Source organism: Nostoc sp., from assembly GCF_036917675.1.
Lineage (GTDB): Bacteria > Cyanobacteriota > Cyanobacteriia > Cyanobacteriales > Nostocaceae > Nostoc.
Genome location: NZ_JBALCT010000003.1, coordinates 1 through 115343, shown reverse-complemented (window position 1 = coordinate 115343; position 115343 = coordinate 1). Strand labels below are relative to the sequence as shown.

The following is a 115343-nucleotide window of genomic DNA, read 5'->3' as shown; positions in this document are numbered from 1 at the left end:
GAAGTGTTAGTAGATTGATCAGTTGTTGTAAAGTGATTTTAAAGAGTCAGTGAGCGCCCAAGGCATTGAGCAAAATTTTAATTTAAGTCTTTGTTAGTAAAATGGAACCTGAATTCAACTTTTTTCAGCAGTGGTATCCCCTCTCACCAGTCGAAGATTTAGTCTTAGAGCAAGCAACTTCAGTGACACTTTTGGGACTGCGTTTAGTTATCTGGAAACCCAAATCATCTCAAACTTTTCGGGTGTTTTTAGATCAATGTCCTCACCGCCTTGACCCCTAAGTGAGGGGCGCATTGATGACAAAACAGGGAATTTAATGTGTAGCTATCATGGTTGGCAATTTGATCAGCAAGGACTTTGTACTCATATTCCCCAAGCAGAAAATCCAGAACTTGTGAGTAAGAATAAAGAAAATCTGTGTGCTGTAACACTACCTGTTCGTCAGGAACAGGATTTACTCTGGGTTTGGCCAGATGCCAAATCAAGCGAACAAGCTGCTAATACACCCTTACCTTGATCACCGCAAATAGATGCTAGCATTGGCTTTGTTTGGTCTTCTTATGTACGGGATTTAGAATATGACTGGCAAACCCTTGTGGAAAATGTAGCAGATCCTAGTCATGTTCCTTTTGCTCATCACGGCGTGCAGGGCGATCGCTGAAAAGCAAGACCTATACCAATTAAAATTGTGCAATCTACACCAAATTTGATTGAAGCGGCAACAGTTGGGAGCTTTGAAACAACAATCACTTTTGAACCACCTTGTCGCTTGGAGTATGTAATCAAGTTTGGTAACTCTGAAAAGCAGGTTGGACTTGTCACTTATTGTATACCAGTATCTCCTGGTAAATCTCGGATTGTTGCTCAGTTTCCCCGTAACTTTGCCAAAACACTCCATCGTCTTAGACCCCGTTGGTGGGATCATATTAGCGAACGCAATCAAGTTATTGATGGAGATATGGTTCTTCTCCAGCAGCAAGAGTATTTTCTACAACAGACACAATCGACCCCTAGCTGGAAAACTTCCTATCGACTACCTACAAGTGCAGATAGGCTAGTGATTGAGTATAGGAATTGGTTTGATAAATATTGTCAAGGACAGCTACCCTGGAATCAAGTAGGAATAAGTGTTCCAGAAATCAGGAATCTAAATAACAATCGAGAACAAGTTTTGGATCGCTACAAACAGCATACGCAGCATTGTAGTAGCTGTCGGCGGGCCCTGAAAGTTGTGCAACGCTTGCAGGCAGGGCTTTTGATCTACTTTGCTATTACTGTTTGTGCTGTTGCTCTCCTTCCTGACACTTTAAAAGTTAAGCTGGGTTTACCCCTAACTGTGACAGCCCTACTAAGTTTAGGAGCTTACGCTTGGTTGAAATTCTGGCTTAGTCCGAGGTTTTACTTTGTAGACTATATCCATGCACAAAGATAGGGGTCAATGATTTGGGTGTAATATACGAGCTGACACCAAGGGCAAAATAGCTTCAAATACTTATTTACTAAGTTTGCAGTTGACACATATGTAGTTTTATTTACCACGTTGCCGCCCATTCTTACAAATATGAATTGATTCACACCTTGGACATTTCATAGCGATGTCTACGACGGGCTATTCGGCGTCGCCCTAATTCATATTTCTATTCTGCAACGCCCCTTCTACTTCTCTACGAGACGAGACGCGAACATTGCACTCGCAATGACGACATATCGTAAATAATTAGGCGGACATAATATTACCAACTAGAAGCAGGGAAGAAGAATAAAGATACTGGATCAGGGTTTCAGTCTTAAGTTGACACTAATGACCAGCTATATGCTAATATTTCATGGCATTATGTTAAAAAACTTTGCCTAGAATCAAAGAGTCGCCAACCCATGAGTTTAGCTGTAATTAAGTTCTCTTCAGAAGAGTGCGGCATTTGCCACAAAATGTCTTTTTATGACAAAAAGGTGGCTGAAGAACTGGGTTTAGAATTTATCGATGTCAAAATGCAGGATACGGCTGCTTACCGCAAGTATCGCAAGATTTTATTAACTCAGTATCCCGATAAGTCAGAAATGGGATGGCCTACTTACATTCTCTGCAATTCTCCAGAAGGGGAATTTCAAATTGTGGGTGAGGTAAAAGGAGGTCATCCGAAAGGGGAGTTTAGAAGCCGTCTTCAAGAGGTTCTAAATTCCACAGCTAATCAGAACTAATTACCTCAAAAGATTTGACCTCCAGGACAGGGCCAATCATGGCAGTTGTCATGACATCCTCACGTACCTGTCCTTTAACTTTTGCTTTTTGTCCAGCTTTGAGTAAGTTTTTGTCAGCCCCTCTGAGGATTTCGTAAGTAACACCCTCTTGTGTGACTAACGCCCATGCGCCTGTACCAATATCACGGCGTTCGATTGAACCTGTAAGTGTAATGCTCATAAACAGTGCTGAGTTGTGAGTGGGGAGTGGGGAGAGACGCGATTAATCGCGTCTGTACAAAGAATTAGGAGAGACGCGATTAATCGCGTCTGTACAAGAATTAGGAGAGACGCGATTAATCGCGTCTGTACAAGAATTAGGAGAGACGCGATTAATCGCGTCTGTACAAGAATTAGGAGTGGGGAGTTAGGAGTTAGAAGTTATTAAGAATTCTTTTCCATGCCCCATGCCCAATGCCCAATGCCCAATGCCCAATTCCCCATTTATGCTATTTTTTCTTCGTTTTTCAATGCTAAACGAGCAAGCCCATAACAGATTAGGGCATTGGCGATAAGGAATAAGCGTGCTAAGTAATCACTTCCCAAACCCCAAACTGCTGGGTTGAAAAACGCACTTACTGTCAAGCACGCTGCTACACCTAAAGTTGAACCAATGGCAAACCATTTCCAACTAGGATGTCCCAGCAGCAATGCCATTAAGACAATGGGAATCAGTACGCTGGCAAACAGGGGATTCAAGGCATCAGTTCCCTGGAGGCTACTGCCTAGTTCGGGAATTGAACTGCCCAAAACCCGGAAAGGCCACTGGGGAAGATCAAAAATATAGATTCCCTTGAGGAAGAATAACCCAGAACTGCCAGCAATTAAGCCACTGGATAAAGACCAACTCCAAGTGAAGGGGAAGTAAACCCGTAAAAACCAAGCTAGCAGATAGGAACCAACTACCATTAAAATCTTGGGTAACAGCGCGATCGCACCACCATCAATCCAAAAGCCGGGGTTAAGATAGCCGTTATCCCGTAACCATCGAAAGAAATCTGGGAAACTGATTTGTCCCCCAAAGGCTAGTTTAACTGCTGCTTCTGCATTCAGGTGTCCAGCGCCATAATAGTTCAAACCATCATCCTGGATAACTCGCGCTGACTGCTTCAGGACTTTTAACACTTCATCTGGTTCTTTGATGCCAGCAGCTTTGATTAATGCCGCAACACCAGCAACGTGGGGAGCAGCCATGCTTGTACCCTGGAAGCCCAGAAATACGCCTTCGCCGTTTTCGTCGATAGTTTCTTGGAGAATCTTACCAGCTTCACTACCACCCGGAGCCGAGATATCTACCCCTGCACCAAAGTTAGAGTAGGGCGCTCTTTCCCCATCTGGGCCAATTGCCGAAACGCCGATGACGTAGGGATAGCGGGCTGGATAGCTTGCCCCATTAGTGTTTTCATTCCCGGCTGCGGCAATAATAACTACACCTTTTCTATGGGCATACTCGATCGCTTCTTTCATCAATTTGCTTTCACCACCACCGCCTAAGCTCATATTAATCACATCTGCGCCTTTATCAGCAGCAAATTTAATCGCTTCGGCAATATCGGCAACAGTACCGCCACCATACGAACTGAGTACCTTTAGCGGCATCAGACTGGCTTCATAGGCAATTCCAGCGACGCCATATTTGTTATTTGTGGCTTGGGCAATAGTTCCGGCAACATGGGTACCGTGACCATTATCGTCTTTGGCTTCTTCTCGGTCGTTAACAAAATCATAGCCTTTGACGAATTTTGTCTCATACAAGTCCCGCACCTTAGTAATACCAGTGTCAATCACTGCGACTGTGATGCCACTGCCTTTGGTTTGACTCCATGCGCCTTCAATGCCGATTTGGTGCAAGTTCCACTGCTTGCTGTAATATTGGTCATTGGGGCCAGTTAATGAAGGACTTGCTTCTTCATCTTCTTGGGGTCTCAAAAATTCTCCAAGCCTTGCTGGTTGACCGGGTTGTGGAATCTCCCTGTAGATATAATTTGGTTCAATGAATTCTGTAGCTTGGGCAAACTGAGATTTTTTCAGTTCTTGGAGTCGCTGGCGATCGCCTTTGACAATATACACATGATCTTTTTTGGAAAACTTGTTGTCTAATTGGGGTGTAACATTGTATTGTTTGGCGATCGCTTGTAGATTCTGTTCCACCACAATTGATGGAATATCTTCCCGAAAATCAAGCAAAATCGTCTCAAACTCTCCTTTAGCTGCCAGTCCCTGAAAATTCAGGAAACCAAACATGGCAGATCCCAGCCCAATGACAAACAAGCACAATAATATAAGCTTTCTCATAAGACCTCGCGGTATGGGGGAAACTCAGTCACAAAGCGTGCTGACAGCGTTGGGACACCTGCGGTTTTAACCGCAGTGGCATTATCGCCTTGGAGTTGTTCAATTTGGTGTACCTATGTAATGTACTTTCAACGGGACAATTACCGTTTCTAATTTCGCAACTCTGTACGCATAATGTTTTGCTCAATTAAGCCTCCCTTACGGGGTTAAGTTAGCTTTGACAATGTTAGAGGTCGGTAACTTTCCAAACGACACAACATAACCCATCTACAGATGTTTAATCGTTCAGTTCTAGTGCAAGGAACTAGCTACGCATTCCTTGGTAGGTCTTTTAACTCTTGCCTCTAACGTAGTTCAGTTAAGAACTTAGTCTGGTCAGTTATCGTCTTGGTCTTAGGCTAGAAGCCCAGTGTCTTCAGACCTGGGTTGCTGACCGCTTTTTGCCAGATTGCTCACTACCATAACTTATCTGCATCCTTTATTGGAAGATTTTGCGCTTTTAGTTACAAGTTTTACTCAGGACTTTTTTAAACGATGGAACGTGGTCTTTTGTGGTTGCCTCTCTTGGTAATGTTTTTCTGGTTAGCTTGGCAAGGTTCGAAGGAGTATCAAAAAGTTGAAGCCTATCGCGCTTGGGCAGAGCAATTTGAACGAGCTAAGTACGATATTTATTCAGTATTAGGTCAAAAAGGCAACAATCTAACTTGGGGAAAACCCACGCCTAAAGGGCCTATTCAACTAGAAACATTCTCTTTGCTTGATGTTAAAGAAATATATCTTTTAGTAGATGATAAACAAGTAGATTTGGAAGATATACCGGAGAAAGGTCGTTCTATAGAATTAGAATTTCTATTTTCCGAATCTACTAACTCAGTGCGGGTTCCGTTTACAGAAATCCCTTTGGCAGCAGAATGGGGTAAGTTTTTGCAGGGAGTATTACAAGACTTGCGATCGCAACCACGACAGTAGTTATATTTAAACTATAAGTTCCAGATAATACGGCTATTTCTGGTCAAAAAGTAGGGACACAAATAAATATCTTGCGCCCCGATGTGTGTAATCTATTTAATTGAAAACCGCTTTGAAAGTCGATTCATGTTTGGATTACACTTGGACTCAGTTAACCCGATCCAACTATGCTTGAACGATGAAGTCGGAAGCAGTAAGAGTGGGCGCACCAGTAAGTTGTGCAAATTGACCACCACTACCGAAACCAGCAGCGCTACCATTTTGATTGTATAGTAACTGCCCAGTCATCGGGTTGTAGACAATTGCAGCATTGCTAAGTGCCCCTAAAGTGGTGATTTGAAAATCATTGACGTTACTAAAACCCGTTCCCACAGCAGAAGTAATGGCAGTAAAGGTGGTCTTATCCAGAACAATCTTGTCACCTTGAGAGTGATTGAAGTCAGCGATCGTATCAATACCCACAACAGCGCTATTAAAGGCAGAATTGGTGTCGTAGAGGAAAGAGTCAGCACCTATACCACCCACAAGAGTATCATTGCCTTGTCCACCAATGAGAAGATCATCACCAGCACCGCCCCGCAGTAGGTCGTCACCACCGCTGCCATTGATGGTGTCATTACCCCCTTGACCATTAATCACATCGTTGGAATTGTAAAAACCGCTGATGTTATTGTTCAAGTCATTGAGGAACGTGACAGCGTTTGGGGTGGAAATATACGGTTGAGTGGAGTTAGCATTAATCACATCAAAGCTTTTGGTAACACTGGCTTCTCCGTCAAATTGGATATTACCGATGGCGGGTCTTGTTGTTGATGCGACTAAGTTATCTAGATTTTCTAAGTTAAAGTTTTGCAGAGTGACTTTGGTATTAGCCACATCTTCAAAGGTGACTTCTAAATCGTTGCCATTTTGAGTTAATTGCAGATTTGTCGCAGTCAAGCCAGCCCCAATAAATTGCAAGGTGTCTATTTTGGCAATCACCGCAGCCGAAGGGTTTGAGCTAGTACCTACACCGCCAAAGTTCGTGATGGTGTCATTGCCATTGTTTAGCCGAGTAATAAAGGTGTCATTGCCAGCTGTGCCATTGATAATGCGGGGAGCTTCGTATGCACCAATATCAATCACTGCTGTGCCATTACCATCGCCATCCTGGGGAATGTTCGTACTAATGCCATTGAAGGCGTTGGAACCAGCATCGATCGCAGCACTTCCAGGTTTGAGTGCAAAATTCCCGTGGGCTGCATCAACAAATTGGGGATCTTGACCCAAAATATTCTGCAATCCTGTGGCATTTAGATTATCTGAAGCTTGAAATTGAGAAGAGTTATAAACAAGGTTGTGGTCAAAGTTGACATTTGTAGAATATCTCAGAACATTAGCCACTTGATTGTCGCTGGCATACATGATATTGTTAGAAACCCTAACATTCTCTGAGTAATTGACTTTAATCTCGCCGGTGTTAGCGACATTAAGGCTATTTTGGTAAACTGTATTGTTGATAATATCGACATTGTTAGCTTTGAAAGGGTTAATGCCAGAGTTACCATTGTTGTAGACGATGTTATTAGCAATTAAAGTTTTGCCAAGATAAGGTGTTCCATCTTTACTCTGATTAGTAGTATCAAGCATTAGCCCATGCCCTTCAGTAATCTGACCAGTTTGTTGCCAGGGAACCAAACTTTGATTATCAAAAACAATATTGTCTCGATAAATTATTTTGTAATCAGTAGTATTGTTATCAGAATTAAAAGCATTAAGTGTTGTGACACCCTGACTACCATAAGGTGAATACCAAGCATTTCCAGACACAACATTTTTCTCAACTGTAATGTAGTCTGAATTACTGGATTCAATGCCTCCACCTGGAAAGTTACTAACTGTGTTACCAGAGATGACAATGTGATGAGGATTACTACCGCCCACTCCTTGGCTATTTGTCCAAGCTTTGACATTAATTCCAGTGGAATTGGTTAAGGGATTGTTGAGATTATCTTTCTGTTGTAAGGCATATGCTAGAGTGATGTTTTCCCGATTGCCTTCTAGATCAAGTCCTTCAATCCGCACGTAGGATGAGCTAAATATATTAATGCCACTTCCGATTGTTTTGATTATAGGCGTAGCTCCTGGATAAGCTTTGATTGTTGTCCAGTTATTTGCTGAACCATTAAAGTTAAAAAGCGTAGTGCCTTTGTCATAAGTGCCATTCATGACGTAGAGCGTATCACCTGTTTGCATCTGATACACGGCTCTACCCAAGCTGCGAAACGCACTTCCTTCGATTAAGCCATTATTGTTATCATTGCCTGTTCCAGAAACGTAATATGTTTTGCCAGCCATAGTTTTAGTCCGAATGTGTGTAAGGTGAATTGGAGTTATTTGAATGCATGATTTGTCTGGACTTTTCAAGACAGTCACAGTTGTCCGATGGCGACTTGAAATCGCATCGGTTGTAAAAACGTTGTTGTCAAACTAAAAAATTTTCTCCTGTCAACCGTTGATAGTTAAACCAGGGATATGAATACGGTGATTATATTTGGCATCGAAATCCCTCTGAACTTTGTTCATTGTCTGAGTTCAGCAGGTTGCCAAATCGGCATAGTAAAATCCACCCCTGGATAATAGCTAGGGACTTAAAGTTACAGTGGTAAAAGTTAAATTGGTTGAAACTTTAGTTGGTTGACCCCTTAAGTTAAGGGAACTAATGTAAGAACTTAGTTGAACCTGTTGTAAGCGGTGTAATTGAGTCTTGTGGACTTATGTATTAAAACTAACCTTTACAAAAGGCACATGATATCAGTAAATACGCTAGATATAGTTATTATTTTTACAGCAAAATTAAAACTATTACTTAGATATCGTGGTAAGCTCGATTGATTTATAGTGTGGTAGCGGAATAGAGAGCGTTTTGTGCAAGGATTTGATGAAGTTTCTCTAAATATTTTTAAAGAAGCGATGCCTTCTTTACCAGACGCTATAATCCGAACTTCTGCCTTGGCGTAGCGTTTGGTAGAGAAGGGGAGATGCCAAAGACGAACGGTGATTCAGCACTTTCAAGTCAGGTTTCCGTAAATGTTTGTAGTTTCGATCAGGCAGGAGGCAGGAAGGAAGAGGGTTTTAGCCTAGTTCATCAATTTTTGAGATAGTTTGGTTTGATTGCGCCAACTTACTTAGGAATAAGAATTAAATAACATACAATTTATGTCCCTGGCTTACCTCACCCTCATTCCCTCTCCTTTATAAGGCTACGGTGTACACACAAGTCGAAAAAAGCTCGATTGACCATTGTTCTCTGCTTCTCTTGTTCCCATGCAAAGCTAGGAATGGCTGATTAGGGGCTGCTGCCTCCAGCCAGACACTGAGCCAGAGACTCAATGAATGCATTCCCATACTCCGTATGGGAACGAGGAAAGCCTTATCAAGTTAGGTTTGGTTTTTAGGACTTATGTGTACACCGTAGTCCTTTATAAGGAGAGGGAAGCTGGAGACAGGATGAAATTTTGCATTTTATTTAATCCACGTTCCTTAATCTTCATAATATGGGTAACGTTTTTATTGGAAAGATGTTTTTTGGAATGGTTATTATTTGACTACTGTGGTGGTGTCACTAGCTGAGGGGAAGGAGCAATGGCTTGGCGTTGGGAGTAATGCTAAATTTGTTAATCCTTGGGAATATTGCAGTCTGTATAATTCGTAAAAACTAAAAACTTTGCCATTAATATAGATCACACACATCGGGGTGCAAGATATTTGCGCCCCGATGTGTGTAATCTATTTAATTGAAAACCGCTTTGAAAGTCGATTCATGTTTGGATTACACTTGGACTCAGTTAACCCGAGTTAACTATGCTTGAACGATGAAGTCGGAAGCAGTAAGAGTTGGCGCACCAGTAAGTTGTGCAAATTGACCGCCACTGCCCAAACCAGCAGCACTACCATTCTGATTGTATAGTAACTGCCCAGACATCGGGTTGTAGACAATTGCAGCATTGCTAAGTGCCCCTAAAGTGGTGATTTGAAAATCACTGGACTTACTAAAACCCGTTCCCACAGCAGAAGTAATAGCAGTAAAGGTGGTCTTATCTAGAAAAATCTTGTCACCTTGAGAGTGATTGAAGTCTGCGATCGTATCAATACCCACAGCAGCCCTAGTAAAGGCAGCATTGGTGTTGTAGATGAAAGAGTCAGCACCCATACCACCGACGAGAAGATCATTGCCTTGTCCACCAATGAGAAGATCATTGCCAGCACCTCCCCGTAGTTGGTCGTTACCACCGTAACCATTGATGGTGTCATTACCCCCTTGACCATTAATCACATCGTTGGAATTGTCAAAACCGACAATGTTATTCTTCAAGTCATTGGGGGCGTTAATAGTGATGCGGCGAGCTTCGTATGCACCAATATCAATCACTGCGGTGCCATTACCATCGCCATCCTGGGGAATGTTCTTAGTGATACTATTGAAGGCGTTGGAACCAGCATCGATCGCAGCACTTCCGGGTTTGAGCGCAAAATTCCCGTGGGCTGCATCAACAAATTGGGGCTCTTGACCCAAAATATTCTGCAACCCTTTAGCCTTTAGATTATCTGAAGCTTGAAATTGAGAAGAGTTATAAACAAGGTTGTGGTCAAAGTTGACATTTGTACAATATCTCAGAACATTAGCTACTTGATTGTTGCTCGCATACATGATATTGTTATCAACTCTAACATTCTCTGAGTAATTGACTTTAATCTCGCCGGTATTAGCGACATTACGGCTATTTTTGTAAACTGTATTGTTGATAATATCGACATTTTTAGCCTGGAAAGCATCAATACCAGAGTTACCATTGTTGTAGACTATGTTATTAGCAATTAAAGTTTTGCCAAGATAAGGTGTTCCATTTCTACTCTGATTAGTAGTATCAAGCATTAGTCCATGCCCTTCAGTAATCTTACCAGCTTGTTTCCAGGGAACCAAACTTTGATTATCAAAAACAATATTGTTCCGATAAATTATTTTGTAATCAGTAGTGTTGCGATCGGAATTAGTAGCAAAAAGTGTTGTGACACCCTGACCACCATAGGGCGTGTACCAAGCATTTCCAGATACAATATTTTTCTCAATTGTGATGTAGTCTGAATCACTGGATTCAATGCCTCCCCCTGGAAAGTTACTAACTGTGTTACCAGAGATGACAATGTGATGAGGATTGCTGCCGCCCACTCCTTGGCTATTTTCCCAGGCTTTGATATTAATTCCAGTGGAATTGGTTAAGGGATTGTTGAGCTTATCTTTCTGTTGTAAGGCATATGCTAGAGTGATGTTTTTCCGATTGCCTTCTAGATCAAGTCCTTCAATCCGCACGTAGGATGAACTAAATATATTAATGCCACTTCCGATTGTTTTGATTATAGGCGTAGCTCCTGGATAAGCTTTGATTGTTGTCCAGTTATTTGCTGAACCATTAAAGTTAAAAAGCGTAGTGCCTTTGTCATAAGTGCCATTCATGACGTAGAGCGTATCACCTGTTTGCATCTGATACACGGCTCTACCCAAGCTGCGAAACGCACTTCCTTCGATTAAGCCATTATTGTTATCATTGCCTGTTCCAGAAACGTAATATGTTTTGCCAGCCATAGTTTTAGTCCGAATGTGTGTAAGGTGAATTGGAGTTATTTGAATGCATGATTTGTCTGGACTTTTCAAGACAGTCACAGTTGTCCGATGGCGACTTGAAATCGCATCGGTTGTAAAAACGTTGTTGTCAAACTAAAAAATTTTCTCCTGTCAACCGTTGATAGTTAAACCAGGGATATGAATACGGTGATTATATTTGGCATCGAAATCCCTCTGAACTTTGTTCATTGTCTGAGTTCAGCAGGTTGCCAAATCGGCATAGTAAAATCCACCCCTGGATAATAGCTAGGGACTTAAAGTTACAGTGGTAAAAGTTAAATTGGTTGAAACTTTAGTTGGTTGACCCCTTAAGTTAAGGGAACTAATGTAAGAACTTAGTTGAACCTGTTGTAAGCGGTGTAATTGAGTCTTGTGGACTTATGTATTAAAACTAACCTTTACAAAAGGCACATGATATCAGTAAATACGCTAGATATAGTTATTATTTTTACAGCAAAATTAAAACTATTACTTAGATATCGTGGTAAGCTCGATTGATTTATAGTGTGGTAGCGGAATAGAGAGCGTTTTGTGCAAGGATTTGATGAAGTTTCTCTAAATATTTTTAAAGAAGCGATGCCTTCTTTACCAGACGCTATAATCCGAACTTCTGCCTTGGCGTAGCCTCTGGTAGAGAAGGGGAGATGCCAAAGGCGAACGGTGATTCAGCACTTTCAAGTCAGGTTTCCGTAAATGTTTGTAGTTTCGATCAGGCAGGAGGCAGGAAGGAAGGAAGAGGGTTTTAGCCTAGTTGATCAATTTTTGAGATAGTTTGGTTTGATTGCGCCAACTTACTTAATCTTCATAATATGAACACTGAAATAAACTCCAGAATACCTGTTGCTTTAACCATTGCTGGTTCCGATAGCGGTGGCGGTGCAGGAATTCAAGCTGATTTACGCACCTTTGCTTTTCACTGTGTCCACGGTACTAGCGCTATAACCTGCGTCACGGCACAAAACACTCTAGGAGTGAGCAGGGTTGATGCCATGGCAAGAGAGGCTGTTGTGGCGCAAATTCAGGCAGTAGTTGAGGATATTGGCGTACAAGCTACCAAAACGGGAATGTTGCTCAATCAGGAAATTATCTTTGCTGTTGCCCAGCAGGTAGAAGCTTTACAAATCGCTAATCTAGTAGTTGATCCAGTAATGGTGTCACGTACAGGATCACAATTGATTGATGATGATGCTGTGAAGACTCTGTGCCATGCCTTGATTCCCAAGGCAGTTATCATTACGCCGAATCGCTACGAAGCCCAGATTTTGAGTGGTTTACAAATTAATTCTTTGGAGGATATGCAAGCTGCTGCTGAAATTATTCACAAGACTTTACGGACGAAGGCTGTTTTAGTCAAGGGCGGAGGTATGCAGGGAGATATGCGTGGTGTTGATATCTGGTTTGATGGGGACAAGTTGGAAGTTTTGACTACAAAGCAAGTAGAGACTAAAAATACCCACGGTACTGGTTGTACACTATCGGCTGCGATCGCTGCTAATCTGGCTAAAGGAAAAGACTTGTGGCAGGCAGTGCAACAGGCAAAGGAGTATGTGACTACTGCACTCACTTACGCCCTAGATATTGGCCAAGGGCAAGGACCCGTGGGACACTTCTTCCCATTGTTACGAAATTAACCTTTTGTGATCAAGAGGATTGGGAACTGGGGCATGGGGAGAAATAAATTCAAAATTCACGCATTCAAAATTGAAGAAGTTCTGCCTCCTCTTTCCCAATGCCCAATAAATCTTTGCCCTTTCGGCATTTTTCTATTATTCTTGGGCATAGTTTCAGGGCTGACTATCTCTGTTAGCATCTCTGTACGATCTAATTACCTTGATTTTTAATACCAAGTCCCCGATGCGAACAACCATAGGCTCTGTTCATAGGAATTCGCCAACACCGACTACTCAAGCCTACCCTCCCTCTGTACCACTATCTGTATACAGGGAATTGTCAACAGAGTTACAAGCAACACAGGTGAGGCTAAATGCACTCACTACCCAAAATCAGCAATTAGCACAAGAAAATCAACTACTACGACAAGAAATTATCAAAGTCGTTGAGTCTTTTTCTCACTTGCAAAAGTTTGTGGATTCCCATGCTACGCCTAGTTATCACCAAGCTACCCAAGCTTCTGGCGACGTTAAAAGTGCCACCAAACAGCCAGTAACACAAGCGCGTCCACGTCAGCAGGTTTATCGTTCCCATCCACCCGTTATCCCCAAAGCCCCACGCGAACAAAGCCGCCACCAAGACTTTTCTCCACCTGTAATGGAAATGAATTTTCCGATACCAGAACCAGTTTTTATAGAAGAGCAACAAGTAAGTTATTATTCCGCTACTGAGCCTGATATTAAGGGACTCAATAGCTGGTGGTTAATTATCACCATCTTATTAATCATGTTGACTGCCTTTAGTGCTGGATATTTCGTTGTGCGTCCCTTGTTTGAACATCAGAAACGTTAGTTGAAACTCCTACAGTCAGCAGCAAGAGGCTTTCGGGCTACCGTGCAATTTGTCTACAATCACTCTCTAAATATCCGAACAAATCTGCTAAATGGCGGAATTTATTTATTTTTAGGTTATAAAAGCTACATAAAATGCTAAATTGACAGCAACTTCTTTATGTTAGAACCTCAAAAATTATCCAATTAATAAATCCTTCCTGGTTCTCATGTCCCAAATTCTCAAGCAAAGCATCTACACTTTAAAAAAAGTGGTAATTATTACATATGTTTTAGGAAAAGCACTGCTAGTTACAGCTTCAGACAACGGATCTGGTTAGATATATAAACGAAGCTAGTAGAAGTCAGGAGTCAAGAAGATGAAAAAAGTGGAAGCTATTATCCGGCCATTTAAGCTAGATGAGGTGAAAATTGCCTTAGTTAACGCTGGTATTGTTGGGATGACTGTTTCTGAAGTTCGGGGGTTCGGACGTCAGAAAGGTCAAACTGAACGGTATCGCGGTTCTGAGTATACCGTTGAGTTTCTGCAAAAACTCAAAGTGGAAATCGTCGTTGACGATAGTCAGGTTGATATGGTGGTGGACAAAGTTATTGCTGCTGCCCGCACTGGTGAAATCGGCGATGGTAAAATTTTCATCTCGCCTGTTGAGCAAGTGATTCGGATTCGCACTGGCGAAAAGAACACAGAAGCAGTTTGAGTGCTGATAAGCTCCTGAACTATATGCCTATATATGACTCAATAAGTCACATATAGGCATATTTGTCTATTAAATTATTATTGTCCAATTTAAATAATTCTTGTGAAAAAGAATTAGAGAATGAATGAACAAGTATTATTGCTAACATCAAAAGCTCAGAAACCTAACCCCCCTTCCCTACAAGGGAATGGGGATTTCAAAGCCTCTTGATCTTTCGGGGAGAGGAATGGAAGCGGGATTTTTGGTATACTTTACGACTTTTTGATTCAACCTCTTAGAGGCGATCGCTACGGAATGAAGATTTAGAATTTCCCGATTTGTGTACATTCGCACATTATATGTCGCAATTCGCAAACCATGTCGCAACTGCTTTTAAAGCCTGGAAGCTTTTTTGTGCAACTCTTATAAGTTATTTACACCTATAAAAGATAGTTTCACTCAATTTGCATATTGTATGTCGCAAATCTATACTTCGCAAATTAAATGTCGTTTATTAATATTTATTGTTTTGCACATTAGATGTCGCTTCTTTAAGGATTTTATGGTACATTAGTCTCTTAATTATTCATGAGTGGGCTGCACTCTATGGCAGACGAAGAATCTGAGTTTACTGAAGGATCAACGCAAGCTCCAGACGCTATTTTGCTTGACAAGAGTAATTTTGTCATAGATCCATCCCAAATTATTGTGGCAACGTCCGATAGGCATAAACTGACATTTAATCTTATCCAGTGGCTTGCTGAGTCACGCAACCGCGCTATTAAATCTCAGAGAAAGCAGTCCGTTGCAAATACCCTGGATGTTTCTACTCGCCAGGTGGAACGTCTGCTCAAGCAATACGATGAAGACAAGTTAAGAGAGACAGCAGGAATAGAACGAGCAGATAAGGGAAAATATCGAGTTAGCGAATATTGGCAAAACTTCATCAAAACAATCTATGAAAAGAGTCTTAAAGACAAACATCCAATATCACCAGCATCTATAGTTCGTGAAGTGAAGCGACACGCAAGTGTGGATCTTAAACTCAAGCTAGGAGAATATCCTCATCAAGCTACTGTTTATAGGATTTTAGACCCTTTAATTGAGCAACATAAACGGAAAACAAGAGTTAGAAATCCGGGTTCGGGATCTTGGATGACAGTGGTAACGCGAGATGGTGAACTACTGAAGGCTGAGTTTAGTAACCAAATTATTCAATGTGATCATACTAAATTGGATGTTCGCATAGTTGATAGTCATGGCAATTTATTGTCTGATCGTCCTTGGCTAACTACTATTGTGGATACTTATTCAAGCTGTATTGTTGGTTTCCGCTTATGGATTAAACAACCAGGCTCTACAGAGGTGGCTTTAGCCTTAAGACACGCTATTCTACCTAAGAACTACCCTGATGATTATCAGTTAAATAAGTCTTGGGATGTTTGTGGATATCCCTATCAATATTTTTTTACTGACGGTGGCAAAGATTTTCGCTCAAAACACCTCAAAGCCATTGGTAAGAAACTGGTGTTTCAGTGTGAATTGCGCGTTAGCGAAGCTCTTCTGAAGGAGGCTCGCCCACCGGAAGGCGGTATTGTAGAGCGGATTTTCAAAACTATTAATACTCAAGTTCTCAAAGATTTACCTGGTTATACAGGAGCAAATGTCCAGGAACGCCCAGAAAATGCAGAGAAAGAAGCCTGTTTAACAATACAGGATATGGACAAGATTTTAGCAAGTTTCTTTTGTGATATTTACAACCATGAACCATATCCTAAAGAGCCTTGTGATACCAGATTTGAACGCTGGTTTAAGGGTATGGGAGGAAAACTACCTGAACCTTTGGATGAGCGAGAATTAGATATTTGTTTGATGAAAGAAGCCCAACGAGTTGTTCAAGCTCATGGATCTATTCAGTTTGAAAACTTGATTTATCGTGGAGAATCACTCAAGTCATATAAAGGTGAATATGTAACCCTGAGATATGATCCAGACCATATCCTGACTTTATATGTTTACAGTTGTGAAACTGATGATAATGCAGACGATTTTTTGGGTTATGCTCATGCCGTAAATATGGATACCCATGATTTGAGTATAGAAGAACTCAAAGCTCTGAATAAACAGCGAAGTAACGCTCGTAAGGAGCATTTTAATCAAGATACTAACTAAGGCTGTTTTACATTCTCTTAAAAATGGATTTCATAAAGTTGATGAAGGTATTTTAGAAAAAATTGCTAGTCATTATGGCACAAAATATGTTCCTCTCGAAAACAGAAATAGGAATGAGTGAAGATGATGAAATTCGCACAAAGTTAGGTTATGTCGAGCCATACGAAGGAGAGAGCATTAGTCATTATTTGGGGCGGTTACGTCGATTTAAGCCTAACAGCCTACCTTCAGGATACTCTTTAGGAAAAATTGCTGGTCTTGGTGCTATTACGGGACGATGGGAAAAACTTTACTTTAACCCATTTCCTAATACACAGGAGTTGGAGGCTTTGGCATCTGTGGTGGTAGTTAATGTGGATAGATTAAGTCAGATGTTACCACCCAAGGGGATGACGATGAAGCCCCGACCAATTAGATTATGTGCTGCTTGTTATGCGGAAGTACCTTGTCACCGAATTGAGTGGGAGTTTAAGGAGAAAATGAAGTGCGATCGCCACCAATTACGTCTGTTAACCAAATGTACGAATTGTGAGACACCTTTCCCAATTCCCGCAGATTGGGCGCAAGGTGAATGCCCTCACTGCTTTTTGCCTTTTAGTACAATGGCGAAGCGTCAAAAAAGGCTTTCACAATAGCGGGTGAGTTTTATAAGCGATCGCACTTCCACTAATAGCCCAAAGACTACCAATAAGAAAGAGACGGGAATGCTCCACGTCTCCAAGTGATGGGAAATTACCTATGATGTCCTGTTACGCTACATCTGCTACCAATAAGCCATTAACAGCTATGATGATCAACTGCGCTTGCAAAGGAGTCTCAAAACAGGGTCTTTCATCCCTATTACAGGTCTGGGCTACCCATTTACCCTCAAGATTTTGATAAAAAGTACCTAGCAATTGCGAACCGTTCTAAACTCGATAAAGTTCTCCAAAATCATCGGTAACAGAATCAATCTCTATTTCTGGTGGTGCTGGGTCGTGTAGATGGTTAAGGTATTGTTTTTTGATGTCGATTATATTTTTACATTAAAAACTCTATATAGCTAATTTCATCTTGGTAACTTAAGTAATCATTATAATCGCCACTAAATTCATTGGGAGTAAATCCATCATAGTAAAGTTGACTGCGGTAAAACCAAGAAGATTTTTCACAATTTCTATGGCAATTATCAATATAGTTATGTGGAGAAGACAATCTATATTCACATTGGTATTTATATTCATAGTTCAAATCTAATTTTTCAAATTTTGGGTTAGATATTTTCTCTTCTATATCTGATTCTAAACTTTCATTTGAAATTCGCTTATTTTTTTGAATAGAAGGAAAATTTTTGGTATCAAAGACTTTTCCAAATTTTACATCTACTATTGTAGGAGAGTTTTGCCTTGAGATATTTTGTGGTGCCTTAACTATACTCACATGAGCAAAGCTATTAATTGTTTCAACGGTGACAGTAATAGTAACGTTGCTGCATTTATCATCTATAGACAAAGTACCATGCGAGTTAATATTACCGTCTGTTGCTTTCCAATTTACATTATTAACGTCTATCTCATAGCAGTGTTGGTCTAAACCTTTAACTGTGAAATTAATAGTTTCATAGGGTTTTAGCAGTGCTTTAGTGGGATAAATTTCTAAGTGCCTTAAAACAGGTACAACTGTAATTTCTGCTGAAGCACTTAGATTAGCCGTTGCTTGGTTTAAACACAAACTACTAATAAATCCAAAAAGGCGAGAAGCTAGTTTTATAAGAGTCTTGGTTATCCAAGCTTCTAACTCTAGCTCGAAGTTGTCTATTTCTGTTTCTGTAATCGTGCTGCTAACTTCAGATGTATCTTCGGAATTTGACTCAGTAATTAATTCATCTTGAAACTGTGCCAAAAAACGAAGAAAATAAGACAAAATCTTGCTCGAAATTCCAACGTTAAAGAGCAACACTCTTGACTTTTTAGTTAACTTAGGAGTTAAATGAGAGGTTGCAGTTACTAAAAACTGGCCTTTAGCATTACAATCAACAATAAAATTACCATTTTGGTCAATATCTCCCCCAGATGCTTCCCAAAGAATTGCTCCGGGGTCAATCTCATCACCAAACTGATCAAAACCAATGACGGTGAAAGTTTGGCTTTCATTAGGTTTGAGGTGTACAGCAGGTGGAGAAATATACAATCTTCTTAAGATTGGTAGTAAAGTAACATAAGCTAATTTCCGAACATTGCCAACTGAGGCAGTAACAGTAACCTCTCGTTGGCTATAACCGCCTTGGAATAATCCTTGACGGCTGATTGAACCACCTTTAGTTGATTTCCAATCTACTTTTTCAAGTGCCATCTGACTATCTTGTTGGTCAAATCCAATGACGGTAAAAGTTTTAGTTTCTTCAGGTTCTAGCTGTATTTGAGGAGGAAAGATTTCTAATCGCCTTAATACTGGAGGAACACTGACATGAGCAGAGACACTGAATCTTCCGATAGTGGCAGTAATGGTAAATTCACCTTTTTGGTTACTGTCAGTAAAGTAATAAGCATCGTGATCAATCGTGCCGCCTGTTGCTTCCCAATTTATTCCACTGATAGCGATCGCATCCCCACGCTGATCGAAACCCATTACTTCAAAATGCTGCCATTCTCCAGGATTCATCACAACTTGCTGCGGAGAAATGACCAGTTCGGTTAGCCTCGAAGGTTCAATGACTTTAAAATGGGCTGTACCTTTAATATTTCCTACCGTTGCACTTACTGTAATATTTGCATCTCTGTCAACTGCTACAAAAGTTCCATCTGGGTAAATCTTACCCTCTGTTGTTTGCCAGTGAATGTTTTGAATTTTTACTTCATTGCTAAATTGGTTAAATCCCCTAACCCTTAAATTAAGCTGTTCATTCGGTTTAAGTTGCGTTCCTTGTGGCTCAATTTCTAAACTTCTCAGAACTGGAAGCAAGCCTACACAAGCTACATCGCGGACATCTCCAACAGTAGTAATGATGTCAACTGTATCTATGTCGTAACTACCAATGAACATACCATCATCATCAATCAATCCTCCAGTTGTAGATTGCCAATCAACTCTTCCTATGCCAATTTCATCTCCTTCCTGGTTAAATCCTTTTGCAGTAAAGGTTTGGATTTCATTAGGTTCAATTTGTATGTCCTTGGGAAAAATTTCTAGCCGTTGTAAAACTACAGGTACAACAACTTTGGCAAAAGCACTTACATTTTGTTCAATTGCACAAGCTGATATGCTAAAGTCACCCTTGGCATTTTGATTAACTATAAAATTCCCATCTTGGTCAATTTTTCCACCCGTGGCGTTCCAAGCTATTTTCTCAGTTGCGATCGCATTACCCCGTTGATCTAAACCTTGAATGCTAAAATGTTGGTGTTCCCCAGGCTTCATTTCAACTTCTTGGCGAGAAATGACGAGTGTAGTTAATCTCGCAGGTTCAATGATATTAATTGTTCTAGAGGTGCTAATCTCTCCAACACTAGCAGTGACACTAATTTCTTGCTCTTGATAACTGGCTTGTAATCTCCCGTCAGAAAAAATTGTGCTGCCTGTTGCACTCCAAGTTACTTCTTCAAGCTTGATATCACTACCATACTGATCCACACCTTTGATAGTAAAGTGCAAACTCTCACCGAACGTCAATGTGGATTTTAAAGGAAAAATAATTAATGTTTTGAGTTTGACTGGTTCAATGAGTGTGACTGAAACAGAGGTTTTGACTGCTTCTAAATTTGCTGTAATTGCAAATTCGCCAGGATTTTGTCCAGCATGGAAAGTTCCATGATCATCAATAGTGCCACCTGTCGCTTGCCACAATAATTTTTCTACACCAATTTCTGAACATCGTTGATCTAACCCTCTGATATTGAAAGCTTGAACTTGACCACACTCCAGCTTTATTTCTTGAGGTGTAATAATTAATTGTGCCAATTTGGAAGGTTCGATAATAGTAACTGATGCAGAGGTTTGGAAGCTTCCTGCTGTAGTTGTAACTGTAAATTCTCCCTCTTCTTCACCTGCTATAAATAAGCCACTGTTATCAATATTGCCTCTCTCTGCCTGCCATGATAATTCTTGAACACTAATATCTAAACCATTTTGGTCGATTCCTTTGATAATAAAGGTTTGGCACTGACCACACTCAAGCTGTACTTGAAGGGGAAAAATTGATATGTGGCTTAATCTTGATTCAGCAGAACCTTTTAGGGGATGCAGTAATTGACCTGTATGTAAATTCCAAAGTTTAATCCAGTCATTACTGGCGGTGGCAAAAATTTTACCATCAGGGCTGATAGCAGCAGAAGAAACAAAACCAGAGTGACCTGTCAAAGTACGGACTAATTGTTTTGTTTCAATACACCACTGCTTCGCGTTATCATTACTGGCGCTAATAAGATTTTTGCCATCATGACTAATAACAAGGTTATTGACTGTATCAGTTAACTCTTGATGAATAGAGTAGCTACATTTTAATTTAGATATATTTAATGTATGTGTCTGCTTATTTTTTTTGCTAATTAGGTCGCCTAGAGAAAGGAATGGCAGACCAATCCAAAACACGGCTCCTGCTGTTAACTTACTAATTACTATTAAAAAAATAAATCCTATAATTTTAGAAATTAAGCTTATATTATCTGAATTAGAATCAGATTTTGATTCATTTTCAGTATTAGAAAGTACTTGCCAAATTTTAATATCTCCGTCACGGCTACCACTAATCAAGAATCTACTATCTTGGCTAATCTTAACTGCTTGTACCCAGTCTAAATGTTCTTCTAAGGTGCGCTCTAATTCTCCTGATTGTAAATTCCATAATTTAACCATTTTATCTGTACTACCACTGGCAATAAATTTTCCATCTGGGCTAATTGCTAGACTTAAAACTGAACCCGAATGGTTTTTAAGGGTATGTTGCAATTTACCTGTATTTAAATCCCAGACTTTAATTGTTTTGTCTGCACTTGCGCTAACTAGAGTTTTGCCATCAGGTGTAATTTCTGCGGCATTAACCCAGTTGGAATGAGCATTGATTTCCCGAATTAATGAGCCTTTGCTTAGATCCCATACTTTAATTGTTGTATCTGCGCTACTACTTACAAGGGTATTGCCATCTCGATTAATAGCGACAGATAAAACCCAATGAGAATGTGCATCGATGGTGCGAAGCAATTCTCCTGTTTGTAAGTTCCAAACCCAAATTTTTTGCCAGCTTCCTCCCACTAAAATTTGATTATCAGGACTGATGGCAACACAGGCAATTGTATCTGTAGGGAATATCGGTTTATTAGACCTTATTTCTCCAGAATTTTTGCAGAGATAAGGGTTGTGTTGATGGAGTATCCAGTAAGCAGATTGTCGGATTTTTTCTGAATTATCCTGTAACGCTTGCTGTGTGAGCAAATCTAACCCTTGCTGACCCAAAGTTAGTGCTTGTTCTAAAGCTATGAGTCTCTGCTGTTCGCAATTGTCTGCTAAATGCCGCTTGGCTTTTGCTAGCGGTAAAGATTCCTTTGATTTATTAAACATAAGATTCTCATTTATACACTACTCTCAGTATTCCCATTTATGAGGTTGTAACAACAATGGCGAATAATGTTTAAATGAGTGATTATAATGACAGGGTAAGGTATCTCAAAATGTAGCCATTTATACAGATGTTTAAGAAGAATGATGGTAAGTCCAAGGAAAGGAATTACAATTAGTCAGCCTAAATGACTTGGAGAGTATTTCTAAGGGATGATCATCCTTGTCCCCCTCAATTCCTGGTTAATGATGTCCAAAGGATTTGCTCCCAGTTGTTCTCAACAGGCGAACCGTCCGAAGACTCTTGAGGCGATCGCCTTAAGTCAGCGCCTCAACAATTATTTTGCCTCCCTTAAAGACCCACGGGTGGAAAGGACTCGCTTGCATCAATTGAGTGATATTTTAACCAGACGCTCGCGGACTCGCTAACGCTGCGCTATCGCAATACTGGCGGTGCTATCTGGAGGCAATGGATGGGAAGATATGGAAATCTACGGAGGAGGTCAAAGGTTGACCGCCTTTGGAAGTATTAAACTCCGAAACCTTGACGAAAATGTAATAGGAGATTTACATAGGAGGATGCTAAGGAGCATTTCCTGAAAAACATTTAAATGCGTAACTCACTATCTAGGTTTGAGAAAGGGTTTTGCTTGCCTTCTCTATTGTTTCAATTATGCCTGAAACTGCTTATACTGCCCGTACTAATAATGCTTTTGTTCTGACTGAAACCATTAGAGTTGCCGAACTGATGCACCTTGGTGCAACCCAGGAAGATATTCGGCAACGGGTATTGGTGGAGGATTTGTTTCAACTGCGCTCTCAAGTTTCCCGTGAGCGGGCACTGCAAACTGTTCTCAAACGCCTTCAGCAAGTACCAGAGAAATACATTCAATTAATAGCAACTGGCAATCCTGATACTCGGCGACTCACTATCCTGTTTCTGATTCTGCGAGAAAATCGTTTGCTACGCGAACTCATTGCCGAAGTGCTGCTGGACAAAATTAAGGCTTTTGATTACCTGTTAACTTCCGCCGACTTGCGAACCTTCTTTGAAGGGAAGCGAGAACAAAGTTCAAAGGTGGCTGCATGGTCTGACTCTACTTATAAAAAGGCTGCTAGCAACACTATACTGGTACTAATAAATGCGGGTCTGTTACAGCCCATGTCACCACGGAGAAATTATCAAATTCGTGTTGTTTCTGTGCCATCCCCCCTTCGTCAACAACTCCTCGCTGATGGGCTAGGTCATTACCTGACTCTGATGCTTGATATTTAATCAGCTGCCAGAGCTTTAAATACTGCGTCTACTGGATCAGCGTAAAACGATGTTTGAAATTTAGCAAACAACTCTGGCGGAACACTGGCTAAATCGACGGCGCTGGACATAGGTAGAAGGATGCGTTTTGCGCCAGCATCAAAGGCTACTTGTAGGCTACCCGCTAGATTACTGACTGGGGTAATTGTCCCGCCTAAAGTCATCTCGCCAAATATGGCAAATTGTGTCTGGACACTTCGTTTCAGGGAGGCGGAGCATAAGGAAATAAATAATGGTAATGCACTTTCCTTTGGTGTCCCAGCGCCTTGAAAGTCTAGTAACTGGAGCAAGAAATCCCAATTGCTTGGGTGAATACTGCTACTAACCCGTTGAGCATTAGCTTTGAAGTAATTCATGGCAATATTCAAACTATCCTTCATCTTGGCAGTATTTGCTACACCAGTACGTACTAACTTGCTATTACCGGGTACTGCTTGCAGTTCGAGTTTGAATGTGCCGATTATGCCGCTATCTCCAATACTGACAAAGTGTAAATGACCTGGAGTCAGCACATCTTGGCTAATCAGGCTTGACCCTCCTTGTTCTGGGACTGAGACAAAATGCTCGTCTAAAGTTTCGAGATCGATGTAGCTGAAATGCACATCGTAAAATTCCATACCGCCAATTTTCTTTAGTTGTTCTTTGACACGCCGCCGCACCCGCAGCCCATAAACTAGAGCTTCACGCACGTCTTCCTTGCTAAATGAACCGTCTGGGAAGAGTAGTTTCAATAGCCCTGATACCGTTTTACGAACTCCTTGGACATCCCGTTGCTTCAGGTTATTACCCAATCGAAAGTAGAGGTCGATCGCATCAGCAAAACTGCGTTTACGCATTTCTCGCAGCCATTCGGCTAAGTAATCAACAATGAACCCGTATTGATTGGTGAAATTTTCTGGGCTAAACTTGGGGATTTCCCAGCCAGGAATATAAGCGTGAAAGCGGTCAAAGAAAGCGGTGTCAATCATGGCTTCGGGGAAGGGTGCAAGCAGGTGAGAAGTTTTTACCAAGGATTCTACGCTTTGATTAATGTTGCCAACAAAAACCATAGAAGCACTGGCGTTAATCTCAGCCTTACCTCGTGCAAAGGAACCCGATGCCATGTAGTCTTTCATGATTTGCACACCGTCATTATCATGAAAGCTGATACCTGCTACTTCATCAAAGGCAACCACGTCAAATAAACCTACCAGTCCGATGCGGCGTGTGGACATATTGTAGAAAAGGTTCGCTACTGTGGTTTTGCCACCAGAAAGAAGGATTGAGTTCGGAGAAACTTCTTTGTAAACGTGGGATTTGCCTGTAGAACGGGGGCCAAGTTCGCAACAGTTGTAATTATTTTCGCAAAGGGGAACTAAACGGGCAAGTAGATGCCATTTTACATCTTCTTTAACGGTAGTAGGTTCTAGTCCCGTTGAGCGAATCAACAAGTCAATCCATTCGCTACGGGTGAAAGCTGGGCGACCTGCAAACAGTTCATCCATATCTACACTAGGCATTTGGATCGGTTTGAGGCTTCCCACAATGAAGGGACTGGGTTTGGTTCCGGCTTCATACTCTAGTTGCAGAATACACCAGATACCACCACCCAAAAGTTTTTGGTTCGGTTTAACAATTTCCGGGTCAATGACTACGCCTTTGACTCCCAGATTCATTAAAATCCCTTGGTAAATGTCATCTCTCTCGTTGAGCGTCACTGTCACCCTGTCAATGATAGTGAATCGCCCCAATTCCCGAATCTTAGATTTGACCTGTTCTGCCTCATCAGGACGGACGTAATTTTGAGCTAGGATATTTTTTACACGAGCAACACCCTCCTCAATGGTGGTTTCGTCGTCGGTAGCACAGTACATACCCAACAAGTACTCCAGCACATACACGGGTACGTTAGCACCTTCTTTGATACGCTTAGTCAGGTCTTTACGCACTACCTTTCCAGGATAAATGCTGTTTAGCTTTTGATTCAGGTCATCCATTAGAGGCAGGGGGCAATATTGATGTCACCGATATTGTGACTATATTGGCTCAGAAATCTCCAAAGTCGTTAGCAATTCCTAAACTAACTGCCCAAGCTTCTTTAAGCAGTTCACTCTCGTCATCTGCATCCTTGACTATTAAATAGACGTTCGTAGGGGGATTAGTGGTAGTTACAGTCAACCTTAAGCTAATTTCCCGATCGCTCGGATAAATACTGGTGCTGCTTAAGTTGGTTACTCGCACGTCCGTTATGGGTATATTGGTTTGAGGATCGTACAAAGCAACTGTAATCTGACGCGATCGCCACTTCCCCTCAACTGCATCAGTTTGCACTAATGTCAAGCTAAAACGATTATTTGTCACTCTTCGGACTCTGGCACTTACCTGCACTCCGACTTTCCGGGCTGGGCCATCGTCGCCTTTAACTGCCCGTTGGTGATGATAGGTAATGACTGGTACGCAGACTTCCTGAAGCGATGCTCCACCGTGGACAAACTGTGCTCCTGCACCTTGAACGGCAAAGCGTAAACTACCACGGGGTACGATCGCAACTATGCCATTTTCTGTATAGGGCAGACTAAAGTGCAGTAAGGTTGGGTCATTCACTTGCTCTCGTGCTAACAAATAGCGGCGTTTGCTTTCCAGAACTGCTTCGCCACTTGGTAAGGGTCGCTTGTCTGCCTCTTGGATCGGGCAACGTTGATATAAAAACCCGTGATCAGCAGTGATGATCACGTTTGTACCGTTGATAGAATTACAAATTTTCTTTACCAGCCGCAGCAGTTCGTTAATTGCTGTTCCGCAAGCTGATAGTACTTGACGTTCGCTGGATGCCTGATCGCCGATCGCATCAATGACGTTGTGATAAATGTAGATTAGGCGATAGGGTTGTACTATTAGCCGTCCTTCCTCTGTACTCATGGCTAGCAGGTCTTTGGCATTGAGTACCGTAGAATCAACACGGCTATTTTCGGTTAGTACTTTTTGTCTTGCTACCGTACCCTTAGTACTAAGTCCATCAATTTGGACATCATCATCACCTGGTATCAGTTCTAGTTTCGAGCCAGGAAGAAGTGCTGCCATGCCCAACCGCGTCACACTAGGTAAAACTCCAAATTGCGCCTCCAGTTCAGTTTCACCCCGCATTTCTTTATAAATTACTTCTTGGAGTTCGCTGGCGACTTCGTAGCGCAAGGCATCGGAGATAATTACAAATACTTTTTCGCGATCGCTCCGTTCTAAAATGGGGAAAACGTGCCTAGCGAAGAACTTGCTTTGAGATGCAATGCCCTCCAATTGCCAATGATCGCTAACAGCATCAGACCAAGCTTCTCCTAAACTATCCAAGAACCATTGAGTATATAAATTTTCTACATCTTCAATTAACCCCTTGAGGATATCTCCTTGAGCATCATCACTGGCAACAATAAAATGACGGTAAGCTCTATCAAATAAGTGCAAATCACTGGCATAAGCTTTAAAAAGGACTGGGGCTGACTGGCGGAATCCTGCTGTATACTGCTGCTTGAATTCTAAAATAGCGATCGCAGCATCTATTGCTTGATAAATTTTCTCATACTTAGGAAACCAAATCAGAGTGTGACGGGTTTGTAACCAAGTACGCCAAGATGCAAGTTCGGTTTTTTGTTGCCCTGTTTGCGTTTGTAGTTTTTTGACACAGGTACGGATTAATACCTGATCTACAACTTCAAAACTAGCTGCTTCAAATAAAACTTCTGGTTCTAAATTCTCTATCGCATCAAATATCTGTAATTGTTCTGCCACTTCACTGCTTAGGGACTTCCAACCTGAAGAATCCTGTTGGTCGCGCATCCACTGGTCGATAAATGCGTAAGCCCGTTGTCCAGGGCTGATAACTTGGTTCGCTAACTGAGGTGGAATAACACCGTTCAATGATATAGCGAAATGCGTCACTAGCATCTGTATAAACAACTTGTTTAAGCTGGGGTGTTGTTTGGGAAAGTCAGTGTATTCCACCGCTACCTCCCAGAAGGCTTCTGCGGAGACAAAACGCTCAATATCAGACCAGAGGGCGTTATCAGTTTCTAATAACCCTCCTAGCAACACTCGCCTGATCAGTGTGCCTGCATCGGGTACTTTTAAACCTGCAAGGACGGAAAGCATAGCCAGAAGTAATTCTCGTTCGTCGCTATCAGGAGAAATCCCCATTGCTTGTAGGGCTTCTGTCCGTTTGCGGCTTTTAAAGAATTTTATCTGTTCCCGGATGATAATCTCTAGACGGCGCGATCGCAATCCTAAGTCTGCATAGATGAGGGCAGCCGGGTCAGCAGAGAAGGTTAAACCGCTTTTTTGGATGTCCAGAAGCCAGTTTTCTTGGGGCGCAGGTTCGGGAAAGGGGGCGTAGAGTAGAAAAGTTTGATTGGGTTGCAGAGTAAGTAAGCGATATTTGACGGTGAAAGGGGTGTCAGCGAGTTGGAGTTTTTCTACGCCTTCAAGTTGGAGTTCATTAAAACTACTAGCAAATTGTTGTTCAGGATCGTACCAAAACACCACCCGCCGTCCTGGGTGTAACCAACGGGCAGAATCTTGAAAGAGGATTTCTAGGGTGTTTTGGATACGAGCGGTGTTCATTCTGTTGGCTTTTCTGCTTCGGCAGTTTGCAATTGTTGCACCTGTTCAACTGTCAAACCAGTCACTTTTGCAACTACTTCGATAGACATCCCCTCTTTTAACATATTGATAGCAACACGTCGAATACCTTGGTCTCGACCTTCGGCTAGTAATGATTGATAAGTTACTGACTCACGCATAATATCTCTTTGCAGCAAACGCTGAATCACTTCTTCTTCTAATACTAGCCCAGCCAGGATGAATGCACATGCAGCAAGGTTATTTTGAGTCCGTTTATCGGTGATATTGTCAATTAATGTTGCGACTTCCTGTAAAGTATTAGTTTTACTATCTGTATTGCTTAAAACTGCAAATGGAAGTAAACCGGAAGTTTGCAAAATATTTCTTTTGGTTGTTCCCATTGCCCGCCCTAGTTGTGCAAATTAAATGCCCGACAGCTTAGATACTTGAAGTAGAATTTGCGCTGCATCCTACCATATTCCTTCCACATTTAGAATGAAATAGCCTTGAAGCTCACCCGAACATTTAGGTATTATTGTTTGTACAGCAGTAAAAGAGTTGGATGAATCTTTATGCTTTTAGAGTTAAGACAATTGAGGATTCAACCAGGACAGCAACTATTACTTGAGGACGTTAGTTGGCAGCAATTTGAAAATATTTTGGCGGAATTAGGAGAACATCGCGCTGCCAGAATTTCCTATAGTCATGGTTTTTTAGAAATTATGGTTCCCTTACCCGAACATGAAAAAGCCAAAGAAATTATTGGCGATATAGTCAAAATTTTACTAAATGAACTAAGTATTAATTATGATGCTTTAGGTTCAAGCACCCTAAAAAACGAAAAAATGAGTCAGGGAGTAGAACCGGATACTTGTTTTTACATTCAAAATCAAGCGGCAGTTATTGGGAAAAATCGCATAAATTTAAGTGTAGACCCACCCCCTGACTTAGCCATAGAAATTGATTTAACTTCTCGGATGCAATTAGATAATTACCAAATTTTGGAAGTACCAGAACTTTGGCGATATGGAAAACAAGGCTTACAAATTAATGTCTTGCAAGGTGGAAAATATGTAGAGTCAAATTTTAGTCCTACTTTTCCAGATATTCCGATAATTGAGCTAGTAAATGAATACGTCCAGCAAAGTCAAGTTGTTGGTAGCAGTCAAGTAATTCAAGCTTTTAGAAATTGGCTGCGGGATAATATTTAATTGCATATTTAATTCCAGGGCTATTTCATTCTCATCTAGCCCGTCTTAGAATAAATTCTGAGTCTAATAGTGAAACTCGTCTAAAGACGACTGAGAAAAGGTTTTAGTCCGTTTTAACGGACTTTAGCTAAAAGCCTGTGAACTTTAGTTCTGGGCGGTTTATGTCTAGAACGAAATGGCCCTGTATTTAATTGTGCCATTTATTTTAATAACTCTAATTTCCACTGCCATGCTTTCTCTAAATCAGCCATTTTTAAATCTGAACCTTCATAAACCAAGCCCTTAAAGCGCGTGTAGTTGTACGCCACCCCATCGTCAAGGTCTAGTTTGATTCGCGCATCAGCTTGGGTTTGCAGTTTGGCTTGGTAATCTCGCAGTTCTAGCTGTTGGGCTTGCAGGTCTTTAAGCCTATTTGTAGCGGCTTTTTTGGCGGCGCTGGAACTGGCATTTTCTAGCTGTTGCTGTGCGCGTACAATTTCACCGTCTAATTTGACTTGCAATTCTAAAACGTAATCGGTGCGGATACGGGCGAGGGTGTCTTCGTTGTAGCGGTGTAGGTAGACTAATGCGCCAAAGGCTCGTTTTTTGCCATTAGGATTTGTAATTGCTTCTAAAACCTTAACTGGTTGCAAATCAGCCCCATAAAATTTATTAAGATCAATAAAAGTTCCTTTATATTCCGGTAAAGCTTTATTCAATAGAGTAAAAGTGCATATTGGTACATAAGCCGAATCAAAAAAAGCATGATATTCCGGTCTAATCAGGCTAGTTATTGTATTTTCACTCAATATACGTCTACGCAGTTTCTCATAAGAACTTAAAAACATCCAAGTAAATGGTGTCATTAAGCTAATAAATCCGTTTTCCAAACTCATATTTAAAAAACGTTCAATAAATATAGAGAAGGCATCTGACTTAGAATCAGGATAATTTTTATTTGCAAAAGTTCTTAATATATCATTTAAACTTTTACTTCCCATATAAGGGGGATTTGCAACCACTACAAAATACTTATTTCTCAACAATTCCGCCTGTAACAACAACCCCTGCAAAGCAGGAACACATTCTCGAAATAGCGAATCACTAGCTTCTAAATTATTCAATTGCCATTTCAACTTCTCACTATCAAAAGATGGCGGCGTAATTAAACTTCCTAAATTATCTGCATCCTTAAAAGCTTCAATCAACGGTTGCCAATCTTCAGCAATTAATTCTGTAGCAGGTGGTAAAGTCTGATTATGGGTAGGACGCACCGCCGTAATATTCAAAGCCAGAGGTTTCCGCAAAATACGCGAATTATGCGATCGCGCTTTCATCAACACGGCAAAACTTGCTAACTGTGCTGCACGTTCATCAATATCTAAACCATACAAATTGTGCGTCAAAATCAGAGCCGGAATATCCCGTTCTAAATAACCTTGCTCTTTGTAAATTTCAAACAGCAAATCAAAGGCATAAACTAATATGTGACCACTACCACAAGCAGGGTCTATCACGGTCAACTCTTGAGGCGTTAAAGACCTCTCCCCCAGCCCCTCCCCGACGCGGGGAGGGGAGCAAGAATTTTCTTCTCTTGTCCCCTCTCCTGGCAGGAGAGGGTTAGGGAGAGGTTCTGGATTTTCCAGATAATAAGGCATATATTCCCGCAAACGTGATTCCGGGTGAGACTCTAACCACAACCGCCCTAAACTGTTCTCCACCATATACTGAACAATCCAGTGGGGGGTAAACAATTGCGTCGCTGCGGGAATATCTGCGGCTGCAACCTTCGACTTTGCCCCAATAACCTCATCCTTGCGTTCCGAAATATAAAACTGATATAGCCAACCCACAACCTCAATATCCTGCCAGTCTTCCTCTGGAATCTCCTTCACCAGTCGCCGCACTATCGAATCTTGATTTAGCAGATTTCCAGGTAAAAACAGTGCTTGGTAGTTCTGGCGAGGGTCAAACAGTGCTGGAATCCCTTCTGCCAAAGCTTTACACTGAGCTAACAGCAGACGCCGATAGAGAAACTCATCCGGGTTAGGATCGCGATTAGCAAAACCACGCCATTCATTGAGAATATCCAAATCCAGCCCAGGTAAATCCCCCATTTCCGCAATAGAACTAGCATCCCGCAACAAATCGGGGTCTACCAAATTGGGGTCACTACTACTCAACACCCGCCCAATATATCCATTCACCTCCATAAATCGCAACGCCGCTAAACGGTTAAACCAGGTGTAGGCAATTTCATCTATCAGTGTAGCTACCGCCTGGGCTTGGCTGGAAATTAGCGTTAAATCTTGTAAGCGATTCCGCAATTGTTCATACTGGTTTGTTTCTGTTGCGTTCAACGTTTGACCTGCCACCAAGAGTCCACCTGTAACAGCTTGGGGTTGTGTGATGCTTTTGTTAGTAATGCCATACTGGGCGGCACGGGCTGTAACTTGTTGCCGTAAGTAGCGACGCGCCCAAATTGCGAAGTTTTTAATAGCTGTGCGGTTCATATAGTGATTGAAAATTGGTACTTTTTCACATCAACCACCCCGCGATCAATTTCGGAGAGATTAACCCAAGTCAGTTTTAACGGACTAACACCTTGATAACCACCGCGTTTTAACTGAGTTTTATTCTATTCGCCAGGATTTATGTTGATTTCCTACTATTTTGGCTACTATAAAGTAAGAAAAATGAGGAGAGCCGCCCCGCCAGATTTATTCGAGACGTATGCGATAATTTTGGTGAATCTTATCTAGTAAGGTTTTTCGTAAAGCTTCTAGATAAACATCAACATCCTGGGGTGTTTCTAGTAGTGATTTAGGCGCAATTTTCGCAACCAGCACCGATACTATGGGTTTGACACAGGTTGCTTGGCCGTAACTGCCGTTTTTTGATTGACGCTGGATGATTTCGTTGGCTTGCTGATCTACTTTTTGCAGCAATTGTGGGAGGATGTTTTCTAGTTCACTTTCACGTGCGATCGCGGAATCAATGCTTGCTACCTGATCAACTGAGGTGACAACTTTATCAATATCTTGGGTGAGATTTATGAGGTCTAGCTGGGCAGAAATATCTTGGTGAGTAGAAGTCACATACTCAGCTAATTTCTCCCGCATTGCTTTGCCTTTAGTCTGCACTTGGTAGACTTGACTTGTTAGCGCCTGCTGCACCTTATCCTTAACAGGTTTGAGCAATATTGCTAATTCTGGAATCTTGGTAGTCGGGTCAGATATTGCCAAAATTTGCTTGACTAAATCTACCCGCTTAAGCAAATCTGGATCATTGATGTGACGCAGTTCTGGTTCTAGAGTTTTTAAGTCATCACGCGCTTGCTGGAACAGCTTTACTTGCACGTTGAAGAAAGATTGCAGCTTCTGCACATCCTCGATATACTCTTCTATTTCATCTCGACGCAAGCGGAAACATCCGAAAAATTCAGCTGCACCGTTGTTTGCTAGCAAGTCATGCAGGAGTGTTAAGTTAGTTTGCAGCAATTTTTCAAAAGGTAGCCCGCCCTCAGCTTGGGTCAACCAGCCCTCTAATTCTTTGCAACGTTCTTTTAAAACTTTTTTGTAATCATCAAAAAGCAACTGTGGATCGCTAGACACTTTGCTATTGAACAAATGACTGGCTATATCCTTAGCAATCTTCAAGCTAGCTGGGTCAATTATATCTGCAAGCCGGATGGTATATTGCTCCATTCCCTTGCGCGATCGCAACTGAGCCACCAGACCCTTTTCACGCAGATTAACATTACCTTGAGCGTGTCGCAGTTCCACTACACATTTATTAGCAAGTTCCGCCATTACTCCCAAAGTATCGAATTCTGACCAACCATAGGGACGCCTCGCAAATTTATCTCCTAATGCTCGAATACTGACTTGGCGGTGAAGACGAGTTTCTTCCATTAACCAAGCTCGCATTTCACTATGAGCAGCAGCGTTAGCAGCTTGTCCGGTGATATCCTGCTCTTGAGTGTCACGAGTTAAGGCATTGCTCACTTGGTCTTCGTTTTCAAAACCGCTACTGACGTAACTGAGTTTTTGATACACATTATCTACTAAATATTTAAGACCTTCAGTTAGCAAGCTCCTAGCGTCTCGGTTGCGAATATCTAACTTACTACCACAGGCAAATACATCAGCACTAGCAATCAGTTCCTCCAGGATTTCTTTCAATTCCTGACGACGCTTGCTATTTTCGTCTCCTCGTGAGATTAAAATTCTTTGGATGCTAGGGGCGTTGTTGCCGCTACTTTTCAGATTTAAATATTTATCTGTTTTAACTAGGATGTTGAGGTCATCCAATAGGCGCTGGTTATCAGGCAGTCGCACTAAGACCTCATAACCTCCCCCTGTAGTGCCAATGTAGAAAGCATCATCCTGCATAGCAACATAGGGGGTAACAATATGCAGAGTTAGGTCGTTAGTTTGATGTCCAAAAGTTTGGTCGTCCAGCTTACGGTTAAATGGATACCGATGACGCTGGGTGTATTTCAGTTCCTTATCAGTGTAAATTGAATCCCAGACAAGCTGTTGTAATTCTTTGAGAACTTTTTCTGAATCAACTTGAGTGTTTTTAATTTCCCTGCCAATATCTTGCTCCTCATGGGTCAGGAAAATATATTCATCACCATTGCGCTGGATTAGAGTTTGACGTTCTAAGCGCCCTAACGCTTTCTCTACCTCCTGGCGCAACGTTAGCTTATCTTGGTCAATATTATTTAAGCTGAGAGTAGTCAAATTATCTAAATTTGCCCGGATTTCCTTAAGATACTTGACCATGAACAGGGTTTTTAGCAGTTCAATATCAAAAGACTGGAGTTGGGGGTTCTGCTGGGCTTGAATAATCACCTGACTAATGATGCCGTCCAAAAAGCCTTCAACTGCCATGTAAAAGGTGTGAAACGGAACTAAAACACCAAGGGGTTCTCTTGCTACTGCAAGGGATGCGACTTGAAACGCATCCAATAGCGATCGCTCTCCTGATGCTAAGTGTTTTCCCGCAGAACCCATGAGGCGAATTTGAGTAAAAACCTTTTGTAACAGGTTAAACTGGTAAGGGACAAACGGGTAAGCAGCAATAAAATCTTGAGAATTGCTATATCCCGGCATATCGGCGCTGTCAGTAAAAGCAATTTGGTTTTTCAGAATAGCAATTTTCTGGCTATACAAAGCCTCCAGTCCAGCCCGTGCAGCATCAGTTTTGCCCAGCAAGCGTAACTTAATTACCTCATCGGTATTAGCAGAAGACAAATTCAGTGGGCGGTAAAAACGACCAATAATTTTAGAAAAATCTTCGCCTTTAATCTTGTTTTTGGTAATCTCATCCATTGCCTCTTGGGATGTTACCACCACCCAAGCTTTTCCCAAACAGTAAGTACCCAAATCTTCGACAACAGTTTGTAGGTTCAGCATCAGTTTGCTGTCTTCACCGATATACTGTCCTACCTCATCCACCATAAAAATCAAACGATGTTGAGGTCCTTTATTATCGAGATACTGCTTTACCATCCGGGCAAACTGCTCTGGACTCAGGGTATAATTTTGTTCGCCGAAATCCAGTAAGCGGTTAGCCGCCTCTGCACTCATACCTGTGCTAGTTTGTAATGCACTAGCGATCGCATCCTGATAAAAACCCCAAGCATCTCGGTTTTCCTTCCATTCCAACTTAGTTTCTGCCAAGAAAGCTTGTTGAAAAGCTGCATATTTGCCCTGGCGGTCTAGTTGACGTTCAAACTCGGCAATGGGGAGAACCGTCCCAAAGTATCCCAAATGCTCATCAAAGACCTTTTGAAAGACTTTGGTAATACTTTCTTTATCGTTTTTATTATTGGCATCAGCTTTGGAGTCAATATTGAATAAAATCACATCACTTGAACTACGTGCCGCCTGTTCTATCAAGGCCCGCAACATCGGATCAGGTATGCGTTTTTCATCAAAATAATCCAAGGCACAGCTACTTTCCAGTTGTTGATTGGCCAACAGGTAGGACAGAATCTTTAAAAAGTGGGATTTCCCAGAGCCAAAGAATCCAGAAATCCATACACCCATTTTGTCAGTGGGATTGCTTATAGCGCTGGTATAGCGTTCAAAGAATGTCCGAAAGTGCTTATCTAGTTCATGGGTGACGACGTACTCTTCCAATTCTTGACGGATATTCTCGTTGTCCTGCTGCCCAACTTTAATTACGCCGTTGATGTTACGGTGAATGTCTTTTTGGAAGAGTTCGGCGACGTTCATAGGTGGTGTTCTTGATGGGGAATTAGAGGGAAAGCCCGATAGTAGTTATCGTCTTTAAAGGTGTTAAACAGGCGTAATTCATGCCCATCGTAAGAACCAGGAAAGAACATTACTAAGGGAATTTTGTCTAGTACTGGATGTAGATTGTTTAGAATACTGTGCGATCGTAAAAGAGGCCACGATTGACCAACGCCAGTAATGATTACAAGCTGTTCATCACCCTTAAGTTTTTGCTTGATGTAAGCAATAATCTGGTCAGACCGGACAAGGGGCGCAATGGTCTTAGCTAAAGCAGCGTTTCCTTTTATAGCTTCCAACTCAAGAGCTTTTTGAAGTACCCCTCTTTGTGACAAGATGTCGAGGATAGTTCTATAAAGGTCAATTTCCAGCAAAATAAGCTGGCTGGGTGGACTCATCAATTGCGACTTTAAGCGCTCAACGTACTGCCGTACCAGTGGTTCATATTCAGCATCATAGTCAAAAATATAAAAGCCAATTTCGTTACCGATGCCACGGTTACTCAGTAGTCCTGCATTTTGTAGTTTTGGAAGTAGTGCATCAAGACGCTGATTAATACTCAATGTGGGCATTAATTTCGCCTTTCACCACTATGTTTTTTCAGTTCTAGCCAATAATGAAGTAAATTTTTTAACAAAAATGTGAACATTACCACACAGATGGCTTTGCTGCCTTGAAGTGGTTATTTATATACATAGCAATACAGTTTCCTTGATGACTTTTATCAAGGTTACTCGAACGTTATACAAATGGCACTGTATATTTACTGATTAAATAGGCGGTTCTCAATCTGTATTTTTATAAATGTTTGCTGTATTTGAGTTTTGAGACAAACTTCAGTCTTTCTCAATTCTGGGTAAAGTATTATAGTGCCTAATAATTTTTGCAAGATAAAGGAAACAGTATTTTGCAAAAAAACCCTGACTGTCTAATCATTGAAGGCATTTTCCTTGGCGATCCACAGAAGACGGGCGCTGATAAGAGTAAATCTGGAGATGGAACAAGGATGCGATCGCACGCCCAAAAATTCTGTTGAATAACCAGACTTTGAGCATAAATACAAGTACTATTACTTATTAATAAAAGCTCTATTGACTTCATTAGAGAATTCAAATTACAAACGATGTAACGGAACGCAACCACCACAAAACCGAATCAAACGCAGCAAATGATTAGCTCTAGGATCAAAGCTGTTGTCAACCGTTTTAGGCACTTGTGAAACCTTCAGTTACTACGCCTAACTGTTGTTGAGAAAAGTCAATCTCTGTGGTGATTTGAGGGAATAGTTCTTCTAGGGAGAGTGGTTTAAGAGTATTCCAACTAAAACTCACCAAAGAAGAATATCAAAAATGGGTTGACCCAATTACCAGAGATTTTGAAGAGTCTGCTCGTTTCCTTGTGTCAAACAACTACTTGGTGAAAACTACAATCTTCTGAATCGTCAGCGACAACAACAACAACGCCTATCTCACGAACGTCACAAAGCTCAGAAACAGAATGCGCCAAATTCCTAACCTTTGTTTCAATTACCATCCCGACTAGGGGTGGGTTGAAGATATAGCAACGGACATATTGGTTAGGACATCATATTTTGATCTCAAGGGAACTCTTAATAGAGAAATGTCCTAACAATTGTGGCGACTGCTATAGGTTGTTAACTTGTCTTAATAAGACTTTAAAATGGTTATAAAGTAGGGCTGATCATGGGAGGGTTGAAAGGAGTGCTGCGATCGAACAAATATAAATAATCGAATAATGCACTTGGATTAATAACTTATTGTGTAGTCAATGGTAAGATAAAACCACATTAATTTGCGAAAACTCAGGATAATCGAATTGACTCCGAAAAATAGTCCCAGCGACATCAATTTGAGAAAAACGACATTAATTTGCGAAATGCGACATATAATGTGCGAATGTCCAAATGGAGAATAACGGATTTGAACCGATGGCCTCTGCGGTGCGATCGCAGCACTCTACCAACTGAGCTAATTCCCCTTAATTAGTGCTAAGTCAAGAGTAATATTACTCATTAACTCAATACATTATCACCATATAATATTCTAACATTCAGTTACCGATTGCTAAGGCTGTTTTTGGGAATAAACCTTCTGTACCCGTTCGAGTTCCAAATCACTGAGATAATCAACAGTCCAGTTACAGCAGCGCTGGAGCATGTGGAATGGGTATGTATTCGCTACCCCAACAACTTGCATTTGCGATCGCTTCGCCGCTTCGATACCTGCTGGGGTATCTTCAATTGCCAGACACTCGTATGGTTGAAGGTTAAATTCAGGATATTCTTTATTTAGGCGTTTTACTGCTAGTAGATAACCATCAGGTTCTGGTTTACTGGTGGTGATGTCATCACCCGCGACGATAATTTTAAAATATTCAGCCAGTTTAGCTCTATGGAGTACCAATTCTATTTCTTTGCGAATAGCGCCACTGACTAATCCTAGTTTCAGATTCCGCGAGCGCACTTGAAATATTAAGTCTTCTACACCTGGATATAAAGGCAGTTTCTCTATTTTCTCTAGTTCCACCGTATAGGCTTGTGCTTTCCGGTACAGCAACTGACTTAAATAGCTTTCGTTAGCAACTCTACCACGATTAGCGAGTAATTGCCCAAAACAAGCGCGATCGCTACGTCCTAAAGAAGCTTGACGCTCATCAACCCGTTGGGGTTGGAGATTTTCTTCAATGAGAATCTCATCTATCAGTTGCAGGTGGATTGGCTCATCGTTAATGATCACACCATTAAAATCAAAGAGAACTGCCTTTAAACTCATGCCATTATGCCAAACGCTGGAGATCCAAGTCCCTCCAAATCATTATTATCTACTGATGTGGGAGCATACCGACGGATATTTTCAGTTGCGATCGGTTTAACGCCGCTAGTTACCTGATTTATCCACCATACATCTTGCGATCGCACAGCTTCAAATCCGACTGCACCCATATTTGCTTCCACGCTACCAGTAGCATACTCACTTGATGCGAGCTTAGGCAACGACACCCTGATTAGTAGTTCTGGTAATCATATCTGATTGCCGTGGCGATCGGCTTGACGTTTGTAATTTATTCAGTTACATTTGTAGTATTCAAAATTACTTCTAAAAGTAGTTCTTCAGCTTTACGAAAATTGAGTCAGCCAAATGAAAGACAATATAACATTTAAATTGCTACAACTAACTAGGTAATGGTTTATAAACCATAGTGATAATTATCAATATCATATACCCAATCCAAAATCTAAAATCTAAAATCTAAAATCCAAAATAGGAAAGATTATGCCCTACGAAAAGTTAGAAATTACCACACCAATACCTGTCTTCTCTTGGGCAAATCACTCTTTAGGTCCACAAGAAACCAAGATGGCAAAGAATGTGGCATCCCTACCATTTGTATTTAAGCACATAGCCTTGATGCCAGATGTTCACTTAGGAAAAGGTGCCTTAGTTGGTTCTGTAATTGCGACCAAACAGGCAATTATACCGGCTGCTGTTGGTGTGGATATTGGTTGTGGGATGAGCGCTATCAAAACAGCATTTACCGCCGAACAATTAGAGGGTAAACTGAAGAAAATTCGCCTGGATATTGAAGCAGCAATTCCTACTGGATTCAACGAAAACAAAGACGTTGAAAAATCTGTTAGCAACTGGCAATGCTGGGATGATTTTAAAGACTTGCATCGCGGCGTACAAGACCTACAAAGTAAAGCGATGAAACAGATGGGTTCTCTCGGTGGAGGAAACCACTTTATTGAAGTATGCCTTGATACCGAGAATCAAGTTTGGCTGATGTTGCATTCTGGTTCGCGCAACATTGGCAATAAACTAGCCCAGTGTCATATTCACACAGCTAGAGAATTAGCAAAGATGGCAGGTAATAAATTGCCTGACCCTGATTTGGCTCACTTTGTCGCTGGTACGCCAGAATTCCAAGCATACTGGCACGATTTGCAATGGTCACAAAACTATGCGCGTGTCAACCGCGATGTGATGATGGCACGTTTTAAGCGTATTGTCGAGAAGCATTTAGCAGGTGGGAAGGCAACTAGACCTTTATTGCAGGTTAATTGTCATCACAATTATGCCGAAAAAGAAGTGCATTTTGACGAGGATGTATACGTTACTCGTAAGGGTGCAGTCCGCGCCCAGACTGAAGACTATGGGATTATTCCTGGTTCGATGGGTGCAAAGTCTTTCATCGTTAAGGGTAAAGGTAATGCCCAGAGTTTTTGTTCTTGTTCCCACGGTGCAGGGCGTTTGATGTCTAGAAATAAGGCAAAAAATGTCTACACACTTGATGATTTGATTGAGCAAACTCAAGGCGTAGAATGCCGTAAAGATGAGGGTGTGTTAGATGAAATTCCTGGTGCTTATAAACCGATAGAACAAGTTATGAAAAATCAAGCAGATTTGGTTGAAGTTGTAGCAACACTCAAACAAGTTCTTTGTGTGAAAGGATAAATTAATATAGAGTGGGCAATGCCCACTCTTTTTATTTTTTAAATATAGGAAAAATTCAGGGATTAAAGACGATAATCAAAAGTAGCTCAATGTGATGCTACTATTTTTTTGTAGTAGCTCACAAGTGATTAGGCAACATGAAATCTGAACAACTCTCAGCCATTCCTGTGGCAAGTGGAAATCTTGTGCCAATGAGCAGCAAACCTCCTATTTTATCCAGCACTAATTACTGGAATGGGATTGTGCTTGAACAGCACCATTTACCTGCCTTTGAATGTCCAGAGCTTTGCTTACAGCAGCACAGCATTAATATTTGGCTTGGTAATTCATGTCAAATAGACTGGCGACTAGCCGGTGGAAGGTTGCACAGTACGCAGATGAGGAGAGGTTTAGTTAATGTCACTCCAAAGGGGATTCCAACTCAAGCCCGTTGGCACCAGGAAATAAAATTTCTCTTAGTCTCTTTTGATTCCAGTCTATTTAAGAGAGTAGCAGATGAGGCGATCGTTCGGAGCTATCGCACTATTGAAATTATCCCACAGCGCGGAGTCTGCGATCGCCAAATTCTTCATCTGGGAATGGCACTCAAAGCAGAGCTTGAAGCCGGATGTCCATCTGGTAAATTATATGGTGAATCAGTTGCGATCGCTCTAGCAGCCCATCTCCTCAAAACTTATTCTGCAACACAGCAACTAATTGCAGAGTTTCAGGTTAATCTTTCTGAGCGCCAATTACGGCAGATAATTGATTATATTTATGACAACTTAGCACTAGAATTAACGCTGGTAGAACTGGCTAATCTAGTGAATATGAGTTCTTATTCATTCTGTCGTTGGTTTAAACGTTTAATGGGTATTTCTCTACATCAATACGTCATTCAATGTCGGATTGAACGAGCTAAGTTTTTACTCACTTATACTCAATTATCTCTTATCGAAATTGCATTTCAAGTAGGCTGTTCTAGCCAAAGCAACTTTACTACCCTTTTTCGTAAGCATGTAGGAATCACACCCAAAGCATATAGAGAAATTATATAAATTTTGGGATTTTGCAAGATTTAAACATTTTTAAAGCAAGTTTTCAGAAGACAGAAGTTTCACTCACAATTTATTCTCATAATTGACCAGTGAAATCGAGAATATCATGCAAAATAGCCAATACGAACAACAGTATAAGAAAAGAGTAATTGATTTCTTCGATAGCAGAACTAGCTATGACAACGATTATACAATTCATCGCGCTCTCCCTCTACTAGATTTAGTTCAACTGCAAAAGGGACAAAAAGTATTGGATATGGCAACTGGCACAGGTATCATTGCCATTGCTGTTTCACAAATTATCGGTTCCGAAGGAAAAGTAACTGGAGTAGATTTTTCTTCAGGGATGCTAGCTCAAGCACAACATAAAATTGAAGAACTAGACTTGCAAAATATCGAACTCATTGAAGCTGATGCTGAGTATATCGACTTCAATGATCAGAGTTTCGAGGTAATTCTTTGCTCTACAGCAATAGTGTATTTTAAAGATATTCCTGCTGCTCTACGTAAATGGTATCGTTTTCTCAAACCAGGGGGAGTTGTAGCTTTTTCTTGTTGCTCTGAAGAATCTTGTGGAGCGCCACTCATCATCGATATTTGTGACAAACATAATATTTTGCTAACAAATATCAATGAGGCAACAGGCACTCCTGAAAAGTGTCATCATCTGCTTGCAGAAGCTGGTTTTAAAGATATTCAAGTGAAGACCCAACAACTAGGTTTCTATCGCAATGTAGAGCAAGCTAAAGAATGGAATGGAGGATGGTTTCATCCCAAAGAAAATCCCTTGTTACAAGTTTCATCAGACCAAATGACAGAATTAAAGGCAGAGTATCGTCAAAAAATTGATGCAGAAGCGACAGAGCAAGGAGCTTGGTATGAAAATCTGACTTTTTTTGTAATTGGTAGAAAGGTTTTGAGCAAACTCTAATTTTCTATTGTATTTAGCCAATTCATTAAATCAGCCTCATTAGCGAAATCTAGTAATACTTCACCTAAGTTTTCTAACTGAGCTAGGGACAACTCTTGCAAACGAGATTGTAACTGAAAATTAATTGAACCAAGCCGACGAGTTAATAGACGTATCACTAGCCTTAGTTCTGATTGCCTTCCTTGTTCAATACCTTGTTCAATACCTTGTTCAATGCCTTGTTCAATACCTTGTTCTCTCCCTTCTTGAAGTCCTTCTTGGAGAATTTCTTGATAAATGGCAGATTCTCTCATATCTTCTCTCCTCAAAAACTGACGAATGAGTTCTGGCTCAAATACCAACCCTGCTAGTAGTTGGGTACATACCGAAATACTCTGCTTAGTGGCTGCTTCTTCAATCATACTCACCTGAACTGCTACCTGTTGAAGTAAGCGTTGAGGAGAATCTGTTCGCGCCAAAGTTGCCAGAGGTAATAAATCAGGAGATAACATTAACGGTTCTGGATCTTCTTCCCAGATTCGGATGACGCGGTAACGGTGGGTAGTATTGCGGGCATTAAATTCATTTACAAATACACCTTCTGAAGTTGTCGGTTTAAGGAAAATCACTACCTGCTCGATATCGCAATTGTATTGTCGATATAGCCGCACCCAATAGTCCAACATCCGCAGTGGCAAGGGTGGAGTGGATGCTGGTAAGGTTTGAAACTCTAAATGCAGTATTTGATTGGCAGTTTGCAAAAATGTTACTGAATCGGCACGAATTGGTTCTTGATTTAATTCTGTTTTGAGAATCTGGATATCTGTTGCCTCAGATGCGAGTAAGTAGCGGATAAAATCTTCTGGATACTGCTCAACCAGATATTTCAGGGTATTGTCGTATGTCACTTTGATATCAGTTGGGACATAAATAAATTTAAGTTTATACCAATTTTAAAAAAAATGTGACAGATACAAAAGAAGGAAATCCAGATTAAATCAGGCTTTCTTAATTTTGAATTGGTATTGGTTATTGTTTGTTGTTAGCGCTACTCTACGACAAACTGCTGTTCGCAGATAGCGCTAACATTTAAACTTGGTGTCTTTTCAAAATTACATTGTCAAAGATTGAGGATTCATCTCAATCAATTTCGCTAAATCTTGCAAAAACGCCGCAGCATGGGCACCGTAAATAATCCGGTGGTCAGAAGTAATATTGACTTGCATTTGTTGCCGTACACTAAATAAACCGTCGGGTGTTGCTACCACTTGCGGACGGGATGCCCCGATCGCTAAAATTGAACCTTGTCCAGGCGGTAAAATCGCATCAAATTTGTCTACGCCAAACATCCCCAAATTTGACAGGGTAAAAGTACCACTGTTGTATTCTTGGGGCTGTAATTGTTTTGCCCTCGCACGTTCTACCAAAGACTTCCAAGTACGCGATAGAGAATATATATCCACTGCGTCGGCATTTTGCAGCACAGGCGTAATCAATCCGCCATCATCCATCGCTACTGCTACGGAAATGTTGATATCAGAATGATAAACAATACCCTGCTCTGAGTAGCTGGCATTTAACAATGGGTGTTTTTGCAACGTTACCGCTACAGCTTTCGCCAGTAGCGCTGTCATTGTCACGCCTTTGGATTTAATTTGTTTATAAAGTTTGTCTAATCCATCGGTGGTAATTGTATAACCTACACGGAAGACGGGCACGGATATGGTAGCTACCATGTTCCGCACTACGGCATTTTGGAAGGTAGTTAGAGGCACGATTTGACCAGGAACAGCCGCTACTACGGTTGTGGGTGCTGGTGTCTTAGGTGCTGGGGGTGCAACTGGAGCGCTGGTTGGTACGGGTGCTGGTGGGGCAACTGGGGCAGTAGCGGGTTGTTTGCCCTGATTGGACAATGCTTCTACATCTTCGGCGACAATGCGACCGTGGGGGCCACTACCTTCAAGTGTAGTTAAATCAACTTTGAGTTCTTTGGCTAATTTACGGGCGCGGGGTGAAGCTACAAGCCTTCCTTCTTTGTGGTTAGACCCGTTTTGAGACGCTAAGGCAGGTGTTGCAGCTGAGGCTGTGGTAGCGGGGATTGGTTCGGGGGAAGAGGTAGTAGTAGCAGCCCCGCCGCCGGAATTGGCAAGAGATTTGGCCTGTTCAATTTCAGCTTCCGTTTCGGCAATAAAGGCGATCGCAGATCCGACTGGGGCAGTTTCACCAGCTTCAACTATGATATAGGCAAGAAATCCCTCATAAAAGGTTTCTACATCCATATCTGCCTTATCTGACTCTACAACCACCACTGTTTCGCCTTTTTCCACTTTGTCCCCTGGCGATTTCACCCAGGAGACGATTTTGCCTTCCGTCATGGTAGAACTCAGCGCCGGCATAAATACTTCGTGAATGCTCATAGGGTGGTTTGGGAATCAATGGTTTATGGACTTTAACAGCTTTTGTCAGATTGAATTGTATCTTGGTGGGAGAGTTTTAGACTGGAGATTTTTTATTTTGGTTGGGCATTGGGCATTGGGAACTAATGACTAATGACTAATGACTAATGACTAATGACTATGCGATACAGTTCAATCTAGAATTCAAAATTGGTAATAAACCTATTTGAAATTCCTGTTTACTTTTATGTCGGCAAAGTTGAAATTCTTTTTGATTGTGATACTAGGTATCTTTGCCACTGCTGGCGCTGGAGTTTATATCATCCAAGGCCAGCCATCTGCACTGATTATTGAGACTAGTGATGGGCAAACCCAGCAGGTGACAGCAATGCATCAGTCTCAAGAGGTTGTGGCATACTCAGAGCGTTCCGATTATAAAACTATACCTCTAGAAAAGATCAACTCATCTCTCCAAGGTGGTGATCCTGCTACCCTCGCCCTAAATGCCTTTGACGACATAGCATCAGTGGCAGGAACGCGAAAGGTAGAGGTAGTTTATCCGCAACGAAATCAGGCTTTTGTGACGATTACGGAAATCAATCGGGGTAATGATTCACTTGGGACAGTTAAATATCGAGTTGAGATGACTACCTTTGGGCGATCGCTTTTTATTAGCTCTCCTCCAGTGTGGCAAATTATTTGGGCTGGCTCCCAGGTAGAATGTTGGGCTGGGAGCCGCTCCAAACTCAAGTTAAATCACATCTGTCATTAGTCATCGGTCATAAAACAAATGACAACGGACAAATGAAAAATGACAAATTTAAATGTCGCCGCGAATTTCTTCGACAACGCCATCGCGCAGAACGATTTCCACCTGCATTTTGCTAATCAGGTTATCACCGATTTCTACCCGGAAAAAGCCTTCCATTTGGAATTGGTTCACTTCCTGATCTTGCTGGAGAAACTGCACTTGCTGGAGGTTTTGCAGCAACTGATTCTTCTGCTCTAACAGTTCACTTTTCTTTTGATTGACCTGGAGTTGGATATTGTCAATTTGTTGGAGGGTCTGGGGACCAGGTGGTTGCAGACTCTGCTTCTGAATTGCCGCCACCGCTCTTTGTCCTTCGACTTCTAGCTGTTGCAGTTGCTGATCGATTTGATTGATCTGCGTTTGCAGCTGCTGTTGTACTTCCTCTTTCCAGAGGGGAGTAACAATGACTTTGACGTTAACGACGCGTTTCAGGAGCAAATTAGATTTGGAGACATCCATAAATATTTCACGTTCACTCTTTACAGTTAGCAGGTGGAATTATCAGGCAAACATGCCGTCAATAATATCGTGATAGCGTTCGGTGACGACGTGTCGTCGAACTTTCAGTGTTTGTGTCATCAAGCCGTTTTCGATGGAAAACTGTTCCAGAATCAGTTTGAACGTTCCAATGCGGTCATCCGGTCGAAAGCCTGGACGATTTTGCACTTCCCGATTCAATTCTTGCCGAAATAAATCCTGGATCATTTTACTCTGCAAGTCAATTTTTTGACTAGGTGAGGAAATCACCTGATCATTGGGCGTATCCAGTATCAGATTCTGGCTTGCTGCCCATTTTTCTAGGGCTTCGACATTGGGGACAATTAAGGCTCCCAGGCTGCGCTGATCTTGGCCGACGAGCATAATTTGATCGATGTATGGCGATCGCAAACAGGCATCTTCAATTGGCTGTGGCTCGATGTTTTCGCCGTTAGTCAATACAATCGTATCCTTTGCCCTGCCAGTCAGCACCAAGTCGTCTTGTGGTGTCAGCCAACCCAAATCGCCGCTATCAAACCAACCTTCAGCATCAATTGCTTTCGCTGTCGCTTCGGGATTTTGGTAATAGCCTTGCATAATCTGCGGTCCCTTCAACAATACCAAGCCTCGCTTCTCTACTGGTAGAGGCGCTTTTGTCTCAGGATCTACAATTTTAGCTTCTGTAGCCGGAAGTGGTTGTCCTGATGCACCAATCAAATTTCGCCAAGGACGCCGTACATGGGTGACAGGAGAAGTTTCTGTCAAGCCATAACCTTGCAAAATCTGCACACCAATAATTTCAAAGAAGTTATCTATGTGTCTAGGAAGGGCACCACCGCCGCTAATCATCTGCTTAACTTGTCCTCCTGTGGCTTCTCGCACCTTGGCATAAACCAGTCGTTCTCCCAAGGCGTGGAGGGGTAATAAAGCCGATGCTTGTATCCTAGCTGCTAATCGCTCGACGGCTGAAGCATGAAGATTATTTAAACTCAACCCTTGAGCAACTCGCTGCGCTTTGATATATTTATCGCTAATGCCGAATAAAAAGTTAATTAGGCGTTGCTTAGAAGCCGGTTGTTCGCGGAACTGCTTTTGCACTCCTTCATAAATCGATTCCCACAGGCGGGGTACACCCACCATGTAGTTGGGTTTAAATTGTCTCAAATCTCCTTTCACGGAGCGCAAATTAGTATAAACTTGCGTACAACCTTGAGATAGTAGGTAATATTCAACAGTCCGTTCGTAGCTGTGCCACGAAGGTAGGATGCTGAGAACGATGTCGCCTACGTTTGGTTGCAATACTGTCCCAAAAGTTATCACTTGGTGTATCAAATTGTTATAAGACAGCATTACAGCCTTGGGTTTGCCTGTGGTGCCAGAGGTGTAAATTAGGGTTGCCAGAGCGTCACGATTTTGCTTGACTGGCACAAAATTATGATTTACCCCAATTTCAATCAACTGGGCAAAGTTCAGCACCTTTAGGGTTTCGTCTGTTGGTGGTGCTTCGTCCGAAAGTAAGATTACCAGTTGAATTGGTAAATCTTTGAGTCTATCTTGCAGTTTTTTAAGTGTTTTTAAATCCTCAACTACTATTGCGGTACTGCCACTATTAGCGATGATAAACAGCAGTTCTTCTTTTTCCGCTTGGGAGCTACGCACCACATCAACTCCTCCAGCAGTCATTATCCCTTGATCGGCAATAAACCAGCGAGGACTGTTGTCAGCAATTAGGGAAATGCGATCGCCAACTTTTATTCCCAACGCCTGCAACCCAGTAGCAAATAGTTGCATTTGCTCTGCTAGCTGGGTATAAGTAATCGCTACTTCTGGTTTAGCGTGAGGGTTACGGAGGGCGACAACATCACCAAATCGCTCAGCTGCTAAAGGCCAAATTTCTGGCAGCGATTCCACATTTGTGTAATCTACCAACCGCTTTAATGCCTGCCGTTCTTGCTCACTGATGTTAGATAAAAAAGAAGACGCGGTTTGGGTTTTTGACATAACACCTTACCTAAATATCGTAAACTGATCGTAATTATTAGCTTATTTTGTTATTTTGCTACAATAGCTGTCCTTATTATCCACATTTCCTTCTGTATATGATAATTCCAGGAATTTCACGTTTATATTTACAAAAATTTATGTTAAACTTAATTTACATAGACTGCAAGCAATGATTGTGTTTGCATCTAAGAACAGCGATGTCTACGACGGGCTACGCCTATTTTTCACAGGAGATGATTACCTATGAAACTGATAGACTCTACACTGCTAACGCTAATCAATATTACTGCTTGCGTGGCGTTTCCTAAACTTGTAGCTATCCTTCTGGCTGATAAAACCAAAGTTACTGAAGTGTTGCCGAATGGTTCCAAATTACAAGCTGCCAGAGTCGAACTTACCAGTTTTCCTTATTGTACAGCTTACACACTTACAGGTAGCCAATTTTGTAAATTTAGTCCTGATTTCTGTGCCAATTGTTCTCCGAATTGATGCACTGTTTGTAAGTAAATATTACTTTTTAGCTAAAAGTTGAATTTTATTGATCGCGGTTAGGCTTAAAGTCGCACTTCGCTAAACTGACTCCACTGAGGAAGCACCAAAACGATAGCCTTTACCGTAGACTGTGTGAATCAGCGCAGTTTCTCTACCTACCTCAATCTTACGACGCAACAGGCGAATTAATGCCGCGATCGCATTACTACTGGGTTGTTCTTCCTCTGTCCACAAATTTTGCATAATCTGGGCATGAGTCATTAGTTGTCGAGTGTGTTCCATAAAGTATTGCAGCAGCTGGCTTTCTTTTTGCGATAGCTCAATTATTCGTCCTTGGCGATAGGCTACTTGATTTTCACAATCGAGTTCTAAATCAGCTACAATCAGCCGTCCGGTGGTGGTTTCATAGGTTTGGGAACCGGAACGACGCAATAAAGCACGGACTCTGGCTAGTAACTCCCGCAGTTCAAAAGGTTTAACCAAATAGTCATCAGCACCAGCATCTAAACCTTCTACGCGGTCATCTAGAGTATCTTTGGCTGTGAGAAACAGCACGGGAGTGGTTTGGCCTTGGCGTCGCAATTCCTGACAAATCTCTAACCCCGTTTTTCCTGGCAGCATCCAATCTAAAATTAGTAGGTCATAACTGCTGGCTTGTGCATATTCACTGCCACTTGTCCCATCGTAAGCGGCATGGACAATGTAACCCTCACGAGTTAACAAGCGACTCAAGGGTTCAGTTAGCTCAACTTCATCATCAACTAATAAAATTCTCATGCTGCTTGTGGTAAGCATATAGAGATATTCTCATTATTCAACTGCCCAAACGCCAAGGATACTAAAAAAAGAATGCTGACTGTTGCATTACCAAAAGGGGAACTCCTTAAAAATAGCATCCGCCTGCTACAATCTGTGGGATTAGATTTTAGTGCTTTTTTAGATTCAGGAAATCGCCAACTTCAGATTCCTGACGCTAAGGGACTTGCAAAAGGTTTACTGGTGCGGGCGCAAGATGTGCCCGTTTATGTAGAATATGGTCAAGCACAACTGGGTGTTGTTGGTTACGATGTGCTGCGGGAGAAGCAGCCGCAAGTTGCCCACTTGGTGGATTTGCAGTTTGGGCATTGTCGGATGTCGGTAGCGGTAAAAGCATCTAGTTCTTATCGATCGCCTTTAGATTTACCACCGCATGGTAGAGTTGCTTCTAAGTATGTAAATTGCGCTAGTGAATATTTTTACAGTCTGGATTTACCTGTGGAAATAGTGCCGTTGTATGGTTCAGTGGAACTAGGCCCGATTACTGGAATGTCAGAAGCGATCGTCGATTTGGTTTCCACAGGGCGGACTTTGCGCGAAAATGGTTTGATAGAAATTGCTACTCTGTATGAAAGCACGGCGCGGCTGATTGCCCATCCTCTGAGTTACCGCCTGAACACGGGTAATCTAAGTGATGTAATTGCCAAGCTGCGAGAAGCCGTTTTGGTAGAGGTTTAACAGTTCCAGTCTCCGACTATTGGTGACAACTTCAGAAAAAGATACCCCACTTGACATTTTGGCGTAGGCGTAGACCGTCGTAGACATCGCTTTACAGTAGAATTCAAGTATTTGAACCACATCTGTCGTAAGGGCACAGCGATGCTCATACGTGTCAACTTAACGTAAAAACCTGTCTAGAACCAGCTTTTAGATTGTCTCGTTCCCAGTCTCCGACTGGGAATGGTGTTTTAGAGGCTCCGCCTCCTGGCGGCTCTGCCGCCAGGAGGCGCATTTCCAGCCTCTGGCTGGAAACGAGATATGAAACAGGCTTTTAGCTTAAGTTGACACCAATGAGCATTGCTGTGCCCTTACTGCGTGGTCTATTTACCTGAAAATAGCTGTAAATTGTCACGATTAGTCTCTAACTGCAAATGCACCTTTGCGGAAAATTAAAATCTTTCCACACCTTTAAATTGCTTGAGTGCTGATGCATTTGCGGCTTCTCCACAAGTTCGTGGTGTGGGGAATATCTTTTCAGGATTTGCTAACCCTTTAGGATTAAAAACTTGCCGTACCCATTGCATAGTTTCTAAATCAACTTGGCTAAACATCTGTGGCATATAGCACTTTTTCTCTGCACCGATACCATGTTCGCCAGAAATACTGCCACCGACTTGGACACAAAGTTTGAGAATTTTTCCACCCATTTCTTCTACTTGCTCTAATTCTCCATGCACAGAATTATCAAAAAGAATTAGCGGATGAAGATTGCCATCGCCAGCATGAAATACATTAGCAACACGATAACCATATTCTTGACTTAATATCTCAATCTCGTGCAGAACATAAGGCAACTGAGTACGAGGAATTACACCATCTTGTACATAATAATCTGGGCTTAAATGTCCAGCAGCAGCAAAAGCCGCTTTGCGTCCTTTCCATAATTTTAATCGGGTTTCTGGGTCACTAGCAGAAGTGACATTACGCGCACCATTCTTTTTACAAATTTCGGTAATTCGCTGCTTATTTCCTGCAACTTCCACTTCTAAACCGTCAATTTCTATTAGTAAAATAGCAGTAGCATCGCGGGGATAACAATTAGTTGCTACAACATCTTCAACTGCATTGATGCTGAAGTTATCCATCATCTCCATACCACCGGGAATAATTCCAGCGCTGATAATGTCAGAAACAGTTGCTCCAGCAGCTTCAATACTAGTAAAATCTGCCAACAGCACACAAATTGATTCTGGACTTTTGAGAATTCGCAAAGTAATTTCAGTGGCAATTCCTAAAGTACCTTCAGAACCAACAAAAACACCTGTTAAATCATAACCAGGCATTTCTGGAATTTGTCCGCCTAAATCGATAATTTCCCCTTCTGGCGTGACAATTTTTAATCCTAAAACGTGGTTAGTGGTGACGCCATATTTGAGGCAATGTACGCCACCAGAATTCTCGGCAATGTTGCCTCCAATAGAGCAGATAATTTGACTGGAGGGGTCAGGAGCATAGTAAAAACCAGCACCACTGACGGCTTGTGTTACCCAACTATTAATCACTCCTGGTTGAACAATTGCCCGTTGATTTTCCAAATCAATATTGAGGATTTGCCGCATTAAGGAAGTGACAATCAAAACAGAGTCTATCACTGGTAAAGCGCCGCCAGATAGACCAGTACCAGAACCGCGTGCTATGAAGGGTATAGAATATTGGTTGCATATCTTCACCACTTGGGCAACTTGTTCTGTAGTTCTGGGTAACACCACCACAGCCGGACGTTGGCGGTAGCTAGTTAAACCATCGCATTCATAGGTAATAAGTTCTTCGCGGCGTTGCACCACACCATTTTTCCCAAGGACAGCCTCGAATGCTTTGATAATGGGTTTCCAGTTGCGTTGTTTTTTATCTTGGGTAAGCATAGTTTTTTAAAGTTCAAGGTAGATGTTTACAGGTTGCTTAAAATTGCAATTACTTCTTCTGCTCAATGGCTTCAATATAGTATTGGGCGATCCTAACGGCTGTGTGTGTCATGGCGGATTGCAGCTTGATGGAATGGATAAAACCCATTATTGCAAGATTTAGCGCTACTTGATTAATTGTAAACACACTCTACAAAATTGGCGATTTCACTACAAACAATATCAGGCGCTCGTACTAGTTATACTAAAGGAGTAAAAGCACATTGTCTACTGAAAAAATTATGTTAATTGCGATTACTGAAAACCATATTCGTTCAAAAGTCCAAAAAAAAGGACAACTAGGGAAATGTCCTAAGTGTGGAAATGAAGTAATCGCAAAATGTGGATCGGTGAAAATGTGGCATTGGGCACATAAGGCTAAATATGATTGCGCCTGGTACTCTGCCGAGTCAGAATGGCATAGAGAGTGGAAATCCCTATTTCCCGCTAGTCAAATAGAAGTTTACATAAATCAAAATCGTGCTGACGCTATTGATTCTACAGGGCGTGTTTGGGAATTTCAAAACTCTTATCTTAAGGGTGAAGAAATTAAAGAGAGAGAGCAAGCTTATAACAATTTGTTATGGATTTGGCATCTAAAAGGTCAGCAAAAGCTAATTACCTTTGATAAATATGAGCCAAGTACTTATTACGAAGTCCACTGGTATATAATTCGTGACTCTAGGCGATATGATGAGGGATCAAAGAAATTTGATTCTTATCGAGAAGCAGATAATTTTTGTGAAACAATGAAACATTACGGATGGAAAGTAAATATTCACACAGGACACTTTATTGATTTTAGAGATTCAAAGAAACATGGGGTTAAAGAAGTTTATTATGAATATAAACAACCCAGATGGAAAAGATTAACATGGTATCAAAAAATTCATGCTTTTTCTGATAATCCTCAGACACCTGTATGGTTTCCAGAGTTAGTAGAAGGATTAGCTTGTCGATTTTGGTGGCAAAACAGTCGTTCAATGCAACAATGCACAAAGCCCATGATTTTAGACTTAGGTAATAACGTATTTTTTGCAGTTTCCAAGATATATAAAGATAACATTTCAACATTTACTGATCCTGAATATGGAGTCCGTGTTCAGGAAGATGCTTCGTTTGCTGAAGGTTTACTATTTGAAACTCAAAAGAATAAACTAATTCGTTATTTTGAAAATCCATTTGAGCCACAACAATTATCTTTACTATGAATCAAAAGTTTAATTTTTTTACGATCTCATTAGCTAATATAAGTGCTATATCTTAAAGGAAACTTTATACAATTTAAACGTAGATATGAGTTAAGCAAACTTTCAAGTACAATAGATAAAGCTATTTTGCACCCTCTTAGCTTGAATCAACTAACCTAAAAATAACGCTCTCAAATACTGGATAAAATCATGGTTCAGCAAGTTCTAATCAATGATGATGATTACTATGTGCCAGATGCCAACCAGCTAATCACTGAAAATGATACACCTGTGGACAATTTTGCTTCTGAAAAACAACAACGCCTTTTGGTTGGCTCTCTTTACAGTTCTATACAGCAGCAGACTTTTTTAGCAGCAGCGAATGTCGGAATTTACCATACAGACGGTCAACCTGCAATTGTACCCGACGTTTTTCTCAGCTTCGATGTTCAAGTACCTGAAAATTGGTGGGAAAAACAAAATCGTTGTTATATGGTTTGGCGTTTTGGGAAACCTCCCGAAGTTGTCCTCGAAATTGTATCTAATAAAGAAGGTGATGAACTTGGCAAAAAACGGCAAATTTATGAACACATGCGGGCTAGTTACTACATCGTATATGATCCAAATCAGCAATTAGGAGAAAAAGTCCTACGCGTTTATGAACTTAGGGGAACACGCTACTTTGAAACTTCAGAAATTTGGTTAGAACAAGTTGGTTTAGGCGTAACTTTGTGGGAAGGCAAATTTGAAGATAGAGAGGATACTTGGTTACGCTGGTGCTACCAAGATGGTACTGTTTTGCTGACTGGGGATGAACGCGCTGAACAAGAACGACAACGTGCTGAACACGAACGACAACGCGCCGAACAAGCAGAACAACGCACCCAATTACTAGCAGATAGGCTACGCGCTATGGGCATAGATCCCGACACTCTATAGGATACTCGCTGTAAAGACGCAAAGTTTTTTGCGTCTTTGCCTCAGCAAAAAAATTCTCATGAAGTTGTGCAACTTATAAACTCATTTATACGCTGCCAAACCTTCTCTAATAAATTAGGATCATCCCCATCAAACCATTCAATTTGTGGATATGCTCGAAACCAAGTTCGTTGTCGTTTGGCAAATTGCCGTGTATGCAAAATTGTTAATTCTTTCGCTTCATCTAAAGAAATATCCCCAGCCAAATATTGCTTGATTTCTTGATAGCCCAAAGTATTCAATAAAGACAAATCATCGCCATATTTTTGACAAAGATAGTTCACTTCCGCAACCAAACCATTTGCGATCATTTGCTCAGTACGCTGTTGAATACGAGTGCCCAACTTTTCAGCATTGCAATCTAAACCAATTTGCAAAATCGGATAATTTGGTGGATTATTCCCTTGCTGTTCAGAAATTGGTTTTCCAGTGACATAATATACCTCTAATGCCCTGAGAGTCCGCACTGAGTCATTAGCATGAATCTTTTGTACAGCAACTGGATCAACTTGTTGTAATATTACGTATAGTTGAGATTGACCAAGAGATTCAAGCTGCGATCGCAATTCTTTATGCGGTGCGACTCTCGGAATTTTCATTCCTTGGACAATGGAACGGATGTATAAACCAGTGCCACCAACTAGCAACTGTGGTATAACACCAAGAGAAGCAATTAAAGCTTGTGTTTGTTCCTGGTATTCTGCTACTGTCATCATGTCTGTCGGGTTGCAGATATCTATTAAATAGTGCGGCACCAATTTTTGTTCAGCCGCAGTTGATTTTGCCGTCCCAATATCAAACTCACGATAAACTTGACGAGAATCAGCACTGAGAATTACAGAACCCAACCGCATCGCCAAAGCCAAAGCCAAACCCGACTTACCTGTTGCTGTCGCCCCACAAATCACAATTAATTTAGTCATTTAGTCATTAGTCATTAGTTATGCCCCTCTGACACGGGACTGCAACCCTAGTATAAACTTCTCTTGAAAATGCCCTACAGACGCCAGCAAGGCTTTTGTGTTACAATTTTGGAGTGTTTTTACTTTTATTTGCCTTTTGGCGACTTAAACCCCACGCATCAGGAGAGTTTACATGACGAGCAGTTACAGTGCCGATCAGATTCAAGTTCTGGAAGGTCTGGAAGCCGTCCGCAAAAGACCAGGAATGTACATCGGTACTACTGGACCGCGAGGACTCCACCATTTAGTTTATGAGGTGGTAGACAATTCAGTTGATGAGGCTTTAGCGGGTTATTGCACTCATATAGAGGTGGATATCAACGCTGATGGTTCGGTGACTGTAACAGATGATGGTCGCGGTATTCCCATCGATACTCACTCGCGAACCGGGAAATCGGCTTTGGAAACCGTGATGACGGTACTGCACGCCGGTGGTAAGTTTGGCGGCGGTGGCTACAAAGTTTCTGGAGGATTGCACGGGGTTGGTATTTCTGTTGTTAATGCCCTATCTGAGGTTGTAGAAGTTACAGTTTGGCGAGATAAAAAAGTTCATATCCAGCGCTATGAACGGGGTATCCCAGTTACTGAACTGCAAGTCAAGCCTTATAAAGAAGATAGAACCGGAACTTCTGTTACTTTTAAACCAGATACCCAAATATTCACTGTTAGCATTGAGTTTGATTACATCACTTTATCAGGTCGCCTACGGGAATTGGCGTATCTGAATGCAGGTGTCAAAATTACCTTTACTGACCACCGTCTGGAATTACTGAAAAGCGATACACCCAAGGTAGAATCCTACGATTACAAGGGTGGTATTAAAGAATATATCGCCTACATGAACCGTGAGAAGCAGCCCCTGCATGAAGAAATTATCTATGTGCAGGGGGAACGAAACAACGTACAAGTGGAAGTTTCCTTGCAATGGTGTACTGATGCTTACACGGATAATGTGCTGGGTTTTGCTAACAATATTCGCACAGTGGATGGTGGTACGCACTTAGAAGGGTTAAAGGCGGTTCTGACTCGGACATTAAATACGATCGCCCGCAAGCGCAATAAAATTAAAGAGAATGAACCTAACCTCAGTGGCGAACACGTCCGAGAAGGTTTGACTGCGGTTATTTCCGTTAAAGTCCCCGATCCAGAATTTGAAGGACAAACCAAAACTAAACTTGGCAACACCGAAGTTCGGGGAATTGTCGATTCTCTGGTGGGAGAAGTCCTCACCGAGTATCTAGAATTTCATCCTGGCATAGCAGACTCAATTTTAGATAAAGCTATCCAAGCTTTCAAAGCCGCAGAAGCAGCGCGTCACGCGCGGGAATTAGTTCGGCGCAAATCGGTGCTGGAATCTTCGCCATTACCTGGGAAATTGGCAGATTGTAGTTCTCGTGACCCCAGCGAATCGGAAATCTTCATCGTGGAAGGGGATTCAGCGGGCGGAAGTGCCAAACAAGGACGCGATCGCCGCACTCAAGCGATCTTGCCTCTACGTGGTAAAATTCTCAACATTGAAAAAACCGACGACGCCAAAATCTATAAAAATAACGAAGTTCAATCGTTAATTACAGCACTCGGTTTAGGTGTCAAAGGTGATGAATTCGATTCCACTCAACTGCGCTATCACCGCATAGTCATCATGACTGACGCTGACGTAGATGGAGCGCACATTCGGACTTTGTTGTTAACATTCTTCTATCGATATCAGCGAGCGCTCATCGAACAAGGCTTTATTTATATTGCTTGTCCCCCACTGTTTAAAGTAGAACGGGGACGTAATCATGAGTATTGCTATAGCGATCGCGAAAAAAATCAAGTAATCAGCAAATTTCCTGCTAACGCCAACTATACCATCCAACGCTTCAAAGGTTTGGGTGAAATGATGCCACAACAACTCTGGGACACCACCATGAATCCAGAAACCCGCAAAATGAAGCAAGTTGAAATTGAAGATGCCGCCGAAGCCGATCGCATCTTCACAATTTTAATGGGCGATCGGGTCGCACCCAGACGAGAATTCATCGAAACCTATGGTTCTAAACTCAATTTCACCGATCTCGATATCTAATATCAATTCCCTAACACTACTCTGAATAATTTGTGACATTGGTAATGGGTGACACGTTTTCACCCATTACCTTTTTTATGGTTTCTGCATCCATCTAATCTATATAGCGAATCCTTAAGTAACTGAGGTACAGCTTAACCTCGCCCCGATAAAGCTAGCTGTGCTTTATCGTAAATAAAAGGGTTTAAGACCCCAACCATAAAGGTAGCTCGGAGGCGGAGTGTCTCCGACTCCGCTCAGTTTCAGTCGGGGTTTAAATCCCCCGGAGTTGCTCAAGAATGGGGAGACCCCAAGACCGCACTCCTCTTCGTCTGAAATTGTCTAAAATGTTTGAATGCGTGAATGCGTGAATTTTGAATTGTTAACTCCCCTCTCCTTAATAAGGAGAGGGGTTGGGGGTGAGGTTTTGAGGTTTGAAAGCCACCCTGATTTTGAACTAAATGTTAACAATCAATTAAAAAAATTAGGTTAGCCTACCACACAAGTGGTAGATCAGTGCTACATAAGTACAAAAATTCTCAATTTCTCAGTTAGTAACTGACCATATAATTTGCTTATTGTCAATACTTTACAAAAATTCAATGTTCTAGTGTTAGCAAAGCTACCAACTTTATTGTAAATTTAGTCTAGATAATACTCTTTGCACTGACTCGCTAAATAATTTCGCTCACCAGCTAGAAACACATTTGTTATGCTTTAAGAAAATAACTGAATATCATCTATCAAACAGCAATTAATAAGTATCTTGAGGATTTCTGATCATAAGATGACAAAAAGTTACTGAATTAAAAGTATTTAAGTTTACAATTCAATTACGTAAAAAACCTTTGTAACCAAATCATCAGGCAATCTTCTGGGTTCTCTCTGTTGGAGGTAATGCCTACTGGAAGCAGACACCATCTGGCAGCAAACTTATTAATATCTTCATGTAATACCGTGGCGATCGCTATTGTATCGTATGTATCTAATGTACTTTTGCCTAAGATAGGATTATATTGGCGAGTTCCCAGGACAAATTGTTTTTGAATTGATTAAAATATCCTTGTATACAATAAGAAGAGTTTGTCAAGTTTCATAGGGCTGAAATCGCCACAGTGCGCTAACGTGTGAATAAGGCCAAATTAGTTAAACCTAAATTGATCTACTATCAGGTCGATTCTGCCACCGCCTCAACTCCTCAGTTAAGGTAATTAGTACGCAGAAGGTTAACCGCTTTCAGGCAAGCACCATCCCCCTTGTTGTATTTACCCAAGGTCAACACCCGCTTTAGTCTGAGGAATGCCTAGTTTATGAAGGAAATGTAAAAATGGGTAGATTTAAGAGGAATCGTCTGAATTAACATACAATGCACTCTTTCTCAGTAATTAATGTTGTGTAAAATACATGAAATTCGGCAATAGCAAGCGTACTTATTTCCTAATGTCATAAGAGCCTCACTGCAATTCCGAAAAGTGGGGAAAAAATTTCAGGGTATAACTCCCGTTTTTAATGTCTTTTTGGTAATAGTGGCTAACAATTGCTGTAGGAGTTCATGATTAATACACAAAAAGAGTACAATTTCTGTGAAACAGGCTACAATCGGAAGAGTCTTTATAGGAAAATCTGCCAACACTCTGAATTCATTTATATGAATGGCAAATTTTTTGATCAAGGCGAGTCTTTTTTTTGACCAGTTAGTTGAAAGCAAAATGTGATAGCAACACATATAACATTTACTAAGGTGAGCAAGTCACTTTTAGTAATCGCTTAAACTAAAGTAAAACCCTCCGACCGGAGGTGTAAAACGTCCGAAAATATCTTTGGCAAATCTGCCAAAAAGCTTATTTTCGGTTGACAACTAGCTCGTTTAAAAGAGCAGTAAACACATCTTGAGTAATTGATTCTGCAAGGAGCATGAGGAACGCGGCATGAACCAGGCTAACAACGTACTCGAAAGCATATATCAGCCTGACCTAGAAATAATGAATCAGCCTGAGCTCGAGTTAGAAGAACTCTTAATAGACGAAGAAGAGGACTTGCTGATCATCGATGAAGGTGACGATGAGTTTTTAGAGCCTCAGACTGATGAGGACGACGCAAAGTCTGGAAAAGCCGCTAAATCGCGTCGTCGGACACAAAGCAAGAAAAAGCACTACACCGAAGATTCAATTCGGCTTTACTTGCAAGAAATTGGTAGAATTCGGCTGTTGCGGGCAGACGAAGAAATTGAATTGGCGCGGAAAATCGCCGATTTGCTGGAATTAGAGAGGGTGCGGGAAAGACTCTGTGAGCAGTTGGATCGCGATCCTCGTGATAGTGAATGGGCAGAAGCAGTGCAACTGCCACTACCAGCCTTTCGTTATCGTCTCCATGTTGGTCGCAGGGCTAAAGACAAGATGGTGCAATCTAACCTCCGTCTTGTGGTTTCAATTGCTAAGAAGTACATGAATCGTGGTTTGTCGTTCCAAGACTTAATTCAGGAAGGCAGTCTCGGTTTGATTCGTGCGGCTGAAAAGTTTGACCACGAAAAAGGCTATAAGTTCTCTACATACGCTACATGGTGGATTCGTCAAGCAATTACCCGCGCGATCGCCGATCAATCCCGCACGATTCGCCTTCCAGTTCACCTTTACGAAACCATCTCTCGGATTAAGAAAACTACCAAGCTGCTATCTCAAGAAATGGGTCGCAAACCCACCGAGGAAGAAATCGCTACTCGCATGGAAATGACCATTGAGAAGTTGCGCTTTATTGCTAAATCCGCCCAGTTACCCATCTCACTAGAAACGCCCATTGGTAAAGAAGAAGATTCTCGATTGGGTGATTTTATTGAATCCGATGGTGAGACACCAGAAGACCAAGTTTCCAAAAATCTTCTGCGCGAAGACCTCGAAAAAGTCCTCGACAGTCTCAGCCCTCGTGAACGGGATGTTCTCAGACTGCGTTACGGCTTGGATGATGGTCGGATGAAGACCCTTGAGGAAATCGGACAGATTTTCAACGTTACCCGCGAACGGATTCGTCAAATTGAGGCGAAAGCACTCCGCAAATTGCGCCATCCAAATCGCAACAGCGTTCTCAAGGAATATATTCGGTAGTCATTGTCATTGGTCATTAGTCATTAGTAAATAAACAAAGGACAACTGACTAATAACAAACAAATAAAAAACCTGGTAGTGAATTAGCACTCCAGGTTTTTTTATTTATAGGTCATCTTTGATATTAAAAGCTATAGGATGCCCCAAAAATGTAGGAAGCCTTGACCAGAAAAAACCTCAACCAAAATGGCTGCTGAAAAACCAATCATTGCAAAGCGACCGTTCCAAACTTCTGCTTGTGGGGTAAAGCCCCAACGCCAAGCGTTGCGATCTTCAATTACGGGAATAGTGACTTTTGTTGTGCTTGCATTTGTCATGGTTGGGACTCCAAATTTAATTGTTAAGGTTTGTTGCCTTATGTAAACTAATATAACAAATATTTTTATAAAGTCAACATTTCTTATACGTTTGTTTCTATAGTTTGACATAAACCTAGATAGGTATTTATACAGATTAAAACATCGTCCTTAAGTTAGATTTACTGAGGCAGAAGAAATATTATGTAGATTTATAGCGTTATAGACAATATTAGCTTATTGAAATTAATTGTCAAATAGTTATTTGCATTGCTTTATCTTCATAGGGTTTGTTATTTTACAATTAAAAATTATTGATAATTAATAGAGATATTGAGAATCTAAAACACTTACTTAAGCTGCCTTTTTATAAGGCGGAGCCTCTAAAAAGGCATTCCCAGTCTGAGACTGGGAACGAGAGAAGCCCTACATAATTTACGATCGCACTTCGGCAACGGTGATGATTTTTTCATCGCGGTTAAGTTGAAGGATGCTTTCACCTTTGACATCTTTACCTAAGATCGGCACTGTTTCCACAAGTATCCGCACTACCCGCTCTCTATTCGTCACTAAAGCTACCTCACCAGATGCGTTGGCGTAGCCCGCCGTTCGCGTAGCGTCTCCAAGAGTTGGCATCGCTATGACCATACCAGCTAAGTTGTCAGTTTTGCTGGCAAATTTCAGCGCTTGCGTGCCTAAATCGCCGCGATTAGCCGCTTTCAACTGACTCGCAGCCATCCGCTTGGCATATCCTTCTTGAGTGACTAGCAGCAGTTGGTCATCTTTACCGACAGTGACACAGCCAACCATTTGCTGATTTTTCAATAGCCGAAATGCTTGTAAACCCATCGCTGCGCGACCCATAATCGGTAATTGCTCATCATTGACTGCAAAGCGCAACAGTCGCCCACCGGAACTAGCTAAAATCAGATGCTCCCCTGGAGTGGTGAATTGGGTAAATGACAATTCATCATCGTCTTTGAGCTTCAAAATTGTGATTCCGCGCCGAGTCAAGTTAGTAAATTCTCCCAGAGATAGACGCTTAATTCGTCCCTGTTTTGTTACGAGAATCATCTGCCTAGTTTCGAGATTTTCCGGGAGCAAAAAGCGGCTGACCATTGCTTCTTGAGCGCCTTGAGCAGTACTACTGAGCATAGTAATCAAAGGTCTTCCCCGTGGAGAACGTCCGGTGGTTGGGGGGATTTCTCCCACGTTCACAGGATAGACTTTGCCGCCACCGGTTAGTATTAGCAAATCTTTCTCGGTGTTGGTCAACACTGTTTGAATAATGAAGTCATTATCATGCAGACCATTTTCACCTTTTGACTTTCTCCCAGATGGCTGGGTGCGGCGGACATAACCACGTTGGGTAAATTCTAAAAGTGCTTCCTCTGCTGGCTGTTCTAATTTTGGATTTTGGACTTCGGCGTGAGCGCTCAGTGGAACGATTTTGGATTTTGGATTGTTTTCATCATCTTCTGAGCCTCTGTTCTTCTGATCCTCTGTCCTAGACTTTTGCTCCTCTGCGATTTTTGTCCGCCGGGGATCGTTGTACTTGCGCTTGAGCGATCGCAAATCTTTTTTCAGCGCCTTGAGTAATTCCCGGCGATCGTTGAGTAATTGCTCCAACAAATTAATTTGTTGACTTATCTGCTCAAATTCCTGCTGCAAATTTTGCTGTTCTAAACTGGTGAGGCGGCGTAACGGCATAGCCAGAATTGCATCTCCTTGTTCCTCACTCAAATCTAGTTGGCTACAAAGGTTAATTTTTGCCGTACTTCCATCGGGAGCTTGGCGCAAAATTCTAATTACCTCATCCAAATTAGACAACGCTTTCAGCAAACCTTCTACCAAATTCACACGACTTTGAGCCTTACCCAACTCGTAATTGTAGCGACGGTTCAGCGTCTGTTCTCGGAAACTCAAAAACTCCTGCAACACTTGACGCAAACTTAACTGGCGGGGTTGTCCATCCACTATTGCTAGGAGAATTGCCCCAAAAGTCATTTGTAAAGCAGTTTGGTGATATAAATGCTGGAGAACTTCTTGGGGATTGGTATCGCGTTTGAGTTCAATTACCACCCGCATCCCTTCGCGATCGCTCTCATCCCGAAGATCAGAAATTCCTTGCAAACGGCCTTGATTTACTAAGTCCGCTACCTTCTCAATCCAGCCAGCCTTATTCACTTGATATGGCAATTCTGTAATAATAATTGCCGTCCGTCGCCTGCTTCCCCTACTAGCTGGAATTTCCTCCAGAGTCGCAACTCCCCGCAGCAGAATCCCACCTTTACCTGTGGTGTATGCTTCCCGAATTCCCACCTGACCAATTATTTCTCCACCAGTGGGAAAGTCTGGCCCTGGAATTAACTCGAATAACTTTTCATCTGACAAATCTGGGTTGTCGATTAAGGCAATTAACCCATCGACAATTTCCCCCAAGTTGTGCGGTGGTACATTCGTCGCCATTCCCACGGCAATCCCAGAACAGCCATTCAGCAAGAGAAACGGCAATTGAGCAGGTAGCACCGTTGGTTCTTGCTGGGAATTATCGAAGTTACCGACAAATTCCACAGTTTCTTCACCAATTTCTGTCAGCATTCCCTCATGGCTGATGGGTGCGAGGCGTGTTTCTGTGTAGCGCATCGCTGCTGGCGGGTCATTATCGACGCTGCCAAAGTTACCGTGTCCTGCGAGTAAAGGATAGCGGCTAGAAAAATCCTGCACTAGTCTGACTAAGGCATCGTAAACTGATTGGTCGCCGTGGGGATGATATTTACCCAACACATCACCCACTACACGGGCACATTTCCGATAGGGTCTATCTGGTACTAAACCAAGTTCGTGCATTGCATAGAGAATGCGGCGATGCACTGGTTTTAAGCCATCACGCACGTCTGGTAGCGCTCGCCCGACAATTACGCTCATGGCATATTCTAGATAAGACCGTTGCATCTCGGTGTGCAGGGCTGTTGGAATTACCTGTCCCGTTGAGAGCAGGTTTAACTGTTTTGCCATGAGTTTTTTCCCTGAAATTTAACTACACAAAAGCCGATGGAACTCAACACTGCGGCAACCACAGCATAACGGATCAAATAGGATTCATAACAAAATTTTGATGGTCATAGAATAAAAAGCAGTAGTATCATCCTTGATGACGAGGATGCACATTGACTATTAAAAAGGATGCAGACGACTATAATCTACATAAACTTAGTAGCCATGATACTTACCGAAGAAGAATTCAGAATTCAGGAGACAGAATCCAGAATGGATTCTGTGGGACTGGATAGAGAATCGAAGTTTAGAGCAAGCGATTTTAATCATGTAGAAGAAAAAATTCTTTCCGTGACTGTTACTCTTGACTTGACTGCGGGGTATTCTGAATTCGGAATTCTGTCTTCTGACTCCTTCTGATCATGATTGCATTTGTTAATTTTGAATTCTGCAATTCTTGAATCCTCTCACCTCTATAACTAAAATTCTCATGAAAACTGTTTTAATTGTCGAAGACGATCTAATTAATGCTCGTGTTTTTTCCAAAATTTTGTCCAAGCGTGGTGGCTTGGGTGTGAAACACACTGAAAATGTCGAAGAAGTCATAAAAATTGCCCAATCAGGAGAAGCAGACCTGATTTTGATGGATGTTTCTCTGTCTAGAAGTGTTTATCAAGGTAAGTCTGTTGATGGAATCAAGATTACACAAATGTTAAAATCTGATCCAAAAACAGCAAAATTACCTGTTATTTTGGTGACGGCACATGCTATGGAAGGCGATCGCGAGAATTTTCTCAAGCAAAGCGGTGCTGATGGCTACATTTCTAAGCCAGTTGTTGACCATCAACAGTTTGTTGACCAAATCATCGCACTTCTACCCACAGACGACCATTGAGAATTAACGACTTATTTCAGGAATACTCACCCGCCAATGTTTTTGGGCGACTAGTTCCTGTATTTAGTTAGTATATATGTACTACAAAAAGGTACTCTTAGGCAAGTGGCGATTAGAGAGTTAGGAGTGAGGAGTTATGAGTGAGGAGTTGTGAATGAAGAGTTGAAATATTTAACTCCTAACTTCTGTAGAGACGCGATGTTCCTCGCGTCTCTACTCCTCACAGACGCGAGGAACATCGCGTCTCTACTCCTCACTCCTATTGAGTAGGCTGTTTTCCCGGGGCTGATGATGAGTTTTCTCGTTGCTGTAGGGCTGCTTGAATACGGGGTAATTCTAGGAATTTTTTCGTATCAGACAGTAAGCGATCGCCCCAGAGATTTTCTTTGAGGAAATTCAAACTAGCATAGCGTGAATCGATGCGGAGTGCTGCTTCTCCGAAGGTTAGTGCTTGTTGGCGCTCGCCTTTAGTATACAGTGCCACTGCCAAGGCCAATAAAGGTTCTGCGGCTTGCTTATCAAGGGTTACAGCAGATTGCCATCGCTTAATCGCTTCGGGGATATTACCCTGTTCGTAGTTGATTAAGCCAATATTGTTGAGCGCCGGCCAGAATTTTTTATCTTGAGAGACTGCTTTATCGTACTGCGCGATCGCATCTGGCAATTTACCCAGCAGAAAGTAAGCATTCCCCAAATCAAACAACCCTTCTGGATCATTGGGTTTTAACTTCAAACCATCTTGGTAATTGACTAGAGCAGCCTGATAATTTTTCTGCTGAAAATTCGCTGAACCCAAAGCAAACAAAATATCACCATTTTTAGGATTGATAGATTGCGCTTTTTTCAGGCTAGCGATCGCTCCGTCAAACTCTTTAGTTTGCAGTTGCAATCCACCTAACAGCAACCACACCTTATCATTCTTCGGAGCCAGTTGACTCGCCAACCGCGCTCGTGGCAAAGCTAAATCAATCTGTTGAAACTGAGCTAGTTGAGCTGCTTCTTGTGCCAAGCTCAACCCCTGCTTCTCTAACTTTGTCGCATCTAGTTGCAATGTATGGGGTATTAATGCCTGCGCGTTAGCGGCTTTTGGCATACTCCACAAACTACAAACCATTAGAAAAGAAATCAAACGAACATATTTAGGCACACTACCGCCTTTAAGCCACTAATCAAAGAATCTTTCAGCTAGCTTAAACGATCTCCGCTCTTGACGGTAGCAAAATCTTACGTCATTAGCTCTTGACATCCCCATCACAAGGGCAATATATTAATAAGTATCCACTTACTTATTTATGGCTCGTATACCCAGAATCACCAATCAGCAAATCTTAGAAGCGGCTCGTCAAGTTTTCCTACAACAAGGATTTGGTGCTTCAACCTTAGAAATTGCTCAACAAGCTGGTATTTCTGAAGCTTCAATTTTCAAGCGATTCTCAACGAAAGAAGAATTATTTTTTGCGGCGATGGGAATTCTAGAAAAACCCCTCTGGGTGAATGAGTTGGAATCTCTTTGTGGCAAAGGCGATCTCAAAGAAAACCTGATCAATATTTGCCTCCAGATTATGGAATTCTATCGTGAGATATTACCTCGAATCATGATGCTGCGATCGCGAGGCAATGCGATGCCAGAATTTGGAGGTAAAGAGTCAAGACCGATGCTAGATGTCAAACTAATGACTGCTTTCTTAGAGCGTGAGATCAACCAAGATCGCCTTCGCCCTTGCGATCCCCAGACAGTGGCTCATATCTTAGTAGGATCGGTGATGAATTACGTTTTCTTAGAGCAGATGTCGTCCCAAGTCAGTATGCCAACTGCCCAATCAGGAATAGGAACTTACTTAAATTATGGAGATCCTGCCACGGAAGTATCAGTATTTATACTTAATTTGATAGATATTATCTGGCAAGGAATTGCACCAAGCCAGGATTAAGTAAACTGACGTGGGGATGCTCTTACACGGAGAAACAAAGAGATTTTTAGAAATATTTACCCGCGTTTCCCCTTCCCCAGTAAGCATTATAAAAACTGATGACTTTGGTCATATATCAGTGTGGAATTACTAGTGACTTTGGTCATACATCGGTTGGGAATTTTTGAGCCATAATTAGAATGTAAGAATTTATACGATAGCGTAAATATTAGACATCTTGATGCCAAAACAAAAGCAACTGTCTAAATTACTAAATCCGAACCTAAGCAGAATAGAACTTAAATCTAAACAAGGAATCAATTACATGCTGAAACCAAACCGTGTATCAATAGTCTTAGCTGCTGCTGCCCTGATCATTGTTCCCGCTCTCTTGGCTGCGCCTGCAAATGCCCAGACGCCTGAACGCGATCAGGGTAATTGGAACCGCGACGGCAGAACCAATACCGGAGATGTTAGAAACTCTAGCGATCGGGGTAATTGGAACCGCGACGGCAGAACCAATACTGGAGAAGTTAGAAACTCTAACGATCGGGGTAATTGGAACCGCGACGGCAGAACCAATACCGGAGAAATCAGAAACTCTAGCGATCGGGGTAATTGGAACCGCGACGGCAGAGCCAATACTAGCGATCGGGGTAATTGGAACCGCGACGGCAGAACCAATACTGGAGAAATCAGAAACTCTAGCGATCGGGGTAATTGGAACCGCGACGGCAGAACCAATACCGGAGAAATCAGAAACTTTAGCGATCGGGGTAATTGGAACCGCGATGGCAGAGCCAATGGCAGAGTAGTCAGACTTGGTAATGGTGACATTAGATATCCCAATGGGCAAATTATTCCTTCTAGGAACATAGCCAGATTGCGTAATCAAGGTTACTTCAGACTTCCCAATGGAGATATTCTTCTTCCCAATCAGGAAATTGTTCCTTCTGGGAGATTAGTCAGAGTGCATGATGATTACTTCAGACTTCCTAGTGGACTGGTGCTGCAAATAAACCTTTAAACTATCGCCCTTGATGTCTCCCTTTCTCCTAAAAAAGAGGTGAGATCGCCTGCCGTAGGATGCTCGAAGGGCTGTAGGGAGAAGCAAGATCGGACTGGCTCTTTCTGACCGGAGCAACAGAAACGTCTCCGGCTCCGCTTTTGAATTCTTTTTTGTAAAAACACTAAAAACTCAATCAGTATAAGGCTACCAGGCTATAGTTTGAGCCGTGAATAACTAGCTCGGTAGCCGTTCTTTATAGACAAAGTGGATATGAAGATTGATACACCAAATATCGTAGATTCATCAGTTTCGCTTCCAGAGGTAAAGAAAAAAAAGGTCAGACGTAATTGGCTCTCTTGGCTAATTGCTCTTTGCCTTTTGGGTGGAATTGGCTATGCAGTTTATTACCAAGTAACGGTTGTTTCCCGTCAACAAGCTAGTCGTCGGGTGCTGACAAAGCCTGTAGAAAGGCAGAGTTTAACAATCACAGTTTCAGCGAACGGAACGGTGAAGCCTGAGCGGTCAATCAACCTTAGCCCGAAAAATTCTGGCATCCTGAAAAGCCTGCTGGCGAAGGAAGGGGATCTCGTCAAACAAGGACAGATTGTCGCTTACATGGATGATTCCAACCTGCGGGGGCAACTCACCTCTGCTCAAGGACAATTGGCACAAGCCGAGGCGAATTTGCAAAAAGCGATCGCAGGTAATCGTCCTCAAGATATTGCTCAAGCACAAGGAGTATTAGACGAAGCCGAAGCAAATCTACAAAAGGTACAAGCAGGTAATCGCTCTCAAGATATTGGCCAAGCACAAGCACGCTTGCAAAGCGCTCAAGCCACCCTTCGCCAAGCAGAAGATGATTTTGTTCGTAATCAACAGCTTTATAATGCAGGCGGTATTTCCCTTCAGACTCTTAACCAAAACCGTGCCACCCGCGACAGCGCCCAAGCTAGTGTAAATGAAGTACAGCAAGCATTGGGGTTGCAAAAAGCTGGGTCACGTCCAGAAGACATTGACCAAGCCCGAGCTGTAGTCAAGCAGAGACAGCAAGCTTTGGCACTTCTGAAAGCCGGAACACGCCAAGAAGATATTGACGCAGCTCGCGCCCAGGTAACATCTGCTCGTGGTTCCCTGCAAAACATCCAAGCCGAAATCAATGACACGATTATTCGCGCCCCCTTTGATGGTGTGGTGACAAAGAAATTTGCTGATCCAGGCGCTTTCGTGACACCCACAACTGCCAGTAGTGAAGTAGCTTCTTCTTCTTCTTCTTCAATCTTGTCTTTAGCTTCAACAAATGAAGTTGTCGCAAGTTTAGCGGAAACAAATATTTCTAAAATCCGCCTTGGTCAAAAAGTCTCGATTCAAGCAGATGCCTACCCAGGAAAAACCTTTGAAGGTAAAGTCAGCCAAATTGCTGCCCAAGCAGTAGTAGAGCAAAACGTCACCAGTTTTGAAGTGAGAGTATCACTTTTGGACCCTCAAAGGCTACTGCGGTCTGGGATGAATGTGGCAGTAGATTTTCAAGTCGGTCAAGTTGAAAATGTTTTAGTAGTGCCAACGGCCTCAGTGGTGCGGCAAGAAAATGCCACAGGTGTGTTTGTGGCAGGAAAGAATAACAAACCTGTGTTTACTCGCATCGAGACTGGCGTTACCGCGAATAACTTTACCGAAGTTAAGTCTGGATTGACAGGAAATGAGAGAGTATTACTCAGTTTCCCACCAGGATCACGTCCGCAATCAACACCAAGAGGAGGAGTTTTTCCTGGTCTAGGAGGAGGTGGAGCAGGTGGAGGCGGCGGTGGCGGTCGTTCAGGTGGTGGTTCTTCTGGTAGTCGTTCCGGCGGTGGTTCCCCTTAAAGTTAGTTTTAAATAAAACCTTATGTTTAAGATATTTAAGGGCTTTTACAAAGCTAAGAAGACCCGCACAGTACCGTTGCTGGAAATCTTGACAATGGCGGCAGAGACTCTGTGGAGTAACAAATTACGCACAGGTCTAACTATGTTGGGCGTGATTATTGGGATTTCCTCAGTCATTGCGATTACTTCTATCGGTCAGGGAGTGCAAAAGGGGGTTGAGCAACAAATACAAGCGTTGGGTACAGATGTGATCCAAATTTTGGCGGGTGCGGCAAGAAGCGGAAATGTCCGTCAAGGAGTAGGTTCTAGCAGCACCTTGACTTGGGAAGATGCTAAGGCGATCGCTACACAAGCGCCTTCAGCACAAATGGTTTCTGCTTATCTCCAACGCAGCGCCCAAGTTGTATATGCAGGACAGAACACCTCAACAACCATTTATGGCACAGATTTAAACTACCCAGAAGTCAGAAATACCCATCCCCAGCAAGGGAGATATTTTACTCAGGAAGAACTAGATATTGCTGCACAGCTGGCCATTCTTGGCCCCACAGTCCAAACCACACTCTTTGGAAAGGGTGTAAATCCGATCGGTGAGCGAATTCGGATTCAGGGAGAGGCTTATGAAGTAATTGGAGTGATGGAACCTAAAGGCGCTCAAGGCCCGATGGATCGAGATGACCAGATTTTCATCCCTCTAACTACTATGTCGAAGAGACTGGTTGGTAACAATGCCCTGGTAGGCGTTTCTGTAAATGGAATTTTAGTTAAAGGCGCGAATCAGGAGCAGTTAGAAGCCGCTCAGTTTCAAGTCACCAATCTTTTACGGCTGCGTCACAACATTTATCCGCCGCAAGCTGATGATTTTCGGCTGACCAATCAAGCTGATATTGTTAGTACCTTTACTAGTATTGTGGGTTTATTTACAGTTATGGTGGTGGCGATCGCCGGAATTTCTCTGGTGGTTGGTGGAATTGGTATTGCCAATATTATGCTAGTTTCCGTGGTTGAGCGGACGCGAGAAATCGGGATTCGCAAAGCCGTAGGAGCCACCAATTCGGCAATACTTAATCAATTTTTAGCCGAAGCGATCGTGATTTCCATTCTCGGCGGATGTATTGGGATGGCGACTGGTATTTTATTAGCGTTTGCAGCTGCAAACATTTTCAAATTTCCCTTTGTAATTTCTTTCTTATCGATCATTGCTGGCTTTGGACTCTCGTTAACGGTTGGCTTACTTGCTGGTGTGATTCCAGCTCGAAACGCATCTAAATTAGATCCAATCAACGCTTTACGTAGTGACTAAATAATTCAAACTGGAAAATTTAAAATAGGACTTAAGTAAGTCGGTGCTAATATTTCAAGCTATGTTAATAAATTTTAATGTAGGGTGCGTTGTCGCCAAGCGTCGCACCGTCAACGATGCAAGGTGCGTTAGCTTACGGCGTAACACACCCTACTAACGTGTCAAGGCTAAATTGATGCAATAGAAAAATTTAGTTATGTTTCTAAAATCTCAATATTTTCAAGATTTTTAATGGACTATTTTAGCCTTGCCACGCCACTACTAAGAATTTAGATTTCTTCATATACATTGAATTTTTCTCGCCGACTTACTTATGCAAAACTACACGCTGTAGGGGCGATTCATGAATCATTAGTGTCAACTTAAGCGCAAACCCTTTAAAAACCTCGTTTCCAGCCAGAGGCTGGAAATGCTGCTCTTGGCAGCTCTGCCGCTTTTCAAGAGGCGGAGCCTCCCATAGGCATTCCCAGTCGGAGACTGGGAATGAGACAATCTCTAAAAGCTGGTTCTAGGGAGGTTTTTACGTTAAGTTGACACTAATGTTCATGAATTCCCCCTACGGCAAATCAATTTATGAAAAATTAACAACCAACAACTAATAATTTATTAAGGCAAATCAATATGACAACGATGATTTGGATGGAATCTATTACTAAAACTTACTACTTGGGAGAAGTTAGTGTTCCAATACTCAAGGGAATTCAACTTTCCATTGAGGAAGGGGAATATGTTTCTATTATGGGTGCGTCAGGTTCGGGTAAATCCACGCTGATGAATATTTTGGGATGTCTGGATCGTCCCACAACTGGAGACTATATTTTTGAAGGCAGAAACTTGACGACTTTTGATGATGATGAATTAGCCTATATCCGCAACCAAAGGATAGGTTTTGTTTTCCAACAATTTAACCTATTGGCGCGGGCGACAGCGCTGGAAAACGTCATGTTACCAATGGTTTACGCTAACTTGTCTAAGCCAAAACGTCGTGAAAGGGCATTAGAAGCCTTGGAAAAGGTAGGACTGGCGGAACGCATAGCTAACCGTCCTAGTCAACTGTCTGGCGGACAACAACAACGAGTAGCGATCGCTCGGGCTTTGGTCAACCGACCTGCTTTAGTTTTGGCAGATGAGCCAACAGGAGCTTTAGATACTGAAACTTCGCGTGAGGTGATGAGTTTGCTGACAGAACTTAATGACCAAGGAATTACGATTGTGATTGTCACCCATGAACCAGATATTGCTGCTCAAACCAACAGGATTATTCGAGTTCAGGATGGCTTGATTGTCGGCTAATTTGTTAATATCAACCCTTTGAGGGGGAATTTAAAATTTAAACCATTGTCAGGTCAATCAGGATGAAAACTTTTGATTGTATCCTCAAAGAAACCCGATTAATGACTACATCTATCTTATGAATTTCAGCTTAATCTTCGTGCATTCTACCTGGGTTAGCGTCGCGTTGGCCGTAGCCTTGCCGTCAGGCATCGCTATTTTTTTTCCAACTTTAGCAAGTGCAGCAACTCCCCTAAAACCACAGAATTCTTCAAGCTCTGTACAGGTTCCCGATTATCTCAACCCCAATCCCAATCCTCTGCAATTTCCTACCAAACCGGAGGAAGTAAGGATTCAGCAAACTGTGCCAATCAGTTTGGCACAAGCTTTGCAACTAGTACAACGCAACAATCGAGACTTACAGGTAGCTATATTGCAGCTAGAACGCAGTCGCTCGGCGGTACGTCAGTCTCAAGCTGCCTTGTTTCCTACTCTGGGAATCAACAGTAGTCTGACTAACAGTGGGAATGGTTTTAGTGGCGGTCAATCTCAAAGCAGCAGTTCTTTCAATGGTTCAGCACAACTGAATTACAATCTCTATACCTCCGGGAATCGACAAGCGGCAATCCAAGCAGCTGAAGAACAACTACGTGTAGATGAATTTAATGTTGAAAGTCAGTCTTTGACAATTAGATTAAATGCCACCACTCAATACTACAATTTGCAAAAAGCCGATGAACAAGTCAGAATTAGTCGGTCTGCTGTGGAGAATTCCCAAGCTAGTTTGCGGGATACTCAAGCTCGACTAGATGCTGGAGTAGGTACGCAGTTCGATGTGCTACAAGCTCAGGTAAATTTAGCAAATACCCAACAAGTCCTGACTAATGCTATTTCACAACAGCAAATTGCCCGTCGTCAGCTTGCAACTCTGTTAAGTTTGTCGCAGTCAGTTGATATCACTGCCGCAGATCCCGTACAAATAGCGGGTCTTTGGCAGCCAACACTGGAAGAAACTATTGTCCAAGCGTTTCAAAATCGTCCAGAATTGCCACAGTATTTGGCACAACGTAATATTTACGAGCAACAGCGACGACAAGCGCTTTCACAGCTAGGGCCGCAAATTAGTGTAGTAGGCAACTACAACCTGCTAGATCGGTATAATGATGGCGTCAGCGTTACTGATGGGTATTCAGCAGCAATTCAAGGAAGTCTAACTTTGTTTGATGGGGGAGCAGCAAGAGCGAGTGCGGCTCAATCGAAAGCTAATATTGCGATCGCAGAGACTCAATTTGCTAGCCAGCGCGACCAAATTCGCTTTAATGTAGAACAGTACTATTCTCAATTGCAATCCAATTTAAATAATGTGCAAACTTCTAGTGTGGCTTTAAATCAAGCCAGGGAAGCTCTAAATTTAGCAAGGCTGAGGTTCCAAGCTGGTGTGGGCACTCAAACAGAAGTGATTGCTGCTGAAAATGACCTGACAACAGCAGAAGGTAATCGAGTCACAGCTATTTTGAATTACAATATCGCTCTAGCTAATTTGCAAATATCAGTCACTTATAGGGCTTCGCGCTAAGTACAGTTTTGCGTAAAAACGTAGTTTTTTAACGCAGGGAAACGCATTAACATTGCATCGGGACGCATTGGCATTGAAAAGGGACGCATTAACATTGCATCGGGATGCATTGGCATTGTAGAGGGACGCATTAACATTGCATCGGGATGCATTGGCATTGTAGAGGGACGCATTAACATTGCATCGGGATGCATTGGCATTGTAGGGGAACGCATAAACATTGTATTGGGATGCATTGGCATTGTAGGGTATTGCAAAATTTAATTTGCTACGAATTAATGAAATGCTGTAGTAAGGAATAAGAATTAAATAACATACTATTTATGTCCCTGGCTTACCTCACCCTCAATCCCTCTCCTTATAAAGGAGAGGGAAGCTAGAGATAGGATAAAGTTTTGTATTTTATTTAATCCACGTTTTTAAGGTCAAATCATTAAAGAAAAGTTTGCTTAGATTCTTAGATTGGTAATCTATGTGAGTGTATAGCCATTTTCAATCCGGTGAGGTATAGGTATGCAAACAGACCTAACCCCCTAACCCCCTTCCCGAAGCGGGAAGGGGGAAAAATTCAAAACCTCTCTCCTTTTAGGAGAGAGGTCAAAATTGTACCTCACGCTTGTTGATAACCGCTATAGCTATCATTCAAGCAAACTAAAGGCATCTAAGTTGAGAATGACTATGGCGTGGTAATTATCGCTACTGGGCAATGGGCTTTACTCAGAATTGCATCGACTCTGTGACCGAAGAAAACGCGACCCGTAACCATTCGGATACTACTTCCGAGAATAATTAGGTCAACTTCATTGGTTTGGGCAAACTTGAGGATTTCCCTTTCTGAGCTGGTTCCTTGTAGAATATATGTTTTGACATCAGCACCCAGATTGCGGCCAATTGCTGCTTGCTGTTCGAGCATATCATGGGCAATTTCTTTCACTGGAGCTAGCGATCGCTGTTCGTAAAGAATATACTCAACCTGTGGCAAATTAATCACGTTAACGATCATCACTAATGCCCCTGTTTGAGCAGCGATCGTACTTGCCATCTCTACCGCATTTTTGCTATATTCTGTCCCTACTGTCGGCACCAGAATTTTTTTCAGCTGTTGTTGAGCAATTTTGCATATCTCGCCTTTAGGGTGGGGTAAGTGCGACTTCACCACCATCGTTGCACAAGGCGCATCTTGTACTACCCGGTCTACAAGCAAATTGAACAATGCTTTCTGGGGGCGGATCTGTTCAGAAGCTCCCAGTACGATCAAGTTATAGCCTTTGTTCGCTTCATTCAGAATGACCTCGGCCTTATTACGCCCAGACTCCGTTTTTGTTTGCAGGATGGTATCAGCAGGTAGCTGCATTTCTTCAGCAACAGAAGCCAGAGCTTCCTCGGCGGCGGTGTCTTTAACTTGGGTTGCCGTTCGACGTGCTTTTTTTTGGGGCTGCTTGTCACTCAGGGCATATAGAGATGTGACTTCTATGGAGTTTTGGTGAGCCATGTAACCGACTAGTTGCGCCGCTAGTTGGATGTTGGGGCCACCGCTAGTGGGTATTAAGACACGCTGGATTTGTTTGATAAAGCTTTGGCTATCTTGTTCTTCTTGTTCCAAACGTCGAGCTTCCTCTTCACTCATAACCACCTTCGACAAACACCAGCGCAAAAGAGGTGGAGCCATTAGGGAAGTAGCGATCGCTACCATGACAATAATCGAGTACATCTGGGGATTCAGCACTCCCAGAGATAAACCAATCGTGGCAACGACAATTTCCATCGCCCCGCGAGCATTCATCCCCGAACCCATCGCCAAACCTTCCCAATGACTCAAGCCGCCGACGCGAGAACCAAGGTAAGCACCTGTAAATTTCCCAACACAGGCGACAGTGAGAACAATCAAGCCAAATATCAACGTTTGAGGGACTAACAGAGTTAGCAAATTAACTTTCAAGCCAGCTGAAGCAAAGAAAATTGGCGCTAGAAAGGCTGCTGTGAAGACTTCTAGCATATGTCCAGCTTCATTGCTAAAGCGGCGGGATTGACCTGCCAGAATCCCCAGCACGAAAGCACCTAATGCTGCTTCCAGACCTAATGCGTGGGTAAGTGCTGCTGCTGAGAGCGAAAGAATCAGCACAACCGATATACTAGCGGAGATTCCGCCAACGTAGTCATCAACCCAGCGCAAAATCTGGTCTACGATGGTACGCCCGATTGTGAAAGCGATCGCTAGAAACAATACTGCCGCACTCACGGAGTGAAAAACTGTCCCAAAGTCAAACTTGCCGCTAGTAGCTAAACCTGAAACCACAGAAAGTAAAATCCAGCCGATGGTGTCGTCAGTCATCCCAGCTGCTAAGGTGACTTGACCTATGTCACGGCGAATCAGGTTTAAGTCCATCAGCACCTTAGCAATCACTGGTACTGCCGAAATACTCATTGCTGTGGCGATAAACAGGCTGAATACCAGTCGCTTATCTGGATCGGCTAAAAAACTATCTGGCAATAACCAGCCCAATCCAAATCCGGTGATAAACGGGACAATAATTCCGCCCAGTGAAATCAGCAGAGCCGTTTTACCCTTACGAAGAATCAGCTTGAGATCCGTCTCCAAGCCAGTCACAATCAGCAAAAATAACACGCCTAACCAAGAAATCACCGAAAGTAAATCAGACTGATTTTGACTTTTGGGAAAGATTTGCGCCTGTAAGTCTGGAAGAAGCAAACCAAATATAGAAGGGCCAAGCAGCACACCTGCTAATAATTCCCCAACAACAGGCGGTAGGTTAATCCGGCGCATTAACTCACCTAATCCCCGCGCTACCAGAAGCAACAGTGACAGTTGCACCAGCACCAATAGCAGCTCATGATGACCGAGAGGTTTAATTAAACCGTCACCGGCTGCTTTCTGTGCAGCGAGTACAGGCACTAACATCAGGGACAGGTTTTGCATATAAGCGTCCAAAGATGGATTACAAATTTTTCAAGGGGCTGTTCAAGTAAATACTGAAAATGTTTATTTCTACATCGGCCTAGGAGCTTAACCTATTACGCCGTAAGTCCCCCACCTGAATTCTGTACCCAGAATCAGTGGCGGGATATAAGGCGGTTGATAAGGATTGCATCTAATATTAATTTTTTGCACAGCAAAGACAAAAATTAGATGTATGACGAATCAACAATTATTTTATTTTGTTATTTTATTTTGTTTTAGGGCGTTACCAGAAAATAGATATCATGCTAAGATGAATATATCAATGAGGTGATATTGAGTGTTACACAAGGTTGTACAAGTTCGTTTATACTCGTCACTTGAGCAGCAAATCCAATTAGCTCAAACTTTTGGTTGCGCTCGGTGGTGGTGGAATTATGCCCTAAATAAGTCAATTGGGACTTACAAAGAAACAGGGTTTGGACTTACTCGTGCAGCGCTCAACGCACTTCTTCCCGCACTCAAAAAATCTGTTGATACAGTATGGCTAGCTGATTGTTATAGCCAAGTTTTACAAGCGACAACACTGAATCTGACCACAGCTTACAAAAACTTTTTTGATAAGCGTGCTGGTTTTCCTAAGTTCAAATCGAAACATGGTAAACAGTCCGCCCAGTATCCTCAGAATGTCAAAATTGTAAATCGTGATATCAAACTTCCAGGCAATGTTGGGACAGTTAAAGCCAAAATACACAGACCCATTGAGGGGAAAATAAAGACTGTTACTGTGAGTAAAACGCCTTCTGGTAAATACCTTGCCTCTATCTTGACTGAGGTGGAGGGCGAAAATCTAGTTATTTCAGAAGGTAAAATATATGGGATTGATTTAGGGTTGAAACATTTCGCCGTTATAACTGATGGCAAAAAGATTTCTAAATACGATAACCCTAAGCACCAAGACAGGCATGAGAAAAACTTGAAACGGAAGCAAAAGAAATTAGCTCGTAAACAAAAGGGGAGTAATTCAAGGAATAGGTATAGAAAAGTTGTTGCCAAAGTGTACGAACGAGTTAGTAACTCAAGGCAGGATTTTCTACATAAACTTAGTTATAAGTTAGTCAGCGATAGCCAAGCTGTCATAGTAGAGAATCTTCATGTATTAGGCATGGTTCGTAATCACAAATTGGCGAAAGCAATATCTGATGTGGGGTGGGGAACGTTCACTAACTTCTTGGACTATAAGTTAGCTCGTATTGGTGGAAAGTTAGTTGAAATTGATAGATGGTTCCCCAGTTCTAAGCTTTGTTCTAATTGTTTCTATCAAATCAGTGAGTTGCCGTTGGATGTCCGTGAGTGGACTTGTCCTCATTGTAATACTCATCATGATCGTGATGGAAACGCAGCGATAAATATTAGGGCAGAGGGTATCAGAATGCTAAAGGCGGAAGGTTCAGCCGTCTCTGCTGTAGGAGGGGAGGTAAGACCAAAACTAGGGCGAAAGTCCAAGTTGCGGCACTCCCTCGTGATTACAGAAGCCGACACTGTACAAGGCAAGCTCCAAGTCAGTGTGGGTAGTTCACACTGTCATTATTAACGGCATGATGATCATGCGCGATCGCCCGAAGCTGTCAGTTCAGCAGCAAAGCTTTGCTCATCAACTTATTTTTGAGCGCGAACAAAGAACTTTGTAGTGTCTTCCCAAATACCTTGATCAGTTGCTAGCTTTTCAATTTCTACTTTGTACTCAACTTGCAACTGATTTAATTGTTCTCGTGATAATTTTGACAACAAAGGATTCCCTTTAAAATTTATATTAATTATTGTTCTAGATAATCTGCTATCCCTAAGAGGGCGATAACGTCCTGATGGCTCAATCTTAATTTCGATATCTCTAAAACCTGCCTGATTGAGGAAATTTCGACATTTTTCTGGAGTCCCAAGTGGTTCAAGGATATGTGGTAGCGATTCGCCCAAAACTCTAGCGCAGATCCTCTGCTGAAGAGATGCCATAAAAGCAGTTTCGGGAGGACAGGTAAATGCCACATACCCTCCTGTTTTCAAGAAGCGATACCACTTTTGCAAAGTAGCAAGGATATCAGGGAAAAGTACAATTGCCTCACAGCAAAAGACAACATCAAAACTACTATCACTAAAGTTGAAATCTTCTGCATCTGCCTCAATCAGCTCGATGTTTTGTAATTTTGCTGCTGCAATCTTAAGTCTTGCTTGATGCAACATTTCAGGGGTCATGTCAATCCCAATCACATAGCCCTCTGAACCAACTTTTTCAGCTGCGGGTATCGCAACTAAACCTGTTCCAGTCGCCACATCAAGGATTTTCTGTCCCGAATTTAGTGGCACAAATTCAAGTAGAATCTTCGCCTCTAGAGGATGGCGAGTACCTTCCTCATGGTCATAAGTCGTTCTACTACCATAGAATTCTCTTAGTTGCTGCTTATAACTATCCTGATCAGTCATAACCAAATGTCAAATTTTCTCCACTTTATAGTAACTCTTGTTGTGATATTGAGTTGCTCGCTGCTGAACCCAACCCTCACAGCACAAGCCACTTCTTCATCCACCACAGTTTACGAACAGCATATTATCCATAATCCAGATGGTATCGGCAAATATTACATGGGGCGAGAAATTGCCAAAGTTATGGGATATACGGGCGCTGGCTGGCTAGAACGTTCAAGCCGAGAGGGAGAGGAACAGCCAAGTAAAATAGTCAACACCCTCAACCTAAAACCTAATGATGTGGTGGCGGATATTGGCGCTGGTACAGGTTACTTAAGCTTTCGCATCGCGCCGCTATTAACAGCAAGTAAAGTGTTGGCTGTAGATGTTCAGCCAGAAATGTTGGAAATCATTGAGTTGTTCAAAAAAGAGAAAAACATCACCAATGTTGAGCCTGTTTTGGCAACCCTTACTGACCCAAATCTACCACCTGAAAGTGTCGATTTGGCTCTGATGGTGGATGCTTACCATGAACTTGAGTATCCCCAAGAAGTGATGCAAGGAATTGTGAAAGCACTGAAACGAGGTGGAAGGGTGGTTTTAGTTGAGTACCGGGGCGAAAATCCCTTTATTATGATTAAAGGTCTACACAAGATGACTCAAAAGCAAGTCCGTAAAGAAATGCAAGCTGTTGGTTTGGTTTGGCGTGAAACTAAAAACTTGTTACCTCAACAGCATTTAATGGTATTTGAGAAACCTGATTCTAGCGATTTATTGACAAGATGAGGCTTGGGCAGTGTATCACAATAAAAATATGCACCAAGCCATAATAAAGTAAGACTCCTTGCCAGAGCAGAAAATCATGGTCAACCTCAAGCAGCGAATTCCTCCTTTAGAAAATGGCGATCGCCTGACTCGCTACGAATTTGAACGACGCTATCAAGCAATGCCCCGTCATCAAAAGGCAGAATTAATTGAAGGAGTTGTATACTTGGCATCCCCATCACGCTTTGAAAGTCATGCTGAACCACATGGCCATGTAATAGGTTGGTTAGGACTTTATCAAGCATTAACTCCTGGTGTGAGATTGGGAATTGAGCCAACAGTCCGCTTAGATCGAGACAATGAACCGCAACCTGCTGGAGTGCTATTAATCACACCAAAAGCTAAAGGGCAATCTCGTTTGAGCGATGATGATTATATAGAAGGTGCGCCAGAACTCGTAATAGAGATAGCAGCTAGCAGTGTTGCTATTGATTTACATGACAAGAAAAAAGTTTATGGTCGGAATGGGGTAAAAGAATACATTATTTGGCAAATATTTGAAAATAAATTAGATTGGTTTCGCCTGCAACAAGGAGAATATGTGTCCTTAGAAGTGGACGCAGATGGAATTATCAAAAGTCAAGTATTTCCTGGTTTGTGGTTGTGAATCTCAGATTTACTTGCTGGGAATATGCAGCAAGTATTGGCTGTATTGCAGTTCGGATTAAATTCGCCAGAACATCAAATATTTGTGCAGCAGTTGTCTGGAGAAGGAAGATATAGCGCACAGACCTAACCCCCAGCCCCTTCCCTACAAGGGAAGGGGAGTAAGATTTTTTGACATCAGTCTATTTTTTGGGAATGAGACTGGCGCTTTTGGTTGCACTATCCCAAACAATCCAGCTAATAGAATCATCTAAATCATCGGGGCTATTTGAAACTTTAAAATATAGCTTTTCTTCGCCCTTTCTTTCAATGGCAAAGTCGGCATTTTGAGCATAAACGACTATAAAACCTTTGTCGCGCAAACAATACATCGCCCAAGCTTTCAATGATTGCTTGTATGGTTCGTGTGGAATTGGCGGTTTTGCGATCGCATCTTCAATTACTTTAAATATTTGTGTGATTTTCGCGGTCATAGTAGATTAACTAGTGTCCTTTTAACTATTGTGTGTTCTATCCATTTGGGCATTTGCAAACATTATTATCCCCAAATTTTTTGCAGATTGAGTACAAAACCAGGTAAAACACTTTCTCCAGAAATAGTTTGAGGTGATTTTAAAATTTCCACATCTTGTCCTGGACGATAAATTTCTACTTCCTGTTTTTTTATATTTATCAGCCAACCTAAACGACAACCATTTGATATATACTCCTGCATTTTTTCTTGAACTTTTTTCAAACTGTCAGATGGCGAGATGATTTCAATTGCAAAGTCAGGACATAAAGGAATAAATTTTTCTCTTTGTTCTTTTGTCAAACTATCCCAACGAGATTTGTCTACCCACGAAACATCAGGAGAACGGTCAGCACCATTTGGTAAAGTAAATCCAGTGGAAGAATCAAAAACTTCGCCTAGTTGCTTTTGTTCATTCCATGATGCTAATTGCAGAATTAAATTAACATTACTTCTTCCCGTTTCTCCTCCCGTTGGTGGCATTATGATTAATTCTCCTTGGGCATTGCGTTCTAGTTGTAAATCGGGGTTTCCTTCACACAGCTGATAAAACTGCTCTGTTGTCAGTTTAAGAATCGAATTAAGGTTTAATGTCAGTGCTGTCATAGAAGTATTTCCCGTTTTTTGCTGACAAATAATTATTTAATGGTCATCTGGATCGCAACGAATTTCAATCATAAAGCCATCTGGATCGTAAAAATACACACCTCTACCAGTAGGACGAGTGACTGGGCCATGTGCGATCGCTATTTTATTTTCTCTGATCACTGTCACCGCGCGATCGAATAACTGCGGATCGATATCAAAAGCGAGATGGTACGCTCTGGTGAAAGTCTTTTCTGGATTGGAATCTGGTGGTGATAACTCTGGTTCCCCAAATAAATCCAGTATCGTCCCATCTGGGGTGATGAAGTTGGCTACTTTCCCAGATGCCACAAGTTCCACCAGGGTTGCGGGTACTTCCTCGCCTGTGAGTTCGTGCAAACCCAGGATTGTGCCATAAAAGTAGCGGGAAGCTGGCATATCCTGGACGTTGAGGGCAATGTGATGCACTTTACGCAGATTTCCTGGTGCTAGGACACTGTTCACGGATTGGGTACTAGATAGCATAATAAAACAAAATTTCCCTACAGAGATAGAAGTTCAACTTCTTTCTTAAAGTTATTATTCATAATAAACACTTCGCATGGCTTTTGATTATTCTTTAGACTTTAAAAATATCGATTTTCGGCAACATCCTGAACTCTATCGTGTTGGAAAGGGTGAGCAGGGTGTACTTTTGGTAGAACCATACAAATCAGAAATCCTCCCCTACTGGCGGTTTAAAACTCCTGATATTGCTAGAGAGTCAAGTGAAAAAATCTACGAGATGTTTCTTGCATATCTAGAAGAAGATGATTTTGTTGGCGCGGATATGGCACGGAAGTTTATCCAAATGGGTTATACTCGCTCTCGCCGTTATGCTAATCATAAAAGCGGCAGGAAATATAAACAAAATTCGGTAACTTCAGGTGATAAAAAAGAAATTCTTCCTTATGAAGTAGACTCAGTTAAAGCGGAATCGGCAGCAATATTTAAAGCTAAGTGGGTAGAAGCAAAGACAAATGAGAAATATCAAGAGCTTTTAGCCAAACATAAACAGATGTATGAGAGCATTTGACTTTTGTAAATAAATATACCTGGCGATTAGAAATCGCGGTTAGACAAACTATAGTGCTTCTGGGTTAAGTGAGGTACAAGAACCCCACCCCCAACCCCCTCCCCGCAAGCGAGGAGGGCTATGATGTAGGAAAAAGCTATAAGTCCCCCTGCGCGAACTCAGGAATTTGAAACCCACGAAGGTGGGTTTTGTCTATATAGCCGCAAATTCTATTTGCCAGGGCGAGTATCTGAGGTGGATGAACGGAGTTCTGAGGTGGATGAACGGAGTTCTGAGGTGGATGAACGGAGTTCTGAAGTGGATGAACGGAGTTCTGAGGTGGATGAACGGAGTTCTGAAGTGGATGAACGAGTATCTGAGGTGGATGAACGGAGTTCTGAAGTGGATGAACAAGTATCTGAGGTGGATGAACGGAGTTCTGAGGTGGATGAACGGAGTTCTGAAGTGGATGAACGGAGTTCTGAGGTGGATGAACGAGTCTTTGAACTCCATTAATGAGTCTTTGATATTCGTGAATGTGGTATTGTTGCCAATTAATTTAAGAGTAGCGCGATCGCATCTTTTCTCTAGGCAATAGTTGTTTATCGCCATACCTGAACCAGCATTAAATCGAAATGATAGTCATATGTCCACACTGGTAGCTTGATTTATTCTGACAAAATGGCAGTGACAGCATCACAGAGGGTAATCCGTTGATCTGGAAAACGTGCAGCTTTTTCAACTGCTGCAATATATTGCTCCTGTGAAGGATTAACGAAATCAACTGCTCCTATATATTGTCTAGCAAAGCTAATCGCTTGTTCAGTTCCAAGACGATATAGCAAAAGATTATATGTTTCCAGATAAACAGGAAAGGGAACTAGGATTATTAAATCTTTCTGTATTGATCCGTTGTAGTTCAGCTTGCGATCGCTGATGATATTGGTCGTCTACGTCTACGGCAGCGTACAAAAGACCAGTGTCAGCAAATACGGCTCTCAAGGTGTGTTTGGTGGTAATGACTGTGAAAAGGCTTGTTCAGCTAGAATTTTATCGTGATTTGCCGATGTATCTTTAAATCCACTTCCCTTTGGTGGAGGAGTAAGAGATAGACCTTGCTTTCGTGGAAGTAAATAGCCACGTTGGCAAAGGAAATCTTCTAAAGCATTTTCTGCAACGACATTCGCGGGTATGGAAACTTCCTGATCTTTGATATAGGCATTGAGAGCATTAGCGATCGCATCTGGCAGTGTGATATTGAAGGACTGCATAAGCTGGTTACATTGTTAGCGATTAATTTAAGAGTAGCGCGATCGCATCTGGGAGCATCTCAATGAGTGTAAAAAGCCTTGTGAAACCTCACCCCAACCCTCTGGGATGCTTTGGAGAGGGAGCAAGAATCTTGTTTCTCTTATGGTATATTTGCAAAACTGAGATGCGATGGGAGCATCTAGACTGATCCCGCCATCTAAACTTGACTGGGGTCAAACAACCACCCATCCCCGACTATCTCCTCTAGGCGTTGATTGAGTCGAGGGAGGAAATATTCTGGATCGTTGAGCCGTTGCTGAGTAAACCAAATATTAAACCTTTCCTCTGTTTCAATTCCTTGGCTATCCGCCGCCCCTGATATGATCTCGAAACTACACTCTTGGAGTTCTTCTAACTGCGGATCACCTTCACCTCGGTAGTTGCAAAAGAAAATTGCCGTTGCTCCTAGCAAAGCTTCTAATTCATCACCTTGAGGCACTCTATTATATAAAACATTGATTAACTCAATTGTCTCTGCTAGGGGAGGTTGAATCTTCAGTGTCAGCCAGATTGCTTGAGCTAGATAAACCAAACCGTTACTTTCATCTGCTACACCTAAGTTAGTCAGAACCGTCACCAAATTAATGTATGCACGTATTTGTGCAAGTGTGACAGCAGCTTGCAAATTGTAATTTAACTCCTTAGCTTGATCTCCAGTTTCAGCCGCCCAGTAAGACTGATTTACTAGCGTCGCGGCTTTCTCTAGGTCATCGTTGATATCTTCTTCGATTTGCAAAGACTGTTCATAGAAAGCGATCGCTCCTGAGATGTCTCCTTGTTCGGCTTTTAACCCTGCTATTTCGTGTAGTGTTGTGGCTTTCCCTAGTAGATCGTTGATATCTTCTTCGATTTGCAAAGACTGTTTATAGAAAGCGATCGCTCCTGAGATGTCTCCTTGTTCGGCTTTTAACCCTGCCATTTTGTGTAGCGTCGCGGCTTGTTCTTGCAAGTTCTCTTCAGGGCAAAGGTCTAAGGCTTGCTGAAAATGGACAACAGCCTGTTGCAAAAAACCCAAAACCTCTTCGACACGAGCAATGGTTATCAAGATGCGGTAGTCTGGAAAAACTGCCAAGATTTGCTCACATAAATCAAAAGCTTCTACAAAGCGGGAATTGTTTACCCAACCGTTTGCAATCTTATCCCCAACGCTAACAGCAATTTCCTGCTCTCTTGCCAGCAGCCCCAAACGGACAATTTCCAGTCCTTCTGCTTGTGTACGTTGGTTAGAGTCCTGCCACCAAACTTGATAGATTTTCTTCACCGCTTGCTGTCGGGTTGCTTGCCACTCTGACTCACTCAACACTGATTCCAGCAATGGTTTTAAAATTGTCGTCACTCGGTAATTAGCTGGCTGGGTGGGGTTAGTGGTGGCGGACTCGACTAGGCTAAGGCTGACGGGAGCATCCCAAATGTGCAAAATGCCCTCCCTCAAGCAGACGCTACGCGAACAGTCTGGAAGTTTGGTGGGGCTAAAACAAAGTCTGCCTAGCTTTTTCCTGATGGAGACGCGGCTCTTAGCTCGCTTTCCCAAAGGGGTATGGCTTCTGCGAAGCAATACGGAGACTAGGATTAGTCCGCGCACAGAGAAGTCTGAAGGAAGGGAACCGACGTTAGCGTAGCCCAACCCAGGCATCAGAACTTCTCCTCTGGTGTCCGCGCCAGGGACAGAGCGGACTTGGTTTGTGTAGTGGCGAATGTATTTGTGCAAAATTGGGATGCTTGCAAGGCCCAGAAGCTTAGGTAAGTCTGGCCTAACTCCCCCCTCTCCTTGTAGGAGGAGGGTTGGGGAGAGGTTCTGCGTGAAAACACTAATTGTCTTCTCTGTCACAGGCAGATGAAACACACTCAACTGGGCGAGAAACTTTTGTTCTTCCGGTTGCAAGGCATCCAGCAGAGTTTGTGCTAAAGTATTTTCACGAAACTTTTGCTCAGTCTTCTCCAGCCGATTCAGTAGTTCATCGCCCGCAAGTCCTAGTTGCCCAATCACCTCCAACAGCCACTTCAGCAAACCAGGGTTGCCATTGGCAATGTTAATAATCCTCTGAGTTTTTAACTGTTGCCTAACTTCTTTATCTAAGGAAAAGCAGATTTTATCAATATCACTGCTGCTCATCTCTGCCAAAGATTCCAAGTGCAGGCGATGGGGTGGCAAGGTGTCTTTTTTCAAATAGCGACAGGTGACAATCAGCCGACTTTCTGCCCCGGTTTTTGCCAATGCTGCACAAATCGCCTCTAAAATCTCGTAAGCCTCTGCCGTCATCCGCAATGAGCCATCTTCAATATTCCGGTTGGGGATGTTTTGCTCAAAGTCATCCAGCACCAGCAGCAGGGGTTGGTTGTGGACGTTTTCAATTGCTTTAAAAAAGTTTTGCAACCGCCGTTTGAGAGTTACTTTTGGTTGATTCAAAAGTGCGGGTACATCTGCAAACCGCTCATATTTATGGGAAAGCTGATTTAGCAAACCCCACTCATTCAGAAGGCCAATCAACACGACTCGCGCAAAATTAGTACGCTGCGCCTGCACCCTGGTACATAACCGCGCCGCCAAGCTACTTTTGCCCAGTCGGCCCACCCCGGTAATAAACACACCGATTTGGTCGCTGGTTTGGCGCAATGCCTTGAGACACCGTTGCAAATGTCGCCTGCGTCCGACAAATTCAAACAGACTGGCAACTTTGATTTGATTATTCTCATCCAGAAATTCTGGCTCTGGCGCTGTGAACTTCAACCTTTGGCGATTTCTTGTTCTCAGTGGTGTCACTAGTTCGGCGATCGCGTGCGTATGCCGATAGATCCGCAACAGATGCCAGTCGGTACATTCGTTGTCAATCATCTCCTGCTGCGCCGCTTTGATTGCTGCTTCAACAGTTGCCCCCGTCGCCAAAGCTCGATAGAGCGCCTGTGCGGCGACAATACCCGTGCGGTGAAACACTGGACACGCCCAGCCTAAAACTATACCTGCTCCCGCCTTCATCAATGCCTGAGCGAGCGAGGGTACTATCCCCTTCTCAGGAATATATCTCGGATGACAACTAGAGAGAAAAGTTACACGGGGAAAGCGATCGCCAAAGGCTCTAGCTAAGTCATTGATGGTAGTAAGTTGCAAGTTCCCCACCTCATCCTCGGTGAGCAAGCAAGGAGTATTGTCTGGTAATCTTGCATCTGGTGGCAGCAAATAGCCGTAATCTTTTTTGGTATAAATTATCCCGTGTCCTCTGAGGTGAAAGACATCAAAATAATCTTCCGGGTAGGATTGCACCAAATTAGCTAACTCTGCAACCGAGCCAGTTTCTTCCACAATCAACGCCAAAGGCTGCTCTTTAATTGCTTGCAAAAGGTTCGCTTCCTCCTGCTCAAATCCTAGTGGTGGAACTCTGGGATCTTCAGGTGAAGTCGCCATGAACAGCAACCGCAAGGGGCGATTTGGCACGCCAATCACTTGAGTTTGACGCTGCCGCACAGAACGCACTGGCAAGATTGAAATATCCTGGCGTTCTATTAAAAACCCTGCACCATCATGTAGTAATTCCCAAGGCAAATGTACCAATCCCAATGCTACTCTTTCTGTTTCTGGGTTCAACCCCTGTGCTTCGCTGGCTTGAATCAAATCCAGATAAATTGTTTGCTCATCTGCTTCATTTAGCGACCTTCTCAGCCATCCCTCATTACCATCTAGCCATTGATAAAGTTGTCGTCCCAACTGGGTGAGGTTGGGTAAGGCTACTGTTTGTTGAGTATAGTAATTTTGCTCACACAAATCAATCAGCGCTGCCAACTCTGCTTTATTCAAGTGACGTGAAACATTGTTGAAGCGCAGTTCAAAAGTTTGCTCTTGACTAAGGGCGAAGGTGAGGTTTAGAGGCATGGCCTGTAGGGGTAGTTTCCACAATAACCTTGACCGTATTATCACTCAATTACTGAAAGCTTACACTGTTCCTAAAGGCTTGCCCTATTCCTAAAGGCTTAGTTATCATCGCCGATATTCGTCGCCACAATCGCCGATTAGCTGATATAAGTCCCGTGATTGCCGAGATACTGCATTGATGTGATCGCGATCGTCAGCATTTAAACTAAAACTAAATACTTTGGCATTATCTTCTATATGTTCAGATACACCAAGCCTTGCACCAACTATCACACCTCCCACAGTTGGCTGATCTAAGATGTAACGCACTGCTACGTTAGAAATACTTACCCCATGCTTATTAGCAATTTCCTTGAGGATCGCCAGCAACTCTTGAAATAATTGCCAACCACCCCAACCATCGATTATATTTTTATATTTTTTCAAACTAGCGGTGGACAGATCAGATCCTCGCGGTTCCGGTTTCCCCAAATAGTTTTCTGATAACAAACCGCCGCACAATGTCCCGTAAGTAAAAAGCTTTATGTCATGCTGTTGACAAAACTCCACCATATTAACTTCGGGACGGCGGTCAACAAGGGAAAATTGCACTTGGTTAGAAACAATTTTGATACCTGCTTCGGTAATAATCTTCAAATGTTCCGTGTCAAAATTAGTTAAACCTAGATGCTTAATTTTACCCTCAGTCTGAAGTTCTGCCATATATTTGAGAGCATCCAGGTAATTTTTATCCTGATATTCCCACCAGTGGAATTGCATCAAATCTAACGATTCTACATTCATCCTTCTCAGGGAAATATCAATATTTTCCTCGACGAGTTTTTTCGTCATTTTACCTGGACGAGGCACCCATTTTGTAAAAGCTTGCACCTGAGATAAAGCATCTTTCCCACGAGTATCAATTAGTTCGCAGCGAAACTCGCCAATAAAATCTTCTGCAGGACCATAATGGTCTGCTAAATCCCAAGTGGTAAAGCCTGCATCTAAATATTTGAACATAGTCTCAATAGCGGCTTGGGGATTTATCTGTCCGTGTCCGCCGGAGACTTGCCACATACCATTTAATATGCGGCAGATGTTCAAATCGGGAGTGAATTGGAGACGGCTAGCTGCGGGTAAGTTCATTTTCAAGTTTAGGAGTGAGGAGTTAGAAGTGATAAGTTAGGAGTTAGGAGTGAGGGGTGAGGGATGAGGGATGAGGGATGAGGAGTGAGAAGAGTTAATAATTAGTGAGTTGACAAGAGGGTTTTTACAGCCTTTTTAACTTTTCTACTTTATTATGAATGATTTCGGACTGCTAGAGTTAATAACTGCTAAAGTCTTAACTCCTAACTCCTGTACAGACGCGATGTTCCTCGCGTCTCCTAACTCCTAACTTTTTAACGCCAGCCTTTTTCAGCTTGTTCGAGAACGTAAGCAGCAACCCCTTGAATTTGCTGTTCACTGAGGCGCTCTTTGTAGGCTGACATATTATTTTTACCATTGGTTACTATAGATGTAACTGCCTCTATGGAATCCATACCATATTTCTTGAGCGCTTGCTTTTTGAGATTTTTACCTCGCCTGATTATGTTGCTACCGTTGATATGACAACCAGCACAATGAACACTAAATATTTGTTCACCATTAACTGTGTCTGCTGCACTAGCAGGGAAAGTAAAAGTACTGATTAATAACAAAAACGTTACTAATACTAATGTGATTATTTTTTTCAATTAACTTCTCCTGATTTTGACATACTGGTTGCAGGCATAAGTGTCATAACCAATACTATAGGGATTCAAAGTCAGTTGAAAATCCAGCAAAATTTGCACAATCTTCTTGAAAAGCTTCGGCATCGCTAACATCCTCAATTTTATAGGACATGATGCGGGTACCATCTGGCATTTTTTTGGAACCAATCAATTCACCTTGATATTTCTCTGCGATCGCTTTAAATTCAGTACCATAACGCTTCCAGGCATCGCTTGAACAAGTAATATTTACTCGCCACATATTTCACTCCCAATGACTATCACTAAATCTTGATCATCTCATAAATGGGCAACATATTACACATCACTGAAACAGTGCTGAGTGCCCAGGAACGAGTGCTGAGTAAAAAGTAAAATTAATTGCACGGGCTAAACGCCCCGCTATCGCTAACAGCACACTCATGTTTGTTCGCGTAGGGTCTCCAAGAGTTGCCGCAACATCGACGGTATGGAAGAAAAAATGCATTTATTTCGGGCGGAGAGTGCAATCAATTTATAATCCGTCCTGACTTCAATCCCCTAGATTTATCTCTCTTGGTTACTCAGCACTTAGCACTCCTGAACTTTTTGGGGCTGTAATTTTCTATCTAAAGGAAGTGCCTAGTCCAATCAGACTACGCCATAATATGGGTGTATGAACATATCTAGAAAATATTTTAGTTAAATCCCAAGAGTTAAAAATGCCTAACAATATCAAACAACAAATTCAAGCAGACCTGCAACAAGCGAAAGAAACCGGACAATTAAGAACTGATCGGATTCGAGAAATTGTGAAATCGGCAGTTTCTCAAGTAGCTTCTGAGTTTAAACAAGGTTCTAGTGAACTTCGTAGTCTTGTTAGAGATGCAGTTTCTGCTGTAGTTGAAAACTTCCAAGAAAAAGGTAGCGAACTCAAAGATGATGTGACAGCTTCCATTGAAGGAGCGCTGGAAGGAATTAATAGTCAAAGACACGAAAGCATTGCTAAAACTCAGACAGATATCAAGCGACTACAAGCTCAACTAGATGGTGAAGAAGAACAACTCCAGCAAGAGGTTGATGTGATTTTGGCAGAAATTGAAGAGACGGGTAAGGAAAGAACTCCTAGTACCAAAACTGCAATTGATTCTGCTGTCAATGCTATTAAGGATAGTGAAGAAGCAGGATTGTTAAAGAAACGTTACGCGCAACTGCAAGCGCAGCTAGCCATTGTCCGAGCTAACTTAGCTGCACGCTATGGCGGACGTACTATGGAGGTTCAAGATTATCTAGACGAGGCTAAACACTGGTATGATAAAGCTCGTCCCCAAGCAGAATCTATGGCTGCACAGGTAGGAGAAAAGCGATCGCAGCTAGAAGACCAACTAGGTGAAGCTGGTACATCTCTAGCGAAAAAAGAGCGCCAAATCAAACAAACGTTGAGGCAGTTACTGTTAACGGCGGCTGACTTATTCAAAGATAAGGAACCTGCTGCTAAAGAGCGAGACACTATTCATAAATAGACTGTTTTAGTCTTTAATTGATTTATAGCTTTTCCTAATTAAATCAGCTAGCTCATAGCCCCCTCCTCGCTTGCGGGGAGGGGGTTGGGGGTGGGGTTCTTTTAACCTCACTCAACTGAGAACCCCTATAGTATGGTGCATCTTTACAGAAATGTTTTTATTGACAAATTATCTCGAAATATCCGCTTAACACAATAGCAGATTCCATACATAAAAACTGCTGCGTTACGCTGTTATAGCTAACGCACCTTACTTAATTAGAAGTCCTTAAAATTAATCTTGCGTACTAAATAGCTAGGCGTAATTAAATATTAAGATCAAACCTCACCCTCAATCCCTCTCCGTGAGTTCGGAGAGGGAAGCCGGAGGCAGGGGTGAGGTTTTATATTTAATTTGACCCACTTACTTAGTAAATACGTCCTCCTTCATTAAGTTGTTCTTCATGCTTGGCAATAACCCAAATTGCATGAATACTACCGGGTAGCCAACCTAGAAATGTGAGCAAAATGTTAATAAACAAAGTTGGGCCAACTCCAACTGTCAGGAAAACGCCTAAAGGAGGCAGTAGTAAACCTAGAAGAAAACGAACTATTTTCATGATGTTACAACTTTGTGATTTTGTTTAATTTGAAGATGCCGAATGAGGAAATCCACCTTCGGATATTTTATTTGGAGTAGAGACGTGATCAGTAAGATTGGTATTTCTACTCCCTGTAATACTTATCTTGAAGGTAATTCATTTTGGCTTTTTACATCACCACTGCTGGTTAAAAGGTTTCTTTCAACAAAGTAGTTGTTAATGAAGGTGTTAGCAAAAGATAAAATTACTGGACCTAAAAGAAAACCAATAATTCCGTGAACTGAGAACCCAGGAATTAGCAATGCTGCTAACCAGAAACACAAACCATTGACGATCAGCGAAAATCCCCCAAATGTGACTAAGTTAAGTGGTAGAGAAAGAGTGGACAGAACTGGTTTAAATGAACCGTTAATTAGACCAATTACTAATCCGGCAATCAAAGCTGCTGGAAAATTAGCAATATTAACGCCTGGAACAATTAAATCAACAATCAACAGGCTCAAAGCTGTAGCTAGCGCGGTTAATAATGGAGTCAACATTGTTTTTACCTAAGAAATAAAGATATTTCGTTTGAAACCTCTTATCTCATCTTTAACTATCTGCTACGTTTTAACCTCTCTTGCAAGATAGAATTTACTTCTACCATTAGGTCTATCATTGAGAAAACTATAGCGGTTATAATATAGATGCAATTGCCGTGATGTAATGTTTTTAAGGGTGCGTTATAGCGCTTCTCTGTTGAGTCCAATACAGACCTAACCCCCAACCTCAACCCTTGTAGCGTTGGGGAGTAAAATTCAAAGCCTCTCTTCTTTTAGGCTACGGTGTACCCACAAGTTATCGGATTACTCAAAAGTCCTCTAAAACCCCACCCTGTCCTATCTTTAATCCCTCTCCTTACTAAGGAGAGGGACAGGTTTTACTACGTAAAACCAGGGTGAGGTATCTGAGTGGCTATGAGGCTTAACCCGTTCAACCCAACCTACAATTATCCTTACAGCTATTTTCAGGTAAATAGACCACGCGGTAAGGGCACAGCAATGTTCCCTACGAAAGATGTGGTTCAAATACTTGAATTCTGCTGTAACCCAAGCGTATTGCGTTATAAACAAATTTAACGCACCCGACAAATTTAAGATTAATTTAATGTCATAGTCCAACAATCACTCAGATTTTCCCGACTCAGACTGATAGTAAAGGGCTGATTTATACAAGACTTGTTCTTGATGGGTTTCTAAAGTGCAATCAGATAAAAGGTAAGTTACACAAGTAACAACATAACCAGCCTGGATTTCACTTGGACGCAGAAATTTTTGCTCACTTTGATCAACTTCACCGCTAATGAGTTTGGCGATACAGGCAGAACATTCACCTTGTTTGCACCCAGATGGTAGGCGAATACCAGCTTCTTCTGCCATATCCAGAATATATTGATCGTCTGGTACTTGAATGGTGCGATCTAACCCAAGTGTAGAATTGATGAATCGAACTTGATAAACTGCCATCTGCTATTTTTAATTATTGTTTAACTGCTTTCATCGACAAACTAATCCGCTTGAGTTTCTCGTCGATTTCTAGCACCTGCACTTTAACTACTTGTCCAACTTTGACAACTTTGTTGGGATCGTCTACAAATCTATCAGCAAGTTGGGATATATGCACTAAGCCATCTTGATGTACCCCGATATCAACGAACGCGCCGAAGTTGGCGACATTCGTCACGATTCCCTCTAGTTCCATTCCCACCTTTAAGTCCCTGATTTCCTTAATTCCTTCTTTGAAGGTGGCATACTTAAACTCAGCACGAGGATCTCTACCTGGTTTTTCTAGTTCGCTGAGGATGTCGCGTAGTGTGGGTTCGCCAACGCTATCGGTAACATATTTCTTCAGGTTGGTCTTTTTGAGTTTTTCGGCAATTTGTGTCACCTGATTTAATGGCACATTTAGATCAGATGCGATCGCTTCTACTACAGAATAACTCTCTGGATGCACTGCTGTATTATCTAATGGGTTGTCACCACCGCGAATCCGCAGAAAACCTGCTGCTTGTTCAAAAGCCTTCGGCCCCAATTTGGGAACTTTCAAAAGTTGACGGCGATTTTTAAAGGCTCCATACTGGTTACGATAGGCGACAATATTATTGGCAACTGTTGCCGTAATCCCAGAGACGGAAGTCAGAAGTTCTTTGGAGGCGGTGTTTAAATCTACGCCGACGTAATTAACGCAACTTTCGATAGTGTCATCCAATTTCTTTTTCAACAACTTCTGATCGACATCGTGCTGATATTGTCCCACACCAATGGATTTGGGATCGATTTTCACCAGTTCCGCCAAAGGATCTTGCAAACGGCGACCGATGCTAATTGCACCGCGCACGGTAATATCTAAATCGGGAAACTCTTCTAACGCCACAGTACTCGCAGAATATATAGATGCGCCAGACTCATTTACCATCACCTTAACTGGTTTGCGTTCTATGGTTTGCAATACTTGCGTCACAAACTCCTCTGTCTCGCGGGAGGCTGTACCGTTACCGATGGCGATTAACTCAATTTTGAATTTTTCAATGAGATTTTTGACAGTTTGTGCTGCTTTGAGTCGTTGTTCAGCCGCTTGATGGGGAAATACCGCTTGGTATTCCAAAAATTTCCCAGTTTGGTCGAGGACTGCAACCTTACACCCAGTTCTAAATCCAGGGTCTATCGCCAGCGTTGGTTTCATTCCTGCTGGTGCAGACAGTAGTAACTCCCGCAGATTAGTTTCAAATGTCTTAATTGATTCCATGTCTGCATAAACTTTATTCTCAGAAATTACTTCTCCCATGAGAGAGGCTTTCATCAAACGATTGAATGCATCCTTCAACATCGCCTGATAAAAATCCCGAATTGTGCGGACTTTGGTTTTAATTTCTTTTGACTCAAGATAGTAAAGTATTGTATCCTCATCAAAAGCAATTTCAAAGCTTAATACTTTCTCAGTTTCACCCCGACACAACGCCAGCATATTGTGAGGTGCAATATTTTTTACCCTAATTTGATAGTTACGATACATCTCAAATTTGGTTGTACCTTCAGGATAATCATCTTTGATGCGAGAGATAAATACCCCTTCATCTAAAAGATAGTCGCGGATATATGCGCGTAACTCAGCTTTTTCAGCTACTTCTTCCGCTAAAATGTCAGCAGCACCTTTGAGCGCTTCTTCTGCTGTTTTGACTCCCTTCGTTTCAGAAATATACTTAGCCGCTTCTTCCTCCAGAGAAGCCGTTGCAGCATTTTTGACATTTAGCGACTTGATGAACTCCGCCAGTAGTTCGAGTCCTTTTTCTCTAGCGATGGTGGCGCGGGTGCGTCGCTTTGGTCGATAGGGTAAGTATAAATCCTCAAGTTCGGTTTTTTGTAAGCAGGATGAGATTTTGGCTTTGAGTTCATCTGTAAGTTTACCTTGTTGAGCGATCGCACTTAAAATCACCGATTTTCGTTCTTCCAGTTCTGTTAAATAAGTATATCGATCAGCCAGTTCACGTAGTTGCACTTCATTCATCTCATCGGTGCGCTCTTTGCGGTAACGTGCAATAAAGGGAATTGTTGCACCCTCCGCCAAAAGTTCCAGCGCGTTTTGTACCTGATGGGGTTTGAGGTTTATTTCAGTTGCCAGTAGTTGGGGAATGTTCAGCATTAGGTGTCTAAAATGAAAATGCTACTTCTTAAAGGTGATATGCTAGCTCATTATCCTGGTGCAAGGCCAAAGTTTTAAGCCAATTTACCAGATGATTGCTCACAAGAGTGCAATTGGCGAAATAAACAAAACCCACCTACGCAAATTTTAAGCCCTTTCAATCCGCGTAGGCGAATCATAATTTGTATAGCATAGCGCAGCATCAACCACAGAACAAGGAGCTATTCGCCAAGCTTTTGGGCGCTTCATCTGTCGCAATAATTATTCCAATTGGTGTAATATACAACGTTGCGTAATCTTGACTTTCTATAATATTTATTTCGCTCGACTGTTGTGGCTAAAACCCGATTGAATGTAAAATTATCCCTAATTACAAAAAGTTTGTTTCATAAACAACTACAACCTTTAGTTCAGAGGTGAGTAAAATGCCTTTGTTTTTCTTGATCCCACTATGTACGGCTTTAGCCACTGGCTACTTATTTAAAAAGAGTACTGATGAAATTGCATATCTTGCAGGTGTATTTGCAGCTATTAGCTTGATTTTCACTTTAGTATTAGCACCCTGGCAGATTCAGTTTGGATTGTTAATCATTGTCTTAATTATTACCAACAGGCTTTTGCAGGAAAATGAGTTAAAACAAACTCAAGCCACAAGAAAACAATTTAGAGAAATTAAATAATACCAACTACCACTCAATAATTTTTTATCAACTTTAAACTGCTGAAAATTATCAGACACCTAACCCAGGAATGTCTTTAAACACGGAAGTTGGTAACGTTTTATGGGAAATTCTTCTGTATGAGTATGGTTTTGAAATGAAATATTTCCTAATAATGGCAAACTTGATCTTCTCCTTCAGCCGATAAACGCTATGGTTAGGTATTGTTGAGCTTTTCCATCTGTAAGGCGAAGCCAACTTTTAAAAGTATGCTTACAATCAATCGTAGTATCAAATAAACTTTGATGAGAGAATTCAGAAATAGGCTCTTCCAACTTACTTAGTGTCTGAATTAGCTCTCAACTAAATTATGTCTGAGATATCTGAATTTCAAAATTTTCGTGGATAAATAAAAAACTATTCAGACTCTTGGTTGCATTTATAACTTGTGCTGCAAATAATGTATTTTTGTACTACAATTTGCCACTGTTTACACTGTTGTTCAAATTGAAATTCTGCTTTCTCAAACTCTTAGCTTTGAACTTCTAGAGTCTGAGACTAAATCGCTATTTCTGTAAGTTTCTTAGCCAGAAAGTGCTTCATAAATGCACAAATCCTTAAAAATGAAAATTCATCTAGAGGAAAGTTTAGATTTGATGAAGTTTCTGTTTAAATATATTTTCGGTAAATGAATTTTTGATGAAGTGAGGCGATAAATTTGCAACACGCTTTTCTCATGGTATTCTAGTAGGTAATTACATGTAATAATAAAGTTAAAGTAAATCTTTAGTTAAAATTTCATGTAATTAAGAACAAGTTAAGCCAACCTAATACTAAGTAATGTAAAAACATCTCAAATCAGATGCAATCAACATTAATATGCGAGTTGATCAGCCAACGCTAGTTTACATTAGCCGTTAGTGTGATCAAAAATTCCATTTGGACATTCAGGAAAATTCCCCAGAAACCTGTAAAGCGCATTCCTATAGACTGATTTATCTATGGTTTCCGCAGCCAAGCAGACTTCTGCAATTTGTTGTGTTTAAACGCCCTTGAGTACAAATTTTTATGAATCGGCTTAATTCCCAGCCGAGGTTACAGATATGTCTGTGAGCCTAGATCAATTCTATGGTATCAGAACAAATTTGTGGCAAAACCCGCAACCTTCACTATATCTGTATCCTTTATAACCTAGATATTGCGATCGCGCCAAAAGTAGTCTTGAAGCATAACTGGCTGACACAGAAGGTTTCTATAATTCACAGTTGGGCTAAAGAAAGCCTAAATTGATTATGCCAATTAATTGCCAAGAAGAAAACTGGTTTGTCTGGGAGTATAACTCAGTGAACAAATTTAGCGTATTCTACTCCGATAATATCGGACGCTTCCATAATACAGGTACTATTATGCAACCTGGATAATATTTAGTTGCTAACTCTAGGACATGAGCTTCACCAGTCATTTTGATATCAGTCCCTTCAAGATAGCCTCCCTAATTTTGTTGTCTATTTACTGAAGTGGAAGTCAAATTGTACAGAAGGTGTTACCGAGATCGAAAACGTTCAAAACAACGGACTGTTTCCTGTCCGGTTCATACCTACTATCTCGATTGAGGTAAATGTATTATAAAATCTATGTCGCAAATTTCCCATTTTAAAATAATTCCTTATATCATCCTGTTTGTCAGTATTTTATTTAGTATTTCTGGGCAATTGCTGATGAAGCATACTATGAGTAATGCAAATGAGGAATTATTTACTTGGGTATTTCTTCAAAAATTAATATTAGCTGTTAGTGTTTATTGCTTGGGAGTAGTAAATTGGATATTGGCTCTGCGTTCTGTAAAATTGAGTATTGCTTATCCACTCACTAGTTTAAATTATGTCGGCATACTTTTCGGTTCATACTACTTTTTTAATGAGGTGATTACAGGAACTCGAATAGCAGGAGTCATCACTATTTTTCTTGGTGTTATTTTAGTGGCTATTCCCATTAAAAAGTCTATCTAAATTTATTATAGTAAATTTTACAAAAAGTATTGAAAAATGAACATCATTACTTGGCTAATTTTAATGCTTGTAGTTTTATTCGGAACAACAGCTAACGTATCACTCAAGTATGGACTTTACATTTCTAGCCCTACTAAGGGAGAAAGCACATCTATCAAAAATCTATTATTCTCTCCTTATTTTTTGATTTGGTTTATCTGTTATACATTTATGACTATATTGTGGCTTTATGTATTGCGGACAATTCCTCTAAGTCAAGCATTTCCAGTTCTCGGATTAATGTATGCACTTATACCAATTGCTTGTCACTATCTTTTAAAAGAGGAGGTTATCTTTAGGCAGTGGTTAGGAATTTCCATTATTATAACTGGCGTAATTCTGGTTGTACATTAAGAGCTAAAACTGCAATTCTTGAGGTTGTTAATATTAAATACCTCTGAAATATAAATCTCAAAAGTATCCTTACAAAAATCTAAATTTATGAATATAGGCATTATTGGCGGGGGTATAACTGGGCTAGTATTAGCCCAACGTCTTTCACATCAAGGACATATAGTAACTGTATTTGATAGCAACAAGCAGCTTGGTGGACTTACTACCTATCATGATTACGGATTGTTTACCTGGGATCGTTTTTATCACGTTATCCTACCTTCTGATACTCACTTAATCAATTTTCTCAGAGATATTGGTCTTGGAGATAAACTGCGTTGGCATCGAAGTTTAACAGGTTTTTACGACAATCAAAAATTTTATTCTATTAGTAACACTATCGAATTTCTGCGCTTTCCTCTGTTTGGACTAATAGGTAAAATCAGATTAGCTTTTACTCTTCTGTATGGTTCACGCCTTAAGAACTGGCGGCGCTTAGAGAAGATTTTAGTTGAAGATTGGCTATTGAAACTCGGTGGTAAAAACACATACGAAAAGCTCTGGAAACCCTTGCTTCTATCCAAATTAGGAGATAATTATAAACGAATATCAGCCGTTTTTATCTGGGCTTATATCAAACGACTATTTTCAGCGCGGGATTCATCATTAAATAAAGAACAACTTGGTTATATCTCAGGTAGTTACAAAACTGTTTTTGACCATATAGAAAAATTAATTTACGCGGCTGGCGGTCATATCCACACAGGTGTTGCCGTGGAATATATCGCTCCTCATCCAGGGGGTGGAATCTGGGTAGAATCTCAGAGTAAAAAGGAACATTTTGATAAAGTCATTTTTACTGGCCCAGTTAATATTTTGCAACAGGTTGCTGCTAATGGACTGGTGAAAGTTTCAGACACAGGTGAAACAGTAGAATATCTGGGTGTAATCTGCATGGTACTTATTACTCGCAAGGCTTTAGTTCCTTATTACGTAGTAAATATTGCCGATAGAAATATTCCCTTTACCGGAGTTATCGGTATGAGTAACTTAGTTTCTTTACAGGAAACGGCAGGATATCACATGACATTCTTACCAAAATATATACTTTCCACTGACCCGTTATTAAAACAGCCAGATGATGAATTGCGCCAAGTATTTTTCCAGGGTATACGTTTGATGTTCCCAGAACTCAAAGCAGATGATATTGTGGCAGCACACATGAATCGAGCTATTAAAGTACAGCCACTACAAGTTTTAGATTATTCAAGTCTTGTTCCGAAAGTGAGTACTGAAAACGATGATTTTTTCGTCGTCAATACCTCACAGTTGGTCAACGATAGCGTTAACAACAACGCAGTTGTGCGACAAGTCGATGAATTTCTCAAAAAATCAACATTACTGAATTCTTGAAATTCAAGTAATGGTATTTTATTTTAAAAATAATCCGAGGTCTTTATGAGTCTTTTTGTTCTTTTACCCGCATACAACGAGCAAGAATCAATTCGTTCCTTGTTCAAAAGGTTTCAAACATTGCAGCAAATCTTTAATATGGAGATAGAACTGATTGTTGTTGATGATGGCAGTAGTGATACAACTGCTCAAACTGCTTTAGAAGAATCTCAATCACTAGGGATATTATTGAAATTAGTCCAACATCCCAAAAATGCTGGTTTAGGTGAAGCAATTAAAACAGGTTTCACAACCTTCTTAGAAATTTCTCAAGAAGGGGATTTTTTAGCTGCGATGGATTGCGACAACACTCAACCACCAGAACTATTAATCAAGATGTATGACACCATGATAGCTGGTAGCTATGATATTGCGATCGCATCTAGATATCGAAAAGGCTCTAAAGTCATAGGCTTATCAACATTTAGACAGATAATGAGTTACGGAGCTAGCTGGCTTTTTAGAATTGCAGCCCGTGTACCAGGTGTAAGAGACTACACTTGTGGTTACAGGCTGTATAACCGTACTTTCGTCACTAAACTGGATATGTATTATGGTGACAGTTTATTTACTGAAAGTGGATTTGCTTGTATGATAGATTTACTGTTGAAAGCTAAAGTACTCAAACCAAAAATTATAGAAGTTCCAATGGTTTTGAGATACGATCAAAAGCCGACTGCCAGCAAAATGAAAATTATTAAAACTATTACTCGAACCCTAAAGCTCCTGTTTAAGAATCTAACATCGACAGGACAAAGTTCCAATTTAGCTCAGAGTTTCAATGAGCAAGAAACTGCAAGAATTCCACTGAAAATGGCAAATCGTAAATAAACTTCTCTTCATTTATTACCAAGGTGCAACTATGCCATAGATAATTTGAATATTTTGCTTCATGCCAAAATCAGTAACAGCGACAAGATATTGTAACAAGGCATCAACATCCTTAATAGCTTTAGCAGTCAGTCGAACTTTCCCAGTAGGTGTTTGTGTCCAAGAACATGCGGAAATGGAAAAGCCATAAGCAAAACTGTGCCTGACTTGCAGAACATCGTTTAGTATCTATCGTAAGGGCACAGCAATGCTCATTGGTGTCAACTTAAGCGCAAACCCCTTTAAAATCCTCGTTTCCAGCATCTGGCTGGAAATGCGCCTCCTGGCGGCTCTGGCGCCAGGAGGCGGAGCCTCTAGAACGGCATTCCCAGTCGGAGACTCTTAACGAGACAATCTAAAAGCTGGTTCTAGGAAGGTTTTCACGTTAAGTTGACACGTATGAGCAATGCTGTGCCCCTACCGCTTGGTCTATTTACCTGAAAATAGGAAAATAGCTGTAAGGGTGAAAAGTGAACTAACAAGGTGGGGAAACCCCTACTACTTAATTGCCGACTCTGGCTTTCGCTCATTTGTTAGACTGAACACACTACGATTTTTCAGTCAAATCTCTGAATTACGCCAGCAGACGAGGCTACCCATGCTTACAAGTACGCTACTTCTCTCGAATCAACTTCCCACCCTGCAATATTCCTCCACACCAGAGCGTTTCGATGAAACCTGGGAAGCCCCCCTGGCTACCCTCCTGGGACTAGGACGCGCCGCCGGTGCTGACTTCATCGAATTATTTTTAGAGCATCGCAACTATATTAGTTGTCTTGCAGAAGACGACTCCATCACCAGTATTTCACCGAGTCTGTCTACAGGCGCGGGAGTTAGAGTCTTTCGCGGTAAAGCTGACTGCTACGTTAGCACCAATGACCTTTCTTTTTCCGGTTTGAAAGCAGCCTTAGAAAAAGGTCTTTCTATTCTGGGATTGCAATTACCTACTCCTAAAGCTTTCATCCCAGAAATCAACCTGGAATTATTGAGAGATTACGCCACCAAAAGAGGTAAAGATGCATGGCTACCAGTGTGTAGCTCCATCCGCGAAATGGGAGAAGTCCTCCTTGATGGTACTGCTCACCTGAAGCAAAAAGCTAGCCACGTCCAATCGCGCCGTGCTACCTATTTCCGGGATTGGCAAGAAGTTTTAATCGCCGCCAGTGACGGCACTTTTGCCCGTGATATTCGCCTCACCCAATCAGTAGGATTTAACCTGTTGTGTGCCGATGGTGCTAATCGTACCTCAATAGGCGATCGCGCGGGTAATACTAGCGATGCCAACTTTTTGAGAACTTGGGATTCTCAACAAGCTGCTGAGAAAATAGCAGAATCTGCGGGAAAAATGCTCTACGCAGATTACGTAGAATCAGGTACTTACCCCATCATTATGGCCAATCACTTTGGCGGCGTAATTTTCCACGAAGCTTGCGGACACTTGCTAGAAACCACTCAAATTGAACGCAATACCACTCCCTTTGCTGACAAAAAAGGCGAAAAAATTGCTCACGAAAGTTTGACAGCCTGGGATGAAGGGCGCTCAGAAAATGCCTTCGGGACAATTGACATGGATGACGAAGGTATGCCGGCTCAAAGAACCCTATTAATTGAAAAAGGCGTTCTCAAAAACTTCTTAGCAGATAGAACAGGTTCTGCACGCACCGGACACCCCAGAACTGGAAGTGGACGTCGCCAAAATTATACCTTTGCTGCTGCTAGCCGGATGCGTAATACTTATATCGATTCTGGCGAATACACCACTGAAGAAGTATTTGCCTCTGTTGATAAAGGTATTTACTGTAAAAAGATGGGTGGCGGAAGCGTTGGTGCTACAGGTCAATTTAACTTTAGTGTTGATGAAGCTTATTTGATTGAAAATGGCAAAATCACCAAACCTTTAAAGGGAGCAATTCTCATCGGTGAAGCCAAGGAAATTATGAATAAAATTTCCATGTGTTCCCAAGATTTGGAACTTGCACCAGGTTTTTGTGGCTCTGTGAGTGGCAGTATTTACACCACAGTTGGACAACCCCACATCAAGGTCGATTCTATTACCGTCGGTGGACGATAAGACCGTCGGTGGACGATAAGAATTTTAGATTTTAAATTTTGGATTTTGGATTGTGAATGAGCAGGAGTTTAAGGCTAGAACAAAGCAGCTGGCATTACGAGTTATTCGTCTAGTTGAGCAACTGCCACAAACTAGAATTGCTGATGTCATTGGCAAACAGTTGTTACGTTCAGCAACTTCAGTTGGTGCTAATTATCGAGCAGCCTGTCGAGCTAAATCAACAGCTGATTTAATTGCCAAACTCGGTATCGTGGAAGAAGAAGCTGATGAAACGCTTTACTGGTTGGAGCTTGTTATTGAATCTGGATTAATGACAGCAGAAAAACTAAAAAGCCTAATGCAAGAAGCTACCGAAATTCTAGCTATGACTGTTGCCTCAATAAAAACACTACGAGAAAAATATAAGTCATAACATCCAAAATCCAAAATCTAATATCCAAAATGGAATCGCTTCCAATCCAAAATCTAAAATCCTAAATCTAAAATTGACTATGCCGAATATCAATGAGATTGCAAATTCTGCTAAGGACAATGCTGATAAGCTTGGTATTAAGAAATTCGACATTTATGGCTCAACAGTAGATGATACTAGCGTGCAAGTAGACCAAGGTGAGCAAAAACAAGTCAAAGCCTCAAATCGCTCTGGTGTTACTGTTCGTGTCTGGAATGAAGATAATACAATGGGTGTCACCAGCACCACAGATGTAGATTCCAAGGGATTGGAATTAGCTTTGAAAACTGCATACGAAGCTAGTTTCTTTGGTGTTAAGGAAAACGTTCCTGATTTTAGTCCCGAAGCTACTGTTCCTATTCCAAATAAACCTCAAGATAAGACACCCCAAGCACCTGTTGCTGAACTCATAGAAAGATTATTGGTAGCTGAAAAAGAATTACTCGCAGCTCATCCAGCAATTAAAGGTGTGCCTTATAATGGTTTATCGCAAAGAGATATTGACAGGTTTTATCTCAATAGCGACGGTGCAGTGAGAACTGAATCTCACTCCTTAGCATCAGTTTATCTTTACAGCAAAACTGAGGAAGAAGGAAAAAAACCGCGTAGTGCAGGCGCTTTTAGAATCAACCAAAGTTTAAACAATTTAGACATCAATGGTTGCATCAAAGAAACCGCCGATAAAACTATCAGTCACTTGAATTATGAAAAAATCAAAACTGGTAAATATCGAGTTGTTTTCTCTGCGGAAGCTTTCTTAAGTCTGTTGGGTGCTTTTTCTAACTTGTTCAATGCCCAAAGTATTTTGGACAATCAAAGTCTATCTACTGCTGATGATTTAGGTAAGCAAATTGCTTCGCCTCTGCTTTCAGTTTTTGATGATGCACTGCACCCAGCTAACGTTGGTGCAGAAACTTTTGATGGTGAAGGAACTCCGACTCGTCAGATTTCGCTGATTGAAAATGGTGTTTTAACAAGCTTTCTGCACAGTGCAGGCACTGCTAAAAGGTTAAATGCCCAGCCAACAGGTAATGCCAGTATTGGTGCAAAAGTCAGCGTCAGTCCCAATTTTTATCACGTTTTTACAACAGCAACTCCTGAGCAGGAGTTTAGCTTAGAAACTGCTGAAAATGTGATTTTTATCGATGATTTACAGGCTCTCCATGCTGGAGTTAAATCCTTGCAAGGTTCGTTTTCTTTGCCGTTTGATGGTTGGCTAGTTAACAAGGGTGTCAGGACGAGTATTGAGTCAGCAACTGTTGCTGGCGATTTCTTGGAACTCTTAAAGTCAATTATTTATGTAGAGAAAGAAGCGGAGTTAACGCCAGGGGGAGTATGCCCGAAAATCTGGGTTAATGAACTGTCGATTACTGGTGAATAAAACTTACCAAGTGCAGAGTTATATCATGTCCGCTTGATTACTTTTTAAACCCTAAGAACCCCACCCGCAACCCCCTCCCCGCTCTTCGAGAGGCAGGGTGGATTAATTGTCATCCTAGAAAAATTGAAACCCTTATTCTTCCGTTCATGAATCGAGTTACCCTGTTAGCAGACTGACGAGGTTACGGGGATTCCAAATTTTCTCTGTACACAATTAATCCACCCTGCTCCCCGCTCTTCGAGAGGGGGCTATGATGTACCTTATATGGTTAGCAAACGCTATAACTCTTAACTCACCATTAGTATTCACCACCGATGCTAATGGCAGTATTAAATACATGAGCGCCGCTTAAATCAATATTAGCCAAAACTGCGCCATCTACGTCAGTATTATATAAACGGGAATTACTCAAATTAACGTTGGTGAGATTGGCATTATTTAAGATAGTATCGCTGACGAATGCTTTTGTGAGATTAGCAGACTTCAAATTAGCACCAGTTAAATCGGCACCTTCTAAGTTAGCACCTTCGAGATTAGCTCCTTTTAAATTTGCATTTCTCAGGTCAACACCTATCAGATGAGCGCCTTTGAGGTTTGCACCTGCTAAATTACATCCCAAACATTCTCTAGTTTCCAGCAAACGCCGGACGGGGGCGGAGTTTTCGGCTTTGACGGAAAGGGGAGCAGCTAAAGATAGGGTGCTGAGTATGGCTGCTGCCGTCAAAAAGATTCGTTTCATATTTACCTCCGACACTTCTAGAAGTCATCTAGAAGTCATTAAATTCTTAACTTCTACGATACCAGTGTGCCAAGATTACAGAATTCTGTCCTCATGCGATCGGAGGAATATATAATTTCTATGAGATTAGGTATTCTTCCGTAAGGTAGTCCGATGGAACTAATATTAAAAGAGATTATATTAAGCCTTACCGCTACCTAATAGGTACAGCAGCGCCATCCGAACGGCTACACCACTGGTAACTTGCGATTGAATGAGACTAAATTCCGGGTCATCCATCAATTCAGAACTAATTTCAACACCACGGTTAACTGGGCCTGGATGTAAAACTTTGACGTTAGGTTTACAAAGTTGCAACTTTGTGCGTGTAATGCCAAATAACTGATGATATTCTCGCAAACTTGGCAGTAAATGAGCCGTCATGCGTTCCTTTTGTAGGCGCAAAGTCATCACAAAATCAGCATCTTGTAAAGCTGGTTCTAGTTGCCAGTGGAGAAATAGTTGGGGAGTCGGAGAATAGCTCGTGATTTCTATCTCATCAGAGATGTATTCGGCAAATAATTTGGGTAAGAGGGTGGGTGGTGCTGCCAGATGCACTTCGGCACCACTGGCAATTAAACTCCAAATATTCGATCGCGCCACACGAGAATGGAGAATATCGCCAACAATGGCAATCTTTTTACCCTTTAAAAGATCCAGTCGGGGGTGATCTGGGTCAATTAGAGTACAAATGGTAAATAAATCTAGCAATGCTTGGGAAGGATGCTCATGTTGACCATCACCAGCATTGAGGACACTAACTTTTACACCGAGACGATCCATTTCAGATGCGATCGCATTTGGTACTCCCGCCTCTCGATGGCGGACTACCATAATATCAGTTCCCATGGCCAAATAGGTTTTCGCCGTGTCGAGAATTGTCTCTCCCTTAGTCATAGAAGAAGTGGCTGCGGCGAAGTTCAGCGTATCTGCACTTAAGCGTTTGGCAGCGATTTCAAAACTGCTACGAGTTCGGGTAGAGGGTTCAAAAAATAAATTCGCCACCACCTGTCCCTGCAAGGTTGGCACTTTCTTCGTCCGCCGTGATAGCACCTCTTGAAAAGAGGCCGCAGTTTGCAAAACTGTATCATATTCGGTGGTCGTGAAGTCAGCTAGGGAGAGAATGTGATGACGATTCCAGCTGTTAGTAGGCATAAATAGTAATCAGTTTACTGCATAGAGAGCGATCGCGTCTCTACAGCTTTTTAATTTACATATGCATACGAAATGATATCACCTGTCTTCTATCAAATTAGATATCTATAGGACTCATATTTGATTCCGTGAAAAAACTCAGTACAACTCAAAGAGGCTTCTTCCCTACTCCCCACTCCCAGCCTACGCAAATAATTTCAGAAATCAAATCGGATTGCTATATTATTTTGTCATTGCTCATTAGTCATTTGTATTCACAAAGGACTAGTACAGCACGGCGGAAATCCAGCTAACATTTCAAACAACTTACTCTGAGCAACTGGTTAAACATAGGCAAACTGATGTTACGGAGGATACATTGTGAATTTATCGTTGTTCTAAGCTTCCTGTCCGTTGCTATAATACTGACTAATAAGCTAGCCAACAAAAAATCTGGCAATTGGTTGGAAATAAATGCTGAGAGAGTGTAAATTATGCAAGTGTGTCTGGTTACAGGTGGTAACTCTGGTGTAGGTTTAATGACGGCTGTGGGTTTAGCCAAATTAGGCAATCATGTATTTATTGCCTGTCGTTCGGCAACTAAAGCCGCAAAAGCTATAGACTACATCCGCCAAACTACCGGAAATCAAAATGTGACATTTTTACCTCTTGATTTAGCTTCTTTAGATTCAGTTCGTAACTGTGTAAAACTATTTAATGACAACAATTTACCATTACATATATTAGTCAACAATGCAGGTATATTCAACAGCAGAGGCACAACCAAAGAAGGTTTTGAACTGATTTGGGGAACTAACTATTTAGGCCATTTTTTGCTCACTTATTTATTACTAGAAAAATTGCATAAATCTGCCCCAAGTCGCATTATTATGTTAGCGTCAGATTTAGCCTTATCTCCAAGTGGTATTGACTGGAATTTATTAGTTAAAAGAACACCGTTAAATTTTATAAAATTATATGCCGTTTCTAAACTCTCTTTATTGCTTTTAACAAGAGAACTTTCTCAGCGATTAAATAATTCTCAAGTCACTGTTAACGCAATACATCCAGGCTTTGTGCAATCAAATATTACTATATGGCATCGTCTCAGTAAATATTTAGGTTTAGGTATTTCCTCGGAAGCCGGAGCATATAGTACCCTTGTTTGTGCTACTTCCCCAGATTATCAAAATATTAGTGGAAAATTTTTAGATAGTCACACTCAAGAAATTCTATTATCGAAAGTAGCACAAAATCAAGAATTATCAGAGCAATTATGGGAACGTAGTTTATTATGGGCTGGTTGCAAGCAACAGCAGAATACAAAAAAAATTAATTATGATGGTGCTGATGAAATTTGGGGGCCAAACTCTCTCCTTTTAACCAGTAATGAAATAGCTGATATTACCCAATATATTTTTGATGAAGTTTTAAGAAAATTACCAATAAAAATATTATTAAAACAGGTAATTAAATCATTTATTAGATTTGATATTGGGTCATTGTTCATTATATTGCTTCAAGTGTTTACTAAATCTTTTTACATGGAAAGACATTTAGATTCACCTGTAATTTTGCAATTATGTCAAGATAAAAATTTATTAGAAAGGCTTAATGCTCATTTAGGAGAAAATTTAGTATTATGGCGATCAGAATTGTGGGTAAATTATCCCGCACAGCAATTAATTCCTTTTTGGCATCAAGACTCTTATCCTAAAGTGCTGAAAGGAGATGGTGAAACTATCAATGCTTATATAGCTTTAACAGAAGTTAATGAATATAACGGATTTGAGTATATACCTAATATTTACTTAAAAAATTGCCAGATAAAAGGAACCGATCCTTTTAGTGGTAATCAATTTTTTGAAATCACTGATGAAGTCGCAAAAAAAGCTATTCCTGTAGTGTTACGTCCTGGTGAATTTGTACTATTTACTAATAGACTATTACATCGTTCAGTACGTAATAATAGCGGCAAAGTCCGACTTTCTTTAACGCTACGATTGACTCAGCCAGAGGTAAAAGTTTTACCACGTTATACTTCTAATTCTCAGAAGCCTGTAATTTTGCAATCACAAAAATAGTTGATCTGATTAATTCCTAGATATTTCCCAATACCTGTTACTATGTAAACTCTGTGTAAGGTTAGTTAAAAAGCAAGTAGGTAGGCGTAATTAAATATAAGATCAAACCTCACCCTCAATCCCTCTCCAAAGCATCCCAGAGGGAAGCCGGAGGCAGGGTGAGGTTTTATATTTAATTTGACCCACTTACTTAAACTAAATTTCCTTGAATTAAAAAGACTTTAGCCATTATACATATCCGAAAACAATCAAAGCCTTTGCGTGGTTAGGCTATAGGACGTATTTTAGCGATTTGACCATAGTTAATTCTGTCCGAAGTATTGAGCTGATTAGACATCTCCAGAAATTAATTATGCGTTACCCAAAATTCTTGGTAGGCACAATTCATAAATTGTGCCTACGTTATTTTCGGAGATGTCTATTAACTTGGTAAATGAAAAACATTCAATGCTAGAGAAATCAGGGTGAGGAACGTTAAAAACCCAATTGTATCTAGCATTGTAGTCACTAACGGACCACTAACCAAAGCCGGGTCAAGCTTCAGTCGTTTCAAACCCATTGGCAGTAAAGTACCGAGTGTAACAGCCACAATTGTATTAGTTGCCATTACCATTCCAGCAATTAAAGCCACCCATCGCTCTTGGGGTCGCGCCCAAATTAAGGAAAGCAGGATCATTGTTGTGGCTAAAACTACAGCTGTGGCTAAACCTGCTAGAAGTTCTTTGCGGAGAATTTTCAAGGTATCTTTGGGTGTTACCTCGCCCACCCCTAAGCTGCGGATTGTTACCGTTAATGATTGAATACCAACAGTACCACCAGTGTTAGAAAATATTGGCATGATCACTGCTAAAACTGGCACTGCGGCAATTACAGATTGAAAAGGCGCGATCGCACTGGCTGCACCAATATACAAGGCCATGATGCCTAATAGCCAAGGCAAGCGGTTGCGGATGGTGAGTAGAGGAGAGGACAAAGCTGTTTCATCACCACTCACACCCGCCAGTTTTTGAATATCTTCTGTGGCTTCCTCTTCCAAAATATCCATGACATCATCAATGGTGACAATGCCTACCAATCGGTCTTCTCGGTCAACCACGGGGATAGCGATTAAGTCATAGCGCTGCATGATTCGCGCCACTTCTTCTTGAGGAGTTTCAGTTGTCACCTTAATGACGCGATCGCTAGCAATATCGCCGATGGAAACATCGGGAAAGGTAAACAATAACTGGCGCAGTGAAACTACTCTCACCAGCGTCCGATTGTCATCTGTGACGTAGGCGTAGTAAATTGTTTCCTTGTCTTGGTCCTGACGGCGGATTTTGCTTAGGGCTTCACCTACAGTCAATCCTTCCCGCAACCGGACATATTCGGTTGTCATCACCCGCCCAGCAGTGCCTTCTGGATAGCCGAGAATCGTTGCTGTTGCTTGCCTTTCTTCTGGACTCAGTTCCTGTAATAGCCGTTTGATTACCCCAGCAGGTAGTTCATCAAACAATTCTGCCCGTTCGTCGGGACTCATCGCTTCTACAAGTTGCACTACTTGCACATCATGCAGAGAATTAATTAGTTCTTCCTGCACCTCTGTAGGCAGATATTCAAATACATCAATTGCCTGAGCTTTGTTGAGTAAACGGAATGCGATCGCCCGTTGTTTTTCAGGTAATTGTGTAATGTATTCTCCCACATCCACAGGTTGTAAGCGATTTAAATCCCATTTCAACTGGTTTAAATCGGTAGTATCAGTCAGTAAATCCCGAATATCCTGTGTGAGCATGAGATATATCTCCTAAGTCCCCCCCGCGCTGGGAGACTTCCTCGCCAGATCAGAGGAGGTTGATACTGCCATCTGGTGGACTATGGTCCATAAAATTTCAACAATTCAATATCGATATCTAATTCAAGGCATCGCTAGTCATCATCCTAACCTGAAATAGCCCTCTCCTAATAGATACTAAGAGTTTTAGTCGCTTGGACATGGTGGTAAACCAAACTTTTCATTACCTCGTTTAATAATTGAATTTACCTAAAAATACCGTTTACTCACCTTTAAGGCAGCAAAAGCGAAAATTCTCCGAAATATTGAGATGCGAAGATGTAAATAACTTTATCCTTTTAAACAAGGATATGTTGAGATAATTGCACTACCAGGTTATGCACATAGATTTACGGGAATTTTATCAGGCTAGCGATCCGAGCAGAACTCTGTTTGTCAATAATAGCTCTGATGGCAAGTATTACATAGATTTTTCCTCGGTACGAGGTGGTGATATTCTTGGCAAGCTGAAGCAGAAGATTACTTTTTTTAAGCCCAATGAACCCACTTGCACTTTATTTACTGGGCATATTGGTTGTGGAAAATCGACAGAATTATTACGGTTACAGGCGGAACTGGAAAAGTTAGGCTTCCATGTCGTCTATTTTGAGTCCAGTGAAGACTTGGAAATGACTGATGTCGATATTGCTGATGTGCTGCTGGCGATCGCTCGTCGTGTGAGTCAAAGTCTGGATAAAATTACATTGGAAACACCCAACAAGTTTAATGAGTTGCTCCAAGGTGCTTGGAAGGTCTTAAACTCTGAGGTGACGGGGGTCAAAGTTAAGGTTCCAAATGTCGGCGATTTTGGTGTCACCTCTGAAAAAGAAAAGTTGTCTCTGTCTGTGGGCATTGGTGAAATCACTACCAAGATAAAAAATGACTCAACCCTGCGAGAAAGACTTAATCAGTATTTGGCACCGCAAAAAACTAAACTGCTAGAAGCGATTAATCAAGAATTATTAGAACCTGCGATCGCTAAACTTAAACAGCAGGGTAAAAATGGTCTGGTGGTAATTGTCGATAATCTTGACCGCATAGATAATCGTGCCAAACCTTGGGGTCGTCCGCAGCAGGAATATTTATTTGTCGATCAGGGTGAGTTTTTGACAAGGCTTAATTGTCATCTAATCTACACCATGCCCTTGGCTTTGAAGTTTTCCAATGATTACGGAATGCTGACTCAGCGTTTCCCAGAAGATCCCAAGGTGTTGCCAATGGTACCTGTACAAAGGACTGATGGCAGTGTTCATCTAGAGGGAATGGCACTCATGCAGCAGATGGTATTAGCGAGAGCATTTCCTGATTTGACACCAGAGGAACGTTTAAATAAAGTTACCGAGATTTTTGATAGTGCTGCTAGTCTAGAGCGGTTATGTAAAATGAGCGGTGGTCATGTGCGGGACGTGCTGAGGCTGCTGAATACCTGGATTATGGAAGAAATGAGTCTTCCCCTAACCCGTGAAACCTTAGAGCAAGTTATTCGTTCTCGACGGAATGAAATAATATTGCCGATTTCTGATAAAGAGTGGCAATTGTTACGTCATGTCAAGGAAAGGAAAAAAGTGAGTGATGACCAAGGATATCAAAAACTGATTCGCAGTCGCTTTGTTTTTGAATATCGGGATGGTGGCGAGTCTTGGTTTGATGTTAATCCCATTTTGGCTGAGGCGAGTGAGTTGCAATGAAGTATCTTTCGCTTACCTACTCACCCGCCAGGGATTAAAATCCCAGGCTAATAGCTAAAGTCCTCTCAAGAGGACTAATAATTGCCTCCAGTCCACTTCAGTGGACTTTAGCTATTAGCCTTGCACTTGAGTGCAAGGTGGGATATGTTAACTCAACGTCAAAATATATGGTAAAAATTCGCACCTCAAAAGCATATTAGCTCTATGAGTCCACAGCAACCACCAGAAGATGACCATCTAAACAGCGATGTCTACGACGGGCTACACCTACGCTCCGTGGCACAATTAGCTTGGGCGATCGAATCCTCTGTGGGACAGTTTAAGCTGATTTTGGCACGGTGTAATTATGCTAGCTTGCGCGATCGCCTCATCCAAAAATTGCGGGAAATTTGTCAAGTCGAAATTCGTGTCTTGGCGGTGCAGCAATCTCACAGGACTCTTTATACTGCGATTCAGTCAGAATTCGGCGAAGAAATACCAGCCTGTGTAATGGTTGTCGGTTTAGAGTCAGTGCAGAATTTGTCTGTAATGTTAACTTCTGCTAATCAGGTGCGGGAAGAGTTTCGCAAGAATTTTGCTTTTCCCTTGGTGATATGGATTGACGATGAAATCTACAAGCAACTAATACAGTTTGCGCCAGACTTGGAAAGTTGGGCAACTACAAGAAATTTTGCCATATCAACACAGGAATTGGTAGATTTTATCAGCGAAACGGCTAATCAATGGTTTAGTAATAATTTAAATTTGAGCGTAGATGAATATATCAAACAGGAAAATGAGTTAGAGGCAGCGCAAAGAGATTTACTCAAAAACCCCGATGTTTATAATTTAGAAATTCAAGCTAATTTAGAATCTTTATTAGGTTTTGTCAAACAGATAAATAATCAAAAAGATTCGGCGCTACAGCATTATCACAAAGCTTTAGAGCTTTGGCAGCAAAATAATAATTTAGAACGGCAGGCAAAAATCCTCGGTGAGATTGGCTTTTGCTGTTATCTCAAAGCTTTTAAACATCAAGATATCAATCATCCAGATTGGCAAGCAACTTGGCATTATGTTCAAGAGTATATAAATTTTATTACCCAGTTTCAAAGTCCAGATTTAATTGACTTTTCAGGTAATGTGGCGCAAAACCTAACCCCCCAACCCCCTTCCCTACTAGGGAAGGGGGAGAATTCAAAGCCTCTCTCCTTGCAGGAGAGAGGTTTGGAGAGAGGTTTTCCAGATTTAATTGACTTTTCAGGTAATGTGGCGCAAAACCTAACCCCCCAGCCCCCTTCCCTACTAGGGAATGGGGAGAATTCAAAGCCTCTCTCCTGCAAGGAGAGAGGTTTTCCATATTCAGTGAAAAGTCAGGAAGATTTAATCGCCAATGCAGTAGTTAAATTCGGTGATATCTTGCGAGACTTGCAAAAATGGGAAACGTTGCAGAGTCTTTCAGAACAAGCTTTAGTAATACATCAAACTAACAACCAGCTTAGGGAATTAGCCAAGGATTACGGTTTTTTAGCTGAAGTGGCTTTGGCTCAAAAAAACTGGGTTAAAGCAAATCAGTTTGTTCAGGAAGCCTTGAAAGTTTTTGCCGCGATTCCCAATCTGCAATCAGCGAATATATCAGGGGGTTTAGCTGATATTCCTGAAAGGGTTTTAGAATCAAAAGATTTGAGCTTATATCAATTTATTTTAGGTCGTTCTCAATATTATTTAGGTCAAACTCAGGAGGCAACTCTCAGCTTAGAAACTGCTAGAGATGTGGGTAATCCCCTAGAAGATGTCAGGCTTTATTTGGATATTCTCAGGTTTTTGCAGCAGCTTTACTTTGAGCAAAAAGAATATCTCAAAGCATACAAAATCAAACAGCAACGGCGTTCTATTGAACAGCAATTCGGTTTGCGGGCTTTTATTGGTGCGGGTAGGTTAGAAGCTACAAAACAGGCATTTGTAGAGAGATTGCGCTCAAACTCTCCACAAGGAAATATTGCCCCAGAAATTGCTGCATCTGGTCGCCTATTGGATGTAGAACATTTAATTGAACGCATGGGTCGCCCTGATTATAAGCTGATAGTAATTCATGGGCAATCGGGTGTAGGCAAAAGTTCCCTGGTGAATGCGGGACTGGTACCAGCTTTAAAAGATAAAGCGATCGGTATTCAAGATTATTTGCCGGTGGTAATGCGGGTTTATACTAACTGGGTGGAAGAGTTGGGGAGGCTTTTGGGAAATGGGGGATATGAGGGGGATCACGGGGATGGGGGGATAAGGGGACAAGGTGACAAGGGGGAGTTAGAATCTCGTTCATCCACCTTTGAACTGGATGCATCCACCTCGGAACTCCGTTCATCCACCTTTGAACCGGATGCATCCACCTCGGAACTCCGTTCATCCACCTTTGAACTGGATGCATCCACCTCGGAACTCCGTTCATCCACCTTTGAACCGGATGCATCCACCTCGGAACTCCGTTCATCTCCCTTTGAACTGGATGCATCCACCTCGGAACTCCGTTCATCCACCTTTGAACTGGATGCATCCACCTCGGATACTCAAAATCCCCATTCTTTACTCGCCGCGTCTTCTTCATTTCCTAGTGCAGACGCGATGAATCGCGTCTCTACAAAGTCCTTAATTACTCAACTACGCGAAAACGAACAATGTAACCTGCGGACGGTGTTAATTTTTGATCAATTTGAGGAATTTTTCTTTGTTTACACGGAACCTGCACAAAGGAAGCAATTCTTTGAGTTTCTGGGAGAATGTCTGAATGTTCTATCGGTAAAAGTTATCTTATCGCTGCGGGTGGATTACATCCATTACTTGCTAGAGTGCAATGATTTGCCCAGCCTGAAGATTATTGGCAATGACATTCTCAGTAATAATGTGCTTTACAAGTTGGGGAATTTCTCACCTGCTGATGCGAAGTCAATTATTCAGCGTTTAACTGAAAATACTAGTTTTCGCTTAGAGGATGCTTTAGTTGAACAACTGGTGCAAGATTTAGCCGGGGAATTGGGCGAAGTTCGTCCTATTGAGTTGCAGGTTGTGGGGGCGCAACTGCAAACGGAGAATATTACAACTCTGGCAGAATATCAGCAGCTAGGCACTAAAGACGAATTGGTTAAGCGTTATTTGGATGAAGTTGTTAATGATTGCGGTGTTGAGAATCAGCAAGCAGCAAATATATTACTGTATTTGCTGACGGATGAAAAAGGAACTCGCCCGTTAAAGACTCGCGCTGAGTTGGAACGCGATTTACTGGAGTACTTCTCGGTTAGTAGTTTTCATCTCTCGGAGATCCCCCCAACCTCCCTTTTTAAGGGGGGCTTAGTTTCTTTTACTCCTTTTTTAAGGGGGTCAACCCAGGCGGGGGGATCAGAAGCTAGGGGGGATAAAGCTTTTGATATCAGCAAATTAGATTTGATTGTAGAAATTGTTGTCCAATCGGGCTTGGTGGTTTTGCTACCAGAAAACCCGGCTGACCGTTATCAACTGGTACATGACTATTTAGCCACGTTTATCCGCCAGCAACAGGAACCGAAGTTAAAGCAGGTGATGTTGGAACTGGAAAAGGAACGAGAACAAAGAAAACTCGGTGAGGTAAAATTTGATCGTTTTCTCAAACGCAGCATTTTTGGTTCTGTAGCCGCAGGTTTAGTCGTGGCTATACAGGTGGGGGTAGCATTTTTATTGCTAATACAAGCCGAAACTAATGAAATTAACGCCGTGAATAATTCTTCAGAAGCGTTTCTTGTCTCAGGACAACATCCAGATGCCTTAATCGCAGCCTTAAAAGCAAGTAACAAACTCAAGCATACAATTTGGGCACAGCACAGAAGCGATACCCGAATGCAAACTGTAGCAACTTTACGGCAAGCGGTTTACTTAAAGCCAAAGGAGAAGAAAGAAAACCGTGCGATCGAAGTGAATACTTTAGAAGGTCATAGCAGTAAGGTCAATAGCGTCGCCTACAGCCCCAATGGACAACAGTTAGCTTCTGCAAGTGATGATAACACCATCAAAATCTGGAATGTCAGCAGTGGTCAACTCCTCAAAACCCTGACTGGTCATAGCAGTAAGGTCAATAGCGTCGCCTACAGCCCCAATGGACAACAGTTAGCTTCTGCAAGTGATGATAACACCATCAAAATCTGGAATGT

87 protein-coding genes, 1 tRNA gene and 4 pseudogenes are annotated in these 115343 nt (G+C 41.8%); 48 read left to right on the top strand and 44 right to left on the bottom strand.

Annotated elements, in window-relative coordinates; genetic code table 11:
* Window positions 1–101: 101 nt before the first annotated feature.
* Window positions 102–1432: pseudogene (locus tag V7K31_RS01085) on the top strand (aromatic ring-hydroxylating dioxygenase subunit alpha).
* A 443-nt stretch (window positions 1433–1875) separates the two neighbouring features.
* On the top strand, window positions 1876–2199 hold the full coding sequence (locus tag V7K31_RS01080) for a thioredoxin family protein (RefSeq protein ID WP_292800934.1): 324 nt from the start codon (window positions 1876–1878) through the stop codon (window positions 2197–2199).
* Here the strand turns inward: V7K31_RS01080 and V7K31_RS01075 are convergent.
* Entirely contained in the window at window positions 2186–2419 is a 234-nt protein-coding gene (locus V7K31_RS01075; RefSeq protein WP_335092072.1) for a hypothetical protein, read from the bottom strand. The genes V7K31_RS01080 and V7K31_RS01075 overlap by 14 nt on opposite strands.
* A gap of 263 nt (window positions 2420–2682) precedes the next feature.
* Window positions 2683–4533 (bottom strand): S8 family peptidase, encoded by a 1851-nt coding sequence (locus tag V7K31_RS01070; RefSeq protein WP_335092071.1) that lies wholly within the window; start codon window positions 4531–4533, stop codon window positions 2683–2685.
* A 534-nt stretch (window positions 4534–5067) separates the two neighbouring features.
* Here V7K31_RS01070 and V7K31_RS01065 point away from each other — a divergent pair.
* Complete coding sequence (locus V7K31_RS01065; RefSeq protein ID WP_335092070.1) at window positions 5068–5502, top strand: hypothetical protein; 435 nt, start codon at window positions 5068–5070, stop codon at window positions 5500–5502.
* A gap of 165 nt (window positions 5503–5667) precedes the next feature.
* On the opposite strand, the gene V7K31_RS01060 is transcribed toward V7K31_RS01065, so the two are convergent.
* Entirely contained in the window at window positions 5668–7839 is a 2172-nt protein-coding gene (locus V7K31_RS01060) for a choice-of-anchor Q domain-containing protein (protein ID WP_335092069.1), read from the bottom strand.
* Between the two features lie 1504 nt (window positions 7840–9343).
* A complete protein-coding gene (locus V7K31_RS01055) occupies window positions 9344–11125 on the bottom strand; it encodes a calcium-binding protein (protein WP_335092068.1) in 1782 nt (593 codons plus the stop codon).
* Between the two features lie 848 nt (window positions 11126–11973).
* Between V7K31_RS01055 and thiD the strand changes: the two genes are divergently transcribed.
* The 5 genes from thiD (at window position 11974) to V7K31_RS01030 (ending at window position 17110) form a co-directional block, all read left to right on the top strand.
* Window positions 11974–12795, top strand: coding sequence for a bifunctional hydroxymethylpyrimidine kinase/phosphomethylpyrimidine kinase (gene thiD / locus V7K31_RS01050; RefSeq protein WP_335092067.1), 822 nt, complete (start codon window positions 11974–11976; stop codon window positions 12793–12795).
* Window positions 12796–13018: 223 nt separating this feature from the next.
* On the top strand, window positions 13019–13627 hold the full coding sequence (locus V7K31_RS01045) for a hypothetical protein (protein WP_335092065.1): 609 nt from the start codon (window positions 13019–13021) through the stop codon (window positions 13625–13627).
* 358 nt (window positions 13628–13985) lie between these two features.
* The gene (locus tag V7K31_RS01040; protein ID WP_292800919.1) at window positions 13986–14324 is read left to right on the top strand and encodes a P-II family nitrogen regulator; all 339 of its coding nucleotides are present in this window, start codon (window positions 13986–13988) and stop codon (window positions 14322–14324) included.
* Window positions 14325–14909: 585 nt separating this feature from the next.
* The gene (locus V7K31_RS01035) at window positions 14910–16475 is read left to right on the top strand and encodes a Mu transposase C-terminal domain-containing protein (protein ID WP_335092064.1); all 1566 of its coding nucleotides are present in this window, start codon (window positions 14910–14912) and stop codon (window positions 16473–16475) included.
* 74 nt (window positions 16476–16549) lie between these two features.
* A complete protein-coding gene (locus V7K31_RS01030; protein WP_335092062.1) occupies window positions 16550–17110 on the top strand; it encodes a TniQ family protein in 561 nt (186 codons plus the stop codon).
* Window positions 17111–17495: 385 nt separating this feature from the next.
* Here V7K31_RS01030 and V7K31_RS01025 read toward each other — a convergent pair whose 3' ends face one another.
* The gene (locus tag V7K31_RS01025; protein ID WP_335092061.1) at window positions 17496–22007 is read right to left on the bottom strand and encodes a WD40 repeat domain-containing protein; all 4512 of its coding nucleotides are present in this window, start codon (window positions 22005–22007) and stop codon (window positions 17496–17498) included.
* 210 nt (window positions 22008–22217) lie between these two features.
* Here V7K31_RS01025 and V7K31_RS31725 point away from each other — a divergent pair, with 210 nt between their 5' ends.
* A complete protein-coding gene (locus tag V7K31_RS31725) occupies window positions 22218–22433 on the top strand; it encodes a hypothetical protein (protein WP_442941181.1) in 216 nt (71 codons plus the stop codon).
* A gap of 244 nt (window positions 22434–22677) precedes the next feature.
* Complete coding sequence (locus V7K31_RS01015; protein WP_335092060.1) at window positions 22678–23280, top strand: DUF1819 family protein; 603 nt, start codon at window positions 22678–22680, stop codon at window positions 23278–23280.
* On the opposite strand, the gene brxL is transcribed toward V7K31_RS01015, so the two are convergent.
* From brxL to V7K31_RS01000, 3 genes are read right to left on the bottom strand one after another with little or no spacing between them, the layout of a single operon-like run.
* Complete coding sequence (gene brxL, locus V7K31_RS01010) at window positions 23277–25295, bottom strand: protease Lon-related BREX system protein BrxL (RefSeq protein ID WP_335092059.1); 2019 nt, start codon at window positions 25293–25295, stop codon at window positions 23277–23279. The two genes, V7K31_RS01015 and brxL, sit on opposite strands and share 4 nt — an antisense overlap.
* Window positions 25296–25344: 49 nt before the next feature.
* Window positions 25345–27909: a BREX-1 system phosphatase PglZ type A gene (gene pglZ / locus V7K31_RS01005; RefSeq protein ID WP_335092058.1), complete on the bottom strand. Its 2565-nt coding sequence runs from the start codon at window positions 27907–27909 to the stop codon at window positions 25345–25347.
* On the bottom strand, window positions 27906–28310 hold the full coding sequence (locus V7K31_RS01000) for a hypothetical protein (RefSeq protein WP_335092057.1): 405 nt from the start codon (window positions 28308–28310) through the stop codon (window positions 27906–27908). Before V7K31_RS01000 ends, pglZ begins: the two co-directional genes overlap by 4 nt.
* A 171-nt stretch (window positions 28311–28481) precedes the next feature.
* Between V7K31_RS01000 and V7K31_RS00995 the strand changes: the two genes are divergently transcribed.
* Window positions 28482–29120: a Uma2 family endonuclease gene (locus V7K31_RS00995; RefSeq protein ID WP_335092056.1), complete on the top strand. Its 639-nt coding sequence runs from the start codon at window positions 28482–28484 to the stop codon at window positions 29118–29120.
* Between the two features lie 200 nt (window positions 29121–29320).
* Here V7K31_RS00995 and pglX read toward each other — a convergent pair whose 3' ends face one another.
* The 3 genes from pglX to V7K31_RS00980 form a co-directional block, all read right to left on the bottom strand.
* Window positions 29321–31612 carry a BREX-1 system adenine-specific DNA-methyltransferase PglX gene (pglX, locus tag V7K31_RS00990; RefSeq protein WP_335092054.1) on the bottom strand — a complete coding sequence of 764 codons (2292 nt, stop codon included), beginning with the start codon at window positions 31610–31612 and terminating at the stop codon, window positions 29321–29323.
* Between the two features lie 207 nt (window positions 31613–31819).
* Window positions 31820–35347 (bottom strand): BREX system P-loop protein BrxC, encoded by a 3528-nt coding sequence (gene brxC / locus V7K31_RS00985; RefSeq protein WP_335092053.1) that lies wholly within the window; start codon window positions 35345–35347, stop codon window positions 31820–31822.
* Entirely contained in the window at window positions 35344–35937 is a 594-nt protein-coding gene (locus tag V7K31_RS00980) for a DUF1788 domain-containing protein (RefSeq protein WP_335092052.1), read from the bottom strand. Before V7K31_RS00980 ends, brxC begins: the two co-directional genes overlap by 4 nt.
* Window positions 35938–36272: 335 nt before the next feature.
* Between V7K31_RS00980 and V7K31_RS00975 the strand changes: the two genes are divergently transcribed.
* On the top strand, window positions 36273–36401 hold the full coding sequence (locus tag V7K31_RS00975; RefSeq protein ID WP_335092051.1) for a hypothetical protein: 129 nt from the start codon (window positions 36273–36275) through the stop codon (window positions 36399–36401).
* Window positions 36402–37290: 889 nt separating this feature from the next.
* On the opposite strand, the gene V7K31_RS00970 is transcribed toward V7K31_RS00975, so the two are convergent.
* From V7K31_RS00970 to V7K31_RS00960, 3 genes and pseudogenes are all read right to left on the bottom strand, one after another.
* Window positions 37291–37363: transfer RNA gene (locus V7K31_RS00970), tRNA-Ala, on the bottom strand.
* Between the two features lie 86 nt (window positions 37364–37449).
* Window positions 37450–38157, bottom strand: a complete 708-nt coding sequence (locus tag V7K31_RS00965; RefSeq protein ID WP_335092050.1) for an HAD family hydrolase — start codon at window positions 38155–38157, stop codon at window positions 37450–37452.
* A pseudogene (locus tag V7K31_RS00960) lies at window positions 38154–38357 on the bottom strand (methyltransferase type 11); the annotation flags it as partial. The pseudogene V7K31_RS00960 and the gene V7K31_RS00965, both read right to left, overlap by 4 nt.
* 301 nt (window positions 38358–38658) lie before the next feature.
* Between V7K31_RS00960 and V7K31_RS00955 the strand changes: the two are divergent.
* From V7K31_RS00955 to V7K31_RS00945, 3 genes are all read left to right on the top strand, one after another.
* On the top strand, window positions 38659–39840 hold the full coding sequence (locus V7K31_RS00955; RefSeq protein WP_335092049.1) for an RtcB family protein: 1182 nt from the start codon (window positions 38659–38661) through the stop codon (window positions 39838–39840).
* A 137-nt stretch (window positions 39841–39977) separates the two neighbouring features.
* Window positions 39978–40877: a helix-turn-helix transcriptional regulator gene (locus V7K31_RS00950; RefSeq protein ID WP_335092048.1), complete on the top strand. Its 900-nt coding sequence runs from the start codon at window positions 39978–39980 to the stop codon at window positions 40875–40877.
* A 106-nt stretch (window positions 40878–40983) separates the two neighbouring features.
* Window positions 40984–41808, top strand: a complete 825-nt coding sequence (locus tag V7K31_RS00945) for a class I SAM-dependent methyltransferase (RefSeq protein ID WP_335092046.1) — start codon at window positions 40984–40986, stop codon at window positions 41806–41808.
* Here V7K31_RS00945 and V7K31_RS00940 read toward each other — a convergent pair.
* The gene (locus V7K31_RS00940) at window positions 41805–42695 is read right to left on the bottom strand and encodes an Rpn family recombination-promoting nuclease/putative transposase (RefSeq protein ID WP_335092045.1); all 891 of its coding nucleotides are present in this window, start codon (window positions 42693–42695) and stop codon (window positions 41805–41807) included. The two genes, V7K31_RS00945 and V7K31_RS00940, sit on opposite strands and share 4 nt — an antisense overlap.
* A 204-nt stretch (window positions 42696–42899) precedes the next feature.
* The gene (locus V7K31_RS00935) at window positions 42900–44204 is read right to left on the bottom strand and encodes a dihydrolipoamide acetyltransferase family protein (RefSeq protein ID WP_335092043.1); all 1305 of its coding nucleotides are present in this window, start codon (window positions 44202–44204) and stop codon (window positions 42900–42902) included.
* 226 nt (window positions 44205–44430) lie between these two features.
* On the opposite strand from V7K31_RS00935, the gene V7K31_RS00930 reads away from it, so the two are divergent.
* Complete coding sequence (locus tag V7K31_RS00930; protein WP_335092042.1) at window positions 44431–44955, top strand: hypothetical protein; 525 nt, start codon at window positions 44431–44433, stop codon at window positions 44953–44955.
* A 48-nt stretch (window positions 44956–45003) separates the two neighbouring features.
* Here the strand turns inward: V7K31_RS00930 and V7K31_RS00925 are convergent, their stop codons facing one another.
* Together V7K31_RS00925 and V7K31_RS00920 are read right to left on the bottom strand one after the other, a co-directional pair.
* Window positions 45004–45453, bottom strand: a complete 450-nt coding sequence (locus tag V7K31_RS00925) for a YlqD family protein (RefSeq protein WP_334832538.1) — start codon at window positions 45451–45453, stop codon at window positions 45004–45006.
* A gap of 42 nt (window positions 45454–45495) precedes the next feature.
* Window positions 45496–47472, bottom strand: coding sequence for an AMP-dependent synthetase/ligase (locus V7K31_RS00920; protein ID WP_335092041.1), 1977 nt, complete (start codon window positions 47470–47472; stop codon window positions 45496–45498).
* 246 nt (window positions 47473–47718) lie between these two features.
* Between V7K31_RS00920 and V7K31_RS00915 the strand changes: the two genes are divergently transcribed.
* Window positions 47719–47964, top strand: coding sequence for a hypothetical protein (locus V7K31_RS00915; protein ID WP_335092040.1), 246 nt, complete (start codon window positions 47719–47721; stop codon window positions 47962–47964).
* A gap of 81 nt (window positions 47965–48045) precedes the next feature.
* On the opposite strand, the gene rppA is transcribed toward V7K31_RS00915, so the two are convergent.
* Complete coding sequence (rppA, locus tag V7K31_RS00910) at window positions 48046–48744, bottom strand: two-component system response regulator RppA (protein WP_335092165.1); 699 nt, start codon at window positions 48742–48744, stop codon at window positions 48046–48048.
* 72 nt (window positions 48745–48816) lie between these two features.
* On the opposite strand from rppA, the gene hisG reads away from it, so the two are divergent.
* Complete coding sequence (gene hisG / locus V7K31_RS00905; protein ID WP_335092039.1) at window positions 48817–49461, top strand: ATP phosphoribosyltransferase; 645 nt, start codon at window positions 48817–48819, stop codon at window positions 49459–49461.
* 431 nt (window positions 49462–49892) lie between these two features.
* On the opposite strand, the gene glcD is transcribed toward hisG, so the two are convergent.
* Window positions 49893–51365, bottom strand: a complete 1473-nt coding sequence (gene glcD, locus V7K31_RS00900) for a glycolate oxidase subunit GlcD (protein ID WP_335092038.1) — start codon at window positions 51363–51365, stop codon at window positions 49893–49895.
* Between the two features lie 263 nt (window positions 51366–51628).
* On the opposite strand from glcD, the gene V7K31_RS00895 reads away from it, so the two are divergent.
* Together V7K31_RS00895 and V7K31_RS00890 are read left to right on the top strand one after the other, a co-directional pair.
* Entirely contained in the window at window positions 51629–52615 is a 987-nt protein-coding gene (locus tag V7K31_RS00895; protein ID WP_335092037.1) for a competence protein CoiA family protein, read from the top strand.
* A gap of 189 nt (window positions 52616–52804) precedes the next feature.
* Window positions 52805–53533, top strand: coding sequence for a Uma2 family endonuclease (locus V7K31_RS00890; RefSeq protein WP_335092036.1), 729 nt, complete (start codon window positions 52805–52807; stop codon window positions 53531–53533).
* Between the two features lie 56 nt (window positions 53534–53589).
* Here V7K31_RS00890 and miaA read toward each other — a convergent pair whose 3' ends face one another.
* The gene (gene miaA / locus V7K31_RS00885) at window positions 53590–54495 is read right to left on the bottom strand and encodes a tRNA (adenosine(37)-N6)-dimethylallyltransferase MiaA (protein WP_335092034.1); all 906 of its coding nucleotides are present in this window, start codon (window positions 54493–54495) and stop codon (window positions 53590–53592) included.
* Window positions 54496–54667: 172 nt separating this feature from the next.
* Between miaA and gyrB the strand changes: the two genes are divergently transcribed.
* On the top strand, window positions 54668–56605 hold the full coding sequence (gene gyrB, locus V7K31_RS00880) for a DNA topoisomerase (ATP-hydrolyzing) subunit B (protein ID WP_335092033.1): 1938 nt from the start codon (window positions 54668–54670) through the stop codon (window positions 56603–56605).
* A gap of 1907 nt (window positions 56606–58512) precedes the next feature.
* Complete coding sequence (rpoD, locus tag V7K31_RS00875; RefSeq protein WP_335092031.1) at window positions 58513–59682, top strand: RNA polymerase sigma factor RpoD; 1170 nt, start codon at window positions 58513–58515, stop codon at window positions 59680–59682.
* A 131-nt stretch (window positions 59683–59813) separates the two neighbouring features.
* Here rpoD and V7K31_RS00870 read toward each other — a convergent pair whose 3' ends face one another.
* Window positions 59814–59999, bottom strand: coding sequence for a high light inducible protein (locus V7K31_RS00870; protein ID WP_335092030.1), 186 nt, complete (start codon window positions 59997–59999; stop codon window positions 59814–59816).
* Between the two features lie 414 nt (window positions 60000–60413).
* Complete coding sequence (locus tag V7K31_RS00865) at window positions 60414–62996, bottom strand: DNA gyrase/topoisomerase IV subunit A (RefSeq protein ID WP_335092029.1); 2583 nt, start codon at window positions 62994–62996, stop codon at window positions 60414–60416.
* Between the two features lie 168 nt (window positions 62997–63164).
* Here V7K31_RS00865 and V7K31_RS00860 point away from each other — a divergent pair, with 168 nt between their 5' ends.
* Both V7K31_RS00860 and V7K31_RS00855 read left to right on the top strand, forming a co-directional pair.
* Window positions 63165–63395 carry a hypothetical protein gene (locus V7K31_RS00860; RefSeq protein WP_335092028.1) on the top strand — a complete coding sequence of 77 codons (231 nt, stop codon included), beginning with the start codon at window positions 63165–63167 and terminating at the stop codon, window positions 63393–63395.
* A 70-nt stretch (window positions 63396–63465) separates the two neighbouring features.
* Window positions 63466–63870: a response regulator gene (locus V7K31_RS00855; protein WP_334832516.1), complete on the top strand. Its 405-nt coding sequence runs from the start codon at window positions 63466–63468 to the stop codon at window positions 63868–63870.
* Between the two features lie 259 nt (window positions 63871–64129).
* On the opposite strand, the gene V7K31_RS00850 is transcribed toward V7K31_RS00855, so the two are convergent.
* Complete coding sequence (locus V7K31_RS00850) at window positions 64130–65017, bottom strand: tetratricopeptide repeat protein (RefSeq protein ID WP_335092027.1); 888 nt, start codon at window positions 65015–65017, stop codon at window positions 64130–64132.
* 145 nt (window positions 65018–65162) lie between these two features.
* Here V7K31_RS00850 and V7K31_RS00845 point away from each other — a divergent pair, with 145 nt between their 5' ends.
* The 6 genes from V7K31_RS00845 to V7K31_RS00820 all read left to right on the top strand — a co-directional run bounded on the left by V7K31_RS00845 (window position 65163) and on the right by V7K31_RS00820 (window position 72800).
* Window positions 65163–65801, top strand: coding sequence for a TetR/AcrR family transcriptional regulator (locus tag V7K31_RS00845; RefSeq protein ID WP_335092026.1), 639 nt, complete (start codon window positions 65163–65165; stop codon window positions 65799–65801).
* Between the two features lie 304 nt (window positions 65802–66105).
* Window positions 66106–66807 carry a hypothetical protein gene (locus V7K31_RS00840; protein ID WP_335092025.1) on the top strand — a complete coding sequence of 234 codons (702 nt, stop codon included), beginning with the start codon at window positions 66106–66108 and terminating at the stop codon, window positions 66805–66807.
* Window positions 66808–67059: 252 nt separating this feature from the next.
* Window positions 67060–68649 carry an efflux RND transporter periplasmic adaptor subunit gene (locus V7K31_RS00835; protein WP_335092024.1) on the top strand — a complete coding sequence of 530 codons (1590 nt, stop codon included), beginning with the start codon at window positions 67060–67062 and terminating at the stop codon, window positions 68647–68649.
* A gap of 22 nt (window positions 68650–68671) precedes the next feature.
* Window positions 68672–69952: an ABC transporter permease gene (locus V7K31_RS00830; protein WP_442941179.1), complete on the top strand. Its 1281-nt coding sequence runs from the start codon at window positions 68672–68674 to the stop codon at window positions 69950–69952.
* A gap of 621 nt (window positions 69953–70573) precedes the next feature.
* Entirely contained in the window at window positions 70574–71245 is a 672-nt protein-coding gene (locus V7K31_RS00825; protein ID WP_335092023.1) for an ABC transporter ATP-binding protein, read from the top strand.
* A gap of 118 nt (window positions 71246–71363) precedes the next feature.
* The gene (locus V7K31_RS00820) at window positions 71364–72800 is read left to right on the top strand and encodes a TolC family protein (RefSeq protein WP_335092022.1); all 1437 of its coding nucleotides are present in this window, start codon (window positions 71364–71366) and stop codon (window positions 72798–72800) included.
* Here V7K31_RS00820 and V7K31_RS00815 read toward each other — a convergent pair.
* Together V7K31_RS00815 and V7K31_RS00810 are read right to left on the bottom strand one after the other, a co-directional pair.
* The gene (locus tag V7K31_RS00815) at window positions 72797–73015 is read right to left on the bottom strand and encodes a hypothetical protein (protein ID WP_335092021.1); all 219 of its coding nucleotides are present in this window, start codon (window positions 73013–73015) and stop codon (window positions 72797–72799) included. The two genes, V7K31_RS00820 and V7K31_RS00815, sit on opposite strands and share 4 nt — an antisense overlap.
* A 461-nt stretch (window positions 73016–73476) precedes the next feature.
* Entirely contained in the window at window positions 73477–75738 is a 2262-nt protein-coding gene (locus tag V7K31_RS00810) for a cation:proton antiporter domain-containing protein (protein WP_335092020.1), read from the bottom strand.
* A 319-nt stretch (window positions 75739–76057) separates the two neighbouring features.
* On the opposite strand from V7K31_RS00810, the pseudogene V7K31_RS00805 reads away from it, so the two are divergent.
* Window positions 76058–77292: pseudogene (locus V7K31_RS00805) on the top strand (RNA-guided endonuclease TnpB family protein).
* An 84-nt stretch (window positions 77293–77376) separates the two neighbouring features.
* On the opposite strand, the gene V7K31_RS00800 reads toward V7K31_RS00805, so the two are convergent.
* Complete coding sequence (locus tag V7K31_RS00800; protein ID WP_335092019.1) at window positions 77377–78195, bottom strand: class I SAM-dependent methyltransferase; 819 nt, start codon at window positions 78193–78195, stop codon at window positions 77377–77379.
* Window positions 78196–78201: 6 nt separating this feature from the next.
* Here V7K31_RS00800 and V7K31_RS00795 point away from each other — a divergent pair, with 6 nt between their 5' ends.
* Together V7K31_RS00795 and V7K31_RS00790 are read left to right on the top strand one after the other, a co-directional pair.
* The gene (locus V7K31_RS00795; protein WP_335092018.1) at window positions 78202–78963 is read left to right on the top strand and encodes a class I SAM-dependent methyltransferase; all 762 of its coding nucleotides are present in this window, start codon (window positions 78202–78204) and stop codon (window positions 78961–78963) included.
* A gap of 76 nt (window positions 78964–79039) precedes the next feature.
* Window positions 79040–79738: pseudogene (locus tag V7K31_RS00790) on the top strand (Uma2 family endonuclease).
* A 52-nt stretch (window positions 79739–79790) separates the two neighbouring features.
* Here the strand turns inward: V7K31_RS00790 and V7K31_RS00785 are convergent.
* From V7K31_RS00785 to V7K31_RS00775, 3 genes are all read right to left on the bottom strand, one after another.
* Window positions 79791–80081: a hypothetical protein gene (locus tag V7K31_RS00785; protein ID WP_335092017.1), complete on the bottom strand. Its 291-nt coding sequence runs from the start codon at window positions 80079–80081 to the stop codon at window positions 79791–79793.
* A gap of 65 nt (window positions 80082–80146) precedes the next feature.
* On the bottom strand, window positions 80147–80725 hold the full coding sequence (locus V7K31_RS00780) for a Uma2 family endonuclease (RefSeq protein WP_335092016.1): 579 nt from the start codon (window positions 80723–80725) through the stop codon (window positions 80147–80149).
* Window positions 80726–80761: 36 nt separating this feature from the next.
* Complete coding sequence (locus tag V7K31_RS00775; protein WP_335092015.1) at window positions 80762–81229, bottom strand: VOC family protein; 468 nt, start codon at window positions 81227–81229, stop codon at window positions 80762–80764.
* A gap of 76 nt (window positions 81230–81305) precedes the next feature.
* Between V7K31_RS00775 and V7K31_RS00770 the strand changes: the two genes are divergently transcribed.
* Complete coding sequence (locus V7K31_RS00770) at window positions 81306–81779, top strand: DUF4385 domain-containing protein (protein WP_335092014.1); 474 nt, start codon at window positions 81306–81308, stop codon at window positions 81777–81779.
* A gap of 213 nt (window positions 81780–81992) precedes the next feature.
* A complete protein-coding gene (locus V7K31_RS00765) occupies window positions 81993–82274 on the top strand; it encodes a hypothetical protein (RefSeq protein WP_335092013.1) in 282 nt (93 codons plus the stop codon).
* Window positions 82275–82426: 152 nt separating this feature from the next.
* On the opposite strand, the gene V7K31_RS00760 is transcribed toward V7K31_RS00765, so the two are convergent.
* The 7 genes from V7K31_RS00760 to V7K31_RS00730 all read right to left on the bottom strand — a co-directional run bounded on the left by V7K31_RS00760 (window position 82427) and on the right by V7K31_RS00730 (window position 88929).
* Complete coding sequence (locus tag V7K31_RS00760) at window positions 82427–82603, bottom strand: hypothetical protein (protein WP_335092012.1); 177 nt, start codon at window positions 82601–82603, stop codon at window positions 82427–82429.
* Window positions 82604–82607: 4 nt separating this feature from the next.
* On the bottom strand, window positions 82608–82760 hold the full coding sequence (locus V7K31_RS00755) for a hypothetical protein (protein WP_335092010.1): 153 nt from the start codon (window positions 82758–82760) through the stop codon (window positions 82608–82610).
* Complete coding sequence (locus V7K31_RS00750) at window positions 82757–83029, bottom strand: hypothetical protein (protein ID WP_335092009.1); 273 nt, start codon at window positions 83027–83029, stop codon at window positions 82757–82759. The genes V7K31_RS00755 and V7K31_RS00750 overlap by 4 nt, the downstream gene beginning before the upstream one ends.
* Window positions 83030–83226: 197 nt before the next feature.
* The gene (locus V7K31_RS00745; RefSeq protein ID WP_335092008.1) at window positions 83227–86934 is read right to left on the bottom strand and encodes a CHAT domain-containing protein; all 3708 of its coding nucleotides are present in this window, start codon (window positions 86932–86934) and stop codon (window positions 83227–83229) included.
* 105 nt (window positions 86935–87039) lie between these two features.
* Window positions 87040–88059 (bottom strand): aldo/keto reductase, encoded by a 1020-nt coding sequence (locus tag V7K31_RS00740; protein ID WP_335092007.1) that lies wholly within the window; start codon window positions 88057–88059, stop codon window positions 87040–87042.
* 254 nt (window positions 88060–88313) lie between these two features.
* Entirely contained in the window at window positions 88314–88649 is a 336-nt protein-coding gene (gene petJ, locus V7K31_RS00735; RefSeq protein ID WP_335092006.1) for a cytochrome c6 PetJ, read from the bottom strand.
* 55 nt (window positions 88650–88704) lie between these two features.
* Window positions 88705–88929, bottom strand: a complete 225-nt coding sequence (locus tag V7K31_RS00730) for a hypothetical protein (RefSeq protein ID WP_335092005.1) — start codon at window positions 88927–88929, stop codon at window positions 88705–88707.
* 439 nt (window positions 88930–89368) lie between these two features.
* Between V7K31_RS00730 and V7K31_RS00725 the strand changes: the two genes are divergently transcribed.
* Window positions 89369–90169, top strand: a complete 801-nt coding sequence (locus V7K31_RS00725; RefSeq protein WP_335092004.1) for a histidine kinase — start codon at window positions 89369–89371, stop codon at window positions 90167–90169.
* Between the two features lie 406 nt (window positions 90170–90575).
* On the opposite strand, the gene V7K31_RS00720 is transcribed toward V7K31_RS00725, so the two are convergent.
* The 4 genes from V7K31_RS00720 to V7K31_RS00705 form a co-directional block, all read right to left on the bottom strand.
* Window positions 90576–90767, bottom strand: a complete 192-nt coding sequence (locus V7K31_RS00720; RefSeq protein WP_334823577.1) for a YqaE/Pmp3 family membrane protein — start codon at window positions 90765–90767, stop codon at window positions 90576–90578.
* Window positions 90768–90889: 122 nt separating this feature from the next.
* Window positions 90890–91288: a phage holin family protein gene (locus tag V7K31_RS00715; protein WP_335092003.1), complete on the bottom strand. Its 399-nt coding sequence runs from the start codon at window positions 91286–91288 to the stop codon at window positions 90890–90892.
* Window positions 91289–91912: 624 nt separating this feature from the next.
* Complete coding sequence (locus V7K31_RS00710; RefSeq protein ID WP_335092002.1) at window positions 91913–92254, bottom strand: 2Fe-2S iron-sulfur cluster-binding protein; 342 nt, start codon at window positions 92252–92254, stop codon at window positions 91913–91915.
* Between the two features lie 13 nt (window positions 92255–92267).
* Window positions 92268–94427, bottom strand: a complete 2160-nt coding sequence (locus V7K31_RS00705; RefSeq protein ID WP_335092001.1) for a Tex family protein — start codon at window positions 94425–94427, stop codon at window positions 92268–92270.
* 425 nt (window positions 94428–94852) lie between these two features.
* On the opposite strand from V7K31_RS00705, the gene V7K31_RS00700 reads away from it, so the two are divergent.
* The 9 genes from V7K31_RS00700 (at window position 94853) to V7K31_RS00660 (ending at window position 103692) form a co-directional block, all read left to right on the top strand.
* The gene (locus V7K31_RS00700) at window positions 94853–95107 is read left to right on the top strand and encodes a hypothetical protein (RefSeq protein WP_334823675.1); all 255 of its coding nucleotides are present in this window, start codon (window positions 94853–94855) and stop codon (window positions 95105–95107) included.
* Window positions 95108–96214: 1107 nt separating this feature from the next.
* Window positions 96215–96376 carry a hypothetical protein gene (locus tag V7K31_RS00695; RefSeq protein ID WP_335091999.1) on the top strand — a complete coding sequence of 54 codons (162 nt, stop codon included), beginning with the start codon at window positions 96215–96217 and terminating at the stop codon, window positions 96374–96376.
* Between the two features lie 344 nt (window positions 96377–96720).
* Complete coding sequence (locus V7K31_RS00690; protein WP_335091998.1) at window positions 96721–97095, top strand: EamA family transporter; 375 nt, start codon at window positions 96721–96723, stop codon at window positions 97093–97095.
* Window positions 97096–97131: 36 nt separating this feature from the next.
* On the top strand, window positions 97132–97488 hold the full coding sequence (locus V7K31_RS00685) for an EamA family transporter (protein WP_335091997.1): 357 nt from the start codon (window positions 97132–97134) through the stop codon (window positions 97486–97488).
* 87 nt (window positions 97489–97575) lie between these two features.
* Complete coding sequence (locus V7K31_RS00680) at window positions 97576–98880, top strand: NAD(P)/FAD-dependent oxidoreductase (RefSeq protein ID WP_335091996.1); 1305 nt, start codon at window positions 97576–97578, stop codon at window positions 98878–98880.
* A gap of 45 nt (window positions 98881–98925) precedes the next feature.
* A complete protein-coding gene (locus V7K31_RS00675; RefSeq protein WP_335091995.1) occupies window positions 98926–99750 on the top strand; it encodes a glycosyltransferase family 2 protein in 825 nt (274 codons plus the stop codon).
* Window positions 99751–100387: 637 nt separating this feature from the next.
* The gene (locus V7K31_RS00670; protein ID WP_335091994.1) at window positions 100388–101860 is read left to right on the top strand and encodes a TldD/PmbA family protein; all 1473 of its coding nucleotides are present in this window, start codon (window positions 100388–100390) and stop codon (window positions 101858–101860) included.
* A gap of 52 nt (window positions 101861–101912) precedes the next feature.
* Window positions 101913–102272, top strand: coding sequence for a four helix bundle protein (locus V7K31_RS00665; protein ID WP_334870759.1), 360 nt, complete (start codon window positions 101913–101915; stop codon window positions 102270–102272).
* Between the two features lie 79 nt (window positions 102273–102351).
* On the top strand, window positions 102352–103692 hold the full coding sequence (locus V7K31_RS00660) for a TldD/PmbA family protein (protein WP_335091993.1): 1341 nt from the start codon (window positions 102352–102354) through the stop codon (window positions 103690–103692).
* A 298-nt stretch (window positions 103693–103990) separates the two neighbouring features.
* Here V7K31_RS00660 and V7K31_RS00655 read toward each other — a convergent pair whose 3' ends face one another.
* Entirely contained in the window at window positions 103991–104431 is a 441-nt protein-coding gene (locus V7K31_RS00655) for a pentapeptide repeat-containing protein (RefSeq protein WP_335091992.1), read from the bottom strand.
* Window positions 104432–104611: 180 nt separating this feature from the next.
* The gene (locus V7K31_RS00650) at window positions 104612–105625 is read right to left on the bottom strand and encodes an aspartate carbamoyltransferase catalytic subunit (RefSeq protein ID WP_335091991.1); all 1014 of its coding nucleotides are present in this window, start codon (window positions 105623–105625) and stop codon (window positions 104612–104614) included.
* A 473-nt stretch (window positions 105626–106098) separates the two neighbouring features.
* Between V7K31_RS00650 and V7K31_RS00645 the strand changes: the two genes are divergently transcribed.
* Window positions 106099–107688, top strand: a complete 1590-nt coding sequence (locus V7K31_RS00645; protein WP_335091990.1) for an SDR family NAD(P)-dependent oxidoreductase — start codon at window positions 106099–106101, stop codon at window positions 107686–107688.
* Window positions 107689–108109: 421 nt separating this feature from the next.
* Here the strand turns inward: V7K31_RS00645 and mgtE are convergent, their stop codons facing one another.
* Window positions 108110–109462 (bottom strand): magnesium transporter, encoded by a 1353-nt coding sequence (gene mgtE / locus V7K31_RS00640; RefSeq protein ID WP_335091989.1) that lies wholly within the window; start codon window positions 109460–109462, stop codon window positions 108110–108112.
* Window positions 109463–109839: 377 nt separating this feature from the next.
* Between mgtE and V7K31_RS00635 the strand changes: the two genes are divergently transcribed.
* Window positions 109840–111189 carry an ATP-binding protein gene (locus tag V7K31_RS00635; RefSeq protein ID WP_335091988.1) on the top strand — a complete coding sequence of 450 codons (1350 nt, stop codon included), beginning with the start codon at window positions 109840–109842 and terminating at the stop codon, window positions 111187–111189.
* 204 nt (window positions 111190–111393) lie between these two features.
* On the top strand, window positions 111394–115343 hold a 3950-nt coding region (locus tag V7K31_RS00630; protein WP_442941177.1), incomplete at its 3' end, for an nSTAND1 domain-containing NTPase.

What these genes read in the sequence shown, in the direction of transcription:
- V7K31_RS00945 (WP_335092046.1), top strand. Translation starts at nt 40,984, where the DNA reads ATGCAAAATAGCCAATACGAACAACAGTATAAGAAAAGAGTAATTGAT.
- V7K31_RS00930 (WP_335092042.1), top strand. Translation starts at nt 44,431, where the DNA reads ATGTCGGCAAAGTTGAAATTCTTTTTGATTGTGATACTAGGTATCTTT.
- V7K31_RS00795 (WP_335092018.1), top strand. Translation starts at nt 78,202, where the DNA reads ATGTCAAATTTTCTCCACTTTATAGTAACTCTTGTTGTGATATTGAGT.
- V7K31_RS01060 (WP_335092069.1), bottom strand. Translation starts at nt 7,839, where the DNA reads ATGGCTGGCAAAACATATTACGTTTCTGGAACAGGCAATGATAACAAT.
- pglZ (WP_335092058.1), bottom strand. Translation starts at nt 27,909, where the DNA reads ATGAACACCGCTCGTATCCAAAACACCCTAGAAATCCTCTTTCAAGAT.
- V7K31_RS00680 (WP_335091996.1), top strand. Translation starts at nt 97,576, where the DNA reads ATGAATATAGGCATTATTGGCGGGGGTATAACTGGGCTAGTATTAGCC.
- V7K31_RS01065 (WP_335092070.1), top strand. Translation starts at nt 5,068, where the DNA reads ATGGAACGTGGTCTTTTGTGGTTGCCTCTCTTGGTAATGTTTTTCTGG.
- V7K31_RS00685 (WP_335091997.1), top strand. Translation starts at nt 97,132, where the DNA reads ATGAACATCATTACTTGGCTAATTTTAATGCTTGTAGTTTTATTCGGA.
- gyrB (WP_335092033.1), top strand. Translation starts at nt 54,668, where the DNA reads ATGACGAGCAGTTACAGTGCCGATCAGATTCAAGTTCTGGAAGGTCTG.
- V7K31_RS00955 (WP_335092049.1), top strand. Translation starts at nt 38,659, where the DNA reads ATGCCCTACGAAAAGTTAGAAATTACCACACCAATACCTGTCTTCTCT.
- V7K31_RS00840 (WP_335092025.1), top strand. Translation starts at nt 66,106, where the DNA reads ATGCTGAAACCAAACCGTGTATCAATAGTCTTAGCTGCTGCTGCCCTG.
- brxL (WP_335092059.1), bottom strand. Translation starts at nt 25,295, where the DNA reads ATGGATGACCTGAATCAAAAGCTAAACAGCATTTATCCTGGAAAGGTA.
- V7K31_RS01035 (WP_335092064.1), top strand. Translation starts at nt 14,910, where the DNA reads ATGGCAGACGAAGAATCTGAGTTTACTGAAGGATCAACGCAAGCTCCA.
- mgtE (WP_335091989.1), bottom strand. Translation starts at nt 109,462, where the DNA reads ATGCTCACACAGGATATTCGGGATTTACTGACTGATACTACCGATTTA.
- V7K31_RS00820 (WP_335092022.1), top strand. Translation starts at nt 71,364, where the DNA reads ATGAATTTCAGCTTAATCTTCGTGCATTCTACCTGGGTTAGCGTCGCG.
- thiD (WP_335092067.1), top strand. Translation starts at nt 11,974, where the DNA reads ATGAACACTGAAATAAACTCCAGAATACCTGTTGCTTTAACCATTGCT.
- hisG (WP_335092039.1), top strand. Translation starts at nt 48,817, where the DNA reads ATGCTGACTGTTGCATTACCAAAAGGGGAACTCCTTAAAAATAGCATC.
- V7K31_RS00770 (WP_335092014.1), top strand. Translation starts at nt 81,306, where the DNA reads ATGGCTTTTGATTATTCTTTAGACTTTAAAAATATCGATTTTCGGCAA.
- V7K31_RS00745 (WP_335092008.1), bottom strand. Translation starts at nt 86,934, where the DNA reads ATGCCTCTAAACCTCACCTTCGCCCTTAGTCAAGAGCAAACTTTTGAA.
- miaA (WP_335092034.1), bottom strand. Translation starts at nt 54,495, where the DNA reads ATGACTAAATTAATTGTGATTTGTGGGGCGACAGCAACAGGTAAGTCG.
- V7K31_RS00650 (WP_335091991.1), bottom strand. Translation starts at nt 105,625, where the DNA reads ATGCCTACTAACAGCTGGAATCGTCATCACATTCTCTCCCTAGCTGAC.
- V7K31_RS01015 (WP_335092060.1), top strand. Translation starts at nt 22,678, where the DNA reads ATGCCTGAAACTGCTTATACTGCCCGTACTAATAATGCTTTTGTTCTG.
- V7K31_RS00965 (WP_335092050.1), bottom strand. Translation starts at nt 38,157, where the DNA reads ATGAGTTTAAAGGCAGTTCTCTTTGATTTTAATGGTGTGATCATTAAC.
- V7K31_RS01025 (WP_335092061.1), bottom strand. Translation starts at nt 22,007, where the DNA reads ATGTTTAATAAATCAAAGGAATCTTTACCGCTAGCAAAAGCCAAGCGG.
- V7K31_RS00730 (WP_335092005.1), bottom strand. Translation starts at nt 88,929, where the DNA reads ATGTGGCGAGTAAATATTACTTGTTCAAGCGATGCCTGGAAGCGTTAT.
- V7K31_RS00700 (WP_334823675.1), top strand. Translation starts at nt 94,853, where the DNA reads ATGCCTTTGTTTTTCTTGATCCCACTATGTACGGCTTTAGCCACTGGC.
- V7K31_RS00715 (WP_335092003.1), bottom strand. Translation starts at nt 91,288, where the DNA reads ATGTTGACTCCATTATTAACCGCGCTAGCTACAGCTTTGAGCCTGTTG.
- V7K31_RS00725 (WP_335092004.1), top strand. Translation starts at nt 89,369, where the DNA reads ATGCCTAACAATATCAAACAACAAATTCAAGCAGACCTGCAACAAGCG.
- V7K31_RS00845 (WP_335092026.1), top strand. Translation starts at nt 65,163, where the DNA reads ATGGCTCGTATACCCAGAATCACCAATCAGCAAATCTTAGAAGCGGCT.
- V7K31_RS00925 (WP_334832538.1), bottom strand. Translation starts at nt 45,453, where the DNA reads ATGGATGTCTCCAAATCTAATTTGCTCCTGAAACGCGTCGTTAACGTC.
- V7K31_RS01055 (WP_335092068.1), bottom strand. Translation starts at nt 11,125, where the DNA reads ATGGCTGGCAAAACATATTACGTTTCTGGAACAGGCAATGATAACAAT.
- V7K31_RS00855 (WP_334832516.1), top strand. Translation starts at nt 63,466, where the DNA reads ATGAAAACTGTTTTAATTGTCGAAGACGATCTAATTAATGCTCGTGTT.
- V7K31_RS00710 (WP_335092002.1), bottom strand. Translation starts at nt 92,254, where the DNA reads ATGGCAGTTTATCAAGTTCGATTCATCAATTCTACACTTGGGTTAGAT.
- V7K31_RS00935 (WP_335092043.1), bottom strand. Translation starts at nt 44,204, where the DNA reads ATGAGCATTCACGAAGTATTTATGCCGGCGCTGAGTTCTACCATGACG.
- V7K31_RS00785 (WP_335092017.1), bottom strand. Translation starts at nt 80,081, where the DNA reads ATGACCGCGAAAATCACACAAATATTTAAAGTAATTGAAGATGCGATC.
- brxC (WP_335092053.1), bottom strand. Translation starts at nt 35,347, where the DNA reads ATGAACGTCGCCGAACTCTTCCAAAAAGACATTCACCGTAACATCAAC.
- V7K31_RS00750 (WP_335092009.1), bottom strand. Translation starts at nt 83,029, where the DNA reads ATGCAGTCCTTCAATATCACACTGCCAGATGCGATCGCTAATGCTCTC.
- V7K31_RS00860 (WP_335092028.1), top strand. Translation starts at nt 63,165, where the DNA reads ATGCAGACGACTATAATCTACATAAACTTAGTAGCCATGATACTTACC.
- V7K31_RS00915 (WP_335092040.1), top strand. Translation starts at nt 47,719, where the DNA reads ATGAAACTGATAGACTCTACACTGCTAACGCTAATCAATATTACTGCT.
- V7K31_RS00980 (WP_335092052.1), bottom strand. Translation starts at nt 35,937, where the DNA reads ATGCCCACATTGAGTATTAATCAGCGTCTTGATGCACTACTTCCAAAA.
- V7K31_RS00720 (WP_334823577.1), bottom strand. Translation starts at nt 90,767, where the DNA reads ATGAAAATAGTTCGTTTTCTTCTAGGTTTACTACTGCCTCCTTTAGGC.
- V7K31_RS01030 (WP_335092062.1), top strand. Translation starts at nt 16,550, where the DNA reads ATGGCACAAAATATGTTCCTCTCGAAAACAGAAATAGGAATGAGTGAA.
- V7K31_RS01045 (WP_335092065.1), top strand. Translation starts at nt 13,019, where the DNA reads ATGCGAACAACCATAGGCTCTGTTCATAGGAATTCGCCAACACCGACT.
- V7K31_RS00655 (WP_335091992.1), bottom strand. Translation starts at nt 104,431, where the DNA reads ATGAAACGAATCTTTTTGACGGCAGCAGCCATACTCAGCACCCTATCT.
- V7K31_RS00890 (WP_335092036.1), top strand. Translation starts at nt 52,805, where the DNA reads ATGGTTCAGCAAGTTCTAATCAATGATGATGATTACTATGTGCCAGAT.
- V7K31_RS31725 (WP_442941181.1), top strand. Translation starts at nt 22,218, where the DNA reads ATGATCATCCTTGTCCCCCTCAATTCCTGGTTAATGATGTCCAAAGGA.
- V7K31_RS00995 (WP_335092056.1), top strand. Translation starts at nt 28,482, where the DNA reads ATGCTTTTAGAGTTAAGACAATTGAGGATTCAACCAGGACAGCAACTA.
- V7K31_RS00780 (WP_335092016.1), bottom strand. Translation starts at nt 80,725, where the DNA reads ATGACAGCACTGACATTAAACCTTAATTCGATTCTTAAACTGACAACA.
- rpoD (WP_335092031.1), top strand. Translation starts at nt 58,513, where the DNA reads ATGAACCAGGCTAACAACGTACTCGAAAGCATATATCAGCCTGACCTA.
- V7K31_RS01070 (WP_335092071.1), bottom strand. Translation starts at nt 4,533, where the DNA reads ATGAGAAAGCTTATATTATTGTGCTTGTTTGTCATTGGGCTGGGATCT.
- V7K31_RS00660 (WP_335091993.1), top strand. Translation starts at nt 102,352, where the DNA reads ATGCCGAATATCAATGAGATTGCAAATTCTGCTAAGGACAATGCTGAT.
- V7K31_RS00830 (WP_442941179.1), top strand. Translation starts at nt 68,672, where the DNA reads ATGTTTAAGATATTTAAGGGCTTTTACAAAGCTAAGAAGACCCGCACA.
- V7K31_RS00835 (WP_335092024.1), top strand. Translation starts at nt 67,060, where the DNA reads ATGAAGATTGATACACCAAATATCGTAGATTCATCAGTTTCGCTTCCA.
- V7K31_RS00865 (WP_335092029.1), bottom strand. Translation starts at nt 62,996, where the DNA reads ATGGCAAAACAGTTAAACCTGCTCTCAACGGGACAGGTAATTCCAACA.
- V7K31_RS00950 (WP_335092048.1), top strand. Translation starts at nt 39,978, where the DNA reads ATGAAATCTGAACAACTCTCAGCCATTCCTGTGGCAAGTGGAAATCTT.
- V7K31_RS00825 (WP_335092023.1), top strand. Translation starts at nt 70,574, where the DNA reads ATGACAACGATGATTTGGATGGAATCTATTACTAAAACTTACTACTTG.
- V7K31_RS00705 (WP_335092001.1), bottom strand. Translation starts at nt 94,427, where the DNA reads ATGCTGAACATTCCCCAACTACTGGCAACTGAAATAAACCTCAAACCC.
- pglX (WP_335092054.1), bottom strand. Translation starts at nt 31,612, where the DNA reads ATGAACCGCACAGCTATTAAAAACTTCGCAATTTGGGCGCGTCGCTAC.
- V7K31_RS00920 (WP_335092041.1), bottom strand. Translation starts at nt 47,472, where the DNA reads ATGTCAAAAACCCAAACCGCGTCTTCTTTTTTATCTAACATCAGTGAG.
- V7K31_RS01040 (WP_292800919.1), top strand. Translation starts at nt 13,986, where the DNA reads ATGAAAAAAGTGGAAGCTATTATCCGGCCATTTAAGCTAGATGAGGTG.
- V7K31_RS00690 (WP_335091998.1), top strand. Translation starts at nt 96,721, where the DNA reads ATGTCGCAAATTTCCCATTTTAAAATAATTCCTTATATCATCCTGTTT.
- V7K31_RS00670 (WP_335091994.1), top strand. Translation starts at nt 100,388, where the DNA reads ATGCTTACAAGTACGCTACTTCTCTCGAATCAACTTCCCACCCTGCAA.
- V7K31_RS00815 (WP_335092021.1), bottom strand. Translation starts at nt 73,015, where the DNA reads ATGCGTTCCCCTACAATGCCAATGCATCCCGATGCAATGTTAATGCGT.
- rppA (WP_335092165.1), bottom strand. Translation starts at nt 48,744, where the DNA reads ATGAGAATTTTATTAGTTGATGATGAAGTTGAGCTAACTGAACCCTTG.
- V7K31_RS00800 (WP_335092019.1), bottom strand. Translation starts at nt 78,195, where the DNA reads ATGACTGATCAGGATAGTTATAAGCAGCAACTAAGAGAATTCTATGGT.
- V7K31_RS00635 (WP_335091988.1), top strand. Translation starts at nt 109,840, where the DNA reads ATGCACATAGATTTACGGGAATTTTATCAGGCTAGCGATCCGAGCAGA.
- V7K31_RS00695 (WP_335091999.1), top strand. Translation starts at nt 96,215, where the DNA reads ATGGTATCAGAACAAATTTGTGGCAAAACCCGCAACCTTCACTATATC.
- V7K31_RS01075 (WP_335092072.1), bottom strand. Translation starts at nt 2,419, where the DNA reads ATGAGCATTACACTTACAGGTTCAATCGAACGCCGTGATATTGGTACA.
- V7K31_RS01000 (WP_335092057.1), bottom strand. Translation starts at nt 28,310, where the DNA reads ATGGGAACAACCAAAAGAAATATTTTGCAAACTTCCGGTTTACTTCCA.
- V7K31_RS01080 (WP_292800934.1), top strand. Translation starts at nt 1,876, where the DNA reads ATGAGTTTAGCTGTAATTAAGTTCTCTTCAGAAGAGTGCGGCATTTGC.
- V7K31_RS00810 (WP_335092020.1), bottom strand. Translation starts at nt 75,738, where the DNA reads ATGCAAAACCTGTCCCTGATGTTAGTGCCTGTACTCGCTGCACAGAAA.
- V7K31_RS00645 (WP_335091990.1), top strand. Translation starts at nt 106,099, where the DNA reads ATGCAAGTGTGTCTGGTTACAGGTGGTAACTCTGGTGTAGGTTTAATG.
- V7K31_RS00740 (WP_335092007.1), bottom strand. Translation starts at nt 88,059, where the DNA reads ATGAACTTACCCGCAGCTAGCCGTCTCCAATTCACTCCCGATTTGAAC.
- V7K31_RS00675 (WP_335091995.1), top strand. Translation starts at nt 98,926, where the DNA reads ATGAGTCTTTTTGTTCTTTTACCCGCATACAACGAGCAAGAATCAATT.
- glcD (WP_335092038.1), bottom strand. Translation starts at nt 51,365, where the DNA reads ATGCTTACCCAAGATAAAAAACAACGCAACTGGAAACCCATTATCAAA.
- V7K31_RS00870 (WP_335092030.1), bottom strand. Translation starts at nt 59,999, where the DNA reads ATGACAAATGCAAGCACAACAAAAGTCACTATTCCCGTAATTGAAGAT.
- V7K31_RS00775 (WP_335092015.1), bottom strand. Translation starts at nt 81,229, where the DNA reads ATGCTATCTAGTACCCAATCCGTGAACAGTGTCCTAGCACCAGGAAAT.